Source organism: Spirosoma radiotolerans (genome assembly GCF_000974425.1).
Taxonomy (GTDB): Bacteria; Bacteroidota; Bacteroidia; order Cytophagales; family Spirosomataceae; genus Spirosoma; species Spirosoma radiotolerans.
This window is the reverse complement of record NZ_CP010429.1, coordinates 5,955,514-6,070,856: the sequence shown is the minus strand read 5'-3', so window position 1 is coordinate 6,070,856 and position 115,343 is coordinate 5,955,514. Positions and strand designations below refer to the sequence as shown.

The window sequence follows — 115,343 nt, the reverse complement described above, 5'->3', positions numbered from 1 at the left end:
AAGATCCGGAAGCTTGCGGCAGCTACCCAGAACGGAAAATGCGGCTTGTCGAGCCAGTCGCTGCCTACAGCGTAAAGATTTACGAAATCACCGGTTTGGGCCATTTGCTTGGCAATGCAGGCATAGAGCGCACTATCTAATTCCATTATGGGTGGAAACAAACCCGTGGCGTTCAGAAATACACCGACGGCTACAAGGGCGTAAAACCAGCGGTTATCAAAAGGAGGATACGTGTCGGTCATTTTTTGTCAATGTAGAGCTGCCCGAATGGGTAGCAGGCGCGTTCGTTTATTGCCGGAGGACCAGGTAGCGGGTGAGTAGTCAGCCGGGTCATGAACCTTATACCGCTTATACTCCACCTACTGACAATATTGACCGCTTAACGACTTTTAACGGTCAAAGTACGTAAGAAAACCGTAATTCGTTGTTGAATCGGAACCGGCGTGCAACAATTCGTTCTCTATTCTATCTTTGATCTATGCAAGATGCTAAACTCTTACTTGTCGATGATGATCCCGACGTACTACTGGCGGCCCGGCTGTTGCTAAAACGGCATGTGGGCGCGGTAGACATCGAGAAAAACCCTGAAAAGCTGCCTTTTCTCCTCAATAATAATCGCTACGATGCCATTGTGCTCGACATGAACTTTCAGCGCGATGTGAGTAGTGGCCGTGAGGGGTTTGCCTGGCTCGATCGTATTCTGGATATTGATCCCAAAGCGCGTGTAGTTTTGTTCACTGCGTATGGCGATGTAGAAATGGCTGTACGGGCCATCAAGGCTGGTGCAGTTGATTTCGTGCTGAAACCCTGGCAGAATGATAAGTTTTTGGATACCATTCGTGGAGCGGTTAACGGAAAAAAGGAGGAAGTTGAGGAACGGGAAGACAGCCAGAAAACGACTCGTAAGAAAGGTAGCGCCGGGAGTACAACCATCATTGGCAGCGCCATGCGCCCCATTCTGGAAACGGTCGAGCAAGTGGCCCCAACAGATGCCAACGTCTTGATTTTAGGCGAAAATGGTACTGGTAAAGATTTGATTGCGCGGGCGATTCATGAGCATTCCAACCGGCGCGACAAGCCGTTTGTGAGCGTCGACGTGGGTGCGCTGACCGAAAGCCTGTTCGAGAGTGAATTGTTCGGCCATGTGAAGGGGGCCTTTACCGATGCCCGCGACGACCGGGCCGGGCGCTTTGAAGAGGCCAATGGCGGCACTATTTTCCTGGATGAAATTGGTAATCTGACGCCTTCGCAACAGGCGAGACTATTAACCGTACTTCAGCAGCGGCAGGTAACGCGGGTAGGGTCGAACAAAGCCCGTGCGCTGGATGTGCGGCTCATTTGTGCCACCAACGCTGATCTGGCCGAACGGGTAGCCGAACGGGGATTTCGGCAGGATTTGCTGTATCGGATCAATACAATTGAACTACATTTGCCTCCCTTACGCGAACGGCCATCTGACATTGGTCTATTAGCCGATTATTTCCTGAAAAAGTACGCTAAGCAATACAACCGACCGGTGTCTGGATTAAGCCCGGCGCTGCTGGCTGAAATGAAGCAGTACCGCTGGCCGGGCAATGTTCGGGAGTTACAGCATGCTGTTGAGCGGGCCGTTATACTGGCCCGGCCTGAAGGAGGCTCGGGAACACTGCTTGAGCCTGCTAATTTTGTTTTCCGGAAAGATGGAAATGCTGCTTCGCCCGTGAATGAGACCCTTCAACTGGAAGATATGGAACGGCAATTGATTCAGCAGGCGATGCAAAAACACCGGGGTAGCATCACCGATGTAGCACGCGAATTAGGCGTGTCGCGGCAAGCGCTATATCGCCGACTGGAGAAGTTTGGCTTATAATACAGAGCCAGCTTATTTTAATCGATCCAGTAACAGCGTCAAAATCTGTTGCTGGGTCTGTGTGACTTGGGTGAATTTTTGATTCACATCGTGGAACCCTTCTTTCATTTCCTGACGTAGTTTGGCCTGCTCGTCACTGAGTTGTTCTAACCGGCTATCAATCTATTCAAATCGGCTATCGACCTGCTCAAATCGGGCATCGACCTGTTCAAAGCGGCCATTCATCTCTGTTCGAAGCAGGTCGATTTGATTCTGTTGTTGTCCAAACTGTTGACGCATCTCGATTGTGAGATCGGCAATGCCTTTTGCTGCGAGCTTCGCATTGGTATCGGCACGGGTAGCAATCTCAAGAATCTGTCCGTTCGATTCAATGAGACGGTCAGTTTTCAGCGCTACATCAGCCAGAACGGGTTCGATCTAGTCGAGTCTTTTGTCTGGATTCATGATGTCAATGAAAATTTCGTAAATATATATAATACTATTTACTAGGCTTGTCTTCTCAGGTTAGTACTGTACAGAAGTTTAGTGAAGCTTGCTTAATTCGGCAACGATTGCCTCCTGCGCTAGTTTGACAACTTCGTCGGCGGGGCGGCCATTGGGTTCGATACCCGGTAATACACGCCACGACATTTTGGAAAAGGACCGGAGCGGAAACAGGCCTTTGGGGTTGAAATGGCCCGTTCCCCGAATGGCAATCGGGACAACAAGGGCAGCCGGTGCCCGTTTAAGCAATGTAGCCACCCCACCCGTCACGAAGGGGCGCATCTGACCCGAAGCGGAGCGGGTTCCCTCGGGAAAAATCATAGCAGAAAGGTTCTCCTGTTGAATAAGCTTACCTAACCGGGCGATTTCGACAATGGCCTGTTTGGGATCTTTACGATCAATGAGAGCCGCGCCACTTTTGCGCAGGTTATAAGACACCCCCGGAATGCCATACGCGAGTTCAACTTTAGAAACGAAGGTGGGCGTGTGCCGACGCAGAAACCAGATAATGGGCGAAATATCGAACATGCTCTGGTGATTGGCTACGAAAATAATTGGTCGATCTGTGGGGAGGTCGGTTAATTGGCGAAAGCTAATGGTACTACCTGTCAGATACCAACCATAAGCGATGCTGGCGTTCATCCAGTCGACTACTTTTTTGTGCGCCGGGCGACCAAGTAAATTGAAGGCAATTGCTTGTGCTACGTGAAAAATACATAACACTAACCCAAAATAAATGAGGTAGATACAGCTTACTATATAATCTAAAAGTTTCTTCATACAGGCAGTAGCCGTCGATATACTAATACTTTAAGCCCTAAAATTAATACTGAGTATACTATAGTCGGGAAGAAAAATGAACACTAATTTAAAACATCGGCTCTTTTAGCCGAACTTTGTTAGATACTGGGATAAATTGACTCGTTTCTTCGTTACCTATACATGATCTTATCTGGCACACGTTTGGATGTAATGCGATTCGTCGGTGAAAAAATCGACGCGTCTATAGATGAATTCCTTAAACCTATCGAGACCAACTGGCAACCCGCCGATCTGCTGCCCGACACAACAAAGGAGTCCTTTCTGGATGAAGTAAAATTACTCCGCGAAAGTACCCGCGAGCTCTCCTACGACTACGTAGCTGTGCTGGTAGGTGATACCATTACAGAAGAAGCCTTGCCGACTTATGAATCGTGGCTGATGGACATGGAGGGCGTTGAGCAGGGTAGCACAACAGCATGGACCCGCTGGATTCGTAGCTGGACCGCCGAAGAGAACCGCCATGGCGATCTGCTGAACAAGTTTCTGTACCTGTCGGGGCGGGTTAATATGCGGGCGATGGAAGTGTCTACGCAGTACCTGATTGCCGATGGTTTCGACATTGGAACCGGTAGAGATCCCTATCGTAACTTCGTTTATACGTCGTTTCAGGAGCTAGCCACAAATGTGTCGCACCGTCGCACGGCTACGCTGGCCAAGCAGGCCGGTTGCAATCAGTTGTCGAAAATATGCGGAGTCATCGCATCCGACGAGATGCGCCACGCCAAAGCGTATAAAGATTTTGTCCGGCAGATTTTCGAGGTAGACCCCTCTGAAATGATGCTTGCCTTTGAAGATATGATGCGCAAAAAGATTGTGATGCCAGCTCATTTTCTCCGCGAAAGCGGGGTTAAAATCGGCCAGACATTCAGTCACTTCTCCGATGCGGCTCAGCGGCTGGGCGTTTACACTACCTACGACTATATCGAAATTGCCGAAGCCTTACTGGTCGATTGGAAAGTGGATGCGATCACTGACCTCAACGATGCCGGTCAACGCGCCCGCGACTATGTGATGGCGTTACCTGCCCGTCTGCGCCGGATTGCCGAACGCACCAAGGTGCCTGCGCTTGAATATCCATTTAGTTGGATTGCCGGCTAATATGGATCGATTTGCGCTCGGTATAGGCTGGCGAATTGCTGGTATAGTTGGCCTTACCGGCGTGATTACTTACCTGCACACTCAGGAAGTAAACAGCCTGCTGATCTTCCCGTTGATTCTTTTTGATCTGTTTCTGACGATCAATCTGTATCGGTATGTGACTAGCCTGAACCGGAAATTGACCCGGTTTCTGGAGTCGGTTCGTTACTCCGACTTTGCCGTTGCCTTTCGGGCTGATAGTAACCTGGGGGCATCGTTTCATGAACTGAACGATCAGTTCAACGAGGTGCTCGACGCTTTCCGGCAGGCGCGGGCCGAAAAAGAAGCCAACTTGCACTATGTCAACACGATTGTGCAGCACGTCAGTGTTGGTCTACTGACGTTTGATGCGACCGGGCAGGTAGAGCTGGTTAACCAAACGGCTCTTCGGTTGCTGGGCATTTACCGGCTTCGTACACTCAACGACCTCAACGCGACCCACGCTGATCTGGCCGACGTACTCCGCTCGTCTACGACCTCGTCGACACCTGTATCTTACCAGACCGGTGCCGATGGGGAACTGTCGGTTCGCTGTACGTCCGTTCGACTGCGGGGGCGGCTGGTAACGGTAGTGTCTATGCAGAACATTCGCAGTGAGCTACAACAACGCGAACTCGATGCCTGGCAAAACCTGACGAAAGTCTTGCGGCACGAGATCATGAACTCCATTACACCCATTGTGTCGTTGGCGGGTACCATGCGCGACATTGTCGAAACGGATTTGCTCCCCCTGTCTTCGTCTGATGAGGAGTCTAATGAAGCCGCCAGGTTTCCGGCAGTTGTGGCTGAATCGGTCAACGACCTGCGTGACGCCCTTATGACCATTGAGCAACGGGGGGCGGGTATCATGCAGTTTGTGGACGCTTACCGGCATTTTACGACCATTCCGCAGCCGGTTTTTGCCGACGTATCGGTTGAACAGTTGATCCGGAATGTGGTTCATCTCGTTCACTCCGATGCACAAAAGCATAACATTTCTAGTTCGGTAGCTTCGCCAAACCTGGCCATTCGGGCCGATGCTGCCCAGATCGAAATGGTGCTGCTGAACCTGATCAAAAACGCCGTAGAAAGTCTGGGTAAAACACCGAACCCAGCCATTCATATCGACGCTGAAGCCATTGGGCCGCGTGTCGTGATCCGCGTTGCCGACAACGGCGCTGGTATTGAACCCGAAGCGCTGGAGCAGATTTTCATTCCCTTCTACACGACCAAGAAGACCGGCTCAGGCATTGGGCTAAGCCTTTCCCGTCAGATCATGCAACTCCACAACGGCCAGCTCACCGCCGACTCCAAACCCGGCGAGGGCAGCACGTTTAGCCTGACGTTCTGAGGAGTTTCGTTATACTTACAGCCAAAACCCATTGACATGATCAACGCCACGCTAGCGAATAAACTGCCCGTCGTTACTCAAATTTTGCGCGCAAATGGCGTCAAGAGGGCCTATGCATTTGGCTCTGTTTGTACAGAACAATTCAACGACGCTAGTGACATCGATCTATTGATTGCTTTCGACGACACGCTGGATCCCATCCAATATGGAGACAATTACTTTACCATTGCGCACGCCCTGGAAACGGTCTTGAAACGTCCGGTCGATCTGGTTACGGAGCGGTCGTTGAAAAACCCATACTTCATTGCCATGCTTGAGCGGACAAAAACAGCTATTTATGAGTGAAGATGTCATTTCGCTAATTCCGTCATGTCAACGTTACAATTTGTGATATAAAGATGGTTGTGAAGGCTTTTTAAAAGTAAAATTTGATGATGTGAAAATATTTTAGGTAACAGAAGAACACTGTGTTCTTCTACTGATAAGTTTATACCTGAAGATTCCTGTTCCTTTATTAATGACTTCTACATCACCATTACGCTATCCAGGGGGTAAGACCCGCTTTACTAAATTTATTCTATCAGCATTATCTCTTTTAGAAAACCCCGTTGAGGTGTTTGCTGAGCCATTTTGTGGTGGAGCTGGTGTTTCAATTGCTCTGTTAGAAGCTAAGAAAGTTCAACGGATAGCTATCAACGATATAGATCCGCTCGTGTCCAGCTTTTGGAAAATTGTTTTTGGTAAGGGACGTAGGTCAAGAGACGATTTGGAATGGCTCATTCGGCAGATTGAGTCAGTCGATATCTCCTTAGAAGAATGGCGTCGTCAGAAAAACCTGCAACCAAATAATGTCAGAGAAGCTGCATGGAAATGTCTTTTTCTAAATCGTACGAGCTTTAACGGAATTATTCATAAAGCAGGCCCAATTGGTGGCTGGGGACAAGTGAACAGAACTCTTGATGTTCGTTTTAACCGAGGCAAACTAATTGAAAAAATTCTTAAGCTAAATGATTTACGAATGCAGGTTGAAAGAACGGACAGTGTTGATTGGAGGAAATTCTGTACTCGCTACAACAGAATAAACAATTCATACCTCTATCTTGATCCACCTTACTACCACCGAGCTGAACAATTATATGGCCATCTACTTGATGAAAAGGCGCATCGGAAAATGCGCAATTTTTTAAGACAATTAGACTCGCCGTGGTTGTTGTCCTACGATGATGCTCCAGAGGTACGCTCGCTCTATGAAAATCTTGATGGTATCGATGGTCGGGTAATGGACCAGACCTATTCTACTCATCCAATAGGTGGAGCAAGTTTTGTAGGACGAGAACTCGTTTTTAGTAATCATATCTTACCGCAACAGCCTGTCCAAAATGAACGAAGACCACATGTAGGACTAACTATAATAGGACCGCTTGATGCGGCTTTCACGGGCGTTGATGGCCCTCTCAGAATACCAATTGCAGAAAGGCTTTTAGTAACCGAAACCTTTTGATCTTTTATTTTTAATTCTATCCAATCCTATGCTTAACCATCTTAATCAGATTGCTGGTGACAACGATTTAGTAAAATTATTGGGTGATTTTAACAAGACCTTTGTTGGGTACGTATATGGGATGCGTTTCGATGAGGTACTAGTACTGACGAATGATGCATGGAAACACGGAGTTGATGGCATTCCGCATAATTCTTTTTTGATAGCCGCTGGCTTTAATCCCGAAAAGTTTCACAATGCCGATAATATAGACAAAGAAGTGTTGCTGTTACGAGTTCTTGAGCCAGCTAGTTTGCCACAAGATGGGGATTTTGTAAGAACTCGTATTGAGCATCACCAGCGACGCACTGCTGATGAAAAGTTGCCGGGCGATATAAACGATGGCATGGACCCAATCACTCATGCTGAACTACAGACGGGCGGTTTGCGATGCCGTATTCTTGGAACATTCTACATGCAAGATGGTAAACTGCGTTTAGGTAGTGATATTGAGAATTTTATGACATTGTCTCGCTTACGTGCTTACAAGCCTATGGGCAATGCCCTCAAGACAATTGTTAACCATGTTAATCCTGAAGTAAAGCAAAAGGCTGAGGATGATTCACGTAAAGCTGGTTTTAACAGTATTCCGTCTCCTATTAACATTGGTACAGTTCGATACACGTCTACCGCCCGTATGCATCGCGCGAAAACTGAAGATTTAGTTGACGTACAGATTCAGCCTTCTGATTTTCTGGCAAGACGTACCGCTGTACTTGGTATGACCCGTACAGGGAAATCGAACACTGTGAAAACTACGGTATCAGCCGTAGCTCTAGCAGCTTTGACAGACGGTATCAAGATAGGACAGCTTATTTTCGATATTAATGGCGAATATGCAAATGCTACTTCGCAAGATGATGGCAGCTCAATCGCAGATGTGTTTAGTAATACAGTCTGTTATAGAGCAATTGACACTCCAGATAGACAACATTTTCGTGATTTACGAATTAATTTCTACGAACAGCCTAATATTGCACTAGGGCTACTTGAGCAATTATCAAGAGAAACACGCGGTAATGCTCAAGATATTACAACATTTCTTACAAGTTCCCTGGATGAACCGGATCCAAGAGAGCATAGTCCACATAATAGATGGCAGGTTAGGAGAGCTGTTTTTTACTGTGTACTACATGCCGCGCATTATCCATCTCCCAAAAATTTCAAAGTTGAATTTCCCGTAAGTCAGCAAGTCGTTAACCTTGTTCAGGTACAACTACCAGCAGATTTCCCTTCCACAATATCACGAGGAAATAATCAACAGTTTTATCAACTAACGCTTGATCAGGCTACAGTTTGGTTTACAGCAGCTAGACAAGTCAACCGTGCTTCTCCCTTGCCGTCAAGTAGCGGCCGTGGTTGGGTTGATAGCTCATTAGAAGCCTATCTAAATATACTTGTAAATGAGAGTTCAGGCGGAACATATATTCGTGGTTATCGACAGCTACAAGAGTATGTTGATTATCACTCAAATTCTCGTCAAGGTGACGTAGTACAGGAAATTTTAGGCTTACTATATGATGGACAAATTGTAATTCTTGACCTTTCGGCTGGTCCTGTATCAATACGTGAAACATTGTCTAAACGAGTGGCAGTAGCCGTTTTTAATCGACAATTTGACGTACTTAATAGTGGAGCACAGCCGATAAATATTGTTATTTACGTCGAGGAGGCACACAACCTGATTGGTAGGGATGCAAAACTAACTGATACCTGGCCAAGAATTGCGAAAGAAGGGGCAAAGGCAAAAATCGCTTTCGTTTACGCTACCCAAGAACCGTCCTCTGTACACCCTAACATCTTGGCTAATACGGAAAATTGGTTTGTTACTCACTTGAATAACGATGATGAGTTAAGGTCATTAGGCAAATTTTATGATTTCGGTGATTTTCTACGTTCACTAAAATCTGCACAGGATGTAGGTTTTGCCCGTATAAAAACGCTATCCGCTCCGTTTGTGATTCCAACTCAAATCAACCGATTTACACCGAGTGAGATTAAAGAAGAAATCATAAAAATTAACTCACAGAACGGTAAAATCTAATGCCTTACAGTAATCAAACGGCCGGTAAAGGTGGGCATTCTGATTTTGTTCGAAATCCAGATGTTCAAAACTTTTTACAAAATTGTGAGTATTTGAAGCCTCCTTCTGATGAGGAAGCAGAGAGTATGGCTTCATCATTTATGCCCGCTCCATCAGGTGATCCTTCACGACTGCCAAGGTTCGTAGTTGCTTCCGATGCAAGCAAGAGTGATACCCCTGTTAATGATAAACTGCCTAGTACACAGCTTGGCTTTATTAAAGTGAGTCATGTGCTGATTGTGATGGATAAATATGCTGAATTAATTGCTCCTGGTTCGCGTTTCGTTGATCCATTCAAAGTAGCAGATATGCATCGCAATGCGAAACCAATTACTTTCGTAATGCCAGGGAGCAATGTATGCTACAAAGGAGCAGCTAATGTTCGCGATGGCTTTCGTCATGCCGTATATGACCAACTTACTGCAAACCGACGCGATGAAGCAAATAAAATGGTGCTGACCGAAACCTTATTTGCACTCAATGATGGTAAAATAAGAATCAAGACTTGTCCATCGCACTCATGTGAGTCATTGGTTGAAGATTTTGTATTTACGCCACAACAACAAACACATACTTGTAAAGCTTGTGGATCTATTATTTATGCAACAGACGCACTTCGTCTTCATGAGGGGATAAGCGACTTCGGAAATAATACAAGTGCAATGACGCGTATGATGAATGCCGTTGAGCATTTATTGCTGGTTGCCTTCATCACAGAATTGATTGAAGCTGATCCTGCATCGTTAGGTAAGGTTGCTTTCGTGATGGATGGGCCTTTAGCGCTCTTCGGTGAGCCTGCTAAGTGGCAGCCAAGAATTATGAAACTGATTTATAGGGCTAACCAAAAGCTTCAGTCGTTGGGCTTCGATCCCCTTTTAATCATGGGGTTACAAAAAACAGGTATAGTTATGGATCATGCCCGATTACTGGAAAAATTTCTTCCACCGGGAGTCATTCGGGTGATTGATGATGAGTACCGGCATAAATACATAACAGGGAGCGACAAAGCCACTGAGGATTTTGGTTATGAGTCGTATTATGGGCAAGATTTTCTGTTTAAGACAGAAAGAGGGCGCATCTTTAATTTTGCTTTACCTTATCCATTTGAAGTGAAAAGTGGGTTAGGAGGACGAACAGCTTTCTCGAAAGCTAAAGTAGAATTAAGCAATTACGGATCGTTGATTGAGAGGGCCTGTGACCTAATTCGCCACTTTGAACTTGATCTATATGATAATGCGATTGTGCCCGTTGCTTTAGCCCATCGCCATGCTTCAATAAGCCTTGTGCCGGGTGGTAAAGTACTTGATCTAATTGCAAAAGCAGGTATAAGTCACCGCTAATAAGCGTGTAGTTTTAATGTCATCGGTAGTGGCTAACCTTAAAAAAGTCAACTTTTAAGGTTAGCCACTACCGATGACGTCATTTTTAAGGTACATTTGCCTAGCTAACCTTAAAAAAGGGTGATTTTAATGGCTGACCAACCGCTTTATCAAATAAATCCAGATCGAAGTGTACCCTGGAATGCGTTACCCGATTTACCGATTCATCCTGATTTGTATCGGACGGTTGCTGTTTTTGAGCAGTTAGGGCAGGCTAAAGAGGCTTTGGGTCGTTTGCAGGGACGTAGTGTGGCAATTCCTAAGCAAGGACTGTTGATTAACTCCATCAGTTTACAGGAAGCAAAGGATTCCAGTGCCATTGAAAATATATTTACGACCGATGATGAACTGTATCGGGCGTTCAGTGAGACGACTGTTGAACAAATTTCTGAACCTACCAAAGAAATACTTCGCTATAGAGAGGCTTTGTGGAAAGGCTATTACCACTTGCAGGATCAGAATCGCTTTACCCTAGATTATTTCATTCAAACGTTTCAGGAGATTAAGCAGTCGGGTGAAGGATTCCGACCAGCCTTCTCACAAGTGTATATCCGTCAGGGTGGGAGTGGGCCTAATGCCGGTAAGCCTGTATATACGCCACCACGAGGACAGGGTGTTTTAGAAGCTAAACTGTCCAATTTGGTAAACTTCCTGAATGATGATCAGACTTACCGAATCGATCCGTTAGTAAAGATGGCTATTGGGCACTTTCAGTTTGAGGCTATCCACCCATTCAGAGATGGAAATGGTCGCACCGGTCGTGTTTTTAATATCCATTATCTAACCCAAAAAGGGTTATTAGATTATCCAATCTTATATCTAAGTCGCTATATCGTTGATCATAAAGATGAATATTACTCTGCATTGGCCGGGGTTTCGCAACGGGGAGACTGGCAGACCTGGTTATTGTATATGCTCAGAGCAGTAGAGCAGACGGCCAATCTGACCTACGAAAAAATCAATCGAATCATAGCCGCACGCGATGCTGTATTGGCAATCATGGCCAGTCAGAAAGGTATTCGTCGGCCTGATCAGCTGGCACAGAAAATATTTACTCAACCGGTCACACGGATTCGGCACTTGACCGAAGATCGAACGTACGCGGAGAATACAGCCCGTGACTATCTGAATAAGTTGGTTGAACTAGGCGTGTTGGAGCGAAAAACGGTGAGCGGCAATCATTACTTTATCAATCGGGAATTATACGCAATTTTAGCCGAATAGAACAGCTTGCCAATTTCCCTTGCCTACTCCATACGACTTCTCCTCTTCCCTGCTCATCGATGGTTTCGATACGGTTGTCGCCTATCTTGAACGTAAACCCAACTTACCGCTCGCAAGTGCGGGCGATCAACGAACGGGTCAACTACTAAGCACCTGATTACGTAACGTCGCGGAGCCGTCAGACCAATTATCCGTTGCTGGGGTTTCTGCTTCAAATCGCTACCAGAAAACCAACAGGCCTACGACACAAAATGCCAGCAGACACCAGCCAGATCGATTACATTCACTTCCCGGCCGTAGGGTTGGTCGGTTGGTTTGCTGACTCGGATACCAAACGTTTCGGGTAGTTGCTTTTCCGTTATTTCCTGCCAGAATTCGTCGGCGTTGCTGATCCGCACATTCAGCATCAGGTTTTCAGCAAACTCGGCGTTGGTGTAGTTCTGTAAAATGAATTTACATCCATCTCGCTCAAAACCTACGTAATCACCCACATCCCAATTGATTGTGAACCCGAGTGCCTGGAAAAATTGCCTGGCTTTGTTAAAATCAGTTCCTGAAGGGATAAAGGGTTCTAGAGATAGAAATGTCATGGTCAAATACGGTTAAGTGAATTGGTGAATTCGAATAAAAACTATCCCGGTCATGAACAACTTCTACGCCACAGCCTTCGCAAACATCCCGACCCGCTCCCGCAGCAGATATCCACTCACGTCGGTGCGGAGGGTGCCCTGCGAATTGTAGGTCCGCAATTCCAAGGGCAGACTGGCGTATTTGGCCAGCGCATTGTACCAGGCAGTGCGGTCCATGTAAGGGGCCAGCAGGATACGGGCCTGGCTCAAGGCGCGGTGCTGCCGGGGCGACCAGATTGGCCGGTTCCGGTAAACAGAGCCGTGACCCGTCAATAAATCAGGCAAAACCTGGGGCGGTGCCATTGGAACCAGTTCGGCCAGTAAGTAAAGTCCCAGCTCCACATTGAGCAGTCGGTTGGCTACCATGCCGGGTAACGCGTGCCGAAAGCGCAGCCGGGTCGCCAGTGGCTCCTGCCAGTGTAGAAGACTGGCAAGGGCCGGGCGGGAAACACGGGGGGTGGAGAGAAGAGTGTTCATCGTATTTGTGTTTATTGTTCTTGTTGTTGAATCAAATCTACTACTACAAGAACGTAATCTTTTTACGTTGTACTCTTTCCGTAAAAAAAAACATCAATTATTTTCAGAAGGTCTTTCGCCGGGAAATGGCGAACCGACTGGTACAAAATAAAAGCCGCTGTCCGCAGTCACGATAGTCGTTTCTGCGGACAGCGGATCCCGTTGCCAGACGGCTGTGCCATTGGGTTGGCTTACTTTCGTACAGGGGCAAGCGTACGCCGTGGCGGAGTGTTGTGGATTACGGTATGTAAGTGCAGGTGTACGCAGAGACGGATACACCGTCTGCATACACCTGCCAGAAAAAGGATGATAAAGAGTCTCATTGCAACGAGGGGGCGAACCTCGGAAAGTGGAACACCCGAAATTTGCCGTTGTTATCGTCGATGGTCCAGTTTTCCCAAAGACTGATCACGAATAGCCATTGCGACACATCGGCCTGCCGGGCTTCGTAACCACGTTGGCGCAGCGCATTTTTTACGGCCAGTGTGGTGGTACTGCCTTCGGCCAGAATAAGCGTCGTTGCGATGAAGCGGACGACCAGTGGGTCCAGTTTTTTGCGTTGTATCTCCATCTTATGCCTTGATTTTGACAATGTATCGAAGCGTACATTGGGCCGGGTTGTAAACAATGAATTCGTTCTTTGGCAGACCTGAACGCTGGCGCACAAATACCGAATCATATTGGGTGTCTTTGTACTTGAGAACGTCGGCCGTTAACTGTACATGCCTGATTTCCTGTTGAGATAGCTCCAGCTGTTCACCAACATGCACCTCATAAATGGCCTGATAATCGTCATTGGCCTGTCTGTTTGTCCATAAAGATCCCTGCTGGGAGTCGTCAGGCAACTGGCTAAGTTGGTCGACGAAGTGGATGCCGTAGCCCGATGCCTTTTCTGTATTGATGGCATTGGCCGGACTAAGCGTCGGGTCTGTTTTCAACATAGACAGCCAGTTGTCACGGCGATTCGTGTGCCATAACGCTACCGTTTTGCGATTTTTCTGTTGCCGGACATAGGTGTTGAAAACGGCGTCGTTGATGGCATGCCGCACCGTAAATGCACTTTCTAATCGGTTCGCGCCGGCACCCATCATGCGTTTGATGAGCGACAATACGTGGCTGTCGGTTACTGGCTCAATCGTCAGTTTCATGCTTTCGGCGGGTGTAGCGGGCTTTGCTTCGTCAGGCGAAGTGGTCCAAAGCGTATAGCCTTTTGCTTTCTTCTCCCGAACTTTTTGATCCCACTGCGTTATTGGATGCGTAGCCTTGCTCCGAAAGCCACCCACACGGCCATAGTACACATCGAACGTGGCGTCTTCTTTCTCCCGCATTTCGTAGTATTTGTTATTGTTTTCGGCGATCATCATCATGCGTTTCATCGTTCGTAGATTTTGAGTCGAGGGCATTGGATACGGTCAGGATCAGGCCAGCATTTTGCGTAATACACCCAGCCGATTGCGGGAAAAACCAACAGTTTTCTCCGAGAAATGGCTGTAATCGCGGCTTAGGTCATAAGCCAGTCGGTGCGTCGGAGCGGCCGCGTAAGCATCCAATAACGCTTGCCAGTGGAGGCTGTTGGCAAAGTGAGCCAGCAAAAGGCGTCCTCTGTTCAGGTATTTTTTCTGTCGGGTCGACAGGCTCGGCCAACGGGCATCGTCGGGCCGAAGCAGGGCCGGTAAGGCCGTTGGTGGTGCACTGGGATGTATCTGCTGAAGCAGAAACAGGCCCAGTTCGAGGTCTACTAATTGCCGGGTCGAAAGCGACGGGCGGGGCGTGTAAGCCGGGGTGTTTGAGTACGGACGCTGTGTATGAGTCATGATATAGTCTATGTAATGTCCGCTTCAAAAGTATATCCCCCAAAACGTAATCTATTTACGGCCTTCTTTTTATTTGAAAAAACTTTCGTCTACTTTGCATAGACCTGAACGGATCGTTCATTCATAATTCATCATTCCTCACCATGCCCATAACCCGCTCTGCTTTCCAGCGCTACCGGCTCATCGACGAAATCATCAGTCGGTACCCGCGCCGTTATTCCAAACAGCAGCTCTTTGAACTGTGCCAGGACAAATGCGGCATCCGGTCCATTTCGTCGCTCGAAAAAGACATCCAGCGGATGCGAGAAGACCATGACGCGCCCATCGAGTATGACAAACGAGCCAATGGCTATTATTACAGCAATCCGCAGTTTCGGTTGCTGAATTTGATGCTCGCGCCCGAAGACATGGAAGCGCTCGACTATGCCCGCGAGGTATTAGCCGCTACCCAGGGTGCCACGGTTGCCGATGAATTGACAAATGCTTTGCAGAAAGTGCGGCAAAGTCTGGACATTATTCGCGAGGTGAAAAGTGACGATAGGGCGGCCCCGTCAACCTCGCGCCGAATTGTGTATGTGGAAGAGAAAATTCTGGGCGGTAACCGGCAGTTTGTGCCAATGCTCATTCGGGCGGTCAATCAGAGTCGACAGGTGGCGTTTCGCTACCTGAAATATGAAGACGTATCCGCCGTCGCGACGGGAAGAACGACGCGGAAGGGCAAGTCGGCCAATCCGGTTCTCGCGCTGATGGATCGGCCAAAGCTGCGCATTCTGCACCCAATTCTGCTGCGGGAAGTGGCCGACAGCTGGTACGTGATCGGGTATGATGCCGTGAGCGGGGGCGAGAAAACGTTTGCGCTCGACCGCATGAGCGAACTCGAACTGCTGGACGATCCCTGCGATGTTCCTCCCGCAATTCTGGCCAATGTAAGCGACCTGTTCGAGCACATTTACGGGATTACCGATAGTCACGGACCCGTCGAAAACATCATTCTTTCGTTCAGTCCGCTCTTTGGTCGCTACGTGAAAGCCAAGCCAATTCACCAGACCCAGGAAGTGATCAGCGACACCGACACTGAATGCATTGTGCGCTTACGACTGGCGCCCAACCGCGATCTGCTCATGCACCTGCGGAGCTACGGCGAGCACCTGACAGTGCTGGAACCCGCCAGTTTAGTACAGGAGATCAAGGCATCGCTGGAAGCCACGCTGGCCCGGTATCATGTAAACGCCTAAGACCATGCCTACGTTTACCACCATTCTTCAAAAGTTCGACGCGAAAGGCGAAAAAACCGGCTGGACGTACATCGACATTCCGCTCGATATAACCGAAGCCATCAAACCCGGCCAGAAAACATCGTTTCGGGTGAAAGGAACGCTGGATCATTACCCCATCAGCCTGGTGGCTCTCCTTCCCATGGGCCGGTCTGGTGATGTGGAAGGCGGGTTTATCATGCCCGTCAACGCGACCATGCGCCGGGGTATTCGGAAGGAAGCCGGTGCTACGGTTCGGGTTGACCTGGAAGTTGATGATTCGCCCATGCCGATCTCCGCCGATTTGCTCGCCTGCCTGAACGATGATCCGGCGGCACAGGCGTATTTCCAGACGTTAAGTCGCGGGCATCAAGTCTATTTCAGCAACTGGATCGAAGACGCTAAAACGATCGAGACCAAAACCAAACGACTGACTCAAGCCGTTATGGGACTAGCCATGGGCCTCAGTTTTGGCCAAATGATCCGGCATTTCAAGAAGTGACAGGGTGAACCAAACAGACAGAAGCTGTTTGGTTCACGGTCAATTAAACGGAATGGTCAGCTTCAGGCATATATTTCGGCCCATACCGAACATACCCAGACGCCCGTTGGGTGACTGCGTAAAGTACTCGAAATACTTCAACCGGCTCAGGTTGGATTGGTAGGCTACGTCGAACAGGTTGTTGACCTGGAACAAGACTCGGAGGCCGGGTTTGTCTTTCCCCACGCGAACAAGTCCGTCGATTCCCGCATTCACGAGTGTGTAAGCCGCCGTAGCCGTTTCCGTATTGTTCAGACCCAAGTACCGGTCCTGCCGGGCATTGTAATCGACATCGGCTTTGATCGTTACGTCCGAAAGCCATTGCCGTTTCATCGGCAGCGCCTGACTCACGCCCGTCGACACCCGTAGGGGCGGAATGAACGGTAAATACTCACCATTGGTGCCTGCATCGGTATAACGAACGCCCCGGTTATAGCCATAAACGACGACGACGCTGTTGTCTAAGCTGAAGCCGCGCCAGGCGGTTGGGTGCAGGCTAAACTGCGTTTCGAAACCGTATAACTGCGCGGATGATTGCTGATACTGGTAGGTTTTGTTGCCCGGTACAATCACCACCGGTTCGCCCTGGTCATCGACCAACTGGGAGAGCGAAATGTAGTTCTCGATAAAATTATTGAAGACGCTGACACTCACGTTGACATCGGGGAAGGTAGCGGTCAGACCAATGTCTTCCTGGAGGCTGAACTCAGGCTTGAAATTCCGGTTGCCGATGTACACAATGTGTGCACCAGGATCGAGACCATTCGACGCAATTTCGGTGATGCTGGGTGCCCGATAACCCCGTGCAATGTTGGCTTTTAAGGCCAGCTTTTCGGAGAATTCATACGTTACGCCAACACTGGCCGAAATACCCGTAAACGATTGCTTAAGCTGGGGAAACTGAAGGGTGGCACCAGTCGTGTCGGGCAGGGTCGCATGTTGGTCAAAACCCGTTCTGGGATCGGTACGAACGTAAAAGTCATCACCCCGCAATTGACGTTTGTCGTAACGAAGCCCGCCACTCAGGGTCAGTTTTTCGGCCTGGTATTTGAGGAAGACGAAAGTGCCCACATCAAACAGTCGGTAGTCAGGAATAGGAAACGCCGTTCCATTTTTGTTTTTATTGGACTGTGCCATGCCATTGACGCCAATGGTGGAGGCCAGCTGGCCCAGGTTGGGCAGGTTGTACCGCAGGCCATAGTTAAACGTATTGAGCCGCACAAATAAACCGGCCTGGTCGGGCTGCGTGGGGTGGTTATACTCCCGGCGGATGTTTTGCTGAAAAGCCAGCAACACATCAATTTCGCCGTTACCAACTTGATAATGGTTGTTGGTGTGCAGCCGGTAATGCTGAATCCGCTGGTGTAGGGGGCTCAGGCGATACGAGGCTAGTTCGCTGGCCGGAACGATGGGGCGATTTTTTATATCGTCCAGATCGGCTTCGGCTACCTGGCGCGTAAACTGCCGCGTGAGGGAGTCGCGGCTTCCGTCGGGAATGCCCTGCAAATTGTCGTACAGCGAAGCCCCAAACCGAGTGTAGCCCTTATGCCCTGAGTACCCAAGCATGGTCGTTAAGGTCCGTTCCGAGAAGCCCGTATTGTAAACCCGCCCGTCAACCTTATTCTGGTAGTTGGTGGCCGTCCGAATCGATCCGCGCATGTTCCAGGCCCAGCGCGATCCACCCGATGCCAGGCTGATCGACTCACCCAGGAGCCGGTTATTCGACTGGTATTCCGTAACCAGCCCCACTTTGATTCTGCCTTCCGTATCTTTCGGGTACATCGGCAGCATACTAACAACCCCTGCCAAGGCATCGGAGCCATACATCAAACTGGCGGGTCCTTTAATCACTTCGGCCCGGTCGATGTTGTAGTTGTCGACTTCCACGCCATGCTCATCACCCCATTGCTGGCCCTCCTGCCGGACGCCGTCGTAGAGCGTAAGTACCCGGTTATAGCCCAGGCCACGAATAAATGGTTTTGAGATGTTAGGCCCGGTTTTTACGGCATTCAGACCGGGGGCATTTTTGACCAGTACGTCAATAATGTTGCTGCTGGCCGTTGTTTCGATGGACTTGTGGGAAATGGCCAGAATGGCAACCGGGTTTTGCCGAAGCAGCGTGCCCCGTGTAACTCCAGTAACAACGACCTCGTTCAGGGCATTGACAACGGGCAGTAGCGTTGCCGTATATACGTCGTTTCCCGGGCCAATCGCGATCGTGTCTGATTTGTAGCCGATGCAGGAAACAACAAGTGAATGGGGGAGCGAATCGGCTTTTATCGACAATGAAAATTGCCCACGGGCGTCGGTAAGCGCCCCTTTATTCAGGCCGCTAAGGCTTACGTTGCCGAACGGGATTGGTTTGCGCGTATCGGCATCGGTGACCGATCCACGAATGATGCGATTGGGGGTGGGTTGTGCATAAGCATAACCCTCGGTTAGTCCGAGACTAATCAACAGGAAAACTAATTTCATTAAGGGGTATCGTTTGATGGATTATTTCAACAGAATGCAACGAAAACCACTGGTTGTGAAACCAGTGCGTGCAAAATCAGGAAATTAGCCAACGACAGGCGGACCCCGGTGTGAGAAGCAACGGAACGGCGAATAGGACTGAAAAAGGCGGTCGGTGAACAGAAAAACCGGCCGTAAATGCGTTCTGAGAAGAAATAGGAACGCAAAAAAGCTACTGACAACGACAGGTAAATGCGCGGCCAGATCGAGCAGCAGGATTTCCTGAGCAGTATGGGTATTGGGTAAAATCGGACCCTTCCCGAAAGGCCAGTAAGGGTGAGCGTGAACAATTAATCGGCCATCTGACAACCGGTGCGCGTGGCGAAACACAACCCCATTGAGCCACATAGCCAGAAACAGGCCAAGCAGCAAGCGGGCTACGCGCAACCGATTCATATGGAGCCAATCAATCATTGAATACCAGCTTAGTTGGCAGAAAGGCAGATGTTATACCGTCAAATATACGAACTGATAATTTGAATAGTTTTAGACGAGTCTAAAAATTTTCTACTTTGATCGAACGGCCCTAACGGTCAATACGATCATGGTCAATGAGAAGTGTGTATCTTGACGTAAGAAAACTTCTTTGCAAACTTTGCGCGAACCTTCGCGACCTTTGCGGGTAGAAAATTAATCCTATGAACGTAGAAAACAAAACCATTATCATTTCGGGCGCGTCGCGGGGAATTGGTCGGGCAACAGCCTTACTGTTAGCGCAGCATGGCGCCAATGTAGTCGTTACCGCCCGTAGCGCCGATGATCTGAGCCAACTCGAAAAAGAAGCAACAGAAGGGCATGTTCGGGGCAAAATCGTTGCTGTCGCGGGTGATGTTGCCAGTGAATCGGACATGGCTGCCGTTGTTCAAACAGCCCTCGACCACTTCAACCGTATCGATGTGGTGATCAACAATGCAGGCTATGGCGTATTTAAAAATGTAGACGAAATCACGGTTGAGGAATGGGATGCCCTAATGGCGACCAATGTGAAAGGGACGTTTGTACTGACCAAAGCGGCATTGCCCACCCTCAAAGCGCAGGGGTCCGGGCATATCGTGGTGGTAGCCTCCGACGTAGCCAAGCGGACCTTTGCCGGTGGGTCGTTATACACCGCCAGCAAGTATGCACAGGAAGCCTTTATGGGTGCGCTGCGTAAAGAAGTTCGTTCGTTCGGTATCAAAGTGACAGGTGTTTATTCGGGGCTGGTCGATTCTCATTTCCACGAAAAAGGCCACGGGCATGAAACCTCAAAAGGCTGGCTACAAAGCGAAGATATGGCCGAGTCAATGCTGTTTATCGTTAGCCGTCCCGCTCATGTAGTCATCGACGAGTTCATGGTCCACCCGCTGAGTCAGGAATATTGATTGATAGAGGATGTAGGGTGTATGATATAGAATATACCCTACATCACTAATTTCATGGTCCTATCCTCACGGACAGAGAGATAGAGTAAGATGAAATCATCTCAAGATAATTTTATCTTACGTTTCGTGCGCGTTCCTCAAAAGGCTAAACAGTAATCTTTGGCTTTATTTCCCTTCCTGTTATTGCAACCAATCGACTGGAAATGAAGGCACTGCCCGTACTACTTATCTTTCTCTCCACTTTTCAGGTACTTGCCCAATCGTCGGTAAGTCCCTCTTCCTCACAGCGGTATTTCGGCCTTCATTTTGATTTTCATGCCGTTGCCAGCGATTCGCTGATCGGGCGAAACTTATCCGAACGGACGCTTGATTCACTGTTGACGGCGGTCAAACCCGACTTTATTCAGGTCGATTGTAAAGGACATCCGGGCGTGTCGAGCTATCCGTCAAAAGTAGCGACGGCGACAGTGGCTCCACATATCGTCAACGATCCACTGGCATTCTATAGATCTGTTACGCGAAAACATGGCGTAGGTCTTTACCTGCATTATTCGGGTGTATACGATGAGGCCGCATTGGTCAAACACCCAAACTGGGCGGCACAGAAAGCGGATGGCACCATTAATGCACTGAAGACTTCCGTCCATGGTCCTTATGTCGATTCGCTATTGATTCCACAACTCAATGAATTGGCTGACAATGGGGCCGATGGTGTATGGGTCGATGGGGAGTGCTGGGCAACGGTGCTCGATTATTCGCCCACGGCTTTGGCAAAGTTCCGGACCGAAACAGGTATACAAGCGGTGCCACAGACGGATAAAGAGGCTACCTATGGGGCCTTTAAAGACTTTGCCCGCCGATCCTTTATCCAGTACATGGGGCATTATATCGATGCTGTACACCGCCATCGGCCAACGTTCCGGATCGCGTCGAACTGGGCGTATTCGTCCATGATGCCCCAACCTATTCAGACAAACGTCGACTTTCTGTCGGGCGACCTGACGCCGAGCAACAGTGTCAACTCGGCCGCCCTGGAAGGCCGGATTATGGCCGCGCAGGGCCAGCTTTATCGTAAACCCTGGGATTTAATGTCGTGGAGTTTCTGGTACGAGTTCAATCCGGTGCAACGCCAGGGCGATCAGAAGTCGGCTGTTCACCTGATGCAGGAAGCAGCCGAAATCATTTCGCTTGGGGGCGGGTTTCAGGCCTATTATCAGCAACGTCGGGATGCCTCCCTTTCGCTGCGGGACCTATCCACTATGGCGGTATTGAGTCGCTTTGTGAGAGCCCGGCAACCGTTTTGTGCGGGTAGCGCTCCTGTGCCGCAGATTGCCATACTGTATGCAAATGCGACAGTAAGCGCTTTCAACCAATCCCTTTTCGGCAATGGCCAGACACAACGAATCAGTGGTGTATTAACGGCGCTTCTGGACGCTCAATTACCCGTCGACGTGCTGGCTGAACAACACCTGCGGGGCCGAATGAGCCAATATCCGGTTATTGTCGTATCGCAACAGGATTCGCTCGATCCGGCGTTCCGGCGCGAACTGCTCGACTATGCCCGGCAAGGTGGGCACTTACTGTTAATAGGTGCCCAAACCACTCGCTCGCTCGCGACGGAACTGGGTCTTGAGGCCATCAATCAACAAGCGTCCAATCCAAAATGGGTGATTCTAAATGGGGCATCCGTCATATTAACGGGTCCGTTTCAATCTGTGCGTATTGTCGGGGCAGCGACAAAGCCCATCGGCCAGTTTCTCAACTCGGAACCCGGTGACCCGGCACCGGGCATCATCGCTACGGAAACGACTTTCGGTCAGGGGAAACTAACGGCGGTGTACGCCGACTTGAGCCGGGATTATACAAAGCACCAATCGGCCAAACTTCGTGATTTCATCGCGTCACTGACTCGGCCGTTGTTGCCAAAGCCAGTAGTGGAGGTGAGTGGTTCGCATTTGGTCCATGTTGTCCTGAACCGGCAAGGCAGCCAACTGGCCGTAAATCTGATCAACACCGGCGGTCGCCATGCTGATCCGCAAGTGTTTACCTACGATGAAGTGCCACCCCTTACGAACCTGACCGTTCGGCTGCGCACAGACAAGAAACCCGCCCGCATCATTCAGCAACCCGAAAATAAGTCGTTACCCATTCGTTACGCCAATGGAATCGCCACGGTAATCGTACCCGAACTAGCCGTGCACTCGGTGCTGGTAGTCGAATGAAGAAGGAGGTGAGATGGAGGGTATAGGATGTATGATGTAGGATATGTAGTTCCATTCCGAGGGCTGTGTCTTCGCAGCCCTCATGAGCGTCAGCAACGGCATAACCATCCAGCACAAAGGGCTGTGTTCTCACAGCCCTCGGGTCATATATCATACATCCTATATCATAGGTTTCTCTCCCATCACAACGTGTATTTCAACGCCAGATTCACGATTCTCCCCTCTAACGGTGCCCAGATCGGGCGGAACGTAGGCTGAGTGATGGGACCGCTGACAACCGTTTCGAAATTGGCCTGTTTGATGTTAAAGAGGTTTTCGGCGTTTAGCACCAGCCGCCAGTGTTCGTTGTAGTGGTATTCGGCGGCTCCGGCAAAGAACCAGTAGTTCGCCACTTTCTGGTTGTTGTAGAGGTATTGCGAACCAACATACGCCGTCTCGATACCAAATCGGAAATGTTCATTTTCCCAGGCCAACGTAGTCGAAAATTTGTCTTGTGGAGCAAGGGGGAGGTAACTCGTATCGGTGGGGCCTGAGCTGGATTGCCCGTCGCGCCGGGCGAGGGTATGGTTGTAACCCAGGTACAATTCGTAGTCTTTGTATTCGAGCCGGACGTACGTATCCGTCCCGACACTAAAGAGGTTATAGGGCGCGTTGATCAACTGCGTATAGGCGCCCAGGTTACTCGATGTACTGGCAAAGGCCGACACTACCGGTGAGTTGACATAGGTATAGTAAAAGGCCTGATCAACTTGCAGCGAGACACCACTTTCGAATGTTTTCGAGTAGGCAATGTCCATGTTGGCCCCCACAGATTTTTCGGCTTTCACCGTGGCTACGTCGATAGGCAGCAGGCGGGGAAAAATCAGACTGACATTTAACGCGCCGGGTGTCTGGTTTACAAACAGATTCGGAGTTTTGTAGCCCGTTCCAACACTTACCCGTACGGTCCACGGATCGGCTGGCTTCAGCTTGACGGACAGGCGAGGCAACAGAAAGTTACCAAACGTATTGTGGTGATCGAAACGAAGTCCTGCCTGCAATGCTATTTTATCGCCCAACTGCCAGTCGTCCTGCACGAATCCGCCAATGGTTTGGTACGTGTAATCGACCAACCGGGTGCTGTCTGGTTTTTTGCGGAAGGCTTCAACGGTCAGATTCCCCCCAACAATAAGCTGATGTTGCCCAAATCGGACAAGGTCATTGCCTTCAAGATAAATTGACGACTGCCGCCCATCGGATAGTTTCTGGTAATCGGTGTTTTGGCGGTGAAATGTACTCACTGCCCCTTTCAGTGTCAGCGCGTTGCGTGGCGATGTGCTATGCGTCGCGTCAAAATCAACGGTATGCCGTTGTAAGTCCGTGATGTTCCGATAAGCGTTGGGCAGCGTGCCTTCCAGAGCCGCCAGATAGCCGCCTTCCCGATGTTCGTTAGTAAACGAATACCCGATGTTTACCCGCGTCTGATCCGATGGGTTGTAGAAAAACTTGGGGTGAAAATTGAACTGTTTGATCTGCGGGCTGTCGGTATAACCATCGTTGGTGACGTCGACGGCTGCCTGGTCGGTGTAACCCGAGAATAGGGTCAGGCCTGTTTTCCCATAGCGTTGGGAGTAATAGGCATTCAGGTTATTCTCTTTCAGACCCGAGTGATTCAACAGGGCCGTAAAGGTTGGTTTTTCAGAGGTAGGCGATTTTGACACAATATTGATCATACCGCCGATCGCGCCCCCGCCATAGAGTGTCGACACCGAGCCTTTAACTATTTCGACCTGCTTCAAATCCAGCGGTGGAATCTGTAGGACGCCCAGGTTCCCGGAGAAGCCTTCGTATAGCGGCAATCCGTCGCGCAGAATTTGCGTGTATTTGGGGTCAAGACCCTGCATTCGGATGGCCTGGTTGCCATTTACAGCCGATGTCCGCTGGATATGAATAATCGAAATGTCGCCCAGAATGCTACTCACGTTACCCGGTACAACGGCGCTTTCTTCATCCATATCTTCCTGGCCCAAGACTTCGACTTTAATGGGCAGATCCTCAATTCGGGAGTTGGTGCGGGTAGCGGTTACGGTCACTTCGTCGAGGGAGGCATCCTCGCTATGAAGCCGAAAAACGAGCGTATCGGCTGTAGTCGATATTGGGAATGATTCCGTTTCATAGCCGACGGCACTAACTGTTAGGGCGTTAATCGTAGCCGGTAAGTTAGCAATGATCGCAATGCCGGCCGCGTTGGTAACCGCTCCAATGATTGGTCTGATAGCTGTACGTACGGTGGCTGCAATAATGGGTTCGTGGGTCAGGCTATCTTCTACCCGAATGACGCGATTGGCCTGACCAAATGCAGAGCCAATGCCCAGCAGGAGCAAGCCAATAAAAAAGAGATTTTTCATCAGTGAATGATTTGCCTGCAAGTTTCGGGCGGAATTATGGAGAGAATTTGAAGAAAGGGCTACCTGGCCAAGGGGCGGTATGAATCTTGCCGCTTTTTTCGTGGTTACGCCCGTTTCTGCAATAGCCCAATCTTGAATTCATGCGTACCCTTATTGGTATCGTACTGGTACATTAGCGGCAAATGATAGCGGTCACAAATCTGTTTGACCAGGGCCAGACCCAAGCCTGTCGAGTCGGGGCGGGCGGGATTCTTAACGAACCGATGAAATAACTGGTTATCGGCAAAGGGCAGTGGTTCGCCAGTGTTCTGTATAGTTAAAGCTTTAGGGGTTAGCTCAATGTCAATGTAGCTGCTTGTTTTATCACTTTTCCTGCCTCCGTGCCGGGCCGCATTTTTCAGGAGGTTCGTGAGAAGGACGACCGCTAACTGCCGATTCATTTTTAGCGAAACATCAGGCGCAATCTTTTGAAGAACAGCCATGTTCTTGTGCTGAAAAAACGGCGTGTATTCCTCCGTGAATTGATTGACCAGTTCACTTAGGTTGACTAGTTCGTCGCTGGCAAACTGGTTATTTTCTACCTGTGTAAGCAACAGCAGCGACCGATTCAGGTGACTGAGCCGACCGAGGGCATCCGTGGCCCGTTGCAGGTGAGCGTGATCGTTTTCGGTCAGGTGTTCCGACTGCATCAGAAAATCCAGCTCCGCCGAGGCAACGGCCAGGGGTGTTTGTAGCTCGTGCGACGCATTCTCGGTGAACTGTTTCTGCAATGAAAATTGACGACGGAGCTTTTGCGTCAACTCGCCCAGCGATCGGTTCAGTAAACCGAACTCCCGGATCGTATTTTCCGGAAACACCGGCTCCACCCCCGAATCGAGTCGAACGCTACTAAGCTGGTCGATAGTGGTGTAGAAGGGTTCCCACAATCGTCGGGATAAACCCAAACCAACAACCACAGACACAGCTACCAGAATCAGAAAGCAGAGGATCACACCTATAGAGATTTCGCGCGTCAACTCACTGAACTCGTAGTACGGTTGTTGAATCGTTACCAGATAAATTTGCCCGTTAACCGAAACAGTTTCCTGCAACTGCCGAATAGGAATGGGTTTGTTGCTATCCAGAGAATCCAGGATGGTGATATCTGAAAACGTTGGCTTTTTTGTGAAGGTTACCCGTTCAATTCGGGGGTTATTATCCCAGTCCGTAAGTTGGGCGAGGGGATACTTCTGAAGTCGTAAGGCTGTTTGTTTGACTTGAGTCGTCAGAATCTCATCTACTTCATACCGAATTTTTCGGTGAATGAGCGTATAAAAGCCTACGGCGCCGACCAACGCAATAGTAAACGCTGTGATCAGCAAATAGCGGGCAGTCTGGCTCAGCAGGCTCATGGCAAACGGGTCGAAAAGAGATAGCCTGCCCCATAACGGGTCTGAATGTAGTCGGGGCAGCCCGCCAGGATGAGCTTCCGGCGTAGGTTTTTAACGTGTGTATACAGGAACTCGTGCGAGTCGGCAACATCCATTGCGTCGCCCCAAACGTGTTCGGCGATAGCTGATTTAGATAGGAGCCGGTCAGCATTTGTGACCAGAAAAAGGAGCAGGTCATATTCTTTTCCCGTTAGCTTAACATCGGCATCCTGCACACTGACGCGTTGTTGATCAGGCCAGAGTTTAAGCTCACCCGCACTTATGTGCGCCTGCCCGCCAAACAACCGACGGCGCAGCACCGACCGAAGCCGGGCGTTGAGTTCAGGCAGGTGGAATGGTTTGGTCAGGTAATCGTCGGCCCCGGCGTCGAGGCCGGTTAGCTTATCCATAAGCGCGTCTTTGGCCGTGACGACAATAATGCCTGCCGTTGACTGGCGGCTTTTTAATTCCCGCACCAGATCGAGACCATTTCCATCGGGAAGCATTAGGTCAATGATTAAGCAGTCGTAATCATAATCATGGGCTTTTTCAGCGCCCTGCCGGTATGTATTTGCCGTTGTTACGGTGTATCCTTCACCTGCCAGGTACTGCTGAACGGCAATTTGTAACGCGGGCTCGTCTTCAATTAAGAGTATTTTCATGGATTGTGCGGTTTTCGGTATACGGTTTTCGGTTTACGAAGGGCCGTTAACTGTAAACCATATACCGAAAACCGTAGGCCCTATTACTGGCTCCACTCGGTTGGCGTCCGGTCCCAGCGGTGTCCTTTTAGTTCACGTAATAATTCCGTCGATAATCCGTTGCCGTCGCTGGCGGCAATGTTAGCTTCTACGTTCCGAATCTGGCGCATGCCCGGAATAGTCGTATGGACATCGGGGTTACTCAGGATAAAGCGAAGCGCCATTTCAGGCATGCTCATACCGTCCGGAATAAGTGGCCGTAGGGCGTCGGCATGGTCGACACTGCTGTTGAGGTTTTCAGGAACGAAATACGTCGACCGCCAGTCGCTGGCCGGAAAGGTTGTTTCTTTCGTGAAGGTCCCAGTCAGTGTGCCTTCGTCGAAGGGAACGCGGGCAATGATACCAATATTCAGTTCACGGCAGAGCGGAAACAGGTTATCTTCGGGGTTCTGATCGAAGATGTTATAAATGACCTGAACCGCGTCGATAAGCCCTGTCCGGATCGTATTTAAGCTGTTGTCCGGCTCCCAACGATTCACTGACAGCCCCCAGGCCCGAACCTTGCCCTGCTGGGATAGTTTTGTAATGGCTTCCTTCCATTCGTCCTGATCGGACCAGGCATCTTCCCAAACGTGAAATTGCTGGAGATCAATCGTTTCGACACCGAGGTTTTTCAGGCTTTTTTCCGTGTATTCAACAATGTAATCCGCCGGAAAAACATCGGCTAGTTTGGACTCTGGTTTTGACGGCCACTGCCGGTTTTTGGGCGGAATCTTGGTGGCTGCATACAATTGCTTGTCGGGATTGTTTTTCAGCAATTGGTTCAGGATTTCTTCACTGACGCCATCGGCATAGGCCCAGGCGGTATCGAAAAAATTGCAGCCCAGGTCAACAGCCCGTTGCAGGGCGCGTAAGACTTCCTCTTTGTCGGAGCCAGTCCAACCGGCCAGGCCCCACATGCCATAGCCAATTTCAGAGATTTTCCAGCCAGTGCGGCCAAATGTGCGGTAATTCATAACAGGGTTTATCGTTTGTGGTTCGTAGTTTGTCGTTTGAAAAGACAAACGGTCTTGCAAACATCAAACAACGAACCACAAACAACAAACTAAGTTTTATAAATTATGCTTATCCGTATTGTTCGCATGACGTTTCAGGAAGATAAACTTGCTGACTTTCATGCCATTTTTGATCGCTCCAAACAGCGTATTCGCAATTTTCCCGGCAATCGCCAGCTTGACTTACTGCGTGACCCCAACCAGCCTAACGTTCGAATAACCTACAGCCTGTGGGAGTCAGCCGACGCACTGGAAGCCTATCGCCAGAGCGAGTTGTTTCGTACGACCTGGGCCGCGACGAAGGTTCTTTTTGCCGAACGGGCTGTGGCTTTCTCCGCCGAAAAACTGGAAGCCGTAAGTGCTTGACAACGTGAGTAAAAACACTTAGGTTTTGTCTTCTTCGATTGATTTGTCACGGATGTCTCTATGAATCGTCAGCGCGCTATCGTTTGGTTGACCACCTGTCTGCTAACCTGGCTGAGTACGATTACTTGGGCACAAACCACAACGATGCTTACCGGGTATGTGACCGATGCATCGACGGGGAAACCAATGCCGTTTGCCAATGTCTACCTGAACGGCACGACCCGTGGCACCGTCACCAATGAGCAGGGCTATTATTCCCTGTCGGGGGTTCCCCTCGGCACGGTTGAGGTGGTGGCTTCCTTCATCGGGTATCAACCCCATCGGCGCATCTTCCGGCTGGATGCCAGCCCCGATAATAAAGCTAGTTTTCGGCTGAAACCAAGTGACCAGACACTGGCCACCGTTACGGTTCGGGGGAATCCAAAAAAGTGGCAGCAACACCTCCGGCAGTTTAAACGGCAATTACTTGGTGAACCCTTTGGCGGCCAGTGCCAGATCATGAATGCCGATGCTCTGAGTTTTCATGTAGAGGATACTCATCTGAAAGCAACCGCCAGCGAGCCACTCGTCATTGAAAATCAGGCCTTAGGTTATCGGCTTTGGTACGATTTGCTCTATTTTGACGGAACGTCGCAGAAAGTTTATTATGCCGGGGCCACTCGTTTCGAAGAATTGAAAGCCACCGATGAGCGACAGGCTAACCGCTTTCGACGCAACCGGATGAGAGCCTACAAAGGATCGACCCGGCACTTGATGGCCAGCCTGATCGACAGCACCTATGAGAAAGAGGGCTTTCTGGTCTATCAGGAAGATCTGGTCGTGCCGATCGCCCGAAATCGGGAAAACCGAACTACCCTGTATGGGTCAGTGAATGGTCGCCTGAAACCATTGCGCGTAAGCGAACTGATTCAGCCGGGGCGATTACCCTCCGAACGACGGCTGGTTTCGAGCCGCCCGCTGGTAGTTTTTTATACCAATGCCACATCCCTCTATTCGCCTTACCTGGATGCACGTTACGCTTACTCGCAGATCGTGCTGCCGGCCGGGCAATTGGAGATGACGATCGACGGAACGGTCACACTCCCTCTGGGCGCCGAAATGCAGGGCTCGCTGGCCGATGATCGCCTGTCGACGATGCTGCCTGCCGACTGGACGCCAAATCCTGCCGATGCGGACCCAATCACAACGGGTGTACCTGTTGCTACGCAGGGGAAATTCATGCCGCCCGATGCCCGTATGAATCGAATTGCTACGGCGTTTAATGACCGGTTCAAGACCCTGGCACCGGTTGTGTTTCTGCATACCGACAAACCTTTATACGCGACTGGTGACCGACTCTGGCTTAGTGCTTACGTGCTGGATGCTGCAACCAATCGCCGACCACTGGGCGAAACCGCCATTCATGCTGATCTGCTAACCGCTTCCGGAAAGCTCGTACAGCACCAGTGGCTACGGGTGCTGGATGGACGCGCTGTCGGCAATTTTCGGTTGTCCGATTCGCTGACCACCGGTACATATCGGTTGAGGGCATACACCGATGAGGACGATGGTCAACGCCGACCCGCCTTTGACCGGTCAATTGCGGTCTATAACATACTCCAGGGCGCAGCCGCTAAAGTGGTCGATACGGCCCGGAAGGCAGTGGATGTGCAGGTTTTGCCCGAAGGTGGGCGCTGGCTGGTCGGATTACCCGCCCGGCTGGGCGTTAAAATCACGCAGCCAGATGGGCACGGGCTTCTAATACCGGGCCGGATTGTGAATGAGGAAGGGCAGGAGATTATAAAATTCACGACCAATGCCGTAGGAATAGGCAGCCTTGTGATGACGCCCGTGGCGGGTCGTAAGTATTATGCGGAAGTCCTGTATAATGACATGCATCAGTTGGTGCCGTTGCCCATGGCTGACCAGGAAGGACTCACGCTGTCGGCCGATGTGGTGACTGATACCAACCGAGTGGCCCTTGGTATTATTGGTACGAATAAACCCGCAAAAGATTCGGTTTACATTGTCATTCAACAGCAGGGGCGACTGGTCGACCAGCGGAAAATTCTGCTCGAAAATGGGATGGCGCGGGTAAGCCTGCCGACGGCTGCACTGCCTGCGGGGCTCAACCAGATCACGCTTTACGACGCCACAGCTCGCCCGCAAGCCGAACGGCTGGTGTTTATCCCCGAACGAGTGCCTCCTGTGCGGGTGATACTTGGCTTGAATAAAGCCCACTACCAACCGCGGGAGCAGGCGATTCTGAGCGTTAACTTAAATGATGACGGACTGCCTGTGGTAGCGGCTCTATCGGCGTCTATCACCGATGTGGGGCAGGTCCCTTCCGACACGGCTTCGGCTACGATTCATACACACCTTCTGCTAACAGGTGAACTGCGGGGCCGGGTGGAGCAACCCAATCAATACGTTCAGACAAATTCACTGGAAACCCGCCGGGCGTTGGATGACCTGCTCTTAACCCAGGGCTGGCGACGGGTGAGCGGTACGCCGGATACCGAATTGCTCGGTGGCGTATCGCTGATGGGCCGGGTACTGAATGCGAAAAATCAACCGATAGCTGGAGCTCAGGTCATGGTGGCGTCTACCGCATCCGGGCAGTCGTTTGTCCGGTCGGCCGGAGCCGACGAGCGGGGACGGTTTCGGCTGGCGGGTTTTGCCATTGCCGACACGCTTAAACTAATGACTCAGATTACGGATCGGCAATTGAAGGACATTTCAGCGAAAGAGGCCCACCTGGTGCTCGAAGGGCCAGAAACCTCCTGGGAGCCCGATACGATTCGTGCTCTTCCTGATTGGGTTACCCTGCGTGCTCAACTGGATGCAGCCCGAATCCGTCAGGAAAGTGATGCAGACCTGTACCGCGACAAAACCGCTAAACTGTTAAAAGAAGTGACCGTACGGGCAAGAAAGCCGAACGAACGCCCGGATTATGTGGAGCGGATGAGCCTGCACAGCAATGCTGATGCCACGCTCGTGTTCGATGATAAATCACCCCGCTATACAAACCTATATGAGATGATTCGGGGTAAGGTAGCGGGTGTTTCGGTAAATCAGAATCAGTCAGGTGGGTATCAGGTAATTATTCGGGGTGTGGGTAGCTTGGTTAGCAGTCCGCAGCCGTTGTTTCTGATGGATGGCATGTCGATACAGGACAATGACGGGACCGCTCTATTGTCCTTCAGTCCCGGTGATATTGATCGGATCGAGGTCCTGAAAAACGGAACCACGGCGGGTACCTACGGTATTCGCGGGGGTAATGGGGTTATTGCTTTTTACTCAAAACGGTTCCGGCCTGGTCAGGAGAAAAAGGAAGAAAGAGCAGGGATGAGGCCCATACAGGTTATTGGTTATCCATCGGTTCAGCGGGAGTTTTATGTGCCCCGTTATGAAGCCACAGCCGAAGCACCATCGGGGCACATTGATCGTCGGGATGTATTATACTGGAAGCCGCAGCTACAAACCGATAGCCAGGGGCACAGCCAGCTGATGTTTCCGTTGTCGGATGTTGTCCGAACAATACGGGTCGTTGTGCAGGGTATCACGGCTGATGGGCGACCTGTGGTTGGGGCCGCTTTACTTCATGTTCAATAAATCGATTATTTACCCCATGCGGGTGTTGGAGTGCCGGCATCGAAAAGCTCATCGATGTAATAGTCCCGGCGCGGGCGTCTGTCGCAATCATCATTACCAATTGGGTAGCGGCAAGTGGCATAGACGGTCACATCGTTGGGATTCATCAGACTGGCAAAGGCTCCATTCGGGAATTTGTCTGTTTTGTGTGCCCTTGTGAGCAGGCAGTGCCCAAGCTCATGAAAAACCAGACACTCCCGTTCATACTGACTGGCTTGCTGCCAGCAAAACGCATCGCTGTTAAGCGTGATACGGGGTGTTTTTCCATTTTCTAACTGGCACTCGCCACAAATATCCTCGCCTACGGCCGTTCCGAAGGTAATAATCAGGTTATTCGTTGAAACGGGATTGTTTCGTTTTTTTGCTTCGTCCCGAAATGATTTAACAAAAAGTTCTACCTCTGTCGGCACACTGTATTGGACCGGCTCGGGCTGGGAACTGGACTGGCAACTTGTCAGGCCTGCCAGCAAAAGCAGGATCAGGAGCGAAACGGGACGCATAGAAATTGGGGTAGGAATACCGTTAAAGCTACAGTCTGGAACGCGAGTTTGCAAGTCGGGCTATCGGGCGAGCGAGTAGCTGATCTGAACGGAGTATAATTTGCCGGAACTGCCCTTATTGTAGCCCCTGACCAACGCGCCGTTTATGCGAATAATTTCTCTGTTGCTGATTTGTTTTGCCATTGTCAACCATGCCCATGCTCAGCCTGAAGCCATAAAGAAAAACCCATTTGCGGGGTACATCAACAACCGCAAACCCCTGCGGCCCAATCCCTATATCGAATTACCTTTAGGGGCTATCAAAGCACAGGGCTGGTTAAAGGAAATGCTGGTTCGGCAAAAAAATGGAGCTTCGGGTCATCTTGACGAACTGTATCCGCTTGTGATGGGCCCGCGCAATGGCTGGCTCGGTGGAGATGGCGATCAGTGGGAGCGTGGGCCCTACTGGATTGATGGGCTGTTGCCGCTGGCCTACCTGCTGGATGATCAGGAACTGATTGCCAAAACCAAACCCTGGGTAGAATGGGCCATTGCCAGCCAACAGCCTAATGGCTATTTCGGCCCCCTGAAAGACTACCCCCAGGAAGCCGGTGTTCAACGCGACAACTGTCAGGATTGGTGGCCTAAGATGGTGATGCTTAAAATCCTGAAGCAATATTATTCCGCAACCGGCGATCAGCGGGTGATCAGCTTGATGACTCGTTATTTCAAATACCAGTTGCAACAGCTACCGATTCATCCGCTCGACCATTGGACATTCTGGGCACGCTACCGGGGTGGTGATAACCTGATGGTCGTTTACTGGCTATACAACATAACGGGTGATGCTTTCCTGCTCAAACTGGCTGATCTGCTGCATAAGCAAACGTTTGATTATACGGATGGCTTTCTGAATACCAATTTCTTATCGCAGGAGGGAAGTATACACTGCGTGAATCTGGCCCAGGGCATTAAGGAACCACTCATTTATTACCAGCACCATGCCGACCCGAAATACTTACAGGCAGTCAACAAGGGCATGGCCGATATTCGCCGATACAATGGCATGGCGCACGGTTTGTACGGGGGCGACGAAGCACTGCACGGCAACAACCCGACGCAGGGATCAGAATTGTGCACGGCTGTGGAAATGATGTTCAGCCTGGAAAGTATGCTCGGTATTACAGGCGGTGTTGCCTACGCCGACCAGTTGGAAAAAATCGCGTTCAACGCCCTGCCCGCGCAGATTAGCGACGATTTTATGGGTCGCCAGTATTTTCAGCAGGCTAATCAGGTACAGCTTACGCGCCACATCCGGAATTTTGATGTCAATCACGGTGGCACGGATGGGTGCATCGGTTTGCTCACCGGCTATCCCTGCTGCACTTCGAACATGCATCAGGGCTGGCCCAAGTTTACCCAGAACCTCTGGTATGCTACCGGTGCGCCGGGGCGACCTGACAGGGGGCTGGCAGCCTTGTTGTATTCGCCCAGCGAGGTCAGGGCGTTTGTGGGAAATGGTACAGAAGTAAAATTTGTGGAGGAGACAGACTACCCATTCCGCGAAACTATAAAGTTTACATTGACAACCGATGAAAAAGTAAAGTCGGTTGCGTTTCCCTTTCACCTGCGAATTCCCGCCTGGTGTGCAAAAGCGACTGTTTCTGTAAATGGTAAACGCTGGAAGGAGTCGGCTGGTAATCAAATTATTGTGGTATCCCGTGAGTGGAAATCAGGCGATGTTGTAGAGCTTTCATTACCCATGCACGTCTTCAAAAATCAGTGGTACGAGAATTCAATCTCGGTAGAGCGCGGCCCGTTGACCTATGCACTTAAAGTAGGGGAAGAATGGAAAAAAGTGGTTAACGACAAGGACCCTATCGATTATGGAAAACAATATTTTGAAGTTCGCCCCACCACGCCCTGGAACTACGGACTGGTAGATGTTCCGGATGCTAAAATGGAGCAGTCCATTAAGGTAACGCAGGCCAAACAAGTGGCTAACTATCCGTGGAATCTGGAAAATGTACCCAGCGAAATCCGCCTGAAAGCCCGGCGAATCCCCTCCTGGCAATTGTACAACGAAATGGCAGGTCCCATTCCTTACAGCATCACTTATGGTATGGTGACCGAAAAAGAGGAAGAGGAGGTTATTCTGGTTCCATACGGTTGTACGACGCTTCGAATTTCTCAGTTCCCCGTATTGCGAAAAAGGGATTAGCGCATACCCGAATGGCGCCAGGCTCTGGCCTGGCACCATTCGGGTATACGGTCCGTGAGGACACAGACCGAGGAGTAGTAGCCTGATCATCAGACAACCGCTGCCCCTGACTTTATCGTCACGGCTGAACCATCGGCGAGAAAGATCGAACGGGGCGGTTGCTCGAAAAAGGGCGCAAACTGGCGGCCGTACAATTGCTCTATATCGCAATGCACGTCGTAAGTATTTACGGGGAAGATTGACCAGGTCGGATGTACGACTTCATACTCCGAAGTACGATGGACGCCCCGACGGGTATAGCCCCAATAATGCTCCGTAATGAAGGCCTCTTCACCGTCGGCTACCAACGGGTGCCCCTGTTGATCGGCGTTTACCTCAATGTGATTCCAGGTTGAGCCGACTTCCCATTCGTAGCGAATATGCTGTGTTTGCCCGTCGGTTTCCCAACGGTGGCGCATCGGGTGGGTTGCATACGGTTCGCCGTAAAGTGTATTGGCCACCAGCGAAATAGCTAATTTGGGGACAATCTCTTTAACAAAAACAACACCTCGTTTCCAGCCGGTCTCGGTTTTGCGTCGAACATAAAAACGAAGATTGAACTCTTCAAATTCCGTGTGAAAGGGCACCGGTATACGGCCCAATAATTTCACCCGCTGGAAATAAAACCCGACCAGGCTTCCGTAACAAATACCATTAAATTCGTCCAGCTCGGTGCCATAGGGAACCAGCGGCTCCAATACGCTCCGATTCAGGGCGTAGTTGGCAAAGATCAGGTTTCGCCACTCGGCGCTTAAAAAGGTAGTAGCCATTCAGAACGGTTGTTAATACGGAAACGGATGCGTGTGTGGAGATGGCCTGAATAGTTTCTCCTTCATTGACGCATCTGTGTGCCAGGAATGTAGTGCCGTTCCCAGGCCAGCCACGCCACCACCGATAAGCAGGCGGCAAACCACACGAAAGGCAGCCGTAAGTCGAGCAGAGATAACCCGCCGAAGACGAGTGTTGTTACAAAACTGGCTACCCCTTGCAGGGCCTGGTTAGTCCCGAAGATTTCGCCCCGGTCTTCATCTGTCGTCAACTGTGCCATCAGCCCCTCAATCAACCCCTGAATGAGCGAGAACGTCAGGCAATCGATGGTGACCAGAACATACAGCCAAACCATTGACGTGCCGACCAGACCATAGCCACCTAAAATGGGAACGCCCAGCAGCGCAAGCCAGAAAATACCCCGTCGCTGGTTGATCCGGTCGGCGATGTAGGTATAAAATACATAGCTGATGACGACGCTCAGCGCGCCAAAATACATGAAGAAATAGGAGATACCCTTGGCATCCATTTGTAATGCCCCAAAACTAACGAAGGTGACAAAGTAGAAATAATAACCGGTGCTGAGCGTAAGTGCCAACTGCATCATGACCAGTTTCTTCAGGCCATTGTATTGCCGATCCTTGGCCAGCAGGCGTGTCCAGAGCGTATGTACATTCAGTGCTTGAACCAGTTCGGTTTTCAGCGCGGCTGTTTCAACCGAAGCGTCGGACCGTCCCGGCGGATTAGGATGGGTTTCGCGCAGGAGCCAGCTCAGAACCATATTCAGGCCCGACAGGCTAACGGCCATAATCGCCACGACCCTGGCCTGGCTGCCCTGCACAACATCGAAGGTTGTGAGCAACAGCCCTGATGCAGCCGGACCGATCACAAAGCCAAGCGAAATAATAGCTCCCTCGATCCCCAGGTTTTTAAACAGGCTTTCTTTGGGTGAAATGTCCGTAATGGCCGACCGGACAGTGGCGTACATGCCGTTTGTGGTCCCATCGCTTATCCGGTTGGCGAAATAATAACCGACCCGGACCGGCAGCAGCAGGCAGTCCGCAAGAAATGTACCAACTGCCGAAATGATGAAAATAGGTCGTCGGCCATAGCCATCAGATAGTTTCCCCAGCAATGGTGCCGAGAACAGTTGCATCCCCAGAAAGAGCGCCGTACCCACTGCCAGCCATAGCTGAGGCCGTTGCAGGCCCTTGACAAATTCCGGCAAAATGGGCCCTACAGCCGAACCTACTATGACATCAATAAAAATAATGGCATAAATATGTACTAAACGATAATCGCGGGCAGGCCGGCGGATTGGCATACAAAAAGGTTTCTAAACTAATGGCACCGATGGCGCGAAGCTCTTGCTTCGTGCCCACTATTATCCGGCCTCTGGCCGTTCATGAGCGAAGGTATTTTCAATTGTTAACAAACCGGCCGGAGGCCGGGTAATAATAGGCACAAAGCAAGAGCTTCGCGCCATCTCAACTTCATTCCTCCTCACTCATTAAAATGTCAGGATATAAAACTGACACAGAAAAGACTGGCCAAATTCATGAACAACGCGTTGGTACGTTGATTGAAAACCATACCGTTCGTAGAACTGCATCAGCTTGGGCCGCGTGGCATCGGTTTCGAGCTGTAAAGTTTTGATACCGCGTTTCAGACACTCCTCCCGACAGAAGTTAATGATTTCTGCGAATAAATTTTGTCCCTTGAACGGTCGCCGGATCGCGAGTTTGTGAATAAAGCCCGAGGTGTTAGCTGGTACCTCAGGCCAGTAAAGCGGGTCTTCCCATTGTAGAATAAAAACCGCTGCCGGTTCTGGCTCCACTCCGCTGTTCTGGTCGGCGTACATCACATACAGATTGTTTGTGGTGTATTCATCCAACAGGTTTTCAGCGGTGAGTTCGTCAACATTCCAGAGTTCGCGATCATTGTCGACAAGCCATTGGCCAACTTCCCGAAGGACGTTAATGGCCACTTCCGGCTGATCGTTTCGGAAAGAAAGTGTCATCGTCTTTCTGTATTAAATCCAGGATTGTGGATAATGAGTTCCTTTAGCGTTAGTATGGCGCTGATGGCGCGAGGCTCCAGCCTCACGCCTATCCCCGCACCTGTCACTTCTTGCCTAATCCAGAACCATCATCAATCACGTTGCTTAATGTCGATACGCCGTTTTCGTCAAAGGCTTCGATGGCAAAGTAATAGGGTACGCCAACATTCAGCGCCCGTAACTCGAATGTATTTGGCTGGTCGTTCCAGAACTGATACGTTTGATAAAGTTTATCAGGAGCAATGCCCCAGCGTATGTTATAGCCCACTGCGCCCGGCACTTTGCTCCAGGAAAGATCGGCATTGCGCTGGTCTTTCTGTCGTTTGACCGTTAAGGATGCGGGGGTAGCTGGGGCCTTTCCCAAGCCATTGCCAAATACCCGAAACGCATTAATGGCCAAATGCGATCCGGCTACATACCCATGTTCATAACGCACATAGCGTGCCCGAGCTGGTTTTTCCAGTTCCATATAAGCGCAGGCCCGGTCGCGTTTGGGCTCTTTGCGTTCTGCCGTATCGGTCAGGTCGGCGACGACTGTCCACTTTTTGTTATCCGTCGAGGTTAGTATTTTGAACTGCGTGTACACCGTCGAATCGGAATCATAAATGGTTTGGCGATAATCAATGTAGTCCACCTGCACCGCCCGAACGTCGCGTTCGGCACCCAGGTCGAGGGTTAGGGTTTCGCCGGGTTTATTCTGAGCCGCTACCCAGAACGTTCGCGGATTTTCGTCCGTCGTTTTATCGGCCGACAGGCTATCGACGGCCGATGCTTTGAACGTAGACGAAGCAACCGCTGGTTTGCGGTAGGAAAGGAGCATCCAGCCTGTAAATAGTTCGTCGCTATTCTGCCCGGCTTTTGTGGCCAGGTAGTGCGGAAAATCACCGAACCGCGTGTTGACAAACAACTGATTGTCTTTGTCAAAGCCGGCCGGATTCATCACAATACGTCGTTCCATGCCCCAGTTATGACCAATCCAGGTCGTGCCTGTGTTCCAGTAATTACCGAAATTGTCCTGAAACGTGTTGCCGTGCCCGCAGCCCGTAGCAAACCCGCCCGGTTTGTAGGCAATGGGGTTGTATGGCGCATATTCGAACGGGCCCAGCGGGTCTTTACTTACATAGGTACCGTTACCGTATACATTGTATTCTGTGCCCGGAGCGCTGTACTGCAGGTAATAAGTGCCTTTATACTTGGTCATCCAGGCACCTTCCATAAATGGCTTGAATGGGTCCGAGTGATTGGGGCCGAAGCGTTCCCAGCCATGTTTGTACGGATCGAGCCAGAGCATAGCCTTGTACGATTCTGCCGGATTATTTCCGGCATACGTCAGGTTGCGTTTTTTGTCCAGCTCAGCCCCAAAAAGCGGGTATACGTTCGATGAGCCCCAGTACATATACCATTTGTCGGTGTCATCGTCGTGGAACAAGGCCGGGTCCCAGGGGCCAATATCTTTGGGTAGACGTGGCATCCAGCGATTCAGAAATTTGAGTTTTCCTTTCTCCGGTTCTGTCGAATAAAAAATAGGGCGTTGCTCAAATGTGGACTGAAACAGGTACATCGTGTCGCGGACGGAAAGAGCCGCCGGGGCGCACATATCCTCCATCGGCCATTTGTCGGGGACAATGTACCGCCAGTTCACTAAATCTTTCGAGTGCCACCAGCCACCCTGTATAGTTACAAAAAGGTAGTACTCGTTTTTGTGGTTGATAATGACCGGGTCGGCCCCGGAGCGGTAAGAAATCTTTTCATTCAACTGCTCGAAATTGTACCGATAACTAATATCCATCGGATTGCAATACGTACGGGCCACGCTTGGTCGGGCCACGCTTGGTTTCTGCTGCCCAACTGCTGGCTGGATACCGAAAAGAAGAATGCCGATCAGCAGGAAAAATGAGAATAGGAATCGCACGGAATGGTCAGGTTTAGGAGGGTCATTAACATTTGCACAGGCTTACAAGTTAAGCACCTATGACCGATATAAACAAAACTATCCTGCAATCCCTGGGCAGTGGTTTGGCGGGTGCCTGTGCACTGACAGCTCTCCACGAAACGGCCCGTCAGTTTATTCCAGAAGCGCCCCGTGCCGACATTCTGGGCATGCGCGCCATCAAAAAAGTGATGAACAAGGTTGATGAGGAGCCACCCGCCGACGATGAACTGCATGACTGGGCATTGGGCGGTGATATTGTTTCCAACGCAATCTATTACAGCTTAATTGGGCTGGCTAAACCAAAAGATGCGTTACTGACTGGAGCGGCTTTAGGACTGGCTGCGGGCGTTGGTGCCGTAGCGCTGCCCGGCCCAATGGGTTTAGGAACGGCGCCCAGCAGCCGCACAACGGCCACGGCCGCTATGACGGTTGGCTGGTATCTATTTGGAGGATTGATAACTGCTGGCGCCTATATCCTGATGAAGCGCCGGTAACGGACCCGTAAACTGGGTTGGTTGATGGTCTGATTTCGGATGCTCAACCAATTGCCTGTACAGGGCGAGCGGATAAACCCTCCTCAATCAGTTCCCGGTTTACCCAGACGCCAGCCAGGCTACCGTTGGTTACGGCCATGCTTACCTGGCGCATGGGCGAACTATTGTCCCCCGCCGTGAACACACCCGGCACGTTGGTTTTGCCAAACCCGGATGTATCGACTAAGCCTGACTCGGTCATAGCGCAGCCCAACTGTTTGGCCAGATCAGAATGTTGCCGGAACGGCACCCGGCTATACAATGCATCTACGGCGTAGGTGGACCCATCGGCAAATTGAAGTTCTGTAAGCTGGCCCTGGTCGTGTGCTATGGCAGTAAGGGTCGTCTCAATAATGGGCACGTTGAGTTGATCGATGCGCTGGCGCTGGTCCGGCGAGAGCGTTGCGGGTCCGTTGGTAAACAAGGTTAGGTTGGCACTCCAATGTTGAATAAGATAAACCAGTTCATAAGCCGTATCCCCGTTGGCCAGAACGCCTAACCGCTGACCAGCTACCTCATAGCCGTGGCAATAGGGGCAGTGTAGAACGGACCGGCCCCAGCATTCGGCAAAGCCACTGATGGGCGGCATCAGATCCTCGACGCCAGTTGCCAAAATTAGCTTTCTTGACCTGACCCGTTGGCCACCATCGGTTTCAATCACGAAGCCATCCAGATTGGAATACGCTTTGGTGGCTAAATCGGAAAGAAACGATACGGAAGGATAGCGGAGAACCTGCTCGCGGGCGATGGTGCCGATGTTGGCTGGTGTCTCCCCGTCCCGTGTCAAAAAATTATGCGAGTGGGGTGTTTGCCGATTGCAAGGTTTGCCACTGTCAATCACGAGTACTTTGCGCAACGAGCGCCCTAGGGTCATGGCAGCACTCAGGCCAGAATAGCTGCCACCTACAATAATTACATCAAAAAGAAGATTCTGTTCCATAGCTGCTTATTAATTTTTAGGCAAAGATAAGGCGCCATTTCACAAATGCAACTATGTTGCATTTGTGAAATGGCGCCTGCAATGATTTATCTTCGTTGGATGATTGCTACGACACCCGATACACCTTATTATGCCGTTATTTTCACCTCCATCCGCACGGAATTCGAAGATGGTTATGCGGATATGGCTACCCGAATGGTCGAGATGGCTCATGCGCAACCAGGTTTTCTTGGTGTCGAATCAGCCCGAACGGAAATCGGTATTACGGTATCCTACTGGGAAAGTCTGGAGTCAATTCGGGGGTGGAAACACGTCCTCGATCATCGGATTGCCCAGCAAATAGGCCGCGAACGCTGGTATGAGCGCTACAAAGTCCGCGTGTGCAAAGTGGAGCGGGATTATAGCTTCGAGCTATAACTTATCTTTCCTGGATCCGTGGTTTGTGAGGACACGAACCACGGAATAGATGATTGAGTAATTTGATTATACTTCAAAGTTTATGTCCGTGGTTCGTGTCCTCACGAACCACTCGTGCGTCAGCCAAGTTTGCTTACCGGAAAGGTGGTTTGTGAGGACACGAACCACGGACGGAGTGCATGGCTGCATGGCCAAAATGGATCGTAGATGGCTTGGCCCGGACTATATCTCGTTTAATAATTAGCACACTTCTGCTTCACATTCATCTTTAGTCGTGGTTTCGGTTTCGAGCGTAGCATGACTGATCTTCTGATGTTCAAGCCTGTGGCGGGCCTCGTGCTTAAGGGTGGCAATCTGCGAATCGGAGAGGCCCGGTTGCAGCACGAGGTGAGCCGTCAGGGCATTTTCGGTGGTGCTCATCGCCCACACATGCACATGGTGTACGTCCTGCACACCCGACACCGCCCGCAGGTCAGCCAGTACGGTTGGCAGGTCGATGTCCGCCGGGACGCCATCCATTGAAAGCCGCAGACTATCCGTCAGCAAACGCCAGGTCGATCCCATAATCACAACGGCAACCAGAATGCCGATAACCGGATCGAGCCAGGTCCAGTTGGTATAACTGATAACAATGCCCGACACGACCACACCCAGTGATACCAGCGCATCGGTTGCCAGGTGCAGATAAGCCCCTTTTACATTCAAATCATGCTCTTTATCCCGAAAAAACAGCATGGCGGAGGCCGCATTGACTAGCATTCCCAGGCCCGCAACCCAGGCTACAGCCCCACCCGCTACTGGTTCGGGGTGCCGGAACCGGCTGATACTTTCCCACAAAATAGCGCCAATGGTGATCAAAAGAATAACGGCATTGGTGAGCGACGCCAGTACTGTGCTTTTTCGGAAGCCATACGTAAAACTCGGCGTTTGCCGAACCCGCGCCAACCGAAAGGCGAGCAGTGACAGCAACAGGCTGGCCACATCGCTCAGGTTATGGCCCGCATCGGCAACGAGGGCGAGTGAATTATAATAGAATCCGAGGACGAATTCCACAACGACATAGCCCGCGTTCAGAATGGCCCCGATAATCAACGCCCGGTTGATGGACGTCAATACGGTGGGACCGTGGTGGTGACCGGCGTGGTCGTGGTTATGATCGTGAGCCATGTTTATAAATTCAGTTTAATACCGCCATTGATGATTCGCCCGTCGGTGGGGGCATAAATATCTGTAACAAAAGTCGGCTGGGTAACAGCGCCACTCACCAATGATTCGAACCGGGACTGGCGCACATCCAGGATGTTTTCGAAATTAATAAAAACACTTCCTCTGATGGCCCCGCCTGCATTGGCTCGGCCTAACGTGGCCCGGCCTTGTGAAGCGCCACCAAAACTCCATTTACGTTCAATCATGTAGCCAATGGTCCAGTAATCCCGCGTGGTTGTTCCATTGGTACGTTGCTGCTGCCCAGTATAAAACGCTTCAAAACCGGTCTTGATTCGATCCGTTTCGTAGAGTGTTGTAAAGTACAGTCGGTGTTTGGCGGTTAGTGGCGTTATACCGGTTAGGTCATCGTATCGGCGCTGCGTATCAATAAACGAGTAGCCCAGGAACGTATGAAAATCGTGGTACACCAGACGGATATTCGTTTCAAATCCGCGCGTCGATAGATTGCCATTGGCCGTCCGAAACCCGTAGCCATTTGGTTGTGCGCTCAATACGGTCAGTCGGTTCAATGTTGTATAAAAGAATAACTGATTGATGGACAGTGTGGTTTCGTTGCCTAGTTGAGTTCGGTAATTAATGTCCCAGTTTACTCCTATCGACGACTCCGTTTGATCGCTGCGAATGGACCTTAAATCGACTCCCTGAAACGATAATCGTTCGGCGTCCTCGGTAAAAATAGTCGGCGCTTTATAGCCCAGTCCGCCCCCCAGCCGACTCGTCCAGTGATCGGATGCCCGATACAGAAGCGAAAAGCGTGGTAACAGAAATAGTGTTGGCTTTGCTGGGTCAGACGGGTTGCTGGTGCTTGTATTGACAACATCGGCGCGTAGACCCGTTTCCAGACTTAGCTGTTCCGACAAGGTCAGCGTATTCTGCACGAAAAGCCCCGCAATGGTCTGGTGATAAACATCGGCTAGCGCAGGTACATGGATTGGGTTCGAATCACGAAACGCATCTGTCCAGAGGTTCAGCCCGACAATCCAGTCTGCTTTTGACTGATGCGTGAAGTAGCTGATTTCCGAGAACGACGACTGCTGCAATCCGTCGAACCGATAGTTGGGTAGAACAATAGCTCGTTTAAAGCGACTGATGCTATTTTTTATCGTCAGAAGGCCGTTGGTAAATCGTTTCTCCAGCCTGAACTGAGTGGCTAGTCGTTGTGAATTGTTGGCTTCTGTATACCCCAACGTCGATTCATTTTTGATGGTTGGCAGATAGCCGCCCGTTCGTTGTTCGTCAGACCAGATCAATCCTGCCGATACGGTCGTCGTTGGACTTGGATACCAGAATAGCTTCGGTTGCAGCGTGGTTCGGGCCGTTTGGGGCAAATCCGAAAACTGATCCGAGTTGGCGTCGTAGGCGCGTTGCAGATTGCGGGTTGCATAGAACGTCAGGCCAACTTTCTCATTTCGCTGGGCATAATAGCCGTTCAGGTCAAGCCCAAGTGCCGACGTGCCATTGATCAAAAAAGAAAGGTCCCGCTCGCGGGTAGGCTCCTTGGTAACCAGATTGACCAGCCCCGCAATGGCCCCGCTGCCATACAACGTCGACTGGCATCCTTTTACGACCTCCACCTGTTTCAGGTTCAGGGGTGGCACCTGCATCAGGCTCAGGCCGCTCGAAAAACCGCTGTAAAGAGGAAGCCCATCCTGCAAAAGCTGGGTGTAGCGGCCATCCAAGCCCTGAATCCGGAAGGTAGCGTTGGCCGACATAACCGAGGTCTGCTGTACCTGAATACCCGGACTTTCGCGCAGAATCACCGCAATATTAGCGGGTTGCATGTTAGCTTTCTCGTCCAGTTCCTCACCGTCAATCACTTCGACGCGGGTGGGTTCATCCGCAACGCTCCGGCCACCGCGCGTTGATGACACCGTGACTTCTTCCAGCGCTTCTTCGGCTGTTTCGAGCGCTATCTGGATCGTATCACGAACTGGCACAGATATTGTCTGTGTAACAGAGTGAAAGCTGACTGCCGAAACCCGAATCTGGTACGGAGCAACTGATGGCGTGTGTAATTGGGCATAACCAACCCCATTGGTAACCGTACCCATTGCTGTACCGATCAGAACGACGGTAGCCCCGGCAATAGGCTGTTGTGTAGTCGCATGGCGAACGGAAATACGGAGTGTATCCTGTGAATAAGCTAGCCCGCTAACACGGGTTATAAGTAGGAATAAGAGTAAAAAAACGGTTTTCATCATGTATGAAGTAGGTCTTTCACACTGACGCTGTTAGGATTCCTGGCATGCAGCAACCAGGAGCCATGACGCAGCGGGAGTGAAAAAATCCAGAAAGGAAAACAAAGGAATAAGCCAGCCGATGGATGGCCGGCGGTAAAGAAATCCACAAGAAAAGCTTCTTATTGGGGCGGTTGCCAGACGGCCAGAACAACCATAGTCTGGCTAGAAGCGTCGTACGAAAATACCCGCTGCGATGAAATGGGCGCGCTTAGCTGGGACGGACAGGCATAGCTGAATGGCCGGGGTATGGAAAAGCCAGGGCAGGTAGCACAATGGCAAAAGGGACTACAAGGAGCTTTGTGTTTATGATCGTCGTCGGAATGAGCGTCCGACGATTGGGCTAGTTTATCCGTGTGGGCATGGCATTCGGCATCTGGACAGGGGAGGCCCGTCAGAAGCAATAGCCATATCGAAAAAAGATAAAGCACCCCGTTCATGCTGGCAAAGGTAAAACGTGGATGAATGCAACCGGTAGTCAAAAATGGGAAAGAGCCCTTTCTTGGCGGGGCCAGATGGGGGCGTATTGGGAAATTATGCGGAGAGTAGTAGGCGTATGGAGTTCGGCCGCGAACGAGATCGACCATTTTACTAAATCAACAACATGATCGCACACAATCTCGGCTATCCAAGAACCGGTAGTCACCGCGAACTGATAAAGGCCTGTGAGCAATTCTGGGCCCAAAAAATTACAGCGCAACAGCTTCAGGAAACCGGGCAGCAAATCCGGCAGGCCAACTGGCTGACCCAGCAGCAGGCGGGTATTGCCCTGATTCCGTGCAATGATTTTTCGTTCTACGATCAGGTACTGGATATGTCTCTAACCGTTGGGGCCATTCCTGAACGGTTTCACCCGCTGCTCCACCGGCCTGGGTCACTCCAGGCCGATTTGGCCCAGACCGAGGCCAGCCAGTTAGACCTGTACTTTGCGATGGCACGGGGTTATCAGCAGGACGGGCTCGTTCTGGACGCAATGCCGGTAGCTAAATGGTTCGATACAAACTATCGGTACGTCGTTCCGGAGTTTTCGGCCAACCAATCGTTTTCGCTGCTTTCAGAAACGATTTTTGCTGAATTCGACGAAGCCCAACGAACGCTGACTGAAACGCCGAAACCCGTTTTGCTGGGCCCGGTATCTTACCTCTTGTTAGGGAAAGAAAATGAAGCGGGCTTCGACCGGCTGGATTTGCTCCACCGGTTATTGCCGGTTTATGAACAGATACTGACCCGTTTGCAGGGACAGGGTGCCAAATGGGTTCAGTTCGATGAGCCCTGCCTGGCAAATGATCTGACGCCTAAGCAACAAAAGGCATTTATAACAGCCTATAATCGCCTTAGCGAGCAGTTTCCATTGCTTAAATTCCTGCTGGCCTCCTATTTCGAAGGTTATGGAAGCAACCTGGACCTGGCTATAAAATTGCCTGTCGATGCGCTTCACCTCGATCTGGTACACTGCCCAAATCAACTCGATGATCTTCTGCAAACGGATTTTGTATACCAAAAAACCCAGCTCTCGCTGGGCGTAGTGGATGGCCGCAACATCTGGATTAATGATATGGGGCGGTCACTGGCAACGATTGAGCATGCCGTACTGGCGTTAGGTATGGACCGCATTCTGATTGCGCCTTCCTGCTCATTGGTGCACGTCCCTTCTGATTTACAATCCGAAGCTAATGAGCCGGCATTGAGTCCGGATATTAACCAGTGGCTGGCGTTTGCCCGGCAAAAACTGGATGAAGTCGCTAACCTAACAACGCTTTTTCTGGAGCCAGACGACTGTGGGGCCATGGCGGCTCTACTGGCCAATAAGCGGGCATTCGATGCTCGCTGGCAATCATCTCTCATGAACCGTCCAGCCGAGTATACGCGGCTAAGCCAGTTGACCAGACAGGATGCGTAGGAGCGGGATTTTTTGGCCGACGGGCGTTGCTCTTCTCCCAGAAAACAATAAAAAATAGGCGACAGGCTATCCGAAACCTTCGCGAATTAGTTATGGAATCTGTACAATAAACAATGGTCTTCTGTCATTAGTCGGTAGAAGACATTATTTTCGCCACTATGAACTTCAGTGGACCATACGACAAACAGATTGCTGCCCAGTACCGGCCATCCCTGTGCACGCCCCTGATGGCCGGTTGGGAGTTCAGGCAACGGCCAGTTGCATTTGTTGGGGATGCCGGATGGCGGGCCCTGGCGAAAGCGCATGACTGGGCCTTAACGGCTCCCATTCGGCATGATTTGTTAAGCGATACATGGACGCTTGTGATCACGGATACCGATCAGGTGATACAATACGTAAACTCGGGATTTGAAAAAATGACGGGTTACGCAACTTACGAAGCTATTGGCCGCAAACCCAATTTTTTGCAGGGCGAATCCACTTCCCCAAAGGTCCGTCAACGCATTCGGGAAGCCATTAAGCAGCGGAAATCAATTAGTGAGGTGGTCCTTAACCATCGAAAAGATGAGTCACCGTACTGGTGCCAGCTCATTATCCGGCCAATTATGAACCGGCAGAAAGAGGTCGTCAACTTTATTGCCTTCGAAAAGGAGGTTCCCTTTGATGAGTCTTACATCGACCACTAAGCACGAACATATTAGCTGTCCGCGTTGCCAGGGCCACTTCGAGTGCCGCGTAGGCAGCATTAACCTGTGCCAGTGCCAGACGCTTACCCTGACCGACGATCAGCATCGCTACATACGTTCTCTGTATGAGGGTTGTTTGTGCGCTGACTGTCTGCTGGCGTTACGAACCGAATACAACCAAAATTCCCACCGGGAAAAATTAACCCAATTAATAAATGGCCATTGATGAGCCCCAATCAATAGACGACCGGATTGCAGCCGCTGAAACACGAATCTTCAAAGCAGTTTTTCCGAATACAACCAACCACTACGATACTTTATTCGGCGGTACGGCCCTGCAATTGATGGACGAAGTTGCCTTCATTGCCGCCACCCGATTTTCCCGTAAGCGGATGGTGACCGTCTCTTCCGACAAAATTAATTTTACTAAATCGATTCCGGCCGGTACGATCATTGAATTGGTTGGCCGTGTCGAGCACGTCGGAAATACCAGTATTCGGATCGCTGTCGAGATTTTCGTTGAAGAAATGTATTCAATGGAGCGCCACCAGGCCATTCACGGCACGTTCACGTTTGTTGCGCTTGATGAGGATAAAAAGCCGGTTCGTATTGTCTAAAACGGACGTTCTAACGACGACAGCTTTCCTGGCTGACTGTTGAACTAACCGGAATCCTGGCCTACCTTTACGCCCGAATGAAGAACGCACTGGTTTATATTCTCCTTATCGCGACGCTGCTGCCGACCGTTAGCCCGTGGGGAACCCTTGCGTATTATCAGGTCAACAAAGCGTACATTGCCCGTGTCCTTTGCGAAAATCGGGACAAGCCACAACTCCACTGCGATGGGCAATGCTACCTGGCCAAAAAACTGAAAGCGCAACAGGACCGGCAGGATAAGGAAACGACCGAGCGAGTGCAGAATACACCCGTTTTACAACTGTTTTGCCAGACTAATCTGCCCTTCCAATTTCGCCAGTACTGGGCGGCTCTGTTGCCGGTCGCGTTTTCGACATATCAGTTTCCGACTTATCTGGCTCCACGATCGGGCCTGTTTCGCCCCCCTCAGGTTTAATCAGCTTTCTGGATTGGCTCTAGTTTCCGTCTGTTCATGGCGGGGCTTCTGCCTGCTTTGCCGCAAATCAACGACTGTACGTAAGCGGCAATCGTGCTGTCGCATCCATCAACTGATTTAAATATCCATGAACCGTACTGCAATTTATACGGTATGCGGCCTATCATTGGCTGTGTTTACAGTAGCAACGCCCAACGGCTTATGGTCTGCTATATGCTGACCGGTTCTGCTCTTATTAACAGGCCGCCCGTGCGGACGATTGTCATCTATTGGCTACTGCTCACAACACTGCTGCCAACGTTCAGCCAGTGGGGAATCATTGCGCATTACCAGTTGAACAAAGCGTACATCGCCCGTGTATTGTGTCAGAATCGGGACAAGCCTCAACTTCATTGTGATGGGCAATGCTACCTGGCCAAACAGTTAAAAGCCCGTCAGGATAAACAGGATAAAGAAACAACCGAGCGCGTACAGAGTACGCCCGTACTTCACCTGTTTTGCCAGCCACATGTGCCTTTTCTATTTCGCCCAACCTGGGTTTCGCTGGTATTGGCCAACTTCTTTTCCTATCATTTAGCGTCTCCTGTGGCTTGTGTAACGAGCCTGTTTCGTCCCCCCAAACGTTAAGTCGGGCCGCTTGCGCGGTCGAGTGTTTCATTTCATTTTCTCGACTTAAACGATCATTATGACTATTTTTAAGATCCTCATAACCATTGGGTTATGGGTTGGTATTACCTTGAGTGCGTCGGCACAAGCTAGGCATCAGGGCCTTGTGTTCGATGCCCAGACCAAAGAGCCGTTGCCGGGTGTAACGGTGTTGTTTCCCGATGGTAGGGGGACCAGTACGGATGCCAACGGACACTTTTGGCCATTGAGCAACACTACGAAGGTGATTGTATCAGCGGTTGGGTATCGGAAACAGGAAGTTAGCTTACTGGCTGGTCAGTCTACTCGTATCGCCCTCGAACAGGCAGTAGAAGACCTGCAAACGGTCGTTGTAACGGCCAATCGCGAGGCTGCATTGCGTACCGAAACACCCATCGCCATTTCCAAATTATCGGCCAGGCTGATCAACGAGACCAAGCCGACAAGTATCTACGAAGTCATCAACAAAACACCCGGCGTGCTCATGGTGAATCTCAATAATGAGCAGCACATGATGGCCATTCGCCAACCGATGACCACCAACGCGTATTTTCTGTACATGGAGGATGGAGTTCCCATCCGGCCAATGGGCGTGTTCAATCACAACGCGCTGCTCGAAATGAATCAGTTTACGGTGAGCTCCATTGAGGTGGTCAAGGGGCCCGTCTCGTCAATTTATGGGCCGGAAGCGGTAGGTGGCGCTGTGAATTTTATCACCCAGCGGCCAACAGCCGTACCTACGGTGCGTATTGGAGTTCAGGCCGATCAGTGGGGCTACCAGCGCGTGCAGGTTGGGGCGGGTGCCACACAGGGTCAATTTGGTATCTACGTTGGGGGCTTTGTTTCGCGGCAGCGCAACGCCTGGCTGGCCAGTTCCGACTACGACAAGTCCTCGTATTTTACCCGGCTCGAATACGCATTCACAACCAAAACGCGGTTAACGGGCACCCTTTCGTATAATAACTACAATTCGCAGACCAGCGGCAGTGTCGACAGTACTGCGTTTTTTGCCCGACAATACGTCAGCACCACCGATTTTACGTATCGAAAAACGGTCTCTATGCGTAATCGGCTAACGCTGGAACATGACTGGGCAAACGGGTCGCAATCGTTCCTGACGGTCTTTGTTCGGAACAACACGGTTGCTCAAAACCCAGCCTATTCGATCCGATGGACAACAGGCGCGACGACGGCTACGGGGCAGATCAACAGCAACGATTTCAAGAGCTATGGCTTCATTGCCCAGCATACCCAACGGCTTAGTTTTCTGAATAGTAAACTCATTGCCGGGGCTACCCTCGATCTATCGCCCAACACGTACCTGGCTTACCAGACCAATTTGACGGCACAATTGCGAGCCGACAAGAAGTCAGTGGAGACGTATACGCAGATCGCTGAACGGCCTGATATCCAGTTAGCCAATTATCAGGCAGATATTCATAATACGGCGGCCTACGTGCAGTATGATTTCGAACCGTTGCCCAAAGTACGGGTATCGGCTGGCCTGCGTTATGACCGTATGGCTTTCGATTATACCAACGCGCTGGACAAAAGTTCGGGCGGGAAAGATTACAGCCAGCTAACGCCTAAAGTCGGGGCAACTTTTGCGTTGAGCAACAATATGGGCCTGTATGCCAACTACGCAAAAGGCTTTTCGCCCCCCGCGCTCACGGCAATTTTTCTCAAGCGTACAACGCCAACAACTACCGGCGATTTGTTCTACTACAACCTTCAGCCCGCCAAATTCGACAATATAGAGATTGGCGGCTGGGCTTCGCTGCTGAAGAATAAAGTATATGTAGATGCCGCGCTCTATCAGATGAAGGGCACAAATGAGCTCCTCAATATCCGCCAGCCCGACAACTCAACCGACTACCAATCGGCCGGTCGAACGCTCCACCGGGGCGTTGAAGTCGGGATTACGTACCGACCGTCGAAGCAGGTATTTTTTCGGTTTGGTGGTACGCATGCCGTACACCAGTTTGTCGAGTTTACGCTGAGTCAGCGGTCGTCAGATGCCGTACAAAATGTGAATGGGAAAGACATGCCATCGGCTCCGCGAACGCTCTGGAATACCGAACTGAGCTATTATCCCGCCTGGCTTAAGAATTTCCGGACGTCGGTTGAGTGGCAGCATGTGGCTGGCTGGTACCAGAATCAGACCAATACGGTTCGGTACGATGGCTATGACTTTGCCAATGTCCGCATGGGTTATCAGTGGAGAGGAATTGAGGTATTTTCCAACGTTCTGAACGCCACGAACGCCCTTTTTGCCACCAACGCCACAAGAGGAAACAACGCCACCGACCGAACCACCTACACCCCGGCGGCCCCGCGTACGATTGTGGTTGGGGTGCAGTATACTTTTTCAGGAAAATAAGCCAGACACAAAGCAAATAACCATGAATTACGCATCTCTAATTTTCATTGTTGGCTGGTTGATAACGTTTACGCCAGTCCCGGAAACGTCGGTTTCTGACCCTCAGTTTGTAGGTGCCGTTCCCCGCCTGACAACCGATGCCAAGGGTACTCCGTTACTAAGCTGGGTAGAGAAAATCAACGAAAAAGAAGCCGCTTTTTACGTCGCTATCGCAGCGGATGGACAAACCTTTGGTGAGAAAATCAAGGTAAAAGCGCCCGCTAATCTGTCGACTCATGCGGAAGGTATGCCCAAAATTGCGGTGAAAGCCGACGGTACGTTCGTGGCGGTTTTTGAGGTGCCGAATCCAACGAAGGAGTCACGTTTTGCGGGTGATCTGCTCTATACTATGTCTGCCGATAACGGCAAAACCTGGTCTGAGCCTAAACCCGTTCATCAAAACACGTCGCCCGGTAGTAGCCATTCATTTAGTGACCTGACCCGCCTGCCCAATGGCGAAATTGGCGTGGTTTGGCTCGATGAGAAACTGGCCGGTCAGGAAGGGCGCCCGGTCGTATTCGCGCAAACAACGAAAGGGAAAGGCTTTGGTCCGGCGGTACTGGTCGATAACAATGCCTGTCAATGTTGCCGGACAAACGTGTTTGTCGACGCGAAGAAAAACATTCACCTGACCTACCGCGATCTGTTGCCTGCGGCCAAAACCGGCGAACCAGCTTCCCGCGACATCAGCACGGTTGTGTCGGCCGATGGCGGCAAAACGTTCAGCAAGCCACAGGTAGTCTATGCCGACCATTGGCAGGTCAATGCCTGCCCGCATGCGGGCCCGGTGGTGGCGCAGTTGGGTAATGATCTGTTGATGACCTGGTTCTCGGGAAAAGAAGAGGCCGTTGGTTTGCGGCTGGCGCAGTTGGGCTCAAAAAAGCTGGCGTCGAGTGTGCTCTCCAGCCGGGCAAAACATCCGCAGGTGGCTACTGTTGGCGATCAGCTTGTCTGGGTCTGGGATGAAGCCATCTCGACGGACGGCTCGGGCGAAATGGGCTCCTTCGTGCAGCGAATTGGCATGCGGACTTTCGCCCAGGGGAAGGCCAGTGCTACGACGTACATTACCCCTGAAACGGTTAACGCTACTTATCCGGCAGTGCTCGCTACGAAACACGGCGTACTAATGGCGTATGAACAAAAAAAGGATAACGGAAACTCTACCATTGTGGTACGGACGATGGAAGGGCTGTAGAACAACGGTTTGCGTCACTTACAACTTCGCCTGAATGGTCACGTATAACCCACGTCCATCGGATGGAAGAATGCCGGGTCCCGGATAGCCCGTGGCCCGGCGGGTGAAGTAAGCCCGGTTTGCCAGGTTGTTGAGGCTGCCTTCCAGCCGAAACCGACTGAACTGATACGACAGGCTGGCATCCATAATCGAGTAAGCCGGAATCAGGCCAATAACCGCTGACACGCCCCCCTCGCGGGAGTTGGTGGCATCGGAAAATTGATCGGAAAGATACGTGTACTGAAACGACGCTTTCAGATTCTTATACCCCAGCCGGACACCACTTTTCAGGTTCACGTTGGGGACGAACTCGACCTGATTGCCGACAACCCCGGCAATTTCGCTGGCTTTGTAGGTCGAGTGAATCAGCGCGACGTTAGCAAACAGAACCCCGCTTAAATCTGGATTGCCGGGATTGGCCAGCCGCAGGAAATCGCCTTCGGCGTAGGCCTCCAGGCCCATAATGACGGCCTGCCCGATGTTGCCCCGGCGACGGAGAACGCGGTCATTGGCGTCGTAGAACTGGACCTCGCCGATGCGGTTGTTATAGTTGAGGTAAAAGGCACTGACGTCGAAATTGTACAGCGTGGTTTGGGTGCTTCGAATGCCCAGATCAAGTGAGTACCCTTTTTCGTCCTGCAAATTGGGATCAATAACCGACGATGGATTGGCAATCCGCATATCGCTGAATGTAATGGAGCGGTAATTCTGCGACAAATTACCGTAAATATCCAGTTGTGCCGTTGGCTTATAACTAAGGCCAAGTCCGCCAATCACGAACTGCCGCCCATTGGTGCGGACTTCGTTCGTGCGGGTGGCGTCGATGATGTTGCCTGCCAGATCGCGTGTGACGGTGCCGTAGAAACCGTCGGCCGTTGTGTGAATGTACTCGAAGCGAACGCCTGGTGTAATGGATAGCTTGTCGCCTATATACAGAATGTTTTCGGCAAAGAGCGACACGTTTCGGTTCGGAAACTGGTAGTCGGAAGCAATGCCCTGTTCATTGTCGACAAACGTGAAGTTGGCATCTTTTCCCGTGCTCCCCAGCCCTTGTATACTGTGGTTATAGCCGTGGTAATACCGAGTGCCGACCAGTAAAACGGCCTGTTTTTTGCCCACATAATACCGTTTTAAGTACCGGGCTTCGGCACCATAGTTCTGAAAATCACCTTTAATCAGGTCGCGCTCACTGTTGTCGTCAACACTGGCCACACGGTTAGGACGAAATCCCAGCGAATACCGATAGGCATACAGGCCGAAGACGCGCAAATTGACTTCATTGTTGGCGTTGATTTTATGGTCGACATGCAGGGCGGGCATTGTCCAGTTGACCTTAAACCAGTTGCGTTCCCGGTTGCTTTGCCGGGGATTTTCCAGAAACATGGCATCTGTCAGACCACCGGGTTGCTGCGCCAGATAACTCATTTGGGTGATGTCGACCCCCAGCGTCGTGTTTTCCGAAAGCCGGTAGTCAATATCAGCAAAGGCTGTATAGTTCGTAAAGTGAGAATTTGGCCGCCAGCCATCGCCTTTCTTATACTGAAAAAACGTGTAATAACTCAGCTTGCCAACGGTGCCACTGGCGCTGGTAAAGGCATTGTAAAACCCAAATGAACCAATGGTCTGGCGGGCCGTCAGTTCCAGCTTTCGGTTGGCAATGGGTTTTTTCATGACAAAATTGAGTAGTCCGCCAAATTGCGTACCGTACTGAAGGGAAGCCGCTCCCCGCACGATCTGGATACGCCCGACGGCCTCTATCGGTGGGGTGTAATAACTCTCCGGGTAGCCCAGGGCATCGGCGCTGATGTCGTAGCCATTCTGGCGCACGTTGAAATTCGAACTTCGGTTCGGGTCGAGACCACGGCCGCCAACGCTGAGTTGAAGTCCGGCACCTTCGTTTTCCCAGATATTCAGGCCAGCCACACGGGCGTAAATCTGACGGGCGTTGTTGGTCGACAGGTTTGCCACCAGCTGATCCGGAATGATCACTTCTGATTTTTTGCCTTCATAAATTCCCATATTCTCAACGCCCCGCATCCGCGTGAAACCGAAGTCCGATTGCTTATCGGTAACGGTTACCTCGTTCAAAGTCTCCAGCCGACTCATGACCCGAATGACAACAGACTGATCCTGTCCGGCGATGCGTACCGTCTGCCGGGCAGCTTTAAAATCGGGGCAACTCGTGTGCAGGACATAAGTGCCATTGGGCAGGTTTGAAAAGCTGAATTGGCCGAGGCTATCCGTCAGGGTAGTACGATTCCCATTGTTCAAATAGATTGTACATCCGTTTACGGCAACACTATCCTGATGAGTTACCCTGCCCGAAAGCTGGTATTGCGCCAGAACGCTGGCTGTTGGGAGGATGCAAATGAGACAGATCAGCGAAAATAGTCGCTCTCTGCGGGACAATTGAACTGCTAACGCTGACTTAAGAAAATTAAAAACCGTAAATGTTGTCATGGAAGGAGGTGATCCACTCTTTGTGGGTAAATGAGTCCTGCTGGATAGCCAGATTCGTTTTTGGGTCAATCAATGGGCGTCCCAACCGGCCGTTGAGCGCCACATAGGAATCGACGTATACGGCCGGTTGCTGAAATCCATGCTGGGCGTAATAATCCCGGAGTATATGCGCGTATTGCAGCAACATATCCGGTTGGGTAGCCATCATTTTTTCCTGTAAAGGCGTCAGAAATTCCGTGTTGTTCACAATGGTTCGGTGCCCGGCGTTGTCTGTTACTGTAAACTGCGCGTAACCCGCTTTTTCCATCAGCATCACCCGCCACGAAAAGCGATAGCCTTGCTCGGTCCAGAATAATTCGCCGGGATAGAGTAGATAGCGGAATGGGAAAAGCAGTTGAACCACAAAGAAAAGGCCCAGGAACAGACGGATCGCGGTAGCTGCGGCAGGTTGGTACACGTACGTTCGGTGGGTGAAGAGAAAAGTGGCCGGTATCGTCAGCCAATGGCTTACCTGGCGGATAATGGTCAGGTGGAAGCCGGGCGAGAAAAAGATCAGCGCTGTCACGATCATGATGTACGGGAACATCCCGATGGGAAACAGAAACGCGGTTAAACCATGAAACACCACAACGGCCACATAGGCCCAAGGCCGCGTTGGGCGATACCAAAGCAGGAATGGAATACTTAGGTCATATAAACACCCAAACCAGCTAAACGCGACAGGTACCCAGGCGTAGTTGAATAAAAACCCGATAAGCGGAACATCATTGTGGGCTGGTAACCAGATACGGAGGGGTAGTGCATTCAGCAACCAATCACTATTGAGCTTGGCTAGTCCCGCGTACACATACAGAATGGTGATCAGCAGTTTCAGCGAGTCGAGACACCAGGCTGGTATCTGGTCGGCGGCCAAACTCCGACGCCGGTACGCATCTACTGAAAAATAAGCGTGGGCAGGCAGAAAAGCCAGCAGCAGACAAACCATACTTGTGAAATAGTAATGGTTTAAATACGTGCTTTTGTCGATCAGTTCAATGTAGGTGAAGCTCAGAAAAAGACTTATAATGGCCGCGCGATAAAACAGACCGATGGCTACCAGTAGCGCCGAAAGTCCACAAACAGCAAATAGCTCATACGTGTGAGAGCCAAGCGGTTTAACAAATTCGAAGCCGTAAAAGGGGAAAAAGTAATGCGGTTGAATATATAATTCGGCAATCCATCCTTTACTCCAGAAACGGATAATGCTCCCAAAGAGCATCAATCCAAACAGGAGCCGGAAAACGGCCAGCGGAGCCGAAGAGGTTGTGTTGCGAAAATAATTTACCATGAATAGATGCTTTCTGGTTCACCGGTCAGCGTAAAGCACAACCGGTGAACCAAAAACCAGTTAATCGCCGTCGTTATCCGTGTACGTAATGGTGATGCTCATCGCCGTCGTCATGTCGACCTTGAGCATACGTACCGCTTTCTGCATTTGGGTGTACACCAGCGAGACGGCTGCATTGTTGGTTTTGATTTCGTCGGACAAATTGGGCTTTAGCGTGCTGAGCTGCTGATTAACCGCGTCGAACTGCTTGTTGATAATGTCGACCAGCGATGTGCCCGTGCTGCTATCCTTAGCGCCAAGTGACGTGAGATAAGACTTCAGGCCGGGGCCTTCCTGTCCTGTTTTTACGCTTTTTCCATTGAAGAAATCAACCGTAGCCTGATGGGCTGTTTTGGCCAGTGTAAGCGACAGGTCTTTTTTGTAATACCCTTCTACTTTGTCGGGGGCTGGTGTCCCGTTGGTCATAGCGCCCGATGGAATCCCGAATTTTCCCGAACGAATGTAGCGTTCGTAGTTGAGCACAAAGCCATTGACTAGTTTAGAGGTTGAGCAACCGGCATTCAGGGCCGTGCAATTGATGAATGTATCCCGATAACCGCCGGTCGTCCAAGCGGTGTAGACGGTCGTAAACTGGGTGTTCATTTGCGCCGTGAGCCGTTTCAGGTAAGCAAGCCGTTTGGCAGCATCGGCGGCTGTGGTATAGCGGGCTACAATGGCATCGTCGGTAGCGCCAAGGCCGTTGATGAGGTAATCTAAGGCCGGAAAGCCCTGTTTAGGATAAGAGGCTGGAACATCAAAAGAACCCGAACCTGCCGCTACATATTCTTCAATGCCCGTAACGCTGGTTGGGTAGATATTAAAGAAGTTGCGAAGTGTGTTTTGCTCTGCCGGTCCTACATCGAACAGTTCAACTTTCTGCCATTCTGTGTAGGCGTCTGCCCAGGCCTGCCGCAAATCGGTGAGGGCTGCTTTATCGGGCTTCGCGGCAAAAGCGTCCGATTTAGTCAGCATCAACTCAAACTTGGTTTTGAAGTTGGCGTAACTGGGCAGAATAATATTGTCGGCAATGTTGGTCAGCATCGCTTTCCGGTCGCTGCCTGCCTGATCGCTTGGTGTAGTAGGGGTGACCGGAGCCGGGTTATCGGAGCCCCCACCCGAACAGGCCCACAGCGCACTCACGAACACACACACAAAGCCAACTCGTTTCCAGCTATTTCTTGTCATGGCGTAAAAAAGGGATAGAGCGACACCATGAGTATCGCTCTGTCTGAATGAAAAATGATTGATTACCCAGGTGCTTAGACAGGTATATTGAACTTAGTTCGGATAGCTGCCGAAGCCGCATCGATTTTCGCATTGGTCAAGCCCCAAAAACCATTAGGGGCTGAGATAAGTCCGGCCAGGACTGAATCAGAAAAGGCCGCATCGGCTTTGTTCAGTTTAGCATACCGAAGCGAGTAAATGAAGCCTAAGCCTTCGCCCATGGCGTGGGCCGCAGCCGCCGTATTAGTACCGGCTGTTTTCCATTTGCCCAAATAACCCAGGGCCGCGTTGGCAATGGCTTTCTCCATCGCTAAGTGAATGAAAGCCGCCTGTTCTTTCAAAACGGTCATATCATTGTTGACGATGGCCGCCCGGCCTTTCAATAAAGCCGCATAAATTTTCGGGAAATCATCCTTATTATACTCCCAGATATACGAGCCAATGAAGCTTTCGCCGGATGAGGTAGCTGTAGCTTTTGCGCCGTAGATCGGGTTAGCGGTTAAGATGCCATAGATTTCATCCCAGTTCTGCTCAAGCTGCGTATAGTTTTTACCGGCGACCAGCGTAGTATTGTCTAAGGCAAGATTCTTGTCGCTCAGAAGAACATTGCCAATATAATCGACCTGAAACGCACCAATCAGGCCTTTCTGAATGATCTGACCATATTCGATGCCTTGCGCATCAACCAGATAACTACCCAGTTTACCCGCTTTTCCTTCCGAAGCAACGGCAGATACTGACTGACTGGCGGTGGCAATTTTGGGAAAACTAGCCTCGATGGTTTGCCGTTCTTTTTCCGCATCAGCAGCTGGCAAAGAGGAGGCTGTTACGTTGCGCAACTGAACGCCCGATGTGTTCAGGGCTGTATTGGCCGTACCTGAAAATGGGTTGCCCGTATTCGAGAACATGTTTTTCAGGACATTGGCATCCAGTGTAGCGCCTGTTCCGACGGCTGTACCGTTGTAGGTATTAATGGCCCGGAACATGAGTAGCCGATTTGCACCGGTGGTCAGGTCTACGGTTTTGACACCAGCGTCATCCACGAAGAAGTTAGCATACGTAGTGGTATCAGTCAGCTTGGTATACGCAATTGACTTGCGAAGCTGGGGTGTAACGGTTGTTGGATTGTCTTGGTCGTTACAGGCTGATAAGCAGAAAGCCAGGGTGACAACGGCTAATATACGATTGAGTGTAGTAGGTGTTAGCATTCTATAATTTCCTTATTTGGAATGTTTCTACAAAGGTAGGCGGGATTTAGACTAATTATAAAGAATTGTTTAGAATATTTTCAAATAATAGCCTAAGGACCTGTATTGTAAAGCTTTATGTTTAGCTTGATTATGATAAAAAACTGATTAAATTGTAGTTAATAAGTTAAATAGGCATTAATTAATTGAGTATAGGGTGGTAAATCGGTAGCCAAACTTATATCTTTGGTCTATCTTCTGATCTATTTACAGCCAGCTTGCAACGCTTTTTAACTGCATTAGCGTAAGAGCATAAACCATACAGGGAGAAAGCGATTGATGCGTTTCTAAAGCTGTATACCTATTTCCCGCTTGCTTGTACGCCGTAGTCAGTCGGTGAGTTCCTTCCGTTAACGCACTTCATATCTAACCTATTCGTCATGGCTTTTCACTCACCTACGGGCCTTGGGCAATCAGATGAACCAACCGTTTGGGTCGTTGATGACGACGAAGATGATCGGTTGTTTATTAGCTCAGCCTTTGAGGATATACAATGTCCTGTCAGCGTCCTGGCGCTGGCTGACGGCGATCAGCTTTTGCCAAAGCTGGCCTCCTGCCAAAAGTTGCCCCGATTGATTCTGCTCGATATCAATATGCGTCGTCAGAATGGATTTGATACCCTGACGCAACTCCGCAGTACACCTACGTTCGCCCATTTACCCGTTGTTATGCTAACAACATCATCGGATAGCTGCGACCTTCAGCGTAGTCTGGCGCTTGGCGCTAATCAGTTCATGACGAAACCCGCCAACTACAATCAGTTGGTCATGCTGGCGCAGGGGCTCACCGAGCAGTGGGCACTCGCTTGATGGCGAACCCGATAAGATTCGGTTAGCCTAACTTTCCTGCCAGCGTCTGAACCAACTCACCCTTGTATCGGATTCTGTACGTATGTCTTCATCAATACGTTTAGAATTACGTACCTACTGCACCGACGACCGACCGGTTTTCGTTTCGGGTAATTTTTGTGACTGGCTTCCCGACCTGGATTTGTTTCAAATGCAGTCCGCTGGCGAAGGGCAGTTTGTCTACGAGTTTCCAGCAGACCTGGAATTGCCCGAAAAACTGGTGTACAAATACACACGGGGTGGTTGGGACCACGTTGAACTGGGCCTCTCGGGTGAGGGTGTGACGGATCGGACGGTGTCTGCTTCCGAAACGGTGAAACAGGATTATGTGCCCCACTGGCGGTGGTTTGGCATGCCATTCAACCCAGAGCTATTGCCCAAAATAGAACTCCTTGGCGATTCATTCGAGGCTCCGCAACTGGGTTCCAGCCGCCGGGTTCATGTGTTGCTGCCTCATGATTATGAAACGTCGCGCAAAGTATATCCTGTTCTGTATCTGCACGATGGGCAGAATCTGTTCGGTGGTGGGTCTGGCTACGGAAGCTGGGAAGTAGATCAGAAAATGGCCATACTCGCTGCCCGCCGTCATCACGACGTTATCCTTGTATCCATTGACCACGCCAACGACGAGCGTATCCGGGAATTTACATTTGACCGAACACGGGCCGGCAAAGGTCGCGGGCAATATTACCTTGACTTTATTCTACGTACCGTAAAGCCCCTCGTCGATAAGCGGTTCCGTACGTTGCCCGATGCGGCTCATACCGGGGTAGGGGGGAGTTCGTTAGGGGGCTTGATCAGTATTTATGCGGGGTTGCTGCATCCTGACGTGTTTGGGCGATTGATGGTTTTCTCTCCTTCGCTCTGGATTTCCCCTAAAATTTACTTCGATGCTATTCGCTTCAAGGCACCTGTGCCCATGAAAATATACGCGTATGGCGGAGAAAAAGAATCCGAATATATGGTGCCCAATATCCAGCGGTTCAATGAATCATTGGTGCGGCAGAACTATGGCGGACATTCGATCGATGTTCGCGTATCGGTCGACCCGACGGGAACCCATCAGGAAGCCCATTGGGGCCGCGAATTTCCGAAAGCAGTGGAGTGGTTGTTTTATTAATCAGGATCTATGACTATTACCTTAAGTACCCAATCGCCCACCACCGGCGATCTCATCATTCCGTTTAGACAAACCGATGCGCTGGCTGACCAGTTGATCAGCCTGGCGCCCCAACTGGGTTTGCCCGCCAACGTACTGCAGCGCGATTTTACCGCTGGAGCCAAAGAAGTTCTGGTTAGCTATGGCCCGAATGGCCAGAAAACAAGCTTATTAGGACTGGGCACCGATCCGAAACAAATGGATTGGCTGCGCACCTTCAGGAAGTTCTTTTTTGACCAGAAAAGCAAATTGCCCGCGCAGCTAAGCATAGACTTGACGGCCGTCGATGGCACTGTGGTCGAAGGGGTTGTGCTGGGTGTTCGTGGTGGTGGCTATGACCTCAAACTTTATCAGACCGATAAAGCTGACGCGCCGTTTTTTTTCTCCGAGGCTGGGGCATTAACGCTCTACGTTCAGGAGACGGAACTGGCAACGGCGCAGGAAGCTCTGATTCGGGGTGAGGCCATCGCTCAAACCCAGCTTCAGATGCTGGATCTGATGAATGCGCCCGCCAACTACAAAAACCCGCAAACACTGGCCGATTGGACCGTTGCGTCGGGTAAGCAGTATAATTATACCGTAACGATTCTTGACAAAGCCGAACTCGAACGGCAGAAATTAGGTGCCTTGCTGAGTGTCAGCCAGGGGAGCGCTGTGCCGCCGGTGCTGATCATTGCCGAATATAAACCCGAAGGCATCGACAATCCCCGCACGGTAGGGCTGGTTGGCAAAGGCGTAACGTTCGATACGGGGGGGATATCTATCAAATCTTCCGCCAACATGCACCTGATGAAAAGTGATATGGGGGGCGCTGCGGCTGTGTTGGGAACGGTGGAGGTAGCGGCTAAACTAAAACTACCTATTCATGTGATCGGCATTGTGCCATCAACCGAAAACTCGACGGATGGGCGCTCTACCAAACCCGGCGACGTAATTACGGCTTATTCCGGCAAAACCATCGAGATCATTGATACCGACGCCGAAGGGCGCGTTATTCTCGCGGATGGACTGGGATACATGGTTCGTAATTTTCAGCCCGAAGTGCTAATCGATCTGGCTACCCTGACCGGAAGCGTTATTGCGGCTTTGGGCTATCATGCAGCCGGTTTATTTACGTCCAATGATAGCTTGGCTGCCCAACTCACTGAATCGGCTAACCAGACGGGCGAGCAAATTTGGCGTTTACCCGTTTGGGATGCTTACCTGGAGGATATAAAGTCAGATGTCGCGGATGTGAAAAATTACAGTGGTAAGCCGCTGGCTGGCTCCATCAGCGCAGCTAAGTTTCTGGAATTCTTCAGCGAGAAACACCCGGCCTGGGCCCACCTGGACATCGCCGGGATGGCTTTCGCCGATACGGAGTTCGGTTCGCAGAAGAACGCAACAGGGTTTGGTATTCGTCTGTTAATTGACTATTTACAACGACTTATAGTAGAAAAAAGATAAGAAACATTCGTTGTTTGGGCATTTGGCCGTATCTTTTTTGGCCGAATAGAGTTTGGCGGTTCGGTCTGGCTGGGTAATTTCCAGTCGAGGCCTTCCGGATCAGTACAGTGTTTATGCTTGTATGAGTCTGAAACTACACTTGAACAACCAAAGTATGAGCCAATTGTCTTTCCTATGTATTGCTACCTTTCTGAAGGGGCAGGATTTTATGCGGGCCTGTAAAGAGCTGGGTAATACGGTCTATTTATTGACCGACCAGAAACTTGCTAACGAATCGTGGCCCCGCGAGTCCATCGACGAGATGTTCTTCCTGAACTCGCCCAGCAACGCCCCCGAAGATTTAGAGCAAATGATCGTAGGACTTGCACATGCCATGCGCTCGCGCCGAATTGATCGGGTAGTAGCGCTGGACGACTTCGATGTGGAGAAAGGGGCCCTTATTCGGGAGACGTTCCGCATTGACGGCATGGGCCAGACGACCTCGCGTTATTTCCGCGATAAACTAGCCATGCGAACACGGGCCTTTGCTGCTGATATTCGGGTGCCAGCGTTCTGTCCGCTCTTTCATGACGAAACGGTAACCGCTTTTTTACAGACAACGGAGGCCCCCTGGCTCATTAAACCACGGTCGGAAGCATCGGCGACGGGAATTCGCAAAGTTCACTCACTGGATGAAGCCTGGTCGGCTATTCATTTGCTGGGCGATAACCGGCACACCTATCTTATTGAAGAGTTTAAGCCGGGTAAAGTCTACCATGTCGACTCCCTGTCAGTTGATGGGAAAGCCGTTTTTACGCGCGTCAGCCAGTATTTAGCCACGCCAATGGAAGTAGCGCATGGTGGCGGGGTATTCCGCACCGGCACGCTCCAGGTCGATACGCCTGAAGCGGATGCCCTCCGGCAAATCAACGACCAGGTCATGTCTGCCTTTGGCATGCGCTATAGTGCCTCGCACTCCGAATACATTCGCGGTGATCACGACGGAGAATTGTATTTCCTGGAAACAGCATCTCGCGTGGGCGGTGCGCACATCGCCGAAATGATCGAGGCTGCCTCGGGCGTGAACCTATGGCGCGAGTGGGCTAAACTCGAAACGGCCATGGCTCGCAAGGAACATTACCTGCCACCCACTGACAATGGCGGCCATGCCGGTCTCATTGTATCACTGGCCCGGCAGCAGTGGCCCGATTTGTCGGTGTTTTCTGAGCCGGAGATTTTCTGGCGTATGAACCGCGAATACCATGTCGGTTTAATCATCCAATCTGATGATCGTTCCCGTATTCGCACGTTGCTGGACAACTACATGCATCGGATTTACGATGAGTTTCATGCATCCGCTCCGTTACCGACTAAACCAACAAGTTGATGAGGTACGAAACGCATCCTGCCCGTTTAGCGAGCAGGATGCGTTTCGTATTATAACGTATCTCTTTTCGCCTTACCACCGCCAACCGGCACCGACACGCCAAAGGCACGTGGATCGCTGGGTGGTTGAGTTTTCCGTTTTTTATTGTTTTGAACCGGAGGAACAGGATTCATCGGCGTCTGAGCCGTCATGCCACCACCCGATATAGGCGTATCGACACCCGGAATAGCGACCTGTCTTTCAACGGGTTCCTGTTGAGTTTCCCGTACTGTTTTGGATGTATCGCTTTGTGCGAGACAGATGGAGCCAGACAGGCTGGCCGCTAAAAAAAACACGAGCGTACGCATACGAAAAGATCAGTTGTTGAGTAAACAGATACCAACGAAACTATTGAAATCTGGTATGCTATCAACTGACTTTGATGCGTAAAGTTTTGGGATAACCGTGGTCTCTTACGCTCACTGGTTTTATAAACTGGCAAGGGCCTGATAAGGGTTAGCCAAAAAACGGTTCATAGCTCGTCAATTCTTATAAACTGATATCCTTTTCGCTGAAAATCAGTCAAGAACTCGTCCAAGTGCGAATAGAGTTTGTCTGTTCGGGCGGGTGCCGTACCCAAGTGCATCAACAAGATAAAACCGTTCAATCCAGCCGGTTTTTGCTGTTCATACGTGCGAATAGATTGCAGAATGGTTGCACTGCTTCGGTAGTTCCGATCCGTAGGGATGGTGTAATCGGCATGGCTAAGTGTACCCGGCGTATAGTTAACTAACTGAATTCCTTCTGCGTTGGTCCAGGTGGCAATGCTGTCATTATACCATTCATAGGGCGGTAAGAACAAGTTCGATTTGGATTTAGCCTGTCCATAATGATGTAGGACTTCGTAATTGGCCTGCAGATCAGCCTTAAATTGCGCCCGACTCACCAGCAAGCTGTCGCGCTTTACCCAGTCGCAATATAGCAGGTGTTGGTCGGAGTGAGGGCCAATGTAGTGTCCATCCTGCCTCAGTCGTTTTATCAGTGGAGAAAATGCAGGGTTGCGCAAAAAACGTCCGGTTAGAAAAAAAGAAGCCCGAACGTGATGCTTCCGCAACGTTCGGGCAATGGTTGATCCGCCGTCGGCAAATTCATCGCCGGTGAATACCAGTGAAAATCGACGGGCGGTGGTATCGCCCCTGATTTTTGCCCCTTTAAAATACGTTGATTTCGAGTCAGTAACAGGTTTGGCAACTGGTTTGTCGACGGGCCGATTGACTTTTTTAGAACTGTGGGCTTTGCCAATAGTCGTTCGCTTTTCGGCCTGTTTGGCTGCCAGGAGGTAAATGAGCGAGGCCGTACCATCCATAGTTGGTTCGTTGGTGCTGTAATCGCCATAGTCGTCGTGATAGACCGCTACTGAACTCTGGAACGAAGCATATTCATCGGGTTCGTGCAGGGTAATGCCAATCAGGTTTCCGTAGATGCTGCCGCGCACAGGGCCGTCCACAAGTCCGCCATCAATGGGATAGTTTTTCAGGTGTGAAAAGGCGGAATGGGGGTCTGATGGGGTGTCGGCATTGGCCGGCAAGCCATAGACAAAACTCGTTCCCCAGGGATTGCAGCCAAACAGCCAGTCGAAGTTGGCCTGTTCCAGAGCCATAAATTGATCGTCGTGAGTGAGTTGACGATACCAGAAGCATTGAGTGGCGAAAGATGTGGTCAGGTTATTGCTGCACCAGGTAAAAGGAACACCCCGGTAAAATGCATTTTTACGAGCCCGCTGCCAAACCAGCTCGATTCCCGATTTGTAAAAATCAGTAACAGTTTTTCGAGTATGGGCGGGTAGCTGTTTCGCCAGTTCCGCGTGACCAATATTGACAAACGGATACCACTGATAATGCCGCGCCGTGTCATTCAGCATCCAGGGAGTAACTGGCTCCCGGTGGGCGAAGGCCAAAGCAGTGTTACGTAATAAATTGGCCTGATCGCCAGTTGGCTCCGTCGCATTGAGCAGCTCAACCGTGGCCAATTCCATGTCATCAGTATAATTATCTTCTTCATAAAAATAGGGCGCCCGCCCCGGAGCCGTCTGGCAATTTCCGGGCTTTGCTAAGCCCAGCCGGTAGGCAGACTGTGCCCGCTGCCGGAGTTTGTCGACGTATGCCTGGTTGACATAGCGAGCTTTATGATTCCGCAATAACTGATACCCAAGTGCGAAAGCACTGCTTACTTTTCCGGCTGTGGAGGCCGTGCCCGTTGCCCGGTTTTTGTACTTGAATAATCCTTGCGGCTGACCAGTAGCAAAGTAAACAGGACGCTCGGCTCCTTTGCCATACATGCTGTCCAGCCTGGGAATCCGCATCGCCGAGTGATCCCGGTCGTCACCCAACTGATTAAATAACCACGTGTCGGTGGGATGCATTTTCAATAACCAGTCGAGCCCCCACCGGGCTTCATCCAGCACATCGGGTTGTCCATTAGCACCCGGTAAACCATTCGTCTGAACCTGATCGCCAAAGGCCGTCGGAAAGTCACGGGCCGCAGCCAGCAGGTGGTACGTCGCGTTGGCGGAGGTTGTTACATACTGCAAGTAATCCGAGGCATCGTGCCAGCCCCCCGACGCGTCGATGTGGGTGCTATCGGGCATGGGGCCATACATGGTATAGCCATCATGGGTATGGCAGGAGTCTTTCAGGAAGGGATTGTAGCCGCTCCGCTGCTGGCGCATATACCGCAAACAAAAATCGGCCGCTCCGGCATAAACATCCTCGCCAATGCGAAAACCTGGAGACCGGGCACCGTCGGCCGTGCGCAGGTAATACCGGCCGGGCCTCTGAAAGGCCGAGAAATCCAGCCGATAGGTTTCCTTAAACGCACCATACGCACCAAACGCCCGCCCCGCCGAAAGCTGTTGAATCACTTGGTTTGTCTGTTCATCAACCAGATCAAAAGTAGCTACCGTTTGTCCGGTCAGGCTTCCCCAGATAGCTACTTTTGGACTACCGGGTCGATAGCCAAGCAAATTTATCCGGATTACTGCCGATGCCCCATCATGCCTTGTGACAGATAATAAGCCAAAAAGCAAAGCGGTCATAAGTGCTAATCGAACAAGCATAGTTTTGGTAAATGAAAAGTTCGTCTGGTCAGGCTGTCAACGTTAAAATGAGCCATAAACCTGGCTAGTAGGTGAAGTGGTAAAGCCCATTGGGTGGTAGAAAGGATTTCTGGAACGATTTTTTATCGTGCGCTCACTTATATCTTCTTCAACAACCCCATTATCATTTCCTCAAAATACGCTCCGTTGTAGGGGCCGAACCAGTTCATGTCGCGGGTTTCGTAGGTCGTACGATTGTAATACCGGTCGGGGGTTACGTAGCCAATGTAGCCGCCATCGAAGCTGGTGACCATCAAGTTAACGCCTTTCTGGGTAGCTAGTGGTTTAAAGTCGGCTACGAACTCGCCTGAGTAATCGCAGGGTGTACCGAGGAGTACGGTTTTTCCAATGCGCAGGGCTTTCAGATCGGAGGGGTAGTCGCCATAGACGGCATAAAAGAGCCAGGGGCGTACCCGCCAGTTGCCAATAACGCGTGGATGCGGTTCGCGCAATCCCAGCGGAAGCGTCAGCATGGCCAGCGCACTATCGGGTTTGGTCTGAATTTGAGGAACTGTCCGTTCGATGCGAAGCGCCAGATCGCCGGCATAATTGCGAATCTCCTGAAAGTCGGTTTTGCCACGCGCCTGTGGACCGGTGCTGCCAACGGCCCCCGCCATAAATACGGCGAAATCAGCGGATTTCTTTTCGAGTCGATCTACCAGCGAACCGGGATAATCGCGGCTGAGGTAATTCCACATACTATCTTCGTACAGGGTTGCGTGACCGGCAAACGTACATAGCAAGGCCGATTCGCCAGTTACTTTCCTTAGCTTCAGCAAGCGAATCATACCGTCGAGTGGCTGGGTTGGCCCCGAAAAACCGATGCGATTGTAAATGTGGTCGCTGGCGTCGGTTTGACCGAATCCTACCTCTACCGGAGCCATGTTGCCCTGCGCATCCCGAATGGCGGTCAGGATACCGTCGGTCACGCGGGTCACGATTTTTTCGTCGTAACCACCGGCAATTAACTGGCCGACAATGCCCGGTGCCCAACCGCCCACGCTGTTGTGCGAGTGAATAGCGCCCATGTAAACGTTCTCCCAGCGCAGTCCCAGTTCAGGCAGGCGTTTTTTTAGCGCTTCAACCACTGTTGGGGGCGTAATCAGCAGGTCGAGGCCCACTACAGCAACTTTGGTCCCGCCATTGTCGAGAACGATGGCGCGAGCAAAAATAGAGTCGGCCACCACGTGCCAATGCTTACCCCGCCGGGCGCCGTATCCACCTGTTGGCGTAGAGTAGGGGGGCGTAATGTTTGCTTTTGCCCAACCGGCCCGAAGCGGTGCTTTAGCCGCTGGTGGAGCGGGCAGTTGGGCCAGACGCGCTTTCGTTTGTGTATAATAGGGCATTTGCTGGTAGGGCGTCTCATCGACTGGGGCCAGACTAACGGCCAGAAAGAGCAGAATGAAGACAACGAGCCCCAACAGGACTTTCAGAAGGATACGGATAAATTTCATAAGGCTTGCGGCCAACGCGAACGAATTTACCTGCAAGCAACAAAAAAAAGCGACGGAAGGGAAAGCAGTACAAAAAAAGGCACCGGAGAAAATCCCCGATGCCTTCCGTCACCCTGCCGGTTTCCCGGCCTCCCTATATATGAGTTTTACCCCAAGAACGGTGCGGCAGCCGCCAGAACCTGATTTTTGGTCAATGGTTCGTCGAAGGCGCCACGGAAATTGTCATCCGTAATGCCCGTCACATTTGGCAGTGTTTTCAGATTTACACCGCCCTGTGTGAATGTCGTTTGGGTTGGGTCAGAAACCCAGCCTTTCATACCCAGTATCCGGCGAACTTCCGACGCGTGCCGGGCTTCAACGGAGTGAATCTGAAGGGCAGTTTGCAAAATACCCTTGTCGTTGATCAGGTTACCGGCCTGGCCTTTGTAAGCCTGAACGCCTGTATCTTCGAGAACACGAGCTGTAGCCAGGAAGGTAGCATAGGTCGCAAATGTACCCGCTGGATATTTGAACGTTGGCTTTGCCGGAGCGGCCGCGCCTAAAGCTCCTTTCAGCAGAGCAACGTGTGCCGTTTCGTGTTTGCTGATCTGGTTGATAACGGCCTGATCAGAAGCCGGAACCAGACCTGCTGTTGATAGTCCCGTGCGGTAAAATTCGTCCTCAAGGTACTCGAGTGTGAGGGCAAACATCAGCACATCGATAGCTGCCTGCGAAGGGGCTGTCGATTGCGCAAGGGCTTTATTTAAACTAGCGGCAACCAGCGTTGGAATACCGGCTGCTGCCAGCTTGGAACCAAATTTGAGGAGATTCCGGCGAGAATAGAAGCTGTAACGTTCGCTGATTTCGGGATCAACCTTTTCGATATCGGAAATTAACTTAAATAGATTCATAGCGTTGTGTCGGTTTACTTGGGAAGATTGGTGGCCGTGATTTGTGTTTTCACATACTTCTGCGCAGTGGGCAGCACAACAGACGGTGCGTTCGACGCATCGAGTCCGGAGCTTGGCGTGACCACATCGTCGCCAGCGAAGTCGGCTGATTTTGGATTCAGCAAATCACGGATAGCGGCTGCGTGACGCGCTTCTACCGATACAATCTTACCCGCCAGAGCCAGGTAATTCACGTCTGTAATCAATGGACCTGCACCATTATAAGCCGATACGCCCAGATCTTCGAACGCTTTAGCTGTTCCCAACACACTGGCCCGGTCACCGAAATTGATGCTGGTGAAATTCGGTACCAGGTCGGCAATGCGGTTGGCGGCCGGAATAGCCGCTTTGAAGAATTCGCGGTGAATGATTTCGTGATCACGAATATCGGTCAGAACAGCTTTTTCCGCATCTGTCATACCGCTGTAAGGCGTAGTAAGAACCTGTGTGTAGAAAGCGGCTTCCAACTGCTCGAGGGCAAACGCGTAGTTTAAAATACCAACATCGCCCGTTCCCAAATCAACTGCTGCCATTACAGTTGTTGGGTTTTCTTCGCCATCCTTACAGGATGCCAGAATGACGCCCCCCGCAGCAAAAGCGCCTGCGTAACGCAGAAATAACCGACGACCAACCATTACCGGCTCTAACTGGCCTGGAAGCATGGTCAGGCCGGATTCATTCTGTTGCTTGCTCATAACGTAATATAATCTAAGTGTGTCAATACAACTGCTATTTAACCAGACAGTTCGACACACTTACGGCCTCCTCGCTAATTTGGATTTATTTTAATGAAGAAACTGGCCGGAGGAATGTCTTCAGGAATAGGTCACATTCTGCTTATACGAGTAATCTGGACCAAAAGCGGGATGGTTAACGAATGCGTTTAATATCCTTGTTTAATCCATCTTTTTCATTAAGAAAGCTGGAGATCAACGCTGTTTAGCTCCTCATTGCCAGTGACCGTTGTACGAGTGCCTTGCGCCAACTGGCTTTAACCCTATTAAGCTGCCAAGGGATATTGATGTCCATAAGTTATAATTAATATATAAATAGGTTACTATAAAGGGCAATTCACGTCTATAAATCGCACTATTCCTTTGATCTAAAAGCCAGTCGCTACAGGTGCATATAACAGATTAAGGCCTTATCAGAGTGCATATCCAATGTTAATCTTAATAATAGCGTGAGATCGAAAAATCATGACTTCTGGTTTTTTAACGCTGTCTTCCCAGCGCTTGAACGTGGCCTGTGCAAACGTCAATCCTATATCCTTATGTACAATAAAAGGTCACTTCTGTCAGAGTAACTAATAAATCACAGCCTGGACAGCCAATAAGCCTTGTTGGTTTTATGATTCAATGATTGTTTGCTCAAATAAAATGAGACTACTAGTTATCGGAGGGTGCCATACTTATGGATTTGGGATCGAATCTGGAAAAGGGTTCGTTCAACAAGTAGCCTCAGCATTAGGCAGAACTGGACAGGACCTTATTCTTGATTATTACGCGCCTGCCAAAATGAGCCACATTAGGCCATTATTGGCCAATTTAGATGCTCAGCTGAACCAATATGATCTTATTTTTCTCCAACCAGGTCATTTTGAGGTAATTCATACGTATTTCCGAGAGCTTTTTCAACCACTGTTGGTCGGCTCGAATACAGCGGTTTATGAGGGGCATTGTGTAATCGATCACCAGAGTCAGCCCATATCGGTTCATGTGTTTCATGAAAAGTTACTGAAAGACGCCGATAAAGTATTTGAACCTCATTATAAGCCGACCGGTCGTAGGGAACGCCTGCGTCGGTTGGGAAAACAGGTAATTCTGGAATTAGCGTATAGGTTTGGACGCATCGATCGGCTGACCGATATGAGACAGATGTTAAACGATGCATTAACTGCCCTAAGCACCTGTCGGAGTAAGGTTATCCTGATAACACCTATGCCCGTCTGTGACCCATTTATGAATCAATTACGACGCATGGCCAGCGCGATATTTATTAAAGAAGGAGAAGCCGCTGGGGTCACTGTTATTAATTCATTTTCCTGTCTCAATCTACCTGATGCGGTTCTGTTGCCGGACGGATGCCATTTAAATTCCTTCGGCCATGCCCAACTGGCGAAGGCCATCTTACTGGCTTATGAGCGGATGGATGTACTACCTCAACAGCGGAGTGAAGCCACGATAGGGGACAGGATAGACTATTACGGCGAATTACAATAAGTGATAAAGCAGGCCTACTGGTCAAGGTTAATACAGTTGATAATCAAACGGCTACAGGTTCTTACTTTATTAAATAAGACAGATGGAGCAATGGCTGTTTTTGGCCAATGCAGGGATGATGTTATCCACACCAATGTTTCATCTTATCTTTGCATGTCAAAAACTACCCTCATCAACATCGTCATCATTAACTTGCGCTAATCGAGTTGCTGTCTTATCGATGGCCCGCTCGCTCGCTCTCACTCTTTCGCTTTCGTAGTAATGCAGGTTCTTAAATTTGGCGGTACCTCGGTAGGGTCCGTAGAAAGTATAAAGCAAGTTATCCAGATTATTGACAACCATCGGCAGAATGGTGACCAGATAACGGTTGTTTTTTCGGCGATGGGCGGCATCACCAATCAACTGATCGAGATCGGTCGCATGGCTACATCGGGAGAAACCGACTACATGGAATTGGTTCGGCGAATTGAAGATCGCCACTTCAATGTGGTTAAGGCGCTGATTCCCGTAAAAGAGCAGAGTAAAGTATTTGCCCATGTTCGGGGTATCATCAACGAGCTGGAAGATTTGTTGCGGGGTGTTTCGCTTATTCGAGAGCTATCACTGCGCACCCACGATCTAATTACCAGTTTCGGCGAACGCCTGTCGACAACGGTCATTACCGAATGTGTGAAGAGCCGGGGTATTCCGGCGCAGTATTGCGATGCACGCAAAATCATTAAAACCGACGACCAGTTCGGGCAGGCTGAAGTAAATTATACCCTAACCAATCAACTTGTTCAGGAACATTTTGCCAAGGCTACTGAGCTTCAATTGGTAACGGGTTTTATTGGCTCAACCGAAAAGAACGAGACGACAACCCTGGGACGTGGTGGTTCCGATTATACGGCCTCCATTCTGGGGGCGGCTCTGAACGCAGAGGTCATCGACATCTGGACTGACGTCGATGGCATGATGACCGCCGATCCGCGCAAGGTGCCCAACGCGTTCAATATCCCGACTATCACTTATGCCGAAGCCATGGAGCTTTCGCATTTTGGGGCCAAAGTGATTTATCCCCCCAGTTTGCAACCGGCTTTTGCCCAGAATATCCCGGTCCGGGTACTGAATACGTTCAACCCGACGCACCAGGGCACCATCGTTAGCCGCACAGCCGAACGTCGTCAGTATACAATAACCGGCATTTCGAGTATCGACGACATTGCCCTCGTAAATGTACAGGGCTCCGGTATGATTGGGGTGGCGGGCGTGTCGGCCAAATTATTTGGTGTATTGGCCGCGCACAAAATCAGTGTTATTCTAATCTCGCAGGCATCGTCGGAGCACTCGATTTGCTTTGCCATCGACCCGCGTGGCGCCGAAAATGTAAAGTCTATTCTGGATACCGAATTTGCCGCTGAAATCGCACACGGGCATATCGACAACATTGCCATTGAGCGCGATTTGTCGGTCATTGCTACGGTTGGCGAGGGCATGAAGAAGAGCTCCGGTATTGCCGGGAAACTATTCTCGGTGCTAGGCAAAAACGGGGTCAATATTGTCGCGGTCGCGCAGGGTTCGTCGGAGATTAACATCTCCGTCGTAATCAACAAAAACAACCTGTCCAAGGCGCTCAACTCACTGCACAACATCTTCTTCCAGTCCGAAGCGCGGGTACTGAATTTATATCTGGTTGGGACAGGGCTGATTGGTAAAACGCTGCTGAAACAGATTTTCGATCAGTCGGAATACCTACGCACGGAGAAATTGCTGAAGGTTTGTGTGGTTGGTATGACGAATACCAAAAAGATGGTGCTCGATACCAAAGGGGTGGCGCTGGATGGCTGGCAGCAACGTTTGCTTACAGACGGCGTAACGACGTCACTACCGGCTTTTGTGGAGAAGATCAAAGACTATAACCTGCCCAATTCGGTGTTTATCGATTGCACATCGGACAAAGACATTGTGCAGTTCTACGAATCCTTGCTGGATGCCAATATCTCGGTCGTCACGCCCAACAAAGTAGCTAATTCCGGCTCCTACAGTGAATATCGGCGGTTGCAGCGTACGGCCTTGAACCGGGGCGTTAAGTTTCTTTATGAAACCAACGTGGGCGCTGGTCTGCCCATCATCAATACGGTGCAGGGGTTGATGACCTCGGGTGATCGTTTCCTAAAAATCGAAGCGATTCTATCCGGTACGCTGTCGTTCATCTTCAACACCTTCCAACCCGGCCTTTCGTTTGCCGACGTTGTGCGGGAAGCCAAAGAGAAAGGCTATACCGAGCCCGATCCCCGCGATGATCTGAACGGTCAGGATGTGGCCCGCAAAATCCTGATTCTGGCGCGTGAAGCGGGTTTCCCTCTGGAGCCGGACGATGTAACGATCAATAACCTGCTGCCGCAGTCGTGCCTGGATGCGCCCACGATTCCGGCGTTCTTTACGGAGCTGGAACGTAACAATGATTACTTTGAGAACTTACTGCGTGAAGCGCACGAGCGGGGAGAAAAGCTGCGATTCGTGGCCAGTTTTGAGAATAATAAAGCAACAATCGGCCTGCGGCCGGTCGACGCGGATCATCCGTTTTATCAGCTAACCGGTGCCGACAACATCGTTTCCTTCACCACCGAACGGTATAAAGACCGGCCGCTTGTAATCAAAGGGCCAGGTGCTGGTGCCGAAGTAACTGCCTCGGGCGTATTTGCCGATGTGGTGAGTATCGGTAGTTATTTGGCGTAGGTGTTGGTTGTTCTTGTACTAGATAAATTACCGGTAAGCCACCAAAACTTCGTAAATTCGTAAACGACAATTCCTCTTCGCTGTTTTGACTGACATCCCGCAACAAGCACTCATTGAACGTATTCGCGACATTGGTCATCCCGAAGCGGTCCGGCGGTTCTTTGGGTTGCTAAAGGAGTTGATCGACATTGTTAACCTGCCCAATGGTGATGCCCGACTGGCGTTTACCGTACGACAGGAGAAAACGGCTATCATTGCCAATATTAATTATTTTCAGGCCCTTCGTATTCAGCGACCACGCCGTGTAGGTCCGCGCGGTGCCGAAGTAGAATATCACCTGACGGTTAAGAAATCCTGCCAGGATCGGCTGAGTAGTATAGAAGAGCTGGTTTTCGAGCCATTAACCGAGAAGTCCGATTATCTGGCCGTCATCATTGGGCAATCGAATGTCCATTTGCTGTATCAGCCTGCTCTGCGAACCTGCTGGGAAGACTGCCTGCTCGAACTGGTCGAGAGCAGCAAGCGGGGCCCGCACTCTGCCCGGCATAACACCGATGTATATCGGGCGGCCGAAGACGAAGCTTTCCTGACGGAGTTGATGCGGCTTGCTGATGACCCAACCCTCAGCGACCGTTTTCCGAATGGCCTTGCGGTTGAGGAGCCGGAAGCAGAATATGACGTTGAACCGGGAAAGCCTGCTCAGCCACAAAACCTGATCTTGTTTGGGCCTCCCGGTACGGGGAAAACATTTGCGCTACAGCCGTATCTACGCGAAAACAACTCGTTTATCACCTTTCATCCGTCCTACAGCTACGAAGAATTCGTAGAGGGTATCCGACCTGAAGTGTTTAGCGGGCAAATGAGTTACCGGATTCGCAAGGGCATTTTCCATAAAGCCTGTGTCTCTGCCGTTCAGCAGGCGGGGTACAGTACATTGGCCGATTGCCTGCACGACTCGCCGGAAAACCGAAGCCGGAAGCTGAAAAAAGCGCCCGCTTATTATTTGCTGATCGACGAAGTCAACCGCGCCAATGTGGCCAGCGTGTTTGGTGAGCTGATTACACTCCTTGAAACCGATAAACGACTCGGTGCTGAAAATGAGCTCTTGTTGACGTTACCTTATTCGCAGGAGCGGTTTGGTGTGCCGTCGAATCTGTTCATCGTGGCTACCATGAATACCACCGACCGGTCGATTGCCTTGCTGGACATTGCTCTGCGACGCCGGTTTTCGTTTCGCGAAATGCTGCCTGATCCGACGATTCTGGGCATAATTGATGATGTCGATTTAGGTCAGCTACTACGCACAATCAACGAACGGATTGAGTATTTACTTGATCGTGATCATCAGATCGGCCATGCTTATCTGACCAGCGTCGAAACCCACGCTGACCTTTGTGAGGTGTTTCGCGATCGAATCATTCCCTTATTACAGGAGTATTTTTTTAACGATTGGGAAAAGATCCAGTTAATCCTGGGCGACAATCCCGCGTGGGGGAAAGATCCTGACCTGCGCCTGATTCGGATTAAAAAGAAATACACCACTGTAGCAGCCAGCAAGTTATTCGGGGAAACGCCAGATTCGATAGACGAAATGGTTACCTACGAAATTAATTCCAACCTACAGACGGGTGATTACGAACAAGTGCCGACTGACACGTTCGTCAGGATTTATCAGAAGCCGTAACGCGGTGGTGTGGCATTCCAGCACCCTGTTCTCTTAATGAGGCATGAGCATTATATTGGCAGTAACGCGGACAGGTTGTCTCCTTTATAAAATGAAAAGTCATTATCCTAGCGGACAGGGTGTCCGCGTTACTTATGAAAGCACTCGTTCTTACTCAATACAATCAGCTCGATTTACAGGATGTGCCTAAACCAACTATTCGACCCAACGAGGTATTGGTGCGAGTAAAGGCCGTCGGGATTTGCGGCTCCGATGTGCATGGCATGGATGGAAGTAGCGGTCGACGCATTCCGCCCATCGTCATGGGCCATGAAGCCAGCGGAATCATCGCCGAAGTGGGCAGTGACGTGCGCAACTGGGCCACTGGAGACCGCGTTACCTTCGACTCAACAGTATATGCCCTCGATGACTGGTATAGCCGACGGGGACAGTATAACCTCAGCGATGGCCGCGAAGTCGTGGGTGTATCAACGCCGGACTTCAAGCGCAATGGTGCCTTTGCCGAATATGTCTCGGTGCCACAACATATCTTATACGCTGTTCCCGACAATGTCAGCTTTACCCAGGCTGCTTTAGTTGAGCCGGTGGCGGTCGCCCTACATGCAGTTAGTTTGACGCCTATTCAAATCAACGATTCCGCAGTGGTCGTTGGGGCTGGCATGATTGGCCTTTTTGTTATTCAGGCGCTCAAACTGGCGGGTTGTGATACGATCATCGCCATTGATCTGGATGAGGATCGGCTCGCCCTGGCGCAGAAGCTGGGCGCTACACATACGATCAATGCCGGAGTAACTGATCCTCAGCATGGCGATGTGCTAACGCAGGTTCAAAATCTCACCCACGGGCGTGGTGCTGATGTTTCCTTTGAAGTTGTCGGAGCAGGGCCAAGCGTCAAAACAGCCATCGACTGCGTTCGGAAAGGCGCTACCGTGACCCTAGTGGGTAATCTGGCTCCAACGGTCGAGATTCCGTTGCAGGCCGTTGTGACCCGGCAATTGCGGTTGCAGGGCTCCTGCGCCATCAACGGCGAATACGAGGCCGCGCTGGCCCTGATTTCATCCGGTCGTATTAATGTCGGAGCCATTCTGAGTGCTGAAGTGCCACTGGAAGAAGGCGCTGACTGGTTTAAACGACTCTACGACAAAGAAAAAGGATTAATTAAAGTAGTCCTGAAACCGTAAAAAGCGGCAACTTATGGGGCCGGTTTATACTGCGTAATCCGGTCTCCAGTTTGCAGTTCCAGCAACGTATCGTTCAACGCCAGAATCTGCGCATCTGTGCTGGCGCCACAATAGACGGTCGGGCAGGCAGGAAACTCCGCGTACTGAATAAATACTCCTTTTCGTTCGAATCGGCTTCCGGCACAGCAGGGCGTTGCCGTCACAACGCTGTCTTTGTAGTAAATGACCGTTCCATCCTGCCGATATTCCAGATCATAATACGTGCCCGGAGTCTGCATCGTCCAGGTAGGGCTGCTCACATCGCGGGTTTGGTAAACCTGCCACCGTTTGAAGAGCAAAACCGCTGGCCCAATGGTGGCCTCTTTCTGGCAAGCCCCGAACACAACAGGCATCAACGAGAAGACGAATAACCACCGTTTCATATACTTTTGCGCTCTTTTGAGTAGAAGACCTTCAAAAAACGCATTTCGTTGGAATACGTTTTAAAACTATGCCTGATCCCATACGCATTGCCATCATTGGCCCCGGTAAAGTGGCCCACCTCCACGCGAAAGCCGTTTTGGAAACACCCGATGCCGAATTAGTTGCCGTTTATGGCCGGACCTATCAGAAAGCAGAAGACTTCGCCAATCAGTACGGAATTCGCGCTTACAGCGATGTGTATGACATGGTCGACCGGGAGAATGTTGACCTGTGCCTTGTTTGCACAACGCACCCGGCTCATCGTGAACCTACTGTGGCGGCTCTTAACGCCGGGTCGCACGTGTTGGTCGAGAAACCACTGGCGTCGACGCTCGAAGATTGTGATGCCATGATCGAAGCTGCCAAACGCAATAACCGTCAGTTGGGCGTCATTAGCCAGCGCCGGTTTTATGAACCCAGCCAGCGCATTCGGCAAGCCATTGATGCGGGTAAACTAGGGACACCGGTTCTCGGAACGATTCAGATGCTAGGATGGCGCAGCGAGGCCTATTACCAAAGCGATGCCTGGCGCGGAACCTGGGCCGATGAGGGTGGGGGCGTTCTGGTCAATCAATCGCCCCACCAATTGGATTTGCTGCTCTGGTATATGGGCGAAATTGACGAAGTGTTTGGCGTTTGGCGCAACCTGAATCACCCTTATATCGAGGTAGATGATACGGCGCTGGCCATCGTGAAATTTAAAAATGGCGGCCTGGGCAATATCATTGTCAGTAATTCGCAGAAACCCGGCATATTCGGAAAGGTCCATGTACATGGGCAAAACGGCGCATCGGTGGGTGTGCAAACGGATGGCGGAGCCTTGTTTATTGCCGGTATGTCGACCATTACCGATCCACCCGTCAATGACCTCTGGACAGTACCGGGCGAAGAGAATTTACTGGCCCAGTTCATTGCCGATGATACCGCCTTCTTCAACACAATCGACGCGACCGTTCATTATTTTGGTATTCAGATCGCTGAGTTCTGCGACGCTATCCGGGCCGGTCGGGCGCCTTCCGTAACGGGCGAGGATGGGCGTAAGGTCGTGGCTCTCTTCCAAGCTATTTATGAATCAACCCGGACGGGCTCACCTGTAAAATTTTAAAATAACAAACGACTAAGGGGAGTTGGGAGACGATAGGAGTTACTATTTCCTATTGTCTTCCAACTCCCCTTAGTCGTTTGTGGCCTTTAATTTGCTGGATCGGCGGGCGTGTTTGTGTTGTTGTTACGTTCCGTTAGCGGATACGGGAAGAAATTCCGGTTCCGTTCCGCGCCAGTTGCGCCGGGTCCCGGCCGATTGAACCGGCGGCTGTCTTCCAGACGGAAGCCCTGATAAGCCAGTTCAATCTGACGATTCCGGTAAATCTCCGTCAGGATAGCGTCGGCCGTTTGGGCACCCGAATAAGCGGGTAAGGCGGCTCCCAAGCCAAAGGCATCCTGAGCCGCTGTTTTCGTTAGCACCTTGTTCAGCGAGGTTACTGCATTTGCCAGATCACCTTTACGCGCATACGCTTCGGCCTGAATCAGCAAAACCTCGCCGGGCAGATAAACCGGGACGGCTGCGTTGTTGGCCGTATAAAATGCTGTCGCAATTACGGGCGCAACCGCCGGATTAGCACTTGCCTTGGTTAAGAAACCAATCCGTTTGTCGGCTGCATCGGGCGTCAGAGCACCCGTTAGGCCAAGGCTGGCATTGGTTGGCTGAAACACGTTCAGGTTACCAAAGGTGTATTCGAACAACGGGTTGCGGGTGTTGTCATCAAAGTTGAATACCGATTTTTTACTCAGATCAACTTTGGCCGCTGCCGCCAGCGCTTTGTCATAATCACCCGAAAACAGGGCATACCGGGCAATCAACGCCTGAATAGTGTTAGGAATATCAATACCGGTCACGATTTTTCCCGCAAAGTCAGCCGAAATGGGCGTACTGGCTACCTGCGTGGCTGCTGTCTCCAGTGTAGTGATCGCTTCTTTGAAGACCTGCGCCCGGGGCACAAATGGAACGTTATTTCCCGTTGTGACCGGCGACTGCTCGAAAAATAAGCCCAATGTACCCAGAGATAATGCCCGAAAGATCGACGCATACCCGACAATGCCGCTTTTCGTTCCGGCATCCGCCACTACACCCGTATTGGCCAGGATCAGTTCGGCGTTTGAGCGTACCAGGTGGCTTTGTGTCCAAAGGTTACGAACCACACTATTGATGTTATTAACGTTGCTGGCACCCAATGCCAGATTCGCTTCATCGGCATTCCCTGCATTTAAGACGAAGTCTTCCCGAGTTGTCAGGCCTGCACCGGCGGTGCTGGCATACAAAACGCTCAACGCCCCACCCGTTGTGTACCGGTATTGCAGCCCGTTGCAAAGCGTCATCAATCCGTCCGGCGAACTAACGGCCTGTGACTGACTGATGGAGCTAGGGTTCAAATATTCCTTATTGCAGGCGCTCTGCGTGAGCATAAGACCCGTAAGGAGGATTGGTATTAGTGTTTTTTTCATAATTAAAATGTCGCCGACAGTTTAAGTTGATAGGTGCGTGGAATGGGGACGTTTCCGAAGTCGATGCCTCGGAGCAGATCATTGTTGCCACCTGCGTTGGTTTCCGGATCGAAGCCCGTGTACTTATCCCAGGAATACAGGTTGCGGCCAACGAACGCGACATTGAGTCGGCTAATACTCTTGATAAATGTAGGCAGCGTATAGCTGAGCGATACCTCACGCAGCTTGGTGTATGAACCCGGATCGACCCGGAACTCCTGCGTGTTGTAGATGCCAAAGATGTAGCCGCGAGGCAGCGTACCGCGTAGTTCCTGTTCAGCGTAATCGCCCAGTCCCACACCCTGACGCGTCCGTTTATCGGCGTTGAACACGTCGACACCCTGAACCATGTCCAGCAACACATGCAACGTCAGCTTTTTGTAGGACAGATTGGTGCTGAACGAACCCGTCCATTTTGGATTTGGGTTACCGATAATGACGTTGGCGGTTGGCTTGCTGACATCAAGCGAGCCATCGGAATTGCGGGCCGGTATGTAATCAATGGCACCATTTCCCTGGCCATTGGCCCGTTCGGATTGCGGAAAGCCTGAAGGTGAAAGCAGGAGAGTACCATCGGGATTCCGGGCGTAGGCACTGCCGTAGAAGACACCCACCGGTTGCCCAACAATCAGGTTGACCGGTGATCCTGAAGCCGATGAGGCATCGGGGTTGATGATGGGCAGGCCACCCAGACTCAGGACTTTATTGCGGTTGTGGTTGTAAATGAAGGTGACGTCCCAGTTCAGATTCTTGGTCTTAATGGGCGTTGCATCCAGCACGATTTCAAACCCTTTGTTTTCCATTTCGCCAACATTGTTGACGATGCTTGTTCCGCCCGTTGTTGGGGCCAGGGTCCGGTTGACCACCAGGTTCGTGATTTTCTGATGGTAAGCGGTGATGCCCAACCCAATTCGGCCACTCAGGAACGACAGATCGGCGCCCCCTTCGAGTTCGCCCATCCGTTCCGGCTGTACATCGGGGTTGGCCAACTGCGTACCTGGTACAATGGTGTTCTTACCCAGGAAACCGACCGGGTTGAACTGATAAAAACGAGCATAAGAACCAATCCCCGACAGGTTACCCGCTTCGCCATAACTGGCCCGTAGTTTCAGGCTGTTGAAAACGTTATTGGCCGAGATGTTTTTCCAGAAATCGAGGTCCGATACAATAAACGAACCGCTCACTTTTGGATAATACTGGTTGGTCTGCGTAGGTGAGAATTTCGACGACTGATCCCGGCGGACGGCTCCTGTAATGAACGCCAGATTTTTGTAGCCAAACGTCGCCTGCGCAAATAAACCGCTCAAACTAAATCTGTCCAGGTTGTAGGCCACCTGATAGGTTGTGTTGCTGGCACCACTAACCGTCTCAATGAAGGGAGCCAGATTTTGGCCACTATTGATCGTATAGTCAGCCTGAAAGTACTGGTAGCTATACCCAATAGCGGCATTCAGTTTGAACTTATCGTTGAATTGCCGCTCGTAGGTGGCGTTCAGGTCATTGTTGAACTGTAACGACTGATTAGTGGCCGTTGCCGCAAAGCCACCCGGATAGCGGGCTGCAGGCAAACCGGCAACCGCCTGGTAGGGATAGGGCCGAATGTAGTTTTTGCCAAACTGTGAATAGGCATCAACGCCCACAATGTAATCAACGCTCAATCCTTTCAGCGGAGTTAAATTCAGTTGAACGCTGTTGATCGTGCGGCTCACCGACTGCGAGAACTTCATGTCTTCTATCGTTGACAGTGGGTTCACACGCGTGGGCTCAACCGCCTGCAAATTACCGGCGGCATCACGCTTGGTGATGTCATAAATGTTGTTCGTGATATTCACCGAATTGATCGGACTATAGAACACATTCCCGTTGGCTTTCTCGTTAGACAGGCTATTGATGTAGCTTAGACCCACCGATATTTTGGCCCAACTGGCGAGCCGCTGATCGATACGGGCCCGAAGGTTGTAGCGTGTGAAGTCGGTGCCTTTGATAATCCCCTCGTTTTTCAGATAGCCAAAGGATACATAATACTGGGTATTATCGCGGCCTCCCGAAACGGAGAGGTTATTATCGGTGCCATAGCCTGTCCGAAAAATCTGGTCGAAGTAGTTGTACCGCTGTACATCAACCAGATTCGTAGCCAGGGGTGTGTAAGCCCCATCGCGGTAAATGTTGGTCGTCGTTGTGCCGGGGTTAGCTGCAATCTGAGCTGCCGAAATACCGCCGATTGGGTACAGCCGCAAGGCCGCAAAGCCAAACTGTTTGCCATACGTATTGACTGGTACGCTTTTACGCAATTCATTGATGTTGAAGGACGTCGAAAACGAAACCTGTGCCTTCCCCGTCTGCCCGCGCTTGGTGGTAATAATAACTACGCCATTGGCCGCCCGCGAACCATACTGAGCTGCGGCTGCTGCACCATTAATGACGTTTAACGTGGCAATATCGTCGGGGTTAATATCCGAAAGGCGGTTCTGACCCACGTTGGCATTGCCCACATCATTGGAGAGTGCAAGCTGCGACACGTTGGTGCTGGCGTTGCTCACAATTACCCCATCCACAACGTACAACGGATCCGACGAACCAACCAGCGACTTAATACCCCGCAAACGAATGCTGATGCCACCCGCCGGGTCGCCGGAGTTCTGAGTAATCTGAGCGCCCGGCACTTTGCCCTGCAACGCATTGATCAGGTTGGCCGAGCCGCTCTGCTGTAAAGCCGAGCCGTTGATGGTGCTGATTGCGTTGCCTAATTCGCGCTTGGGTGCCGAGAGGGTAGAGCCCGTAACGACAACTTCGTCGAGGTTAGTTGTGGCGGCAACCAACTCAGCATTAACCGTAATCTGCTCTGCATTGCCAAGCGTCGTGTTTTGCCGGAGCGTTTCATACCCAATGGCGGTGAACGCAAGGGTTATTGGGCCAGGTTTAAGGGTTACGGGGAACGTGTAATTTCCATCGGCATCGGTTGTGGTGCCAAGGGTTGTGCCAACAATCACCACGGTGGTGCCGGGGAGCGCTAGTTTGTCCGCATCCGTAACGCGGCCTTTGATTGTGAAGCGTGCGTTCTGTGCCAATGTGCTTGTACAAAACAGCAAGGTTAACCAGAGTATCCATACAAACGGAATACGTTGGCCAACGATAGAGTACCTGTTTATCATAGGTAAGATAGTTGGTCGGTGAATAAAAATGAATAATTTTTAACGCGAAATATACTTAAAAAAAGCGGCCTGGCTTCGATCGAGTCTACTATCCGCCGTAAAAAATAAAATCCATTTTTTTAGTAGCTTTGAATCTTTGATAAGTTCTATATATACTTCATGATCAAACGATATCAAGCTGGCTGGCTGATTGGCGTTGCTTTACTGTTTGCCCATCTGGCAACCGCGCAGCCGACCAAGCAGCGTTACACAAATCTTCAACAAGCCGTATCTTCTGGCGGGCAGTTGGCTGGCTCACCAGGCCCACGTAGCGTAAACTGGATCGAAGGCGGTACTAAATTTTCCTTCATCGACGGCCAGAATACGATCAAAACATTATCTCCGAAAGATCAAAAAGAGGACGTCATTTTCGACGGGAGCCAGCTCAAGTTTCCGGGCACTGACAAACCTTTTGCCTACGGATCTTTTCAGTGGTCAAAAGACTCGAAAAACATCTTGTTTCAGGCCGATTTTCGGCCCGTTTATCGGCGCTCGGGGGTGTCTGATTACTACGTTTATTCGGTAGCTGACAAGAGCTTAAAGCTGGTGGCTAAAGATGCCCAGACGGCAGAACTTGCGCCCGATGGCAGCAAGGTTGGCTATGAGCGAGGTGGTAATCTTTTCGTGTTTGACTTCGTCACACAAAAAGAAACCCAACTCACCGACGATGCCAAAGCGGCCTTCTACAACGGGCGGTTTGGCTGGGCTTATGAAGAAGAATTCGGGTTGGCGCAGGCCTGGGACTGGTCGCCCGATAGTAAGTTCATTGCCTTCTGGCAGTCCGACGAACGGCAGGTGCCGATTTATAAACTAACGGATTACAAAGGCTTCGACGAAAAATTTGACTCCTTGCCTTACCCGCGCGTTGGTGATAAAAACCCAACGGTGCGTATTGGTGTCATTGAGATTGCCGGCAAGTCCAAACAATGGATGAAGGTAGACCTTGGAGATGGCTATATTCCGCGTATCTACTGGACGTCGCAGGAAGGGCAGCTTGCTCTGGTTCACCTGAACCGCAAACAGAATCACTTGCGTCTGTTTATGGCTAATGCCCGCACGGGCGAGGCCAAACAGATCATGGAAGAAAAGTCGACGACCTGGGTTGATGTGTTCGACTTTTTTGCGGGAATCAATCACCTGATCTATTTCCCGGCGGGTGTTCAGGAATTTTACTGGGTGTCGGATCGGGATGGATTTGCCCATTTGTACCGCTATGATTATACCGGGAAACTACTCAATGCGGTAACCAGCGGCAAGTGGGAGGTTAGTTATGTTCATCACATTGACCCGAAAGCCAGGAAGGTCTATTTTACGTCTACAGAAGCATCCCCGCTGGAACGCCAGTTGTTTGTGACGGATGTAGATGGCAAGAATAAACGTCGGCTTACGACCATACCGGGTCGGCATACGGTCAATTTTTCACCCAATGGACAGTACTTTATCGACAAATATTCAAATGTATCGACTCCCACGCAGGTGGAACTGCGCGATACGAAAGGTCAACTGATCAAAGCGCTGGAAACGAACAAGCGTGTGACGGATTATGTAGCCAGCCATGACTATTCGCCCAAGGAGTTAAGCAGCTTTAAAACGTCTGACGGACAGCAGATCGACATTTCTATCATCAAGCCGCTTGATTTCGACCCTACGAAAAAGTACCCTGTTATGTTGGACATTTACGGCGGGCCAGGGGCGCAGTCGGTCTATAATGAATTTGCCACAACGGGCTGGCATCAGTGGCTGGCACAAACGGGTTATATCGTCGTGGGCGTAAACAACCGGGGCAGCGGAGGCTACGGCCGTGAATTCGAGAAAGTCGTCTATGAAAAGCTGGGGAAATACGAAAGTCTGGATTTCGCCGAAACGGCTGCTTATCTGGCCAAACAACCCTGGGTCGATGCCAATCGGATGGCCATTCGGGGGCACAGCTACGGTGGGTATATGAGTAGCTATACGATGCTTACTCATCCGGGCGTATTTAAGGTCTCGCTGGTAGGCGCTCCCGTTACGGATTGGCGGCTTTATGATTCCATTTATACCGAACGTTACATGGGCCTGCTTCCCGAAAATGAAGAGAAGTATAAGGTTAGTGCTGTATCGACTTACGCCAAGAACCTTGCCGGTAAGATGTTCATCGCCCACTCAACGATGGATGAAAACGTACATGTTCGGAATACCTTCCAACTGATGAATGCGCTTGAAGACGCGGGAAAAGATGCGGATCTTAGAATCTATCCGCCCGGCGCTCACGGAGTCGCCTACAGCTCTGGGACGGTGCTTCTCCTGTTTCAGCAGTACACGACATACCTGGAAACAAACTTAAAAAGTGCCCCGGTAAATTAAGCTAAGAAACGCCCAGCCGGCCCGACGCCGGTTGGGCGTTTTTGTGTAGACGTTATACCGTTTCCCTTACAAATAGCATACTCAGAAGATGAGCCATGGTCAGGAGCTCTACCCTGTTATTGGTTAAATAGGTAAGCTATATATTTTAGACACATACTAAATTACTAAATATTATTAAAATATATTAATATTTAGTTTGGTATTATGGCGTGATTAATACTTTGATTAGTAGGGATTTATATTACATACTTTAGTTTCTATAGATATGGTAGAATAAAAAGCATACATAAATTCCTGTTAAACAAAATTGTTTTGTGTCTGTTAGGAATCACTAAAATGCTCTGCACGTAGGGAGCATACTACACAAAACGTTAACTGTTATGAAAAAATTAATCATGGCTGCATCAGCATGCGCTTTGCTAGTAGCAGCAAACCCCGGGTTTTCACAGGCTGTTCAGGAAGGAAAAGCGGCTAAAAAAGAAATGAAGGCTGAAAAGAAAGTAGCCAAAGCAGAGGAGTATAAAATGGAAGCCAAAACCCATAAAGGGTTAGAAGTTAAAGGCATTTCTGATCCCAAAACAAGAATGGCCAAGGCCGACCGGAAAATGGAGAAGGCTGAAAAGAAAGTGTTGAAAGGCGAAGCAAAAGAACTGAAAGCGGTTGCTAAAGAGAAAAGTAAACAAGCGGCTGGAGTAAACTAAATAGCAAAACGAAAGAGCGCAGATAAGGTTGTTACACACCTTATCTGCGCTCTTTCGTTTTCAATAAGCCTAGCGTAATGCCCGGCGGATAACGTCTTCGACACTCAGATCCGGATCTGCTTTCAGAGCATCGTCTACACTTTTTTCTGCTGTCGGTTTAGGTAACCCCAATGCAATAAGCGCAGCGAGTGACTCTTCCCGAACGGGATTTGCGGCTGGTTGCTGCCGGTAAGTAGGCCCGTCGGGCACAACGCCCGACTTCTTCATTTTGTCGCGTAGTTCGAGAATAATACGCTGCGCTGTTTTAGCACCAATCCCTTTAATTGCCTGTACGGCCCGCACGTTTTCGCCCAAAATAGCTAGTCGCAGATCGCCGGGCTGCATGGCCGACAACATACCCAAAGCCGTGTTCGGACCAACGCCCGATACGCCAACCAGGTCTAAAAATAAGCTCTTTTCGTCAGCACTCGCGAAGCCATAAAGCGCCTGCAAGTCTTCGCGAAAGAGGTGATGAATGAATAGTTTTATCCGGTCGCCACCCCCGGGCAAAAGGGCATACGTTTGAAGAGATATATGGACCGAGTACCCAACTCCATGTACGTCAATAATGACAAGAGTGGGTTCTTTATAGGACAGTGTTCCGTCTAAATAAGCAATCATTCTTTGGTTGAAAAGCTTGTTTTCTAGCGTGTTATATACCCCTAAAGATACGAAAAACCCATGACTTTTCTGGTATAAAGTCATGGGGTTGATGGTCAGTTTAGCAGAAGCTACCCTACAATCAGCTTCTGCCCTGGACGAAGCGAGTTGCTATGGATATGATTTAGTTTCTTGAGCCGGTCAATCGTCAGGCCGTCGTAACGCTGCGCAATATTCCAGAGGGTATCGCCGTCCTGAACCCGGTGGTAACGTGGTTTATAACGCTTGGTTTTGGCAATCTCTTCGGCTTTCTTTCGTCCTTTTGGGGTACCCTGATCGGCTAATCGTTCAGCACGGGTTTCAGCAACTTCTTTCAGAATAACCAATTTCTGGCCACGCTGAATTTTGGTAGAACGCAGGTGATTCCACCGTTTTATGTCGTAGAGTTCAACATGATACCGGTCGGCAATATCGCCCAAGTTATCGCCTTTCCTGACAACATAGGTTTGTTTCTTTGGTTTGCGCAGCACAACGGTTTCAATGTCTTCTTCAGGTTCATCGGCCGATTCTGCTACGGCAAGTTGTGCTGTTATCTTCGCTGGTTTTGCGCTATTCCTTGCCGCAGTCGCTACTTCTTCGGATAGCGTTTCTTCATTAGTTATACCGGCAAGTGGGTTACGACCCAATGCGTTCCAGGCGCCCATGGAGTCAGTACCATAGCGAACCTCTTCGGCATTTGCCAGCAGGATGTGTTCCATAACGCCCGGCCGCTGACTCGCCGAATCCAGAATGGCCCGACGACGGCTAGCAAAGTAGCCGTACTGCTGGCGGGGCACCCGCAATGGATACCGGTTGGTGTATTCGGGTAGAATAGTGGTTGTGATGGCCGGATTCATCTTCTGTAAGTCGGCCAGAGGCATGGTGCTGTGTTTGGCAAACGTTTCGAGATTGAAATAGCCACTTATTTGAATCGTATCGTGCGGAATGGGATATTCGTAGGTTTCAGCAACAATACCATGATCATTGGCATGGTTCATCAGGTATGTAAACGCGACGAACTGCGGGACATAGCCCCGGGTTTCTTTCGGCAATGCGTCGAAGATGGTGTAAAATGAATCACCCCCCGACCGGCGCATGGCTCGTTTAACAGCGCCTGGCCCACAGTTATACGCAGCCATGGCCAGCTCCCAGTCCCCAAAGATGTTATATAAATCACGAAGGTATTTGCAGGCGGCTTCGGTTGCTTTGACGGGGTCCATCCGCTCATCTACATAATCATCCTGATACAAACGAAGATCGCGGCCTGTACCCGGCATAATTTGCCATAGCCCACCGGCTCCCGCGTGAGAAATAGCTCGTGGATTAAGTGCCGATTCAACAATTGATAAATACTTTAGCTCATCGGGTAAGCCATACTGAGCCAGCATCCGCTCATAAAGCGGAAAGAAAAGGGGCATACGCTCCAGCATTGTCTTGGTTGTGCTGGCCTTGCGAAAAGTGAAATAGTCTACGTAAGCCTGAACCGACTTATGGTAGTTCAACGGAATACTTTTTTGCAATTTTGCCAATCGCTCCCGTAGCAGGCTGTCAGGCACCGTTGGTACGATGGCAACAGTATCCTTTTTAACGATGGTACTATCTGATTGAATCGTAGTATCGGTCCGGCCTGGATTGGTCCGGCCTGGATTGGCCTGGCTTGGATTCGCATGGGCCACAATCAATAGTCCCATTATAGCACTCAACAGCCCCAATCTTAACAGGCTACGGTTCATGTAGTTCATATAGATTTCGTTCAGTTAGGTTCGTTACGTTTAAGATATAGGCTGTAGGATGTATGTTCTACACTATATATTATACATCCTACAGCCTATATTAATTAGCCAGCTCTTTTGCCATGGCAATCAATGCGCCCTCTGCAAAGGGTGGAGCCATTAGCTGCAAACCAATAGGCAATCCTTGTCCATCACCAGAGCCGGTATTCGTGCCGTTGGGAATGGATATCGACGGGTAGCCAACTACATTGGCCTGCACCGTAAAAATATCGGCGAGATACATTTGCAATGGATCATCGTCCGGGCGCTGCCCTGTTTTCTCACCCAGTAAAAACGCTGGTGTTGGCGTTGTGGGTGATAATAGAAAATCGTAGTGCTCAAACAGGCGTTCAGTCTCCTGACGAATCAATCGCCGAACCTGTTGCGCTTTTGTATAATAGGCGTCGTAATAGCTGGCGCTCAATACAAATGTGCCCAACAAAATCCGCTTACGGACTTCGACGCCGAATCCTTCCGTACGGCTTTTTTTGTACAACGACAAAAGATCTAAAGGTGATGCATTGGCCGACGTACTTCTATACCCATATCGGACACCATCGAAACGCGACAGATTGGATGAAGCTTCGGCCGTCGTTAGGATATAATAAGTGGGAAGCAGATAGTTAAGAAGCGATATGTCAACAGGTTCTACCGTGTGGCCTGCCTCTCTTAATGAAGAAATCTTGTTCTGAGTCGCTTCCCGAATGGATGGATCGACGCCTGTACTTTCTACGCCATCGCGTAAATAAGCGATGCGAAGCGGTCGATTGGGCAGGGTGGCCTGTGTATAGGCTGAAACGGGTTGATTGGATACGGTGCTGTCAAACTCATCGGCGCCCGCCATGATTTCGAGGAGTAGAGCTGCATCATCGACGGTATTGGCAATGGGACCAATGCAATCAAAAGAAGATGCATAAGCAATTAAACCCCAGCGACTAATACGCCCGTAAGTCGGTTTTAGCCCCACAACGCCACAGAAGGCGGCCGGCTGGCGAACAGAGCCACCCGTGTCGGAACCGATACTGGCCAGACAAAGCCCGGCCTGCACGGCCACTGCTGAACCACCGCTTGATCCACCAGGTACCCGGTTCGGATCGGCTGCGTTGAGGACCGGGCCAAAAGATGAGTTCTCGTTTGATGAGCCCATGGCGAACTCATCACAGTTCTGGCGGCCAATGATAATAACATCTTCGTCCAGTAAGCGCTGCACAGCCGTTGCGGTGAACTGGGCTGTAAAGCCATCCAATATGCGGCTTCCCGCCCGAACACCATGGCCGGCGTAACTAAGCACATCTTTGATACCGATGACCATACCGGCTAATCGGCCAGCGGTGCCAGCCGCTATTTTTTGATCAATTGAGACGGCCTGTTGTAGGGCATCGGTGTCATAGACATCGGTAAAAACATTAAGGTGGCGGTACGCATCAATACGAGCGAGGTATTGCTCCACCAATTGACGGCAGGTAATGGAGCCGGATTTGAGATCGGCCTGAACGGAGGAAAAGCTACGGTATAGTGTCAAAACAGAGAACGTAACATGAAAACCCTATAAAGCAGAAACAGACAATCAAGCGGCTCCGGTTTGGGGCTGCTTAATTGTCTGCCTATAAAAAGATTAGACTATTTCTCGGACTCCTTCAGACCTTCTTCGATGTTTTCGCGAACGTCTTTAGTTGCGTCTTTGAATTCTTTGATGCCTTTACCAAGTCCCCGTGCTAGTTCGGGGATCTTTTTTGCGCCGAACAACAGGAGCAATGCCAGAAAGATGAAAATCATTTCCTGACCGCCCAAACCCATAATTCCTAAAATGCTTGCCAAAATCATGTTTCCTGGGATTTGAATGTATGCAAAATTAACAAAACTCTCTCGTACAATCTATTAAAAGTCGGTGAAACTTACGCATCAACAGGCTGTTTAGTTTCAACCCTTCTGCTTTATATTTTAAGTTTCACTCGGTACACCGATTATTTACTCGTTCAAATGATATCATTTCTGAACGAAACGTTTAACTTCAAATCACAGACCGGGGCTTTTATACTCACCCAATCTTGATTGTTTTCGGTGGGTGGGCGTTTGTTTCTGTGGAATTAGCCGTTGTTTGTTCCCACTGACGGAACTTCTCAATGTCGCTGCCCATCGAACTAAACAGCCAGCCAACCAGCGCAATGTCATCGGCAAAGCCAACAATCGGCAGGATATCCGGAATAATGTCTAAAGGATTGACAAAATAGAGGAGTACGGCCACAATGCTGGTCAGGGTTTTCCACGGCAACTGGCGATACTCGCCCGATGCGTAGGCTCTAATCAGCCGGGTAACAACGCCCAACTGTTCTCTAAATGCCGCAATATTATTGCCCGACAAACCACCGCTTTTGGCCAGCGCGTCTTTGACCAGCTGAAAGAGACTCCGGGAATTGCGGGCATAGCGTACCGCGCCCACATTGGCTCGTTTAAAGAAAATAGACGATAAAATACGCGAAATAAGACTACTGTTTGCCATTGTATTGAACTATTACTGATCGCTGATCCGGAAAGCAATTACGTATGAATGTTTCACAAAAAACACTGAATAATCTATAAACGTTGTAACCCCTTATAAGTTTTAATCCATACGCCTTGGTTTGTCTTCGCACGGAACCGTACTTTTGCGCTCACTTGTTAACCTTTTAATTTCGAATACAGTATGAAAGTTACCGTAGTAGGTGCTGGGGCCGTTGGAGCCACTTGTGCCGACAACATTGCCCGTCGGGAACTCGCCCATGAAGTTGTTCTTTTAGATATCAAAGAGGGTATCAGCGAAGGAAAATCGCTCGACATGCTCCAAGCATCGACATTGCTCGACTGCGACATAAAGCTGACTGGCTCGACCAATGATTATGAGAAAACAGCCGGTTCAGATGTTGTTGTGATTACCTCGGGCTTGCCGCGTAAACCCGGCATGACCCGCGAAGATCTGATTGGTATCAATGCTGGTATTGTAAAAGGGGTAACGGAAAATATTCTGAAATACTCGCCCGACGCGATCTTCATTATCATCTCCAACCCAATGGACACCATGACCTACCTAGCGCTTAAATCGTCGGGATTACCTAAAAATCGGGTTATTGGTTTGGGTGGTGCATTGGACTCCGCTCGTTTCAAAACCTATCTGTCGCTAGCGCTGGAGTGTTCGCCTAATGATTTGCAGGCTTCCGTTATCGGTGGTCATGGCGACACGACCATGATCCCGCTGACACGTTTGGCGACCAAAGCCGGTGTGCCCGTGAGCCAGTTTCTGGATGAAGAAACGCTGAAGAAAGTAGCAGCCGATACAATGGTGGGTGGCGCAACACTAACGGGCCTGATTGGCACATCGGCCTGGTATGCACCCGGCGCTGCCGGTGCCTACATGGTTGAAGCCATCGTGCGCGATCAGAAACGCATTATCCCATCCTGTGTATTGCTGGAAGGTGAATATGGGCAGTCGGACATTTGCCTTGGCGTACCGGTTGTGCTGGGACGCAATGGGTGGGAAGAAATCATCGACTATAAACTAACCGACGAAGAGCAGGCTGCTTTCAATAAATCAGCCGATGCCGTACGGAACATGAACGGTGTATTAAGCACGCTGAACATCGGCGTGTAGAAATAAATCATTTCTCATAAAAAAGAGGCTTTTTAGATGTAAGCCGCCAGGAAATAGTAAAGAACTACGCGCATAAAAAATCCCGCCAAATAAGGAGCGGGATTTTTTGATTTGTGCCGTGCCAATGATTAAATGACCGGCGGGTCCAACTTGCAAAAGGTTACATAAAAAATTGACATTGACTGGTTAACCAGCTAGGCCAGCTACCCGCAAAAAGTTGCAACGTATTAGTAGCAAGGCTCTGCCCAGAGAGACTAAAGAACTCTAGGCATAATAGTGCTGATCTGGTCTCACGGCAAAGCTATAACGGTAGGGTATAGAAGGGCGTAGGCCTACGGTTAAATTAGAATTAAACTTAGACTGAGGCCTTTCCTATATATTTTAAGGATGTGTTTCGGATAAAAAAGAGCCAACTGTTAACGAACAGTTGGCTCTTTGCCTGAACTTACTTCCAATCGCAATCGGGCGAGAGCCATTCCTGACCAGGGTCGATGGGTGCGCCATCGGGTGGGGCCAGAGCCGCCATTACCGGAATCGAGCTCGGATTCGTTTCGTATTGGCCAATCAGCCAATACAGATAATCAGGTGTTGCACCCGAAGACGTTTCCCGATTGAGCGTCTCTCTCGTTGGTAAACGAACCGTCGGTTCTACAGCATACTGGCTCTTGATGCGCATGATGCCTTCGTGCGCTGATGCCCGAACAGCACCATCCAACTCTTTATCGACAGCTAATTGCATCAGATTCTCCAATACTTTACGATGCAACATGCGCCGAATCGCTCCGTCGTAGGTGGCGTCTTTTTTAGTTTGACGGTAGCTTTGCGGAGAGCCGTATGTCGATGTAATCAACTGATCGATGACCTGGTCCAGACTCGGCAGTTGACCATTGACAATCCATCGCTGACTCGCCAACCGGGCACAGCGTTCAGGATTCAGCATCAGTCTGAGTGTCATGCCAGCCGCTGCTTCGGGTGGGCCTAAAGGATCGAAAGTAATGCCTGTATGGCGTTTAAAGACCTCCCGCGGATTGGGGTCATACCGAAATGGACGGGGTGGAATCAGGTTGAGCACGGCTTGGGGTACGGCCAGAAACCCTGGGTTAAGGGTTGACAACAGTACGCCCAGTGCTCGGTTCTGCTCCTCTGCCGGAACCGTAGCCAGAACGGCCTGGCCATCTCCTCGTAAGGCATTTGTATACGTTTGCCCACCCAATACTTTAGCGGCTGCTTCAACCTGATACCGGTGAAACATGTACATCGGCACAAATACTTCCTCTAAGGTCGCCATAGGCGCGCCGACGGTAATTTTCTTCTCCGTAAAATTCGCCAGGGCTATCTTGCGCACATCCATAACCCGCTTCAATTCGTCAACGGCATTTGCCCCGTTATCCCATAAGTGCGTTCTGGGGTGTGATGAACCTTCGGGCCGGGCATCCTGATCGGTCAGAAAGGTGAGGCCGGCCTTGTGCATGTCGTTTACCAGTTTATCCAGCGCCTGTTTTTCGTTAGTGCCTTTAGGAAACTGCTCGTAACCATAGCGAATGCTCCACTTATCGTAAGCACCAATGCCTTTAGCGTAAGCATCGGATAAGTCAATGCTGGCCCCTTTTATTTTGGCGACCATGGTGGGGTAGTCCATTACCGATGCCCGGCCAAAGCGCTCAGTAGCGCCGGGCGCACTGCCTTCTGTACTGGCTATGTAGTTGTGCGGCAAACCAAGGGTATGACCAACTTCGTGAGCCGCCAGTTGCCGCAAACGTTCGAGCGACATCGTCATCATGGGATCTGTTTGCGAGGAGTCCTGTCCGGTTGCGGCAAAGTTGCCAATTAGACCTTGCGCGATCAGGTAGTCTTGCCGAACCCGCAACGAGCCAAGGGTAACTTTTCCTTTAAGAATTTCCCCCGTACGTGGATCACTGATGCTACCGCCATACGACCAGCCCCGGGTAGAGCGATGAACCCATTGAACAAGGTTGTAGCGAATGTCCATTGGATCAGCGTCGGCTGGAAGCAATTTCACCTGAAATGCGTCTTTATAACCAGCCGCTTCAAACGCCTGATTCCACCAGGCGGTACCTTCCATCAGCGCCGAGCGAATGGGTTCAGGCGTGCCGGGATCGATATAGTAGACAATGGGTTTAACCGCTTCGCTGACCGCTGCCGACGGATCTTTCTTCTCAAGCCGATGCCGCGAAATATACCGTTTCATAATCGGCTGATTTACGGGCGTGGCATAATCGAAATATTCGATACCGCCGTAGCCAATCCGTGGGTCGAATACCCGTGGTTTGTAGCTTTTGTCCGATCCATCCAGGACGGGTAATTGCACAAACGAATGGTGCTGGTGCATAGTAACGGCTGAAGGTGTCGGCACCACTTCTCGCAGATAAGCTCCCGGATTATCGCCCGTGAGGGTAATGATCGTTTCGAACTCCGTGTTCTGCGGGAACGCTTTGGTACGGGCCAGGTACAGGGTGCTCCGGGTTGGATCGAACTTAAACGAGCCCTGTCTGGTACGACTAATGGCCTGTACGGCCCCGACTGCGTCCTGCAATAGAAACGGCGTCAGATCGACAAGCACCCTGCCGTTCTCTTCGGCTACAATGTCGAAGCCCGCATGAACCGATTTGGCAAAGGATTCCTCAACGGCTTTGCGTTCGAGTGGGTCGTTGGTAATGGCCCGATAGGCATAGTTTGGTTCAATTAGCAGAACTTTTGGACCACTCCGCTGAAACTTCACCACGTGTTCCTGGCCTAGTCGGCCTCGATCCAGACCAATATCGTTGGAGCCAACGCCCTGCGCCAAGGTTGGGTAATACAGGAATTCGGTATCGAAAGCCGCTATTTCAAGCCATACTTTCCCTTTTTTTGCGTCCCAGTAATAGGTCATGAAACCGGGGTTGCGTTCCATGCCCGTGGTGAAGGTAGAAATGCTGCCAGCTGTTCCGGTTCCGCTGGTTGGTTGGGCAGAAACCAGACAAGGAATGGTGAGTAACAAATAGTAAAAAAAGAGTACCTGTTTTCGCATTGTCAATTGAGGTTGTAATTCGGCTCAAGATACGGCAAAAGCAGGTATAGAACAGTAGATATGATTACAAAAGGATAGCCCGGCCAAACTTTCTAGTAAGACCGGGCTATTCTGTAAATTTTCCTGAAGGTGATCGTCTACCGTAAACGGTCTGAACCTCTTACTAATTTTTCATCCCGACGAATGAACCGATTGGCGAGAGCGTTAAAAACCAGCGCGGCAATGATGGCATAAAAACCAGTCAGAAAAGTACCCTGATCGGCCGGGTTTCCATACCCTTTACCCGCATAAAGCGTTTGGTAAAGAATGATACCCATAATGGCGGTTAGCATAAGGGCGTTGACGGCACACAAGGCCGTTTGAGTCAATCGGTTTTTATACTGGAAAATGGCGTAAAAGGCTGACAAGCCGACCAGAGCGATCAACAGCGCCAAATACCAGAGCGAATCGATGTACGTGGTTGGCAATGTTTGAGCGGGTAACCCCGGTTGCGTTGCTACGGATTGTTGAGCTGTATATTGTAAGGCTGTGAGATGTGCCATTTCCGGCGATTTTGTACCAGCCTTCTCCCATAAAGGATTGGTCAGGGCAATGCCCATTGCTACGGTAATAAGAAACAAAAATATCGTTTGAACGCGTTGGATCATTAGAGTTAACAGATGAATGAGTAGTAGGTACTGTATAGGAAGTAGTCCACTATACCGTACATGAACGAGCAAAAATAGGCCAAAAACGACAGATAATGAAAGCAGATATTCACCTGATGGTAACCGCTGATGGTTCGCACACCGCCGTAAACGAAGCGTTTGATAAACCGTATCACTCCATTCATGGTGCCTATCAGGAATCGCAGCGGGTATATATTGAGCTGGGACTACTACCCGCCTTCGAAAAATTTCCTGATTCTCAGCTGCATATTTTCGAAATGGGCTTTGGGACCGGTTTAAACGCCTTGCTGACCGCCCGGGAAGCACAGGCTAACCAGCGGCCTGTAGTTTACACCGCTATTGATGCCTACCCTATGTCAATCGAGCAGGCTCGCCAACTGAATTACGATGAGTTTTTTGGTACAGCTTATCTACCGGTACTCCATGAGTCTCCCTGGCATGAGCCAACTGCCCTGAATCCCTATTTTACATTTATTAAAACCGAAGGGAAGTTACAGGATCTGCAAACCACCGACCGTTTTCACGTCATTTATTTTGATGCGTTTGCGCCATCAACTCAACCTGAACTTTGGGAGCCGGAGATATTTAGTCAACTGGCGCAGTTCTTGCTGCCGGGTGGTATGTTGACCACCTACTGTTCGAAAAGTTACGTACAGCGCAATATGCGGGCTGCTGGTCTGACGGTAGAGAAGCACAATGGCCCGCTTCATAAACGCGATATACTGCGTGCCGTTAAGCCAGGAGAAAAGGTGTTCTAATGAATTACTAAACGCTTTTTTACCTGCAAAGACTTATTTTGCTAATTTTATTAACCACCGAACGTTATCTGTTAAAACAACAGTACTTATGAACCGTCTGCTTCTCATCTGTGCGGCTTTCGTTTTATTTACGATCACCGCATTTCGAACCACATTGCCCATTGAGCCAGCCCTGAACAAGGTTCGTGACGAACCCAAGCACATTAAATGGCTAACGATTCAGGAAGCGTACGCCCTGACACAGAAGAAGCCGAAAAAGTTTGTTGTCGATGTGTATACAGACTGGTGTGGCTGGTGCAAAGTAATGGACCGCGAAACGTTTTCGAAACCTGCCATCGTCGATTACGTCAACCAAAATTATTACGCTGTTCGGTTTAACGCCGAACAAACAGGTGATGTAACGCTGGGGAACCAGACGTTTAAATACATCAGCGGAGGAAGCCGGGGTGTTCATGAACTGGCCGCAGCGTTACTGAAAAACCAGATGAGCTACCCAACGACGGTATTTTTAGATGAGAAATTTAACCTGATTCAGCCAATTCCTGGTTACTTGGAGCCTCGTACGTTTCACCAGATTATCACGTATTTCGGGAAGAACTATCACCAAAAAGAGCCGTTCGACCAGTATAAAGCCGGTACTTATAAGGAGTTTCAGTCAGCCCTAACGGCGGGTAGATAAGTATCCAAAAAAGAAGAACGCAGATTAATTGGATCCAACGGGTTTAAACGGAATTATCTGTTTTTCTCCGCTTAGGCCGTTTAATCTGCGTTCTTCTTTTTTGCTTATTTTTGTAGCCTTTTATTAATCCTAACTGTCATCATGACGAAACGAGTAACTTTTCTTCTTGCAATAGCTGCCACTGTCGGCATTATAGCGGCAGTTCCCCAGAAGTTCATCGATCCCCAAAATATGGATTTATCGGTGAAGCCGGGTGATAATTTTTATCAGTATGCTAACGGAAGCTGGCTAAAAAAAAATGCTATCCCTGCGTCTAAAACGTCGTGGGGAAGCTTCAATGAATTACGTGAGAAGAGCCTCGATGCCATGAAGTCGTTGCTGGAAGAAGCCTCGAAGACGACAACAAAAGGACGTTTATATCAGATGGTGGGTGATTACTATGTTAGCGGTATGGACAGCGCCACCATTGAACAGCGTGGTTTCGATCCCATCAAGCCCGATCTTGCCCGCATCGAAAAAGTTAATAATAAAGCAGCTTTTCTCGATGAGTTAGCCTACCAACGGACGCAAAGCAACGGGATGCTGTTTGGCTTTTTTGTTGGCCAGGACCGCAAAAACGTTACCAAATACTTGCCTCAGTTTAGTCAGGGTGGCACCACACTTCCGGACCGGGATTATTACCTGAAAAGTGATGCCCGCAGCCTGAAGATTCGCAATGCGTATCATGATAACCTGACCAAAATGTTTGCCCTGATTGGCGAAGAGCCAACCCAAGCTGCTCAGGATGCAGATGTGATTATGCGCGTTGAAACGGCGTTAGCGAAAGCACAAATGCCGCGTGTCGATCTTCGTGATCCGTATAAAACCTATAATAAATTAACCGTTAGCGGTTTTTCTAAATTGACACCGAGCATTAACTGGGCTGATCAATTGACAAAATACGGCGCTAAAGGGCAGGATACGATTTTAGTACAGAGCCCTGCGTTTTTTCGGTCGCTTGATAGTCTGGTAACAGCCACGCCCATTGAGGAACTGCGGACCTATATGCGCTGGAATATTCTAAAGGGATCGGCTCCTTACCTGAGTGATGCGTTTGTGAAACAAAACTTCGCGTTCTCGCGTGTACTGACTGGCCAAAAGGAACAAACACCCCGCTGGCAGCGCATTAGCAGCCTGATTGATGGTTCATTGGGTGATTTACTGGGGCAGCTTTATGTTCAGAAATACTTTAAGCCTGAAGCCAAACAGCGCATGCTGACATTGGTCGACAACCTGGAAGCCTCCTACAAAGAGCATATCAAAAACCTCGATTGGATGAGCGAAGACACTAAAAGGAAAGCCCTGACGAAGCTCCTGTCGTTTCGGCGGAAAATCGGCTATCCCGACAAGTGGAAGAACTATGAGGGCGTTGTCATCGACCGCACCGATTATTATGGCAACGTAAAATCGGCTGGCAAATGGTCATACAACTACATGATTAATCGGCTGGGCAAACCCGTTGACAAAACTGAGTGGGGCATGACACCGCCAACGGTAAACGCCTATTATAACCCGGTCAATAACGAGATCGCTTTCCCCGCGGCTATTCTGCAATTCCCATTCTTCGATTTCAACGCCGATGATGCCATTAACTACGGAGGTATTGGTGCTGTAATTGGTCACGAAATGACACACGGGTTCGACGATTCCGGCCGGCAGTACGATGCCGATGGAACCCTTCGTGACTGGTGGACGAAAGCCGATGCCGACAATTTCAAAAAACGGGCTGATCAGGTGAAAGAGCAGTTCTTTGGCTTCAAAGTGCTTGATTCTATAAAAGTGAACGGTCAGTTAACGCTTGGCGAAAATCTGGCCGATCTGGGCGGGCTGGCCATTGCCTATGATGCGTTCAAAAAGACAGCTCAGGGCAAATCAAGTGGCAAGAAAAGCCTGATTGATGGTTTCTCGCCCGACCAGCGGTTCTTTTTGTCATGGGCGCAGGTGTGGCGTATCAACGTTCTACCTGAAACGGAAGCGCAACTCATTATGACCGATCCCCATGCACCGGGCTTATACCGTTGCAACGGTCCGTTGTCCAACATCAATGCCTGGTATCAGGCCTTCAACGTTCAGCCCGGAGATAAGATGTACAAAAAGCCCGAAGACCGGATTAAAGTCTGGTAACACTAAGTTTGATTGATGACCAAAGCCATGCCTGGTAAATCGGGCATGGCTTCCTTGTTTAAAACAGGATGCATTACGTTGCGAAACGTATGGCGTGCTTTGTCTTCTATCGTTAGTTTTTCAACAAGCACAGCTTTATACTTGCTGTTGGTAAAGAGTTTATTTCACTCGAAAGAATAAGCCTTAATCAACCTAAACCGGCAAGCCTGTCTACCATGATAACGTCACGACTTATTCCCATTTTGCTGTTCTTTACTCTGTCATGCCAAACCAAGCCCAAGCAGGAAACACAAACGGCTTCAGCCGCCGAGACGGTAGATAGCACAGCAAGCCTGGCAAAGCGCCCCGGACCTGATACACCCCGGTCGGCGGCTGATCGCTTGGTAAGAGCGCTTTACTTTGAGCATAATAAAACCGAAAATCCAATGCGGGAAGTAAAAGACAGAGCTTTAGTCGACCAGTTTTTTGTAAAGTCGACAGGCGATCTTATCTGGAACGATGCAAAAGCTACACAGGGTAAAATAAATCGGTCAAAAATAAATTTACTCTATAATGAGCCCGATGCTTCCATTAAAAAAACCTGGGTATTGCCAGCAGTTATCGGCGGGTCGAAGGCAATTGTTTATGTGACATTTGAAAATAAGAGCAAGCCCGAGGAGATGAAAGTGACTATGCAACAGGTGGCTGGCCGGTGGCGAATTGCTGATATCCAGTATCCTAACGGGAAGTCATTAACACAATTATTAAATTAAAATTTATGTTTACTCAATTATTTTCTGGGCATGTGTTGACAACACCATAAAAACGTGTAATTTTGCAACTCCAAACCGGAAACGGGGCGGAAAATGTTCTTTAACAGTGCTTTTGGGGAGTTTCCAGAGTGGCCAAATGGATCAGACTGTAAATCTGCTGGCGTACGCCTTCGGAGGTTCGAATCCTCCACTCCCCACTATTTAGTGATCAGGTATTAGTCAGTTATAGTTGTTTAAGTAATGACTAGTATCAACCGCTAAGTTTGCGGAAGTAGCTCAATTGGTAGAGCGATAGCCTTCCAAGCTATAGGTTGCGGGTTCGAGACCCGTCTTCCGCTCAGTTGATTGCACACTGTTAAAAGCAAGCCGTTATAGCTCAGCGGTAGAGCACTTCCTTGGTAAGGAAGAGGTCCGGGGTTCAAGTCCCCGTAACGGCTCGAGATTTCTTCTGAAATCTTTGTTAACGGGGCCGCCCGTGCGGTATTAAGCCTAAACGGCGTCATTCCTCAAATGAGGATGATTTCGCTGGGTTTAATTTATTTTCAGCGAGTTCATTCAATAAAAAAAAACAGTTCACAATAGCGTTTTAAAAACATGGCAAAAGAGAATTTTGACCGCTCGAAACCGCACGTAAACATCGGTACGATTGGTCACGTTGACCACGGTAAAACGACGCTGACGGCTGCCATTACGAAAGTGCTGGCCGAAAAGGGTCTAGCAGCGGTACGGGACTTTTCATCGATCGACAACGCTCCGGAAGAAAAAGAGCGTGGTATCACCATCAATACATCGCACGTTGAATATTCAACGGCAAACCGTCACTATGCACACGTTGACTGCCCAGGTCACGCTGACTATGTGAAAAACATGGTAACTGGTGCTGCTCAAATGGACGGAGCTATCCTCGTGGTAGCGGCAACAGACGGACCAATGCCCCAAACGCGTGAGCACATCCTGCTTGCTCGTCAGGTAGGTGTTCCTCAACTCGTTGTGTTCATGAACAAAGTGGACATGGTTGACGATCCAGAACTTCTCGAACTCGTTGAAATGGAAATTCGCGAGCTGTTGAGCTTCTACAACTTTGACGGTGACAATATCCCTGTTATTCAAGGTTCGGCTCTTGGTGGCCTGAACGGCGATGCTAAATGGGTTGGTACCATCGAAGAGCTGATGCAGAGTGTGGATGATTTCATTCCCCTGCCCCCTCGTATGACTGATCTGCCATTCCTTATGCCTGTAGAGGACGTATTCTCGATCACTGGTCGTGGTACAGTTGCTACTGGTCGTATCGAACGGGGTATCATTAACTCGGGTGAGCAAGTTGAAATCCTGGGTATGGGTGCTGAAAACCTGAAATCTGTTGTAACGGGTGTTGAAATGTTCCGGAAAATCCTGGACCGTGGTGAGGCTGGTGACAACGTAGGTCTTCTGCTCCGTGGTATTGAAAAAACCGATATCCGCCGTGGTATGGTTATTTGTAAGCCAGGTTCAGTAACTCCCCACCTGAAGTTCAAAGCTGAGGTTTATGTATTGTCGAAAGAAGAAGGTGGTCGTCACACGCCTTTCTTTAACAAGTACCGCCCACAGTTTTACTTCCGCACCACCGACGTAACGGGCGAAATTACATTGCCTGCTAACGTTGAGATGGTAATGCCCGGTGATAACATTACGATTGAAGTAAGTCTGATCAATAAGATTGCTATGGAAAAAGGTCTTCGCTTCGCTATTCGTGAAGGTGGCCGTACCGTAGGCGCTGGTCAGGTAACGGAAATCCTCGACTAAGGTAAATATCTGAGAACAAGTGCATTTCTTAACGGAGATGCACTTGTTTTTTTGATAATAGTTCGTACTTTTGCAGTCCGTTTCGGAGCACGCTGATTCGGATAGTTACGCAAAAATTATAAACGGGTGTAGTTCAAGGGTAGAATAGCGGTCTCCAAAACCGTTGATGGGAGTTCGAATCTCTCCACCCGTGCAAATCCCTTACTTTACCATGGACAAGTTTATCTCGTTTCTGAAAGCCTCCTGGGAGGAAGTTCAGCACAACGTGACTTGGCCCAAATTCAGCGATCTGCAATCCAGTTCAACGCTGGTACTGGTAGCATCGCTGATTTTTGCGCTATTAGTCGGTCTAATCGATTTAGTATTTGAGAACGGACTGAACGCATTTTATCAGTCATTCTAAACTGATTGACGGAAGGATGTTTGTGCGATATGCTTTCATCGCTTCGACAAACTACCGTTCGTACATCGTAACGAGGCCGCCCACGCGGTTCTAAATCATAACATGAGCGTAAACGGCATACAATGGTACGTCATACGGGCCGTGTCGGGGCAAGAGAAGAAAATCAAATCTTACCTTGATAACGAGATTATCCGCCAAAAGTTGGACGAAGTGATTCCGCAGGTACTGATCCCCGCGGAAAAAGTGTACGAAATGCGTAATGGTAAAAAGCGCGTTCGGGAAAAGTCATTTTTCCCTGGCTACATTTTAATTTCGGCTGATCTGGGTAATAACCGGGCGCTCGATATGATTCTGAACATGCCTGGTGTCCTGGGTTTTCTAGGCAATGCACAAGTAGGAACTACTTCAAAAGTACCGGTTCCACTTCGTCAGGCTGAAGTAAATCGCATCCTGGGTAAAGTACATGAAGAAGCGCAGGAAGTTGCTGTGCCAACCGTTGCCTATATCAAAGGCGAATCTGTAAAAGTAGTTGATGGGCCTTTTGGGGGTTTCATCGGTACAGTAGAAGAAGTATTTGACGACCGGAAGAAGGTGAACGTCGTTGTAAAAATATTTGGCCGGAATACACCGGTAGAACTCAGTTACGCGCAAGTAGAAAAGGAAATCTGATTAAAATCAGACTCCGTGACCGGACGTCCTATGCTTCCCTCAGAGGATAAACGGTCAGAACAAGTTGGTTTGCAGTGAAGGAGCCTGGATCAGTTATGTGACTAACTCCCAGAAGACGTAAGGTGTAAATCGTAACTCAATTATCACAATGGCAAAAGAAGTAGGTGGCTACGTAAAGCTGCAAGTCAAAGGCGGGCAAGCCAACCCCTCTCCTCCGATCGGTCCGGCTCTGGGTTCCAAGGGTTTAAATATCATGGAATTCTGCAAGCAATTTAACGGCCGGACGCAGGATAAAATGGGTACGGTGCTTCCGGTTCTGATTACGTATTATAAGGATAAATCCTTTGATTTCGTCATCAAAACTCCGCCCGCACCGATTCTGCTGTTGGAAGCAGCTAAGCTGAAAGGCGGCTCTGCTCAACCAAACCGCAACAAAGTGGGCTCTGTTTCCTGGGAGCAAATTCGGACGATCGCGGAAACGAAGATGCCCGATTTGAACGCCTTTACGGTAGAGTCAGCAATGAAGCAGGTGGCCGGTACGGCCCGCAGCATGGGAATCACGGTGACGGGCACAGCGCCCTTCGAGAACTAAAAGACTTGCCGAAGCAAACACAGACATGGCTAAGTTAACGAAAAAACAAAAGGAAGCTCAATCGAAATACGATGCTGCCAAAGAATACTCCCTCCACCAGGCGGCTGAGATTCTGAAGGACATCTCGTATACAAAATTTGATGCTTCTGTGGATATTGACGTTCGGTTGGGCGTTGACCCGCGTAAAGCTGACCAGATGGTTCGTGGCGTTGCCACACTGCCACATGGTACAGGGAAAACGGTTCGCGTACTGGTGCTTTGCACCCCGGACAAGGAGAACGAAGCGAAAGAGGCTGGTGCAGACTACGTTGGTCTGGACGAGTACATTCAGAAAATCGAACAAGGCTGGACGGACATCGATGTAATCATCACGATGCCAAGCGTTATGGCTAAAGTTGGTCGTCTGGGTAAAGTACTTGGCCCACGTGGCTTGATGCCAAACCCAAAATCGGGTACGGTAACGCCCGACGTAGCCAAAGCTGTTCGCGAGGTGAAAGCTGGTAAAATCGACTTCAAAGTTGATAAAACCGGTATCATTCACACCAGTATTGGTAAAGTATCGTTTACGCCAGAAAAACTGGCCGAAAACGCGCAGGAAATTATTGCAACACTAATGCGCCTAAAGCCTTCGTCGGCCAAAGGAACGTATGTGAAAACAATCAACCTGTCGAGCACAATGAGTCCGGGAGTAACGATTGATAAAGGCACAGTAGCCGGAATTTAAGCCATGAAGCGCGAGGACAAAGGAGCAATTATTGAGGAATTAACTGGAAAGTTTCAGTCGATTCCCTTCTTCTACATCACGGAAGCCAATGGCATGACGGTTGCTGAAACAAACAACCTCCGTCGGATGTGTTTTGAGCGGGGCATTGAGTATAAAGTGGTGAAAAATACATTCATCAAAAAAGCACTCGAAGCCCTCGATACGGATTATACTCCGTTCAACGATACGGTATTGCATGGTCAGTCAGCGGTGATGTTTCACGCTGAAAATGGCAAAGCACCGGCTAAGCTTATCAAAGAGTTTCGTAAAACGAACGACAAGCTGCAACTGAAAGCTGCATCGATCGATTACAGCTTATTTATTGGTGCTGAACAACTCGAGACGCTCATCGCCCTGAAGAGCAAGGAAGAGCTGATTGGCGAAATCATCGGTCTATTGCAGTCACCTGCCAAAAACGTCATTTCGGCGTTGCAAGGTGGTGGAAACAAACTGGCCGGTATCCTCAAAACGCTGTCGGAGCGCGAGGAAGCAGCTTAGCTGTAATGCGGACTTCCGGTCCGCACTATCCGACAAATTAAATGCGGACAAGATGTCCGCGTTACTTACATATCGTATCACAATCAAATAAAAAAAATACTACAATGGCAGATTTGAAAGCGTTCGCGGAGCAGCTTGTAAGCCTGACAGTTAAAGAAGTTAACGAGTTAGCTACGATCCTGAAGGATGAGTATGGTATCGAACCAGCAGCTGCTGCTCCCGTAATGGTAGCCGGTGGTGGCGGTGGTGCTGATGCTGCTCCAGCTGTTGCTGAGAAAACTTCGTTCGACGTTGTTCTGAAGTCAGCTGGTGCTGCTAAGCTGGCTGTCGTGAAACTGGTTAAAGACCTGACGGGTCTGGGTCTGAAAGAAGCCAAAGAATTGGTTGACACAGCACCGAAGCCAGTAAAAGAAGGCGTAAGCAAAGATGAAGCTGAAGCCCTGCGTAAGCAACTTGAAGAAGCTGGTGCTGAAGTAGAAGTTAAGTAAGCAGATAGCTCTTTCGCATATCGCTCCAGGCAGGGGAGGCCAGACCAACGTCTGGTCTTTTCCTGTTTGGAGACTTTTTGTCTAAGCTATTGCAAAAGACAAACTAATTTATATTGCCTTATGTTGTCTATTTACGCTCCTTGGGTCGGGTGACACCCGGAGCCTGAATAGCCGCTTAGTTCGAGTGCCGTAGCAAATCTTCGCAACGCACTCATTGAGAATCGGTTACGCAACTAAACGAAGCACAATCTTGGCGACAAACGCGAAAATCAGTACGCGCAAAAATTTTGCGACGATTCAGCCAGTGATTGGGTATCCAGACTTTTTGGATATTCAAGTAAAATCCTTCAAAGATTTTTTCCAGCTTGATACGCCCTCCAACCAACGGTCGGAAGAAGGGTTGTTCAAAGTTTTTCAGGAAAATTTCCCCATTTCCGACTCCCGTGAGAATTTCAAGCTGGAGTTCATCGACTACTTGGTTGACCCGCCAAAATACTCGGTAGACGAGTCTATTGACCGGGGCTTGACGTATTCGGTGCCTTTGAAAGCCAAACTGCGCCTGACCAACAACGATCCCGACAACGAGGATTTTGAAACGATCGAGCAGGAAGTTTTCTTAGGGAACATTCCGTACATGACCGAGAAAGGCTCGTTTGTCATAAACGGAGCTGAGCGGGTGATTGTTTCTCAATTACACCGTTCACCAGGTGTGTTCTTCTCGATGAGTAAGCACACAAATGGTACCAAACTTTATTCAGCCCGGATTATTCCGTTCAAAGGTTCCTGGATCGAATTCTCGACCGATGTAAACAATGTCATGTACGCGTACATTGACCGGAAAAAGAAATTTCCGGTTACGACGCTGTTACGCGCCATTGGCTTTGGTTCAGATAAAGATATTCTGGACCTGTTCGGTTTATCAGAAGAAGTACCAGCTACGCCAGCCAACCTGAAGAAGGCGATTGGTCGTCGGCTGGCAGCCCGGGTATTGCGCACGTGGACGGAAGATTTCGTGGATGAGGATACGGGCGAAGTGGTGTCAATCAGCCGGAACGAGGTGCTCCTGGAGCGTGACTCGGCCATCTCGGCAGATGACATTGATGTAATTACGGAGTCGGGTCAGAAATCAGTCATCCTGCACAAGGAAGACATGAACATGGCCGATTACAACATTATTTATAACACGCTGCAAAAAGATAGCTCGAACTCTGAAAAAGAGGCCGTCGAGCAAATCTACCGGCAGCTCCGGAACGCGGACGCACCTGACGAGCAAACCGCTCGTGAGATCATTCAGAGCTTGTTCTTCTCGGACAAGCGGTATGACCTTGGTGATGTAGGCCGCTACCGGATTAATAAAAAGCTCGGTCTTGACATTTCGTCGGACATGAAAGTACTGACCACCGAAGACATTGTGTCGATTGTGAAGTACCTGATTGGTCTGATTAACTCGAAAGCCGTTGTTGATGACATTGACCACCTGAGCAACCGACGTGTTCGGACAGTAGGTGAGCAGTTATATGCACAGTTTGGCGTTGGTCTGGCGCGTATGGCCCGGACGATTAAAGAACGGATGAACGTGCGGGATAATGAGGACTTCAAACCGGTTGACCTGATTAATGCCCGGACGCTGTCGTCAGTGATTAACTCGTTCTTCGGAACCAACCAGCTGTCGCAGTTCATGGATCAAACCAACCCACTGGCCGAAGTAACGCACAAGCGTCGGATGTCAGCACTGGGACCGGGCGGTCTATCTCGTGAACGGGCCGGTTTTGAGGTTCGTGACGTACACTACACGCACTACGGTCGTCTGTGTACCATCGAGACCCCGGAAGGTCCAAACATCGGATTGATTTCATCACTTTGTGTCTATGCTAAAATCAATAGCATGGGCTTCATCGAAACGCCATACCGGATTATCGAAAACGGAAAGGTATCGATGGAAAAGCCGGTGATGTACTTGACGGCTGAAGAAGAAGATACGCACTACATCGCTCAGGCGAATGCAGACATCGACAAGAAAGGTAACTTCATGGTTGATCGCCTGAAAGCCCGCTTTGAAGGTGACTTCCCAATTGCCGAGCCGCAGAACGTAACCTTCATGGATATTGCGCCGAACCAGATCGTATCGGTGGCGGCTTCCATGATTCCATTCCTTGAACACGACGATGCTAACCGCGCCCTGATGGGCTCGAACATGCAGCGTCAGGCTGTGCCGCTCCTTCGTCCCGAAGCGCCTATTGTGGGTACGGGTCTGGAAGGTCGGGTAGCTGTTGACTCTCGGACGCTGGTTATTGCTGAAGCCGATGGTGTCATTGAATTTGTTGACGCGACTAAAATTGTTGTTCGGTACAACCTTGATGAAGATCAACTGGCTGTTACGTTCGATGAAGATCGCAAAACGTACAACCTCATCAAGTTCCGTCGTACTAACCAGGATACCTGCATCAACATTCGGCCAACTGTTCTGAAAGGACAGAAGGTGAAGAAAGGCGATGTGCTTTGCGAAGGCTATGCCACGCAGGCTGGTGAACTGGCGCTGGGCCGGAATATGAAAGTTGCGTTCATGCCTTGGCAGGGATATAACTTTGAGGATGCTATCGTGATTTCGGAGCGTGTTGTCCGCGAAGATATTTTCACGTCGATTCACATTGAAGAGTTCGAGTTGGAAGTTCGTGATACCAAGCGGGGCGAAGAGGAATTAACCTCTGAAATTCCGAACGTAAGCGAAGAAACGGTTCGTAACCTCGATGAGAACGGTATCGTTCGAGTGGGTACCGAGGTGAAAGAGGGCGATATCCTGATTGGTAAGATTACACCAAAAGGCGAAAGCGACCCAACACCAGAAGAAAAACTCCTTCGGGCTATTTTTGGTGATAAGGCCGGTGACGTGAAGGATGCTTCCAAAAAAGCACCACCATCCTTAAAAGGCGTTGTCATTGATACGAAGTTATTTGCTCGTCCGGCGAAAGAAGATCGTGGCAAGCATAAAGACGAAGTAAAAGCACTGATGAAGAAATACGGCCGTGAGTTGAATGACTTCAGGGCTCGTATGATCGAGAAATTAGTGCTGTTGCTGGATGGCAAAACCAGCGCGGGTGCCAAACACAAATTTGGCGATGAGATTGTGAGCAAAGGCGTGAAGTTCAGCCGGAAAAATATTACGGAGAACCTCTTCCCGGATCGCAATGCCTACCGCGATGAGAGCAGCTATGCCGTACCTGAAGAAGCCAATCTGCTGGCCGATATGAACCTCGAAGGCTGGACGGAAGATGATAAACTGAACCAGATGCTTGTTACGCTCATCAAGAGCTACAACAACCGTCGCAGTGAAATCACTGGCCGGTTTAAGCGCGAGCGGTTTACGCTTGAGGTTGGTGACGAGCTACCGGCTGGTATCGTGAAGTTAGCGAAAGTCTACATCGCCAAGAAGCGTAAGCTGAAAGTAGGGGATAAGATGGCTGGTCGTCACGGTAACAAAGGGGTCGTTGCCCGGATTGTGCGTGATGAAGATATGCCCTTCCTGGAAGATGGAACTAAAGTCGACATCGTTCTGAATCCGCTTGGTGTACCATCTCGTATGAACATCGGCCAGATCTATGAAACGGTATTGGCCTGGGCTGGTCAGAAACTGGATCGGAAGTATGCAACGCCAATTTTCGACGGCGCTACGGAACAGCAGGTTGCTGACGAGCTGGACGAAGCAGGCTTGCCATCGTTTGGCCGTACGTATCTGTATAACGGCTTGACGGGTGAGCGCTTTGACCAAAAGGTAACGGTCGGTATCATCTACATGCTCAAACTAGGCCACTTAGTGGACGACAAGATGCACGCCCGTTCAATCGGACCTTACTCACTCATTACACAGCAGCCGCTGGGTGGTAAAGCGCAGTTTGGTGGTCAGCGTTTCGGTGAAATGGAAGTGTGGGCACTGGAAGCTTTCGGTGCATCGCATATCCTGCAGGAAATCCTGACCGTAAAATCCGATGACGTAGTTGGTCGCGCAAAGGCATACGAGGCAATCGTGAAAGGTGAAAACCTGCCGAAGCCGAACATTCCTGAGTCGTTCAACGTACTCGTTCACGAGTTGCGTGGTCTGGCCCTTGAAATTACATTAGAGTAAAAAAAATAGTTTACAGGTTTCGGTTTACAGTTTTTGGTTAGTCGAAGCAGACCGCTTTGCGCAACCGAAAACTGTAAACCGAAAGCCGTAAACCTCACTATTAATCTCCAACCAATGTCGTTCAAAAAGAACAAAAAGCTCAATAGCGACTTTGCCAGTGTGACGATCAGTCTGGCATCGCCGGAGTCTATTTTGGAGAGTTCCTACGGCGAGGTAACACAGCCGGAGACGATCAACTACCGGACCTACAAACCCGAAATGGGCGGCTTGTTCTGCGAGCGCATTTTCGGACCCGTGAAGGACTGGGAATGTCACTGCGGTAAGTACAAGCGGATTCGCTATAAAGGCATTATCTGTGACCGTTGTGGTGTTGAAGTAACTGAGAAGAAGGTACGCCGGGAGCGAATGGGCCACATTGAACTGGTGGTGCCTGTTGCGCACATCTGGTATTTCCGCAGCTTGCCTAACAAAATTGGCTATCTGCTGGGCCTTTCGACCAAAAAACTCGATCAGGTTATCTACTACGAACGTTATGTGGTGGTGCAGCCTGGCGTAAAAGCTGAAGATGGTATCAACCAGCTTGACTTTCTGACCGAAGACGAGTATCTGGATATTATTGACAAACTGCCGGGTAACAACCAGCATCTGGACGATAAAGACCCTAATAAATTCATCGCCAAGATGGGGGCTGAAGCGTTGGAGATGCTGTTGTCGCGGGTGGAGTTAGACGAACTGTCGTACTCACTGCGTCACGCGGCAGCTACAGATACGTCGCAACAACGGAAAGCGGAAGCCCTGAAACGGCTTAAAGTCGTTGAGGCATTCCGGGAAGCTAACGGCCGTATTGAAAACCGTCCTGAATGGATGGTAATCAAAATGGTACCGGTTATTCCACCTGAATTGCGCCCACTCGTCCCACTGGACGGCGGTCGTTTTGCTACGTCTGATTTGAATGACCTGTATCGCCGGGTTATCATTCGGAACAACCGATTAAAGCGGCTTATCGAAATCAAGGCTCCCGAAGTAATTCTCCGCAACGAAAAGCGGATGTTACAGGAAGCTGTCGATTCGCTGTTCGACAACTCACGTAAGGTGAACGCCGTTCGTTCGGAAGGTAACCGGGCGCTGAAGTCACTGTCCGACATGCTGAAAGGTAAGCAGGGCCGTTTCCGGCAGAACCTGCTTGGTAAGCGTGTCGATTACTCGGGTCGTTCGGTTATCGTGGTTGGTCCTGAATTGAAGCTCCACGAATGTGGCTTGCCGAAAGACATGGCCGCTGAATTGTTTAAGCCGTTTGTTATTCGCAAACTGATTGAGCGGGGTATCGTGAAAACGGTGAAATCAGCCAAGAAAATCGTTGACAGGAAGGATCCTGTTATCTGGGACATTCTGGAAAACGTGTTGAAGGGCCACCCTGTTCTGCTGAACCGGGCTCCAACGCTTCACCGGCTGGGTATCCAGGCATTCCAGCCAAAACTGATCGAGGGTAAAGCTATCCAGTTGCACCCACTCGTTTGTACCGCCTTTAACGCTGACTTTGACGGTGACCAGATGGCCGTTCACGTGCCGCTGGGCCAGGAAGCTGTGCTTGAAGCGTCGCTGCTGATGCTGGCGTCGCACAATATTCTGAACCCTGCCAACGGTGCGCCAATTACGGTACCATCGCAGGACATGGTACTGGGTCTGTACTACGTGACGAAAGGTCGCAAGAGCATTCCTGAATACCCGATTGCGGGTGAAGGCATGACATTCTACGGTACCGAAGAAGTAATTATCGGTATCAACGAAGGTCGGGTGTCCAAACATGCCAACATTAAGTGCCGGGTGAAAGTCCGGGACGAAAATGGCGAGCTGGTTTACAAAATCATCGACACCGTTGCGGGCCGGTTACTGTTCAACCAGGCCGTTCCCGAAGAAGTGGGCTACATCAATGAATTGCTGACGAAGAAGAAGCTTCAGCAGATCATTGCGCTTATCTTCAAAATTTCAGGTGGCGCCCGGACGGCTCAGTTCCTCGATGAGATCAAAGAGCTCGGCTTCCAGATGGCGTTCAAAGGTGGTCTGTCCATCGGTCTGAGTGATATCATGATTCCTGAAGCCAAACAGGGTCTGGTTGAAGAAGCGAAAGCTGAAGTGCAGGCCGTTTGGGATAACTACCTGATGGGTCTGATTACGGAAAACGAACGATACAACCAAGTTATTGACATCTGGACGCGTGTGAACTCCCGTCTGACCGAGACGCTGATGAAGCAACTCGAAGCGGATCAGGGCGGTTTCAACTCAATTTACATGATGATGCACTCGGGAGCCCGTGGTTCGCGTGAGCAGATTCGTCAGTTGGGTGGTATGCGTGGTCTGATGGCTAAGCCTCAGAAAAACCTGCAGGGCTCTGTTGGGGAGATCATTGAAAACCCGATTCTATCGAACTTCAAAGAAGGTCTCGACGTATTGGAGTACTTCATCTCAACCCACGGCGCGCGTAAAGGTCTGGCCGATACGGCTCTGAAAACGGCCGATGCCGGTTATCTGACCCGCCGTCTGCACGACGTGGCTCAGGATGTGATCATCAGTGAAGACGATTGTGGTACGCTTCGCGGCCTGCAAGTGTCGGCTTTGAAAGACAATGAAGATATCGTTGAGCCTCTGTCAGAACGTATTTTGGGCCGTACGACGGTTCACGATATTTATGACCCGCTCACGAAAGAGTTGATCGTAGCCTCGGGTGAGTTAGTGACTGAAGAAGTGGCTGCTCATATCGATGAAACGAGCATCGAAACCGTCGAAATTCGTTCGGTACTGACCTGCGAATCGCGTCAGGGTGTTTGCGCCAAATGTTATGGCCGCAACCTGGCATCGGGTCGCATGGTTGACATCGGCGAAGCCGTGGGCGTAATTGCCTCGCAGTCGATTGGTGAGCCAGGTACGCAGTTAACGCTTCGTACGTTCCACGTAGGTGGTACGGCCTCTAACATTGCCGTTGATGCCTCGATCAAAGCGAAATTCGATGGTCTGATTGAGTTTGAAGAAATGCGGACGGTTCAGTCGGAAGATAACGAAGGCAACCCACAAACGATCGTAATGGGTCGTTCGGGTGAAGTTCGGATTGTCAACCCAAGTGACCGGAGCGTCGTACTCATCAGTAACAACGTACCATATGGTGCATTCCTGCGGGTTAAAGATGGCGATATGGTGAAAAAAGGCGACGACATTTGCGCCTGGGATCCTTATAACGCCGTTATCCTGTCTGAATTGACCGGTACGCTGAGCTTTGATGCGATTGAAGATGGGATCACTTATCGCGAAGAATTCGATGAACAGACTGGCTTCCAGGAGAAAGTGATCATCGAAAGCCGCGATAAAGCCAAGAACCCAGCCATTGTTGTTCAAGGCACAACAACCTTAACGTTGCACCTGCCCGATAACGACGGTGGACCGCTGCAGAAGAGTTACAACTTACCCGTTGGATCTCGTCTGGTCGTGAAGGAAGGACAGAAAATTAAAGCGGGTCAGCCGTTGGCAAAAATTCCGCGTAACGTTGGTAAAACGCGTGACATCACGGGTGGTCTGCCACGGGTAACGGAATTGTTCGAAGCGCGTAACCCATCGAACCCAGCTGTGGTTAGCGAAATCGATGGCGTTGTGACCTACGGTGCGATCAAACGGGGTAACCGCGAGATCTTCATCGAGTCGAGAGATGGTACTAAGAAGAAGTACCTCGTCCCTCTGTCGAAATTCATCCTCGTACAGGACAATGACTTCGTACGGGCTGGTGCTCCGTTGTCGGATGGTGCGATTACACCAAGCGACATTCTGGCCATCAAAGGACCGACGGCTGTTCAGGAATACCTGGTAAATGAAATTCAGGAAGTTTACCGTCTGCAAGGGGTGAAAATCAACGATAAGCATATTGAAGCCATTGTTCGGCAGATGATGCAGAAAGTTGAAATCATCGACTCTGGCGACACCAACTTCCTCGAAGGTCAGGTTGTCGATAAATGGTCTTTCCGCGAAGAGAACGATAAAGTTCTTGACGCTAAAGTGGTTATGGATGCTGGCGATTCGCCGAACGTTAAACCAGGACAGATCGTAACCAGTCGTCAGTTACGGGATGAGAACTCCGGTCTGAAACGTCGTGATATGGCCCTGGTGACCGTTCGCGATGCAATGGCCGCCGTTTCGCAGCCAACGCTGATGGGTATTACCCAATCGTCGCTGGGTACGGATAGCTTCATCTCGGCCGCTTCCTTCCAGGAAACGACAAAAGTACTGAGCGAAGCCTCTATTCGTGGCAAGCGTGACGTACTCGATGGCTTAAAAGAGAACGTAATCGTTGGTCACCTGATTCCTGCCGGTACAGGTCTACGTCGCTACCAAACGGCGATTGTTGGCTCGAAAGAGGAACTGGAAACGATTACTGAATCACGTGAACAGTACGCTCGCAGCAAAAAGAAAGCTACGGTTTAACCGTTGATAAATACAAGTAAAAAAGCCCTGGCCAGAAATGGTCGGGGCTTTTTTGTATAAGTCTTTACACACTTACATTTCAACAGTAGGATGCCTTCTTGTCTAGACCAGTCTAACGGAAAGGTTAATAAGCGCTGATATCGGATCAGTGTTTCGAAGCTGTACGTGTTTGGTTCTGTAACGTCATTGAATTTGAAGAACTCAGAAGCGATGGTAAAGCGTGGGCTTGATGTATGCCTCGGCCTACATTTGGCAATCCTTATTTTGCCAAGGTTATAAAGCTCAAAGCGCGTAAACAGAAGACAGTTATGTTACTACCGCATCAACTCATCGAACGTAATACTTAAATAATATAACCCGCCGATACGGGCCAGTCCATACCCTTGTGCATAATAGTGGTTCAGGATGTTCGTGCCACCAAGTTTAACGACTGATTTGAACGTGGGCACTTTATAGGACACCTGTGCATCAAGGCTCGTCCAGGAGGGCAACCAGATATCACCGGCTGTAGTGCCTTGTTCTACCCACATTTTATCCGTCCAGCGGTAGGTTAGCGTGGCACCAAGTCGGTCCGTAAGACGAGCGTTACTGAGTGTCAGGTTATATCGATTTTCAGGCGATATAAAGAAGTTACGGCCCTTTTGTGATACTTCTGGATTGCTCATTTTTCGTTTAACGATGGGCACACCGGCATTGTCATTGACAACGT

At 50.2% G+C, this 115,343-nt stretch carries 94 protein-coding genes and 4 tRNA genes (2 of these 98 only partly in view); 56 read left to right on the top strand and 42 right to left on the bottom strand.

The features are described from left to right. Positions 1-242: the start of an ArnT family glycosyltransferase gene (locus tag SD10_RS24640; protein WP_046577599.1), read on the bottom strand. Its footprint begins 1,486 nt before the window's first position; 242 of the gene's 1,728 nt are visible here — the first part of the coding sequence; its start codon is at positions 240-242; its stop codon lies beyond the left edge, outside the window. Between the two features lie 236 nt (positions 243-478). Between SD10_RS24640 and SD10_RS24635 the strand changes: the two genes are divergently transcribed. Continuing rightward, positions 479-1,849, top strand: coding sequence for a sigma-54-dependent transcriptional regulator (locus SD10_RS24635; RefSeq protein ID WP_046577598.1), 1,371 nt, complete (start codon positions 479-481; stop codon positions 1,847-1,849). 270 nt (positions 1,850-2,119) lie between these two features. Continuing rightward, complete coding sequence (locus SD10_RS29560) at positions 2,120-2,338, top strand: hypothetical protein (RefSeq protein WP_148562505.1); 219 nt, start codon at positions 2,120-2,122, stop codon at positions 2,336-2,338. A gap of 33 nt (positions 2,339-2,371) precedes the next feature. Here the strand turns inward: SD10_RS29560 and SD10_RS24625 are convergent, their stop codons facing one another. Further along, the gene (locus SD10_RS24625) at positions 2,372-3,112 is read right to left on the bottom strand and encodes a lysophospholipid acyltransferase family protein (RefSeq protein WP_046577597.1); all 741 of its coding nucleotides are present in this window, start codon (positions 3,110-3,112) and stop codon (positions 2,372-2,374) included. Positions 3,113-3,274: 162 nt separating this feature from the next. On the opposite strand from SD10_RS24625, the gene SD10_RS24620 reads away from it, so the two are divergent. From SD10_RS24620 to SD10_RS29235, 8 genes are all read left to right on the top strand, one after another. After that, entirely contained in the window at positions 3,275-4,252 is a 978-nt protein-coding gene (locus tag SD10_RS24620; RefSeq protein ID WP_227699062.1) for an acyl-ACP desaturase, read from the top strand. Between the two features lies 1 nt (position 4,253). Next, complete coding sequence (locus SD10_RS24615; RefSeq protein ID WP_046577593.1) at positions 4,254-5,621, top strand: sensor histidine kinase; 1,368 nt, start codon at positions 4,254-4,256, stop codon at positions 5,619-5,621. A 36-nt stretch (positions 5,622-5,657) separates the two neighbouring features. Then, complete coding sequence (locus tag SD10_RS24610) at positions 5,658-5,966, top strand: nucleotidyltransferase family protein (protein ID WP_052731290.1); 309 nt, start codon at positions 5,658-5,660, stop codon at positions 5,964-5,966. A gap of 172 nt (positions 5,967-6,138) precedes the next feature. After that, positions 6,139-7,122 carry a DNA adenine methylase gene (locus tag SD10_RS28930; RefSeq protein ID WP_082111686.1) on the top strand — a complete coding sequence of 328 codons (984 nt, stop codon included), beginning with the start codon at positions 6,139-6,141 and terminating at the stop codon, positions 7,120-7,122. 28 nt (positions 7,123-7,150) lie between these two features. Continuing rightward, the gene (locus SD10_RS24600) at positions 7,151-9,205 is read left to right on the top strand and encodes an ATP-binding protein (RefSeq protein WP_046577591.1); all 2,055 of its coding nucleotides are present in this window, start codon (positions 7,151-7,153) and stop codon (positions 9,203-9,205) included. After that, positions 9,205-10,584, top strand: a complete 1,380-nt coding sequence (locus SD10_RS24595; protein ID WP_046577589.1) for a hypothetical protein — start codon at positions 9,205-9,207, stop codon at positions 10,582-10,584. The genes SD10_RS24600 and SD10_RS24595 overlap by 1 nt, the downstream gene beginning before the upstream one ends. A gap of 129 nt (positions 10,585-10,713) precedes the next feature. Further along, positions 10,714-11,847, top strand: coding sequence for a Fic family protein (locus SD10_RS24590; protein ID WP_046577588.1), 1,134 nt, complete (start codon positions 10,714-10,716; stop codon positions 11,845-11,847). Between the two features lie 19 nt (positions 11,848-11,866). Then, the gene (locus SD10_RS29235) at positions 11,867-12,004 is read left to right on the top strand and encodes a hypothetical protein (RefSeq protein ID WP_227699061.1); all 138 of its coding nucleotides are present in this window, start codon (positions 11,867-11,869) and stop codon (positions 12,002-12,004) included. A gap of 82 nt (positions 12,005-12,086) precedes the next feature. On the opposite strand, the gene SD10_RS24585 is transcribed toward SD10_RS29235, so the two are convergent. The 5 genes from SD10_RS24585 to SD10_RS24565 all read right to left on the bottom strand — a co-directional run bounded on the left by SD10_RS24585 (position 12,087) and on the right by SD10_RS24565 (position 14,806). Beyond that, positions 12,087-12,437, bottom strand: a complete 351-nt coding sequence (locus SD10_RS24585) for a VOC family protein (RefSeq protein ID WP_046577585.1) — start codon at positions 12,435-12,437, stop codon at positions 12,087-12,089. A 63-nt stretch (positions 12,438-12,500) separates the two neighbouring features. Further along, on the bottom strand, positions 12,501-12,953 hold the full coding sequence (locus tag SD10_RS24580) for a pPIWI_RE_Z domain-containing protein (RefSeq protein WP_148562504.1): 453 nt from the start codon (positions 12,951-12,953) through the stop codon (positions 12,501-12,503). Positions 12,954-13,311: 358 nt separating this feature from the next. Further along, on the bottom strand, positions 13,312-13,563 hold the full coding sequence (locus tag SD10_RS24575) for a hypothetical protein (protein ID WP_046577582.1): 252 nt from the start codon (positions 13,561-13,563) through the stop codon (positions 13,312-13,314). A 1-nt stretch (position 13,564) separates the two neighbouring features. Further along, the gene (locus tag SD10_RS24570; protein WP_082111685.1) at positions 13,565-14,395 is read right to left on the bottom strand and encodes a hypothetical protein; all 831 of its coding nucleotides are present in this window, start codon (positions 14,393-14,395) and stop codon (positions 13,565-13,567) included. A gap of 15 nt (positions 14,396-14,410) precedes the next feature. Beyond that, positions 14,411-14,806 carry a pPIWI_RE_Z domain-containing protein gene (locus SD10_RS24565; protein ID WP_046577580.1) on the bottom strand — a complete coding sequence of 132 codons (396 nt, stop codon included), beginning with the start codon at positions 14,804-14,806 and terminating at the stop codon, positions 14,411-14,413. Positions 14,807-14,949: 143 nt separating this feature from the next. Here SD10_RS24565 and SD10_RS24560 point away from each other — a divergent pair, with 143 nt between their 5' ends. Both SD10_RS24560 and SD10_RS24555 read left to right on the top strand, forming a co-directional pair. Continuing rightward, positions 14,950-16,041 carry a helix-turn-helix transcriptional regulator gene (locus tag SD10_RS24560; protein WP_046577578.1) on the top strand — a complete coding sequence of 364 codons (1,092 nt, stop codon included), beginning with the start codon at positions 14,950-14,952 and terminating at the stop codon, positions 16,039-16,041. Positions 16,042-16,045: 4 nt separating this feature from the next. Continuing rightward, positions 16,046-16,561 carry a YdeI/OmpD-associated family protein gene (locus SD10_RS24555; RefSeq protein ID WP_046577576.1) on the top strand — a complete coding sequence of 172 codons (516 nt, stop codon included), beginning with the start codon at positions 16,046-16,048 and terminating at the stop codon, positions 16,559-16,561. A gap of 39 nt (positions 16,562-16,600) precedes the next feature. Here the strand turns inward: SD10_RS24555 and SD10_RS24550 are convergent, their stop codons facing one another. Further along, the gene (locus tag SD10_RS24550) at positions 16,601-19,075 is read right to left on the bottom strand and encodes a TonB-dependent receptor (protein ID WP_052731287.1); all 2,475 of its coding nucleotides are present in this window, start codon (positions 19,073-19,075) and stop codon (positions 16,601-16,603) included. A gap of 84 nt (positions 19,076-19,159) precedes the next feature. Further along, on the bottom strand, positions 19,160-19,528 hold the full coding sequence (locus SD10_RS24545; RefSeq protein ID WP_046577575.1) for a hypothetical protein: 369 nt from the start codon (positions 19,526-19,528) through the stop codon (positions 19,160-19,162). Positions 19,529-19,752: 224 nt separating this feature from the next. Between SD10_RS24545 and SD10_RS24540 the strand changes: the two genes are divergently transcribed. Both SD10_RS24540 and SD10_RS24535 read left to right on the top strand, forming a co-directional pair. After that, positions 19,753-20,475, top strand: coding sequence for an SDR family oxidoreductase (locus SD10_RS24540; RefSeq protein ID WP_046577574.1), 723 nt, complete (start codon positions 19,753-19,755; stop codon positions 20,473-20,475). A 203-nt stretch (positions 20,476-20,678) separates the two neighbouring features. After that, complete coding sequence (locus SD10_RS24535; protein WP_046577572.1) at positions 20,679-22,697, top strand: type 1 glutamine amidotransferase family protein; 2,019 nt, start codon at positions 20,679-20,681, stop codon at positions 22,695-22,697. Between the two features lie 182 nt (positions 22,698-22,879). On the opposite strand, the gene SD10_RS24530 is transcribed toward SD10_RS24535, so the two are convergent. From SD10_RS24530 to SD10_RS24515, 4 genes are all read right to left on the bottom strand, one after another. Beyond that, the gene (locus SD10_RS24530) at positions 22,880-25,084 is read right to left on the bottom strand and encodes a TonB-dependent receptor (protein ID WP_046577570.1); all 2,205 of its coding nucleotides are present in this window, start codon (positions 25,082-25,084) and stop codon (positions 22,880-22,882) included. A 104-nt stretch (positions 25,085-25,188) separates the two neighbouring features. Then, positions 25,189-26,475, bottom strand: a complete 1,287-nt coding sequence (locus tag SD10_RS24525; protein WP_046577568.1) for a sensor histidine kinase — start codon at positions 26,473-26,475, stop codon at positions 25,189-25,191. After that, positions 26,472-27,155, bottom strand: coding sequence for a response regulator transcription factor (locus SD10_RS24520; RefSeq protein WP_046577566.1), 684 nt, complete (start codon positions 27,153-27,155; stop codon positions 26,472-26,474). The genes SD10_RS24525 and SD10_RS24520 overlap by 4 nt, the downstream gene beginning before the upstream one ends. Positions 27,156-27,238: 83 nt before the next feature. After that, positions 27,239-28,210, bottom strand: a complete 972-nt coding sequence (locus tag SD10_RS24515) for an aldo/keto reductase (protein WP_046577564.1) — start codon at positions 28,208-28,210, stop codon at positions 27,239-27,241. A gap of 105 nt (positions 28,211-28,315) precedes the next feature. Between SD10_RS24515 and SD10_RS24510 the strand changes: the two genes are divergently transcribed. Together SD10_RS24510 and SD10_RS24505 are read left to right on the top strand one after the other, a co-directional pair. Beyond that, a complete protein-coding gene (locus tag SD10_RS24510; protein ID WP_046577562.1) occupies positions 28,316-28,615 on the top strand; it encodes a putative quinol monooxygenase in 300 nt (99 codons plus the stop codon). 60 nt (positions 28,616-28,675) lie between these two features. Continuing rightward, positions 28,676-32,209 (top strand): carboxypeptidase regulatory-like domain-containing protein, encoded by a 3,534-nt coding sequence (locus tag SD10_RS24505; RefSeq protein ID WP_046577559.1) that lies wholly within the window; start codon positions 28,676-28,678, stop codon positions 32,207-32,209. Between the two features lie 5 nt (positions 32,210-32,214). Here the strand turns inward: SD10_RS24505 and SD10_RS24500 are convergent, their stop codons facing one another. Next, positions 32,215-32,748, bottom strand: a complete 534-nt coding sequence (locus SD10_RS24500) for a hypothetical protein (protein WP_046577557.1) — start codon at positions 32,746-32,748, stop codon at positions 32,215-32,217. A gap of 145 nt (positions 32,749-32,893) precedes the next feature. On the opposite strand from SD10_RS24500, the gene SD10_RS24495 reads away from it, so the two are divergent. Continuing rightward, on the top strand, positions 32,894-34,948 hold the full coding sequence (locus SD10_RS24495) for a beta-L-arabinofuranosidase domain-containing protein (protein WP_052731286.1): 2,055 nt from the start codon (positions 32,894-32,896) through the stop codon (positions 34,946-34,948). An 89-nt stretch (positions 34,949-35,037) separates the two neighbouring features. On the opposite strand, the gene SD10_RS24490 is transcribed toward SD10_RS24495, so the two are convergent. The 4 genes from SD10_RS24490 to SD10_RS24475 all read right to left on the bottom strand — a co-directional run bounded on the left by SD10_RS24490 (position 35,038) and on the right by SD10_RS24475 (position 39,726). After that, positions 35,038-35,757: a YqjF family protein gene (locus SD10_RS24490; protein ID WP_046577554.1), complete on the bottom strand. Its 720-nt coding sequence runs from the start codon at positions 35,755-35,757 to the stop codon at positions 35,038-35,040. Positions 35,758-35,819: 62 nt separating this feature from the next. Further along, a complete protein-coding gene (locus SD10_RS24485; RefSeq protein ID WP_046577552.1) occupies positions 35,820-37,079 on the bottom strand; it encodes an MFS transporter in 1,260 nt (419 codons plus the stop codon). 186 nt (positions 37,080-37,265) lie between these two features. Next, positions 37,266-37,775, bottom strand: coding sequence for a GNAT family N-acetyltransferase (locus SD10_RS24480; protein ID WP_046577550.1), 510 nt, complete (start codon positions 37,773-37,775; stop codon positions 37,266-37,268). A 103-nt stretch (positions 37,776-37,878) separates the two neighbouring features. Next, the gene (locus SD10_RS24475; protein WP_082111684.1) at positions 37,879-39,726 is read right to left on the bottom strand and encodes a family 43 glycosylhydrolase; all 1,848 of its coding nucleotides are present in this window, start codon (positions 39,724-39,726) and stop codon (positions 37,879-37,881) included. Positions 39,727-39,785: 59 nt separating this feature from the next. Between SD10_RS24475 and SD10_RS24470 the strand changes: the two genes are divergently transcribed. Continuing rightward, on the top strand, positions 39,786-40,241 hold the full coding sequence (locus tag SD10_RS24470; protein ID WP_046577548.1) for a hypothetical protein: 456 nt from the start codon (positions 39,786-39,788) through the stop codon (positions 40,239-40,241). A 43-nt stretch (positions 40,242-40,284) separates the two neighbouring features. Here the strand turns inward: SD10_RS24470 and SD10_RS24465 are convergent, their stop codons facing one another. Beyond that, on the bottom strand, positions 40,285-41,220 hold the full coding sequence (locus SD10_RS24465) for an NAD(P)/FAD-dependent oxidoreductase (RefSeq protein ID WP_046577546.1): 936 nt from the start codon (positions 41,218-41,220) through the stop codon (positions 40,285-40,287). An 81-nt stretch (positions 41,221-41,301) separates the two neighbouring features. On the opposite strand from SD10_RS24465, the gene SD10_RS24460 reads away from it, so the two are divergent. Continuing rightward, positions 41,302-41,637 (top strand): antibiotic biosynthesis monooxygenase family protein, encoded by a 336-nt coding sequence (locus SD10_RS24460; RefSeq protein ID WP_227699060.1) that lies wholly within the window; start codon positions 41,302-41,304, stop codon positions 41,635-41,637. A 240-nt stretch (positions 41,638-41,877) separates the two neighbouring features. On the opposite strand, the gene SD10_RS24455 is transcribed toward SD10_RS24460, so the two are convergent. From SD10_RS24455 to SD10_RS29555, 3 genes are all read right to left on the bottom strand, one after another. Further along, positions 41,878-42,804, bottom strand: a complete 927-nt coding sequence (locus SD10_RS24455) for a cation diffusion facilitator family transporter (protein WP_046577545.1) — start codon at positions 42,802-42,804, stop codon at positions 41,878-41,880. Between the two features lie 2 nt (positions 42,805-42,806). Next, positions 42,807-45,065 carry a TonB-dependent receptor gene (locus SD10_RS24450; protein WP_052731285.1) on the bottom strand — a complete coding sequence of 753 codons (2,259 nt, stop codon included), beginning with the start codon at positions 45,063-45,065 and terminating at the stop codon, positions 42,807-42,809. Between the two features lie 158 nt (positions 45,066-45,223). Next, complete coding sequence (locus SD10_RS29555; RefSeq protein WP_148562503.1) at positions 45,224-45,688, bottom strand: DUF6660 family protein; 465 nt, start codon at positions 45,686-45,688, stop codon at positions 45,224-45,226. A 17-nt stretch (positions 45,689-45,705) separates the two neighbouring features. Between SD10_RS29555 and SD10_RS24445 the strand changes: the two genes are divergently transcribed. The 8 genes from SD10_RS24445 (at position 45,706) to SD10_RS24415 (ending at position 53,018) form a co-directional block, all read left to right on the top strand. Beyond that, positions 45,706-47,001 (top strand): hypothetical protein, encoded by a 1,296-nt coding sequence (locus SD10_RS24445; protein WP_052731284.1) that lies wholly within the window; start codon positions 45,706-45,708, stop codon positions 46,999-47,001. 158 nt (positions 47,002-47,159) lie between these two features. Further along, positions 47,160-47,687 carry a PAS domain-containing protein gene (locus SD10_RS24440; protein WP_046577544.1) on the top strand — a complete coding sequence of 176 codons (528 nt, stop codon included), beginning with the start codon at positions 47,160-47,162 and terminating at the stop codon, positions 47,685-47,687. After that, positions 47,665-47,913, top strand: a complete 249-nt coding sequence (locus SD10_RS29230; protein WP_082111683.1) for a cysteine-rich CWC family protein — start codon at positions 47,665-47,667, stop codon at positions 47,911-47,913. Before SD10_RS24440 ends, SD10_RS29230 begins: the two co-directional genes overlap by 23 nt. Then, complete coding sequence (locus SD10_RS24435) at positions 47,903-48,304, top strand: acyl-CoA thioesterase (RefSeq protein ID WP_046577543.1); 402 nt, start codon at positions 47,903-47,905, stop codon at positions 48,302-48,304. Before SD10_RS29230 ends, SD10_RS24435 begins: the two co-directional genes overlap by 11 nt. A gap of 77 nt (positions 48,305-48,381) precedes the next feature. After that, positions 48,382-48,759 (top strand): hypothetical protein, encoded by a 378-nt coding sequence (locus SD10_RS24430; RefSeq protein WP_046577542.1) that lies wholly within the window; start codon positions 48,382-48,384, stop codon positions 48,757-48,759. 153 nt (positions 48,760-48,912) lie between these two features. Next, complete coding sequence (locus tag SD10_RS24425; RefSeq protein ID WP_316933119.1) at positions 48,913-49,386, top strand: hypothetical protein; 474 nt, start codon at positions 48,913-48,915, stop codon at positions 49,384-49,386. Positions 49,387-49,444: 58 nt separating this feature from the next. Continuing rightward, entirely contained in the window at positions 49,445-51,784 is a 2,340-nt protein-coding gene (locus SD10_RS24420; protein WP_046577539.1) for a TonB-dependent receptor, read from the top strand. Positions 51,785-51,806: 22 nt separating this feature from the next. Continuing rightward, positions 51,807-53,018: a sialidase family protein gene (locus tag SD10_RS24415; protein ID WP_046577537.1), complete on the top strand. Its 1,212-nt coding sequence runs from the start codon at positions 51,807-51,809 to the stop codon at positions 53,016-53,018. 18 nt (positions 53,019-53,036) lie between these two features. On the opposite strand, the gene SD10_RS24410 is transcribed toward SD10_RS24415, so the two are convergent. From SD10_RS24410 to SD10_RS24395, 4 genes are all read right to left on the bottom strand, one after another. After that, positions 53,037-55,517: a TonB-dependent receptor domain-containing protein gene (locus tag SD10_RS24410; RefSeq protein WP_227699059.1), complete on the bottom strand. Its 2,481-nt coding sequence runs from the start codon at positions 55,515-55,517 to the stop codon at positions 53,037-53,039. Continuing rightward, on the bottom strand, positions 55,495-56,844 hold the full coding sequence (locus tag SD10_RS24405) for an HTTM domain-containing protein (protein ID WP_046577536.1): 1,350 nt from the start codon (positions 56,842-56,844) through the stop codon (positions 55,495-55,497). Before SD10_RS24405 ends, SD10_RS24410 begins: the two co-directional genes overlap by 23 nt. Positions 56,845-56,904: 60 nt before the next feature. Further along, positions 56,905-58,068 carry an imelysin family protein gene (locus SD10_RS24400; protein ID WP_046577534.1) on the bottom strand — a complete coding sequence of 388 codons (1,164 nt, stop codon included), beginning with the start codon at positions 58,066-58,068 and terminating at the stop codon, positions 56,905-56,907. Positions 58,069-58,142: 74 nt separating this feature from the next. After that, a complete protein-coding gene (locus SD10_RS24395; RefSeq protein ID WP_046577532.1) occupies positions 58,143-59,315 on the bottom strand; it encodes a DUF4856 domain-containing protein in 1,173 nt (390 codons plus the stop codon). A gap of 419 nt (positions 59,316-59,734) precedes the next feature. Between SD10_RS24395 and SD10_RS24390 the strand changes: the two genes are divergently transcribed. From SD10_RS24390 to SD10_RS24375, 4 genes are all read left to right on the top strand, one after another. Beyond that, complete coding sequence (locus SD10_RS24390) at positions 59,735-60,163, top strand: response regulator (RefSeq protein ID WP_046577530.1); 429 nt, start codon at positions 59,735-59,737, stop codon at positions 60,161-60,163. Between the two features lie 82 nt (positions 60,164-60,245). Then, positions 60,246-61,322 (top strand): alpha/beta hydrolase, encoded by a 1,077-nt coding sequence (locus SD10_RS24385; protein ID WP_046577529.1) that lies wholly within the window; start codon positions 60,246-60,248, stop codon positions 61,320-61,322. A gap of 9 nt (positions 61,323-61,331) precedes the next feature. Continuing rightward, positions 61,332-62,807, top strand: coding sequence for a leucyl aminopeptidase family protein (locus SD10_RS24380; protein ID WP_046577527.1), 1,476 nt, complete (start codon positions 61,332-61,334; stop codon positions 62,805-62,807). Positions 62,808-62,961: 154 nt separating this feature from the next. Beyond that, a complete protein-coding gene (locus SD10_RS24375) occupies positions 62,962-64,173 on the top strand; it encodes an ATP-grasp domain-containing protein (protein ID WP_046577525.1) in 1,212 nt (403 codons plus the stop codon). Between the two features lie 50 nt (positions 64,174-64,223). On the opposite strand, the gene SD10_RS24370 is transcribed toward SD10_RS24375, so the two are convergent. The 5 genes from SD10_RS24370 to SD10_RS24350 form a co-directional block, all read right to left on the bottom strand. After that, positions 64,224-64,520 (bottom strand): hypothetical protein, encoded by a 297-nt coding sequence (locus SD10_RS24370; protein ID WP_046577523.1) that lies wholly within the window; start codon positions 64,518-64,520, stop codon positions 64,224-64,226. A gap of 164 nt (positions 64,521-64,684) precedes the next feature. Continuing rightward, on the bottom strand, positions 64,685-67,246 hold the full coding sequence (locus tag SD10_RS24365) for a glycoside hydrolase family 9 protein (RefSeq protein WP_046577521.1): 2,562 nt from the start codon (positions 67,244-67,246) through the stop codon (positions 64,685-64,687). A gap of 158 nt (positions 67,247-67,404) precedes the next feature. Then, the gene (locus SD10_RS24360; protein ID WP_046577519.1) at positions 67,405-68,760 is read right to left on the bottom strand and encodes a neutral/alkaline non-lysosomal ceramidase N-terminal domain-containing protein; all 1,356 of its coding nucleotides are present in this window, start codon (positions 68,758-68,760) and stop codon (positions 67,405-67,407) included. A gap of 146 nt (positions 68,761-68,906) precedes the next feature. After that, positions 68,907-69,650, bottom strand: coding sequence for a ferritin-like domain-containing protein (locus SD10_RS24355; RefSeq protein WP_046577516.1), 744 nt, complete (start codon positions 69,648-69,650; stop codon positions 68,907-68,909). 14 nt (positions 69,651-69,664) lie between these two features. Continuing rightward, positions 69,665-70,384 (bottom strand): ferritin-like domain-containing protein, encoded by a 720-nt coding sequence (locus SD10_RS24350; protein ID WP_046577513.1) that lies wholly within the window; start codon positions 70,382-70,384, stop codon positions 69,665-69,667. A gap of 684 nt (positions 70,385-71,068) precedes the next feature. On the opposite strand from SD10_RS24350, the gene SD10_RS24345 reads away from it, so the two are divergent. From SD10_RS24345 to SD10_RS24330, 4 genes are all read left to right on the top strand, one after another. Next, complete coding sequence (locus tag SD10_RS24345; protein ID WP_046577511.1) at positions 71,069-71,911, top strand: SGNH/GDSL hydrolase family protein; 843 nt, start codon at positions 71,069-71,071, stop codon at positions 71,909-71,911. Positions 71,912-72,172: 261 nt separating this feature from the next. Next, positions 72,173-74,629 carry a bifunctional aspartate kinase/homoserine dehydrogenase I gene (thrA, locus tag SD10_RS24340; protein ID WP_046577509.1) on the top strand — a complete coding sequence of 819 codons (2,457 nt, stop codon included), beginning with the start codon at positions 72,173-72,175 and terminating at the stop codon, positions 74,627-74,629. 85 nt (positions 74,630-74,714) lie between these two features. Then, positions 74,715-76,313, top strand: coding sequence for an McrB family protein (locus SD10_RS24335; RefSeq protein WP_227699058.1), 1,599 nt, complete (start codon positions 74,715-74,717; stop codon positions 76,311-76,313). Between the two features lie 134 nt (positions 76,314-76,447). Then, entirely contained in the window at positions 76,448-77,494 is a 1,047-nt protein-coding gene (locus tag SD10_RS24330) for a galactitol-1-phosphate 5-dehydrogenase (RefSeq protein ID WP_046577504.1), read from the top strand. 11 nt (positions 77,495-77,505) lie between these two features. On the opposite strand, the gene SD10_RS24325 is transcribed toward SD10_RS24330, so the two are convergent. Continuing rightward, entirely contained in the window at positions 77,506-77,916 is a 411-nt protein-coding gene (locus tag SD10_RS24325) for a hypothetical protein (RefSeq protein ID WP_046577503.1), read from the bottom strand. Positions 77,917-77,984: 68 nt separating this feature from the next. Between SD10_RS24325 and SD10_RS24320 the strand changes: the two genes are divergently transcribed. Beyond that, the gene (locus tag SD10_RS24320; protein WP_046577501.1) at positions 77,985-79,061 is read left to right on the top strand and encodes a Gfo/Idh/MocA family protein; all 1,077 of its coding nucleotides are present in this window, start codon (positions 77,985-77,987) and stop codon (positions 79,059-79,061) included. Between the two features lie 86 nt (positions 79,062-79,147). On the opposite strand, the gene SD10_RS24315 is transcribed toward SD10_RS24320, so the two are convergent. Together SD10_RS24315 and SD10_RS24310 are read right to left on the bottom strand one after the other, a co-directional pair. Continuing rightward, positions 79,148-80,458, bottom strand: a complete 1,311-nt coding sequence (locus SD10_RS24315; RefSeq protein ID WP_046577499.1) for a RagB/SusD family nutrient uptake outer membrane protein — start codon at positions 80,456-80,458, stop codon at positions 79,148-79,150. 2 nt (positions 80,459-80,460) lie between these two features. After that, positions 80,461-83,649, bottom strand: coding sequence for a SusC/RagA family TonB-linked outer membrane protein (locus SD10_RS24310; protein ID WP_046577497.1), 3,189 nt, complete (start codon positions 83,647-83,649; stop codon positions 80,461-80,463). 159 nt (positions 83,650-83,808) lie between these two features. Here SD10_RS24310 and SD10_RS24305 point away from each other — a divergent pair, with 159 nt between their 5' ends. Continuing rightward, positions 83,809-86,031: a S9 family peptidase gene (locus SD10_RS24305; RefSeq protein WP_046577493.1), complete on the top strand. Its 2,223-nt coding sequence runs from the start codon at positions 83,809-83,811 to the stop codon at positions 86,029-86,031. A 380-nt stretch (positions 86,032-86,411) separates the two neighbouring features. Then, positions 86,412-86,732 carry a hypothetical protein gene (locus tag SD10_RS24300; RefSeq protein WP_046577491.1) on the top strand — a complete coding sequence of 107 codons (321 nt, stop codon included), beginning with the start codon at positions 86,412-86,414 and terminating at the stop codon, positions 86,730-86,732. 69 nt (positions 86,733-86,801) lie between these two features. On the opposite strand, the gene ruvA is transcribed toward SD10_RS24300, so the two are convergent. From ruvA to SD10_RS24275, 5 genes are all read right to left on the bottom strand, one after another. Continuing rightward, complete coding sequence (gene ruvA, locus SD10_RS24295; RefSeq protein ID WP_046577490.1) at positions 86,802-87,392, bottom strand: Holliday junction branch migration protein RuvA; 591 nt, start codon at positions 87,390-87,392, stop codon at positions 86,802-86,804. Between the two features lie 110 nt (positions 87,393-87,502). After that, entirely contained in the window at positions 87,503-89,152 is a 1,650-nt protein-coding gene (locus SD10_RS24290) for a lytic transglycosylase domain-containing protein (protein WP_046577488.1), read from the bottom strand. Positions 89,153-89,243: 91 nt separating this feature from the next. Beyond that, complete coding sequence (gene gatA / locus SD10_RS24285; RefSeq protein WP_046577485.1) at positions 89,244-90,704, bottom strand: Asp-tRNA(Asn)/Glu-tRNA(Gln) amidotransferase subunit GatA; 1,461 nt, start codon at positions 90,702-90,704, stop codon at positions 89,244-89,246. 98 nt (positions 90,705-90,802) lie between these two features. After that, on the bottom strand, positions 90,803-91,006 hold the full coding sequence (locus SD10_RS24280; RefSeq protein WP_046577484.1) for a Sec-independent protein translocase subunit TatA/TatB: 204 nt from the start codon (positions 91,004-91,006) through the stop codon (positions 90,803-90,805). 214 nt (positions 91,007-91,220) lie between these two features. After that, the gene (locus SD10_RS24275; RefSeq protein ID WP_046577482.1) at positions 91,221-91,682 is read right to left on the bottom strand and encodes a YkvA family protein; all 462 of its coding nucleotides are present in this window, start codon (positions 91,680-91,682) and stop codon (positions 91,221-91,223) included. Between the two features lie 183 nt (positions 91,683-91,865). On the opposite strand from SD10_RS24275, the gene mdh reads away from it, so the two are divergent. Next, the gene (gene mdh / locus SD10_RS24270) at positions 91,866-92,807 is read left to right on the top strand and encodes a malate dehydrogenase (RefSeq protein WP_046577480.1); all 942 of its coding nucleotides are present in this window, start codon (positions 91,866-91,868) and stop codon (positions 92,805-92,807) included. A gap of 445 nt (positions 92,808-93,252) precedes the next feature. Here the strand turns inward: mdh and SD10_RS24265 are convergent, their stop codons facing one another. Together SD10_RS24265 and SD10_RS24260 are read right to left on the bottom strand one after the other, a co-directional pair. Then, on the bottom strand, positions 93,253-95,835 hold the full coding sequence (locus tag SD10_RS24265) for a zinc-dependent metalloprotease (RefSeq protein WP_046577478.1): 2,583 nt from the start codon (positions 95,833-95,835) through the stop codon (positions 93,253-93,255). A gap of 137 nt (positions 95,836-95,972) precedes the next feature. After that, the gene (locus SD10_RS24260) at positions 95,973-96,482 is read right to left on the bottom strand and encodes a DUF4293 domain-containing protein (protein WP_046577474.1); all 510 of its coding nucleotides are present in this window, start codon (positions 96,480-96,482) and stop codon (positions 95,973-95,975) included. 95 nt (positions 96,483-96,577) lie between these two features. Between SD10_RS24260 and mnmD the strand changes: the two genes are divergently transcribed. The 17 genes from mnmD (at position 96,578) to rpoC (ending at position 114,634) form a co-directional block, all read left to right on the top strand. Continuing rightward, on the top strand, positions 96,578-97,261 hold the full coding sequence (mnmD, locus tag SD10_RS24255) for a tRNA (5-methylaminomethyl-2-thiouridine)(34)-methyltransferase MnmD (RefSeq protein ID WP_046577473.1): 684 nt from the start codon (positions 96,578-96,580) through the stop codon (positions 97,259-97,261). Between the two features lie 88 nt (positions 97,262-97,349). Continuing rightward, a complete protein-coding gene (locus SD10_RS24250; RefSeq protein WP_046577471.1) occupies positions 97,350-97,940 on the top strand; it encodes a thioredoxin family protein in 591 nt (196 codons plus the stop codon). Positions 97,941-98,081: 141 nt separating this feature from the next. Beyond that, positions 98,082-100,103, top strand: coding sequence for a M13 family metallopeptidase (locus SD10_RS24245; RefSeq protein ID WP_046577468.1), 2,022 nt, complete (start codon positions 98,082-98,084; stop codon positions 100,101-100,103). 215 nt (positions 100,104-100,318) lie between these two features. Continuing rightward, positions 100,319-100,855: a hypothetical protein gene (locus SD10_RS24240; protein WP_046577466.1), complete on the top strand. Its 537-nt coding sequence runs from the start codon at positions 100,319-100,321 to the stop codon at positions 100,853-100,855. Between the two features lie 114 nt (positions 100,856-100,969). Then, positions 100,970-101,052 (top strand) — tRNA-Tyr (locus SD10_RS24235). A gap of 68 nt (positions 101,053-101,120) precedes the next feature. Continuing rightward, positions 101,121-101,193, top strand: a tRNA-Gly gene (locus SD10_RS24230). 27 nt (positions 101,194-101,220) lie between these two features. Further along, positions 101,221-101,292, top strand: a tRNA-Thr gene (locus tag SD10_RS24225). A 157-nt stretch (positions 101,293-101,449) separates the two neighbouring features. Further along, positions 101,450-102,637, top strand: coding sequence for an elongation factor Tu (gene tuf / locus SD10_RS24220; protein ID WP_046577464.1), 1,188 nt, complete (start codon positions 101,450-101,452; stop codon positions 102,635-102,637). Positions 102,638-102,759: 122 nt separating this feature from the next. After that, positions 102,760-102,830, top strand: a tRNA-Trp gene (locus SD10_RS24215). Positions 102,831-102,848: 18 nt separating this feature from the next. Further along, on the top strand, positions 102,849-103,040 hold the full coding sequence (gene secE, locus SD10_RS24210; RefSeq protein ID WP_012928967.1) for a preprotein translocase subunit SecE: 192 nt from the start codon (positions 102,849-102,851) through the stop codon (positions 103,038-103,040). A gap of 102 nt (positions 103,041-103,142) precedes the next feature. Further along, positions 103,143-103,709 (top strand): transcription termination/antitermination protein NusG, encoded by a 567-nt coding sequence (nusG, locus tag SD10_RS24205; RefSeq protein ID WP_046577463.1) that lies wholly within the window; start codon positions 103,143-103,145, stop codon positions 103,707-103,709. 148 nt (positions 103,710-103,857) lie between these two features. Next, a complete protein-coding gene (gene rplK, locus SD10_RS24200) occupies positions 103,858-104,301 on the top strand; it encodes a 50S ribosomal protein L11 (RefSeq protein ID WP_046577462.1) in 444 nt (147 codons plus the stop codon). Positions 104,302-104,326: 25 nt separating this feature from the next. Then, the gene (gene rplA / locus SD10_RS24195; protein ID WP_046577461.1) at positions 104,327-105,025 is read left to right on the top strand and encodes a 50S ribosomal protein L1; all 699 of its coding nucleotides are present in this window, start codon (positions 104,327-104,329) and stop codon (positions 105,023-105,025) included. 3 nt (positions 105,026-105,028) lie between these two features. Continuing rightward, on the top strand, positions 105,029-105,562 hold the full coding sequence (gene rplJ, locus SD10_RS24190; RefSeq protein ID WP_046577459.1) for a 50S ribosomal protein L10: 534 nt from the start codon (positions 105,029-105,031) through the stop codon (positions 105,560-105,562). Between the two features lie 104 nt (positions 105,563-105,666). Further along, positions 105,667-106,050 (top strand): 50S ribosomal protein L7/L12, encoded by a 384-nt coding sequence (gene rplL / locus SD10_RS24185; protein WP_046577458.1) that lies wholly within the window; start codon positions 105,667-105,669, stop codon positions 106,048-106,050. Positions 106,051-106,300: 250 nt separating this feature from the next. Next, positions 106,301-110,170, top strand: a complete 3,870-nt coding sequence (gene rpoB, locus SD10_RS24180) for a DNA-directed RNA polymerase subunit beta (protein WP_046577455.1) — start codon at positions 106,301-106,303, stop codon at positions 110,168-110,170. 114 nt (positions 110,171-110,284) lie between these two features. Then, entirely contained in the window at positions 110,285-114,634 is a 4,350-nt protein-coding gene (gene rpoC / locus SD10_RS24175; protein WP_046577453.1) for a DNA-directed RNA polymerase subunit beta', read from the top strand. 314 nt (positions 114,635-114,948) lie between these two features. On the opposite strand, the gene SD10_RS24170 is transcribed toward rpoC, so the two are convergent. Then, a protein-coding gene (locus SD10_RS24170) for a TonB-dependent receptor (RefSeq protein ID WP_046580071.1) crosses the window boundary here: on the bottom strand, positions 114,949-115,343 show its 3' portion. The gene runs 2,470 nt beyond the window's last position; only the last 395 of its 2,865 coding nucleotides appear in the window; its start codon lies off the right edge, out of view — the gene reads right to left on this strand; its stop codon occupies positions 114,949-114,951.

What these genes read in the sequence shown, in the direction of transcription:
- SD10_RS24635 (WP_046577598.1), top strand. Translation starts at nt 479, where the DNA reads ATGCAAGATGCTAAACTCTTACTTGTCGATGATGATCCCGACGTACTA.
- SD10_RS24625 (WP_046577597.1), bottom strand. Translation starts at nt 3,112, where the DNA reads ATGAAGAAACTTTTAGATTATATAGTAAGCTGTATCTACCTCATTTAT.
- SD10_RS24620 (WP_227699062.1), top strand. Translation starts at nt 3,275, where the DNA reads ATGATCTTATCTGGCACACGTTTGGATGTAATGCGATTCGTCGGTGAA.
- SD10_RS24615 (WP_046577593.1), top strand. Translation starts at nt 4,254, where the DNA reads ATGGATCGATTTGCGCTCGGTATAGGCTGGCGAATTGCTGGTATAGTT.
- SD10_RS24610 (WP_052731290.1), top strand. Translation starts at nt 5,658, where the DNA reads ATGATCAACGCCACGCTAGCGAATAAACTGCCCGTCGTTACTCAAATT.
- SD10_RS28930 (WP_082111686.1), top strand. Translation starts at nt 6,139, where the DNA reads ATGACTTCTACATCACCATTACGCTATCCAGGGGGTAAGACCCGCTTT.
- SD10_RS24600 (WP_046577591.1), top strand. Translation starts at nt 7,151, where the DNA reads ATGCTTAACCATCTTAATCAGATTGCTGGTGACAACGATTTAGTAAAA.
- SD10_RS24595 (WP_046577589.1), top strand. Translation starts at nt 9,205, where the DNA reads ATGCCTTACAGTAATCAAACGGCCGGTAAAGGTGGGCATTCTGATTTT.
- SD10_RS24590 (WP_046577588.1), top strand. Translation starts at nt 10,714, where the DNA reads ATGGCTGACCAACCGCTTTATCAAATAAATCCAGATCGAAGTGTACCC.
- SD10_RS24585 (WP_046577585.1), bottom strand. Translation starts at nt 12,437, where the DNA reads ATGACATTTCTATCTCTAGAACCCTTTATCCCTTCAGGAACTGATTTT.
- SD10_RS24580 (WP_148562504.1), bottom strand. Translation starts at nt 12,953, where the DNA reads ATGAACACTCTTCTCTCCACCCCCCGTGTTTCCCGCCCGGCCCTTGCC.
- SD10_RS24575 (WP_046577582.1), bottom strand. Translation starts at nt 13,563, where the DNA reads ATGGAGATACAACGCAAAAAACTGGACCCACTGGTCGTCCGCTTCATC.
- SD10_RS24570 (WP_082111685.1), bottom strand. Translation starts at nt 14,395, where the DNA reads ATGCCCTCGACTCAAAATCTACGAACGATGAAACGCATGATGATGATC.
- SD10_RS24565 (WP_046577580.1), bottom strand. Translation starts at nt 14,806, where the DNA reads ATGACTCATACACAGCGTCCGTACTCAAACACCCCGGCTTACACGCCC.
- SD10_RS24560 (WP_046577578.1), top strand. Translation starts at nt 14,950, where the DNA reads ATGCCCATAACCCGCTCTGCTTTCCAGCGCTACCGGCTCATCGACGAA.
- SD10_RS24555 (WP_046577576.1), top strand. Translation starts at nt 16,046, where the DNA reads ATGCCTACGTTTACCACCATTCTTCAAAAGTTCGACGCGAAAGGCGAA.
- SD10_RS24550 (WP_052731287.1), bottom strand. Translation starts at nt 19,075, where the DNA reads ATGAAATTAGTTTTCCTGTTGATTAGTCTCGGACTAACCGAGGGTTAT.
- SD10_RS24545 (WP_046577575.1), bottom strand. Translation starts at nt 19,528, where the DNA reads ATGATTGATTGGCTCCATATGAATCGGTTGCGCGTAGCCCGCTTGCTG.
- SD10_RS24540 (WP_046577574.1), top strand. Translation starts at nt 19,753, where the DNA reads ATGAACGTAGAAAACAAAACCATTATCATTTCGGGCGCGTCGCGGGGA.
- SD10_RS24535 (WP_046577572.1), top strand. Translation starts at nt 20,679, where the DNA reads ATGAAGGCACTGCCCGTACTACTTATCTTTCTCTCCACTTTTCAGGTA.
- SD10_RS24530 (WP_046577570.1), bottom strand. Translation starts at nt 25,084, where the DNA reads ATGAAAAATCTCTTTTTTATTGGCTTGCTCCTGCTGGGCATTGGCTCT.
- SD10_RS24525 (WP_046577568.1), bottom strand. Translation starts at nt 26,475, where the DNA reads ATGAGCCTGCTGAGCCAGACTGCCCGCTATTTGCTGATCACAGCGTTT.
- SD10_RS24520 (WP_046577566.1), bottom strand. Translation starts at nt 27,155, where the DNA reads ATGAAAATACTCTTAATTGAAGACGAGCCCGCGTTACAAATTGCCGTT.
- SD10_RS24515 (WP_046577564.1), bottom strand. Translation starts at nt 28,210, where the DNA reads ATGAATTACCGCACATTTGGCCGCACTGGCTGGAAAATCTCTGAAATT.
- SD10_RS24510 (WP_046577562.1), top strand. Translation starts at nt 28,316, where the DNA reads ATGCTTATCCGTATTGTTCGCATGACGTTTCAGGAAGATAAACTTGCT.
- SD10_RS24505 (WP_046577559.1), top strand. Translation starts at nt 28,676, where the DNA reads ATGAATCGTCAGCGCGCTATCGTTTGGTTGACCACCTGTCTGCTAACC.
- SD10_RS24500 (WP_046577557.1), bottom strand. Translation starts at nt 32,748, where the DNA reads ATGCGTCCCGTTTCGCTCCTGATCCTGCTTTTGCTGGCAGGCCTGACA.
- SD10_RS24495 (WP_052731286.1), top strand. Translation starts at nt 32,894, where the DNA reads ATGCGAATAATTTCTCTGTTGCTGATTTGTTTTGCCATTGTCAACCAT.
- SD10_RS24490 (WP_046577554.1), bottom strand. Translation starts at nt 35,757, where the DNA reads ATGGCTACTACCTTTTTAAGCGCCGAGTGGCGAAACCTGATCTTTGCC.
- SD10_RS24485 (WP_046577552.1), bottom strand. Translation starts at nt 37,079, where the DNA reads ATGCCAATCCGCCGGCCTGCCCGCGATTATCGTTTAGTACATATTTAT.
- SD10_RS24480 (WP_046577550.1), bottom strand. Translation starts at nt 37,775, where the DNA reads ATGACACTTTCTTTCCGAAACGATCAGCCGGAAGTGGCCATTAACGTC.
- SD10_RS24470 (WP_046577548.1), top strand. Translation starts at nt 39,786, where the DNA reads ATGACCGATATAAACAAAACTATCCTGCAATCCCTGGGCAGTGGTTTG.
- SD10_RS24465 (WP_046577546.1), bottom strand. Translation starts at nt 41,220, where the DNA reads ATGGAACAGAATCTTCTTTTTGATGTAATTATTGTAGGTGGCAGCTAT.
- SD10_RS24460 (WP_227699060.1), top strand. Translation starts at nt 41,302, where the DNA reads ATGATTTATCTTCGTTGGATGATTGCTACGACACCCGATACACCTTAT.
- SD10_RS24455 (WP_046577545.1), bottom strand. Translation starts at nt 42,804, where the DNA reads ATGGCTCACGATCATAACCACGACCACGCCGGTCACCACCACGGTCCC.
- SD10_RS24450 (WP_052731285.1), bottom strand. Translation starts at nt 45,065, where the DNA reads ATGATGAAAACCGTTTTTTTACTCTTATTCCTACTTATAACCCGTGTT.
- SD10_RS29555 (WP_148562503.1), bottom strand. Translation starts at nt 45,688, where the DNA reads ATGGTCGATCTCGTTCGCGGCCGAACTCCATACGCCTACTACTCTCCG.
- SD10_RS24445 (WP_052731284.1), top strand. Translation starts at nt 45,706, where the DNA reads ATGATCGCACACAATCTCGGCTATCCAAGAACCGGTAGTCACCGCGAA.
- SD10_RS24440 (WP_046577544.1), top strand. Translation starts at nt 47,160, where the DNA reads ATGAACTTCAGTGGACCATACGACAAACAGATTGCTGCCCAGTACCGG.
- SD10_RS29230 (WP_082111683.1), top strand. Translation starts at nt 47,665, where the DNA reads ATGAGTCTTACATCGACCACTAAGCACGAACATATTAGCTGTCCGCGT.
- SD10_RS24435 (WP_046577543.1), top strand. Translation starts at nt 47,903, where the DNA reads ATGGCCATTGATGAGCCCCAATCAATAGACGACCGGATTGCAGCCGCT.
- SD10_RS24430 (WP_046577542.1), top strand. Translation starts at nt 48,382, where the DNA reads ATGAAGAACGCACTGGTTTATATTCTCCTTATCGCGACGCTGCTGCCG.
- SD10_RS24425 (WP_316933119.1), top strand. Translation starts at nt 48,913, where the DNA reads ATGCGGCCTATCATTGGCTGTGTTTACAGTAGCAACGCCCAACGGCTT.
- SD10_RS24420 (WP_046577539.1), top strand. Translation starts at nt 49,445, where the DNA reads ATGACTATTTTTAAGATCCTCATAACCATTGGGTTATGGGTTGGTATT.
- SD10_RS24415 (WP_046577537.1), top strand. Translation starts at nt 51,807, where the DNA reads ATGAATTACGCATCTCTAATTTTCATTGTTGGCTGGTTGATAACGTTT.
- SD10_RS24410 (WP_227699059.1), bottom strand. Translation starts at nt 55,517, where the DNA reads ATGACAACATTTACGGTTTTTAATTTTCTTAAGTCAGCGTTAGCAGTT.
- SD10_RS24405 (WP_046577536.1), bottom strand. Translation starts at nt 56,844, where the DNA reads ATGGTAAATTATTTTCGCAACACAACCTCTTCGGCTCCGCTGGCCGTT.
- SD10_RS24400 (WP_046577534.1), bottom strand. Translation starts at nt 58,068, where the DNA reads ATGACAAGAAATAGCTGGAAACGAGTTGGCTTTGTGTGTGTGTTCGTG.
- SD10_RS24395 (WP_046577532.1), bottom strand. Translation starts at nt 59,315, where the DNA reads ATGCTAACACCTACTACACTCAATCGTATATTAGCCGTTGTCACCCTG.
- SD10_RS24390 (WP_046577530.1), top strand. Translation starts at nt 59,735, where the DNA reads ATGGCTTTTCACTCACCTACGGGCCTTGGGCAATCAGATGAACCAACC.
- SD10_RS24385 (WP_046577529.1), top strand. Translation starts at nt 60,246, where the DNA reads ATGTCTTCATCAATACGTTTAGAATTACGTACCTACTGCACCGACGAC.
- SD10_RS24380 (WP_046577527.1), top strand. Translation starts at nt 61,332, where the DNA reads ATGACTATTACCTTAAGTACCCAATCGCCCACCACCGGCGATCTCATC.
- SD10_RS24375 (WP_046577525.1), top strand. Translation starts at nt 62,962, where the DNA reads ATGAGCCAATTGTCTTTCCTATGTATTGCTACCTTTCTGAAGGGGCAG.
- SD10_RS24370 (WP_046577523.1), bottom strand. Translation starts at nt 64,520, where the DNA reads ATGCGTACGCTCGTGTTTTTTTTAGCGGCCAGCCTGTCTGGCTCCATC.
- SD10_RS24365 (WP_046577521.1), bottom strand. Translation starts at nt 67,246, where the DNA reads ATGACCGCTTTGCTTTTTGGCTTATTATCTGTCACAAGGCATGATGGG.
- SD10_RS24360 (WP_046577519.1), bottom strand. Translation starts at nt 68,760, where the DNA reads ATGAAATTTATCCGTATCCTTCTGAAAGTCCTGTTGGGGCTCGTTGTC.
- SD10_RS24355 (WP_046577516.1), bottom strand. Translation starts at nt 69,650, where the DNA reads ATGAATCTATTTAAGTTAATTTCCGATATCGAAAAGGTTGATCCCGAA.
- SD10_RS24350 (WP_046577513.1), bottom strand. Translation starts at nt 70,384, where the DNA reads ATGAGCAAGCAACAGAATGAATCCGGCCTGACCATGCTTCCAGGCCAG.
- SD10_RS24345 (WP_046577511.1), top strand. Translation starts at nt 71,069, where the DNA reads ATGAGACTACTAGTTATCGGAGGGTGCCATACTTATGGATTTGGGATC.
- thrA (WP_046577509.1), top strand. Translation starts at nt 72,173, where the DNA reads ATGCAGGTTCTTAAATTTGGCGGTACCTCGGTAGGGTCCGTAGAAAGT.
- SD10_RS24330 (WP_046577504.1), top strand. Translation starts at nt 76,448, where the DNA reads ATGAAAGCACTCGTTCTTACTCAATACAATCAGCTCGATTTACAGGAT.
- SD10_RS24325 (WP_046577503.1), bottom strand. Translation starts at nt 77,916, where the DNA reads ATGAAACGGTGGTTATTCGTCTTCTCGTTGATGCCTGTTGTGTTCGGG.
- SD10_RS24320 (WP_046577501.1), top strand. Translation starts at nt 77,985, where the DNA reads ATGCCTGATCCCATACGCATTGCCATCATTGGCCCCGGTAAAGTGGCC.
- SD10_RS24315 (WP_046577499.1), bottom strand. Translation starts at nt 80,458, where the DNA reads ATGAAAAAAACACTAATACCAATCCTCCTTACGGGTCTTATGCTCACG.
- SD10_RS24310 (WP_046577497.1), bottom strand. Translation starts at nt 83,649, where the DNA reads ATGATAAACAGGTACTCTATCGTTGGCCAACGTATTCCGTTTGTATGG.
- SD10_RS24305 (WP_046577493.1), top strand. Translation starts at nt 83,809, where the DNA reads ATGATCAAACGATATCAAGCTGGCTGGCTGATTGGCGTTGCTTTACTG.
- SD10_RS24300 (WP_046577491.1), top strand. Translation starts at nt 86,412, where the DNA reads ATGAAAAAATTAATCATGGCTGCATCAGCATGCGCTTTGCTAGTAGCA.
- ruvA (WP_046577490.1), bottom strand. Translation starts at nt 87,392, where the DNA reads ATGATTGCTTATTTAGACGGAACACTGTCCTATAAAGAACCCACTCTT.
- SD10_RS24290 (WP_046577488.1), bottom strand. Translation starts at nt 89,152, where the DNA reads ATGAACTACATGAACCGTAGCCTGTTAAGATTGGGGCTGTTGAGTGCT.
- SD10_RS24280 (WP_046577484.1), bottom strand. Translation starts at nt 91,006, where the DNA reads ATGATTTTGGCAAGCATTTTAGGAATTATGGGTTTGGGCGGTCAGGAA.
- SD10_RS24275 (WP_046577482.1), bottom strand. Translation starts at nt 91,682, where the DNA reads ATGGCAAACAGTAGTCTTATTTCGCGTATTTTATCGTCTATTTTCTTT.
- mdh (WP_046577480.1), top strand. Translation starts at nt 91,866, where the DNA reads ATGAAAGTTACCGTAGTAGGTGCTGGGGCCGTTGGAGCCACTTGTGCC.
- SD10_RS24265 (WP_046577478.1), bottom strand. Translation starts at nt 95,835, where the DNA reads ATGCGAAAACAGGTACTCTTTTTTTACTATTTGTTACTCACCATTCCT.
- SD10_RS24260 (WP_046577474.1), bottom strand. Translation starts at nt 96,482, where the DNA reads ATGATCCAACGCGTTCAAACGATATTTTTGTTTCTTATTACCGTAGCA.
- mnmD (WP_046577473.1), top strand. Translation starts at nt 96,578, where the DNA reads ATGAAAGCAGATATTCACCTGATGGTAACCGCTGATGGTTCGCACACC.
- SD10_RS24250 (WP_046577471.1), top strand. Translation starts at nt 97,350, where the DNA reads ATGAACCGTCTGCTTCTCATCTGTGCGGCTTTCGTTTTATTTACGATC.
- SD10_RS24245 (WP_046577468.1), top strand. Translation starts at nt 98,082, where the DNA reads ATGACGAAACGAGTAACTTTTCTTCTTGCAATAGCTGCCACTGTCGGC.
- SD10_RS24240 (WP_046577466.1), top strand. Translation starts at nt 100,319, where the DNA reads ATGATAACGTCACGACTTATTCCCATTTTGCTGTTCTTTACTCTGTCA.
- tuf (WP_046577464.1), top strand. Translation starts at nt 101,450, where the DNA reads ATGGCAAAAGAGAATTTTGACCGCTCGAAACCGCACGTAAACATCGGT.
- secE (WP_012928967.1), top strand. Translation starts at nt 102,849, where the DNA reads ATGGACAAGTTTATCTCGTTTCTGAAAGCCTCCTGGGAGGAAGTTCAG.
- nusG (WP_046577463.1), top strand. Translation starts at nt 103,143, where the DNA reads ATGAGCGTAAACGGCATACAATGGTACGTCATACGGGCCGTGTCGGGG.
- rplK (WP_046577462.1), top strand. Translation starts at nt 103,858, where the DNA reads ATGGCAAAAGAAGTAGGTGGCTACGTAAAGCTGCAAGTCAAAGGCGGG.
- rplA (WP_046577461.1), top strand. Translation starts at nt 104,327, where the DNA reads ATGGCTAAGTTAACGAAAAAACAAAAGGAAGCTCAATCGAAATACGAT.
- rplJ (WP_046577459.1), top strand. Translation starts at nt 105,029, where the DNA reads ATGAAGCGCGAGGACAAAGGAGCAATTATTGAGGAATTAACTGGAAAG.
- rplL (WP_046577458.1), top strand. Translation starts at nt 105,667, where the DNA reads ATGGCAGATTTGAAAGCGTTCGCGGAGCAGCTTGTAAGCCTGACAGTT.
- rpoC (WP_046577453.1), top strand. Translation starts at nt 110,285, where the DNA reads ATGTCGTTCAAAAAGAACAAAAAGCTCAATAGCGACTTTGCCAGTGTG.